This window comes from Mycobacterium sp. HUMS_12744610 (assembly GCF_041206865.1).
GTDB classification, from domain to species: Bacteria; Actinomycetota; Actinomycetes; order Mycobacteriales; family Mycobacteriaceae; genus Mycobacterium; species Mycobacterium servetii.
Window position 1 is genome coordinate 5841977 of sequence record NZ_JBGEDP010000001.1, and the last position, 113099, is coordinate 5955075.

Sequence of the window (113099 nt, forward strand, 5' to 3'; positions counted from 1 at the left end):
AGCAGGTCATGGACGCCTCGGCCGCGGCCAGGCGCGCCCTGGTCGCCGAGTTGCTCGACAAGCTCGATGACGCCGAGATCGCTTCGCTGGCAGAGGGTTTGGCGGTCCTGGAGAGGATGACCACGATGCTGCAGGAGAAATCGATATGAGCGCGCCCGACATCATGGCGATCGACTGCCGCAACCTCACCTGCCGCTACGGGGACTTCACCGCCGTCGACGGCCTGAGCCTGCAGGTGCGGCCCGGCGAGACCATGGGACTGCTCGGCCCCAACGGTGCCGGCAAGACGACGGTGGTGCGGGTGCTGACCAGCCTCACGCCCGTCCGGCACGGCGAGCTGCACATCTTCGGGCTCGACGCGCGCACCCAGACCGTCGACATCCGCAGCAACATCGGTTATGTGCCGCAACAGCTTTCGATTGAGCCGGCGCTGACGGGCCGGCAGAACGTGGCTTGGTTCGCGCGGCTGTACGGGGTGGCCCGCGCCGAGCGGACGGAGCGTGTCGACCAGGCGCTGCAGGCCATGCAGTTGCTCGACGTCGCGAACCGGCCCGCGGCAACCTACTCCGGGGGCATGGTGCGCCGACTGGAGGTGGCCCAGGCGCTGGTCAACCGCCCGTCGCTGCTGGTGCTCGACGAACCGACCGTCGGCCTGGATCCGATCGCCCGCGACGGCGTCTGGACGCAGGTGCGGCACATGCAGGCCGAGTTCGGCATGACCGTGCTGCTGACCACCCACTACATGGAGGAGGCCGACGCATTGTGCGACCGCGTTGCGCTGATGCACCGCGGGGCGTTGCAGGCGGTGGGCACGCCCGGCGGGCTGAAGTCGGCCTTGTCCCCGCAGGCCACGCTCGAGGACGTTTTCCGCCACCACGCGGCCACCGAATTGGCCGGGGAAACAACCGAATCGGGCAAGCCGCTGCGCGAAATCCGCTCCCGCAGAAAGGCTGCCGGCCGTGTCGCTTGAGCAGCAGGCCCCCGCGCGGCTGCTGCGCGCGCCGCGCGGATGGCAACGGGTCGCCGCGACATGGGGCAATGTGGGCGCCTTCGCGATCGTGGAACTGCAGAAATTGCGGCACGACCGCACCGAACTGCTGACGCGGACGGTGCAACCGGCGCTGTGGCTGCTGATCTTCGGCACCACGTTCAGCCACCTGCGCGTCATCGACACCGGGTCGGTGTCCTACCTGGCCTTCCTGGCGCCGGGGATCATCGCCCAATCGGCGCTGTTCATCTCGATCTTCTATGGGATACAGATCATCTGGGACCGCGACGCCGGTGTCCTGGCCAAGCTCATGGTGACTCCGGCGCCCGCGTCGGCGCTGATCGCCGGTAAGGCGTTCGCGGCCGGGGTGCGCTCAGTCGCCCAGGTCGTCGGGGTGCTGGCGGTGGCCTACGCCATGCGCGTCGGGCTGACCGTCAATCCGCTGCGGATCCTGGCGGCCATGGGGGTCGTCATGCTCGGCGCCGCGTTCTTCGCGTGCCTGTCGATGACGCTGGCCGGGCTGGTCCGGAGCCGCGATCGCCTGATGGGCATCGGCCAGGCCATCACCATGCCCTTGTTCTTCGCGTCCAACGCGCTGTACCCGGCGAGCGTGATGCCCGGGTGGCTGCACGCGCTGAGCGTCGTCAACCCGTTGAGCTACGAGGTGAACGCTTTGCGGGCGCTGCTGATCGGCGCGCCGTTCGACCTCCTGGATCTCGTCGTGCTGGTCGTGGCGCCGATGCTCGGGATCGCCATGGCGGCAACGCTGTTGCGCCGCCTGGTCGCCTAGGCTCGCCGAAAGCGCCGGGCCGCCAACGCCGTAACAATCCCGATAGCCGATCGCGACGCTGCCGAGACCTATTCCGGCGCGATGCGTAATCGTTAGCCAACCGCGATGTCGCGCTGCGGCCACGACGGGCCGATCGCGTCCCTCCCCTGTGTTTGACTCCCCGAGAACAGATCCGACCGCGTCACGCGGAAGACAAAAAAGTTGGGTGGATGGGAGCCATGAAGTTCGTGGAAACGGTGCGCGGCGCGGCGGCAGGTATGCCACGCCGGCTGGCTATCGCGGCTATCGGGGCTGCCCTGTTGTCCGGTCTCGTCGGTGCGATCGGCGGCTCGGCGACCGCGGGGGCGTTCTCCAAGCCGGGTCTTCCGGTCGAATACCTTGAGGTGCCGTCGCCGTCGATGGGCCGCAACATCAAAGTCCAGTTCGAATACGGCGGGCCGCACGCGGTGTACCTGCTCGACGGTCTGCGCGCCCAGGACGACTACAACGGCTGGGACATCAACACCCCGGCCTTCGAGGAGTACTACCAGTCCGGGCTGTCGGTGATCATGCCCGTCGGCGGCCAGTCCAGCTTCTACAGCGACTGGTACCAGCCGTCGCAGGGCAACGGCCAGACCTACACCTACAAGTGGGAGACCTTCCTGACCCGGGAGATGCCCGCGTGGATGCAGGCCAACCGCAACGTCTCACCGACCGGGAACGCCGCGGTGGGTCTGTCGATGTCGGGCGGTTCCGCTCTGGTCCTGGCCGCGTACTACCCCCAGCAGTTCCCCTACGCCGCCTCGCTGTCGGGCTTCCTGAACCCGTCGGAGGGCTGGTGGCCGACGTTGATCGGGCTGGCCATGAACGACTCGGGCGGCTACAACGCCAACAGCATGTGGGGTCCGTCCACCGACCCGGCGTGGAAGCGCAACGACCCGATGCTGCAGATCCCGCGCCTGGTGCAGAACAACACCCGGATCTGGGTCTACTGCGGCAACGGCACCCCGAGCGACCTCGGCGGCGACAACATGCCCGCGAAGTTCCTGGAGGGCCTGACCCTGCGCACCAACCAGCAGTTCCAGAACAGCTACCTGGCCGCGGGCGGGAGCAACGGGACGTTCAACTTCCCGGCCAACGGGACGCACTCGTGGCCGTACTGGAACCAGCAGCTGGTCGCGATGAAGCCCGACATCCAGCACGTGCTGCTCACCAGCGCGGCCCCCGCCCCCGAGGCGCCCGCGCCCGCGTCCTAGGAGAACCAGCAGCGGCAGCGGCGCACCGGTCAGCGTCGCTGCCGCTGCCTTCTGGGTGCCTGGTCCAGCAGGGCGCGGCGGTCCCGGTGGAAGTAGGTGTACGCGGTTGTCAACGCGCACACCGCCGTTGCCAGCACCAGCATCCAGGTCCCGTTCACGACCACGCTGATGAGGCCACCCACCGTGGCGCCGATGACGAAGCTGGCCAGCAACAGAAGATAGCCCAGCCAGTCCGAGGCGTTTCCACCACCAGCGATGTGGCGTTCGATACCCTGGCCCATCTTGACGGTCGTGCCGGTCACATAGCTCAACGGCACCGACACCTCGCCGTCCTTGACGAACGACGTGTTCAAGGCCCCGGTGCCGAAGGCCATCAGCACGATCGGCGCGAAGTCGAGAAGGTTTTGTGCCCACCCTTCGTCGATGACGTCGACCACGGTGGCGGCCAGCAAACTCAGGGTTGTCAGCACCGTCGGACCATGCGGGTGGTCCACCCAGAAAAATCGCCGGCACAGTGACGCGACCACCACGCCTGCGACGAATGCCACAATGAGCAGCCCGGCGCTTACGGCGAGCCACACTTCGCCGGTGAAGTATCCGAGCACGGCGCGCTGGGCGTTGCCGGTGATGAAAACCACGAAATAACCCGCGGAGTGGGTGAATGAGATCGCGCCCACCACACCGGCGAGCACGGCCAGCACCCACGACAGACGAGCCTCACTGTTGAACACTTCCCCGGCCACGCCTAAATATTTGCAGACAAGCGTGGCGGGCGCAGAGCGCGAGTTGTCCTAGTCCGCGGTGAGCCGTGCGATGGAGCGCAGCGGGATCGGCAGCCATCCCGGGCGGTGCCGCGACTCGTAGCCGGCCTCGTAGACGGCCTTGTCGAGTTCGTAGGCGGACAGCAGCTCCGCCGAATCGCGCGGATCGACTCCGGACGCGGCCGCATAGCCCTCGCAGAACGCGGTGCGGTTGCGCTCGACCCATTCCCGGGCCCGGGCCGCGAGCTGCTTGTCGCTGGCCTGATCCGCCAGCGGCCCGTAGGCGGCGTACTCGAAGGACCGCAACACCCCGGCCACATCGCGCAGCGGCGAGTCCGGCGCCCGGCGTTCCTGCAGCGGCTGGCCCGGCTCCCCTTCGAAGTCGATCAGCAGCCAGCTCTCCGGTGTCCGAAGCACCTGCCCCAGGTGCAGGTCGCCGTGGACGCGCTGGACGGTGATCGTCTCGCCCGCCAGCTTGCCGAACCGCTCCTCGATGGCCGTCGCGTACTCCTCGAGTTCGGGCACCTTCGCCACGGTCGACGACATCCGCGCCAGCACGGTGTCGAGCGGGAACGTCGCCCGGCTGGTTCCGAGGTTCTCGGCCAGCGTGGCGTGCACCGAGGCGACCGCTTCGCCGAGCCGGAACGACTCGCCGGCGAAGTCGCCACCGACTTCGTGGGCGTAAAGGTCGGCCTCGGCGAACAGGTCACGGACGCTGGCCGTGGCCATCGCCCAGCCTTCGGCCGCATTGGACGCGAACTCGGTGACCATCCCCAGCGGCCACGCCGTGTCTTCGGTGCCGTCCGCCCCGGCGATCTCATAGGTGCCGAACAACCGCGCGACGTGCGGGTTGCCGGCGTGGGCGAGCACCCGGTTGAGTTCGATATCGGGATTCACGCCGCTGCTGACCCGCCGGAACACCTTGAAGATGGCCCGGCGGTCGAAGATCACGCTGGTGTTGCTCTGCTCGGCGTCCGCGACGTGCGGCAGCGCCTCCAGCGGCAGCTCGGCATCCGGTTCCTTGACGAACCTCAGCCGCGTCCCCGACGCCTCTCGCTCGGCCGACGCGTCGATCAGCGACAGCAGGAACTGCGGCGCATCGGTGTCGTACAGGGCGTCGAAACCGGTCCGATCGCCCGCCGCGCCGATCGTGGCGACCGTGCTGTACTCGGAGACCGGCGCCGTATCCCAGCGCACGATCACCTGGTAGCGTTCCGACGAGCCATCGGCATAGCTGGCGTCGACCAGCACTAGGTCGAGGTCTTCGCGCAGCGGCACCACCAGACTCGCATCGGTGGCGGCCAACTCGCGGTTACGCCCGGCGTACCACCGTTGCTGCGGCAGCCACTCGGCCCAGGGCAGCTTGGCCGGCTCACTCATGCTCACAACCGCCGCTCCTCCTCATCGCTCCGCTCTGCATCGTCGCGACACACTCACAACCGCCGCTCCTCCTCATCGCTCCGCTCTGCATCGTCGCGGCACACTCACAACCGCCGCTCCTCATCGCTCCGCTCTGCATCGTCGCGGCACACTCACAACCGCCGCTCCTCCTCATCGCTCCGCTCTGCATCGTCGCGGCACACTCACAACCGCCGCTCCTCCTCATCGCTCCGCTCTGCATCGTCGCGGCGGTGTGGGTCATGCCTTTCCTCCGATGCGCACAGTTGAAACCAATAAAAGCCGTGTCCCGGCAGCGTCAGCAGGTAGGGCAGGTGACCGATCCGCGGAAACTCCACGTGCCCGGTCAGCTCCGTCGGTGTGTAGCCGCTCCAGTGCTGCAGGTTCAGCTCGATGGGCTGCGGGAACCGCGACAGGTTGTTGACGCACAACACGATGTCGCCATCATCGGCCGCCTGACGCACGAAAGCCAGCACCGACGGGTTGGATCCACCCAGTTCTTCGAAGCTCCCGATGGCAAAAGCGTCGTGCCGCCGGCGCACCGCCAGCATCGTGCGGGTGAAGTTGAGCAGCGATGTCGACGTGTCACGCTGGGCCTCGACGTTGACGGCCTGGTACCCGTACACCGGGTCCTGGCTGGGCGGCAGGTAGAGCCGGCCCGGGTTGGCGGCGGAAAACCCGGCGTTGCGGTCCGGTGTCCACTGCATCGGGGTGCGCACCCCGTCGCGGTCGCCCAGCCAGATCACGTCACCCATGCCGATCTCGTCGCCGTAGTACAGCACCGGCGATCCCGGCAGCGACAGCAGCAGCGCGGTGAACAGTTCGATCTGGTTGCGGTCGTTGTCCAGCAGGGGCGCCAGCCGGCGACGAATCCCGACGTTGGCCTTCATCCGCGGGTCCTTGGCGTACTCGGAGTACATGTAGTCGCGCTCCTCGTCGGTGACCATCTCCAGCGTCAACTCGTCGTGGTTGCGCAGGAAGATGCCCCACTGGGCCATCTCGGGAATCTCGGGGGTCTGGGCGAGGATCTCCGAGATCGGGAACCGCGATTCCCGCCGGACGGCCATGAAGATGCGCGGCATGAGCGGGAAGTGGAACGCCATGTGGCATTCGTCGCCGCCGGTGCTGGGATCGCCGAAGTACTCCACGACGTCGGCCGGCCACTGGTTGGCCTCGGCGAGCAGCACCCGGCCGGGGAACTCGTCGTCGATGACCTTGCGGACTCGCTTGAGAAACGCGTGCGTCTCGGGCAGGTTCTCGCAGTTGGTGCCCTCGCGCTCGAACAGGTATGGCACCGCGTCCAGCCGGAACCCGTCGATCCCGAGACCCAGCCAGAAGCGCATGACGTCGATCATCGCCTCCTGCACCGCCGGGCAGTCGTAGTTGAGGTCCGGCTGGTGGGAGAAGAACCGGTGCCAGTAGAACTGGCGGCGGACCGGGTCGAACGTCCAGTTCGACTCCTCGGTGTCGACGAAGATGATCCGCGCGTCGGTGTATTTCTCGCTGGTGTCGCTCCACACGTAGTAGTCGCCGTAGGGCCCGTCGGGATCGTGGCGCGACTCCTGGAACCACGGATGCGAATCCGAGGTGTGGTTCATCACCAGGTCGGTGATGACCCGGATGCCGCGCCGGTGGGCCGCGTCGAGCAGCGCGACGAAATCGTCGACGGTGCCGAACTCGGGCAGCACCTTGTAGAAGTCGCGGATGTCGTAGCCGCCGTCACGCAGCGGCGAGTCGTAGAACGGGGGCAGCCAGATGCAGTCGATGCCCAGCCATTGCAGATAGTCGAGCCGTTGGTGCAGCCCACGCAGGTCGCCCGCCCCGTCGGCGCTGGCGTCGTAGAACGCGCGCACCAGCACCTCGTAGAAGACGGAGTGCTTGAACCAGGTCGGGTCGGCCGGCAGTGCCGCCGCGTTGCGGAAATCCTCTGCGTTCGGGTGCTCGACCACGCCGCCCTGGACGTGGCTGCCCTCTGCGGGATGGTGTTCGACAGCGTCTCGTGTGTCGTTCATCAATTCCACGATGCCACGGGTACCCGAGGCGGCGCGCCGGGAATCACGCCCGCGACGCCGCGGCGAACCACGCCGGGCGGCAAGCGGATTGGACGGCGGGCACCACCCCGGACGGGTGTCAGGCCGGCGGGCCGTCCGCCAGGGTCACGACAGCCTCGCGGTCGCCGCCCGACACGGAGCGATAGCTCACCGTGATGTTGTCGCCCGGGTGATGCGGGACGAGAGCGTCCGTCATCGAGGTGGCCCCGCGGATCGGGGCACCGTCGATCGAGGTGATCACGTCGCCCGGCGCGAAGCCCGCCCCCGCGGCGGGGCCGTCGCCGACCACGCGTTCGACCCGTGCGCCGTTGCCGCCGTTGTCGACGACGCCGAGGCCGAGGAAGGCCGTGGGGCCGATGTGCACGGTGTTCGAGCCGGCACCGGAGCGGATCTGGCCGGCCACTCCCATCGCCTGGCCGATCGGGATGGCGAAGCCCTGCCCGCCGGACATCTTGTAGTTGTCGGTGGCGGCGGTGTTCATGCCGATCACCTGGCCGTTGCCATTGACCATCGGCCCGCCGGAGTCGCCCGGCTTGATCGGCGTGTCCGCCTGGATCAGACCGCCCAGCGTCTCCTGGGCGCCGGTCAGGGTGTCGGTGGCGTCGACGGTCTGGTTGAGGCCGATGACGTGGCCGGCCACCGCGCTGGGCGTTCCGCCCTGTCCGCCGGCGTTGCCCATCGCGACCACCGGCTCGCCGATGTTGGCGCCGCCGCCGATCGCGGCGGTCGGCAAGCCGGCCGCCCCGCGCAGCTGCAGCACCGCGACGTCCTGGGTGCGGTCGTAGCCGATCACGTCGACGCCGTAGGTCTGGCCGTTGCCGACGTCGAACGCGCTGATGTCGGTGGCGCCGGCGATCACGTGGTTGTTGGTCAGCACCACACCGTTGGGGTCGATGACGATCCCCGTGCCGGCCCCCACCGCGTTGTTGTAGCCGAACTTGGTGTTGATGTTGACCACCTGCGGCCCGACCTGCGCGACCAGCGCCGCCGGGTCGAGCGCGAGCATGGGGCGGTCGGCGATCCGATCCAGCGCGGGGGTGGACGACCCGGGAGGTGCGGCCGACGCGGGCACCGCGCCCAGGCCCAGGCCCAGGCCGACCACGGCCAGCACGCTGGCTAACCATGACCACCAGACCGAGCGGTGATGCCCTTTGCTCATCCGTACCTCCTGTAGCCGAGAATCAGAAATCGCCCCGGCCTCCGGCTCTGAGGCGGGACGACTTTGTATTTATAACCGTAATGCAGATCGTCATTCAGGCGCTCGTCAGGGTTTCGCGGTCGGCGTAACCGCGGTGGGGACGCCGGCCCGAGCCGGCCGCGGCGAGAACCCGCCGGTTTGCTGCGCGGCCGCCCCGGCCGCGGGGTCGGCGATCGGTCCCGGTGCCTCTAAGCTGAGACGGTGGGCGATTTCGACGCCAGGGCCAGGTTCACCCGCTCCCCGGTGGCCCGGCTTGCCACGATCACACCCGAGGGCCTCCCCCACCTGGTGCCGGTGGTTTTCGCGCTCGACGACGGCGCCGGCGGCTACGTGGTGTACACCGCCGTCGACGGCAAACCCAAAACCACCCGGCGGCTGCGGCGGCTGGCCAACATCGAGAAGCACCCGCGGGTGAGCCTGCTCGTCGACCACTACACCGACGACTGGACGCGGCTGTGGTGGGTCCGGGCCGACGGGGTCGCCGCCGTCCACGACGACGGCCCGGCGATGGACGCCGGACGGCGGCTACTGCGCGCCAAATACCACCAGTACCAAACGGTTTCGTTGGACGGCCCCGTCATCGCGGTCACGGTTCAGCGGTGGTCGGGCTGGCAGGCCTGAGCACGCCCGGCGCGGGCCGGTCAACGATTCGTCCCGGGCTCTTGTGGTCCCTGGTGGTTGGGTGAAGGGTAGCTAGATACCGAGATAGGTGTACGGCAGTAAGCGACCCGGGAAATTCGGAGGGAAGCCATGGCGGACAGGACGAACGGTTCCCAGGGCGCGACGGCCGCCCCCACCGCCACCGGCCCGGGCGACATTCGCAACGTCGTGCTCGTCGGACCGTCCGGGGCCGGCAAGACCACCCTCGTCGAAGCCCTGCTCGTCGCGGCCGGGGTGCTGTCCCGGGCCGGCTCGGTCACAGACGGCACCACGGTGTGCGACTACGACGACGCCGAGATCCGCCAGCAGCGGTCTGTGGGCGTCGCCGTCGCGTCCCTGTCGCACGACGGCATCAAGGTCAACCTCGTCGACACCCCCGGATACGCCGACTTCGTGGGCGAACTGCGGGCCGGACTGCGGGCGGCAGACTGCGCGCTGTTCGTCATCGCCGCCAACGAGGGGGTCGACGCGCCGACGAAGCTGCTGTGGCAGGAGTGCAGCCGGGTCGGCATGCCCCGCGCGGTGGTGATCACCAAGCTCGACCACGCGCGGGCCGATTACTCCGAGGCGCTGGCCGCCGCACAGGACGCGTTCGGCGACAAGGTGTTACCGCTGTACCTGCCCGGCTCCCTGCCGGCCTGCGCCGGCCTGATCGGCCTGCTGTCGCAAACCTGCTACGACTACGCGGACGGGCGGCGCACGGCCCACCCGCCGGACCCGTCGGACACCGACCGCATCGAGAGCGCCCGCGGCGCCCTGATCGAGGGGATCATCGAGGAGTCCGAGGACGAGTCCCTGATGGAGCGCTATCTGGGCGGCGGGACGATCGACGAGGCCGTGCTCATCGCGGACCTCGAGCGGGCCGTGGCCCGGGCGTCGTTCTTCCCGGTGATCCCGGTGTGCAGCGGGACCGGCGTCGGAACCCAGGAACTGCTGGAGATCATCACCCGCGGCTTCCCCTCCCCGATGGAGCACCCGCTGCCGGAGGTGTTCACCCCGCAGGGCGCCCCGCACACCACGCTGGCCTGCGACCCCGACGCGCCGCTGCTCGCGGAGGTGGTGAAGACGACGTCGGACCCCTACGTCGGCAGGGTCAGCCTGGTCCGGGTGTTCTCCGGCACGGTCAGGCCCGACGCGACGGTTCACGTGTCGGGCCATTTTGCGTCGTTCTTCGGCGCCGGCAACGGGAACGGCAGCACCCACCCCGACCACGACGAGGACGAGCGCGTCGGGGCGCTGTCGTTTCCGCTGGGCAAGCAGCAACGCCCGGCGCAGGCGGCGGTCGCGGGCGACATCTGCGCGATCGGCAAGCTGAGCCGCGCCGAGACCGGCGACACGCTGTCGGACAAGTCCGAGCCCCTGGTGCTCAAGCCCTGGACGATGCCCGAACCGCTGCTGCCGGTCGCCATCGCGGCGCACGCCAAGACCGACGAGGACAAGCTGTCGGTCGGGTTGGGGCGGTTGGCCGCCGAGGATCCGACACTGCGCATCGAGCAGAACCCGGAGACGCACCAGATCGTGTTGTGGTGCATGGGCGAGGCCCACGCCGGTGTGGTCCTGGACGCGCTGGCCAACCGCTACGGCGTGACCGTGGGCACCGTCGACGTCCGGATCCCGCTGCGGGAGACGTTCGGCGGCAAGGCCAAAGGCCAGGGCCGCCATGTCAAGCAGTCGGGTGGGCACGGCCAGTACGCGGTGTGCGACATCGAGGTGGAGCCGCTGCCGGAGGGCTCCGGGTTCGAGTTCCTCGACAAGGTGGTCGGCGGGGCGGTGCCGCGCCAGTTCATCCCCAGCGTGGAGAAGGGTGTGCGCACCCAGATGGAAAAGGGTGTGCACGCCGGCTATCCGGTGGTCGACATCCGCGTCACCCTGCTCGACGGCAAGGCGCACAGCGTGGACTCCTCGGACTTCGCGTTCCAGACGGCCGGCGCGCTGGCGTTGCGGGAGGCGGCGGCGGCGACCCGGGTGGCGCTGCTCGAACCCATCGACGAGATCTCGGTGCTGGTGCCCGACGACTTCGTCGGCGCGGTGATGGGCGACCTGTCGAGCCGGCGCGGGCGGGTCCTGGGCACCGAGGCCGGTTGCGACCGCACGATCGTGCACGCCGAGGTGCCGCAGGTGGAGCTGGTCCGCTACGCCATCGATCTGCGCTCCCTGGCGCACGGGGCCGCGTCGTTCACCCGGTCGTTCGCCCGTTACGAACCGATGCCGGAATCGGCGGCCGCAAAGGTGGCGGCTACTGTCTGACAAGGCATGTCGACATTCAACGGACTTCCCGCCCATATCCTGCTGAACCATTTCGTCGTCGTTCTCGCACCGCTGACGGCGGTCCTGGCGATCCTGTGCGCGCTGTGGCCGGCGGCGCGCCGGCGGCTGATCTGGCTCGTCGTCCTGCTGGCGGTGGCCACGGTGGCCCTGACCCCGGTGACCGCCGGCGCAGGCGCGTGGCTGGCGGCGCGGGTGCGCGCCGCGCCCGCCGCGGTGCCCGTGCTGGCCGCGCACGAGCAGTTGGGTTCGACGTTCATCTACATCGTCGCGGCGCTGCTGGCCACCGTCGCGCTGCTGGCCGCCGTCCATGTCCGCCAGACGCGCGGAACGGCGGTCAGCCTCGTGGCGCAGTCGGTGGTCGGGGTGCTGGTGGTCGTCGCCGCGGCCGCGACGCTGATCCAGACCTACCGCATCGGCGATTCCGGCGCCCGGGCGGCCTGGGGCACGGTGTCCTCAGCCACCCCCTAGACCGCGAGCGTGCGTGTCGCGACGGCGACACGCCGCCACCGCTGACATTCTGCGCACGCTCGCGCTCGGCGGGCTACCCCTGTTGAGGGCCGAACTGCCGGGCCACGGCGCGGCGGTCCAGCGAGCCCTTCGCGGTGTGGGGCAACTCCCCGGCTTCCTGGAAGGTGGTGGGCACCTCGTAGGGTGCCAGCTTCTCCCGGCAGAACGCCACCAGTTCGTCGGGGGCCGGCGCGGCGAGTTGCCGGGGAACGAACACCGCGGCCACGGTCTCCCCGTACACCTTGTCGGGCATGCCGAACACCGCGACCTCCAGCACACCGGGGTGGCTGGCCAGGACGGCCTCGACCCGCTCCGGTGAGATCTTCTCCCCGCCGCGATTGATCAGCTCCTTGATCCTGCCGCGGATGCTCAGGTCGCCGGCCGCCGACAGCGACCCCAGGTCGCCGGTGCGCAGCCAACCGTCGGTGAAGTTTGCCGCGGTGATCGCCGGATCGCCGAGGTAGCCCCGCACGACGGTGGGGCCGCGCAGCCAGACCTCGCCGACGGCCCCGGCCTCCAGCGACTGACCGTCGGGCCCGGCGATCCTGATCTCGGGTCCGGTCGAACGGCCGACGAGACCCGGTGTCTCGGACGGGTTTTCGCGTTCGTCGATTCCCGTGCTGGACACCTGGTGGGTCGCCTCGGTCATGCCGAACGCGCACACCACCGGCGCGGAGAAGGTGTCGCGCAGCGCCTGCGCCGTCTCCGGCGTGAGCGGGGCGCTGCAGCTGCGGATGAACCGCAGCGCGGCCTTTTCGGTCTGCTGCCGATCGGTCTTGGCGCGCTCCAGCAGGATCTGGTGAATCGTCGGGACCGCGGTGTACCAGGTGGCCCGAACGGCGTCGATGTCGTCCCAGAACGTGTGCGCCGAGAACCGCCCGCGTGCCGGCAGCAACACCGCACCCCCGGACGCCAGGGTCGACAACAGCGCAGCGAGCAGCCCATGCCCGTGGTAGAGCGGCATCACCGCGACGGTCGCATCGTCGGGCCCGAAACCGTAGCCGGCGACGATCGCGCGCACCGAGGCCGCGAGATTGGCGTTGGTCCACGGGACCATCTTCGGGAGGCCGGTCGTTCCCCCGGTGAACATGATCATGGCGTCGTCGCCCCGCAGCCCTTCGGGCGCCCGCGTAGGCGCGCCGCAAGCCTGCGCGGCGTCCAGGTCGACCTCCGGGCCGCGGTCGGGCCCCACGGTCACCGCGATCGGCCACCACCCCGGCGCCGACTCCCGCTCGTCGGGCACGTCCCCGTCGACGAGGACCACCCGCGCGCCCACCGCCTCGCTGCGCCGCCGCTGCTCGCCGACGGGCAGGGCCGGGTCCAGCGGGACGGCGATCAGCTCCGCGCGCGACGCCGCCAGCAGGCCGACGACGAATTCGGCGTTGCTCCCCGCGCGCAGCGCGACCCGGTCACCGGGCGTCAGCCCGGCCGCCCCGAGCCGGCCGGCCAGGTCGTCGACCAGTCCGACCAGGTCGCGGTAGCTGACCCGGATGCGGTCCTCGGTGACGACGAGCGCCGGCGCCTCCGGGTGCGCGGCCGCCGCTGCCGCGACCAGGTCGGCGATGCGCGGGCTCGCGGATGCCTCGGTCGACTCAGTCCCCATCGCCATGTCCCTTCCTCGAGGGCCCTCGCCGGGCCGCGAAATTCCTGCTCGCACCCTGCCGCGCCGCCGCGGCGGCCGTCTAATACCGATGCCCTCACAATTGATAACCGATGGCTATCGAGCGGGGGTGACCAGCCCTCGAACGCCGTCGATAAATTGCGTGAATCGCTGGATAGCGGCTTAGTGTTGGACGACTCCGGCCCCGCGGAACACAGTGATCACGGACCCCAACGACCACCAGGACACGAGGAGTTGCCACCATGACCACCGATTCGGCATCTCCGGAGTCGACGCGTTCGACCGACGGCTTCCACCTCGTCGTCGATGCGCTCAGGGCCAACGGCGTCGACACCGTCTACGGGATCGTCGGCATCCCGATCACCGACCTGGCCCGCGTCGCGCAGGCGTCCGGGATCCGCTACATCGGCTTCCGCCAGGAGACGTCGGCCGGCAACGCCGCCGCGGCGGCCGGGTTCCTCACCCGGCGTCCGGGTGTCTGCCTGACGACGTCGGGGCCCGGTTTCCTCAACGGCCTGCCCGCGCTCGCCAACGCCACGACGAACTGCTTCCCGATGATCCAGATCTCGGGTTCCAGCAATCGCGCGCTGGTCGATCTGCAGCGCGGCGACTACCAGGATCTCGACCAGCTCAGCGCCGCAAAGCCTTTCGCGAAGGCGGCTTACCGGATCGCCCGCGTCGAGGAGATCGGCCGCGGGATCGCGCGCGCCGTACGCACCGCGGTTTCCGGCCGGCCGGGCGGGGTGTACCTCGACATCCCCGGTGAGGTGCTTGGCCAGACGATGGACGCGGCCGCCGCGGCGCACACCGTGTGGCGGGTGGTGGACCCGGCGCCGCGCCAGCTCCCGGCACCGGACGCGGTCGAGCGCGCGCTGGACCTGCTCGCCCGGGTCCGGCGCCCGCTGATCGTGCTCGGCAAGGGTGCTGCGTACGCCCAGGCCGACGAAGCGATCCGGAACTTCGTGGAGGACACGGGCATTCCGTTCCTGCCGATGTCGATGGCCAAGGGACTGCTGCCGGACTCGCACCCGCAGTCCGCCGCGGCGGCCCGCTCGCTGGCCATCTCGCGCGCGGACACGGTGCTGCTCGTTGGCGCCCGGCTGAACTGGCTGCTGGGCCACGGCGCGGCGCCGCAGTGGTCGGCCGATGCCGCGTTCATCCAGGTCGACATCGCAGCTTCGGAGTTCGACAGCAACCAGCCGATCGCGGCGCCACTGGCCGGCGACATCGGTTCGGTGGTGTCGGCGCTGCGCGACGGTGCGCTCGCACGCCCGATCACCGCGCCGGCGCAATGGGTCGAGGAGCTGGCCGAGCGTAAATCGCGCAACGAAGCCAAGATGCGGGAGCTCCTGTCCGAAAACCCGCACCCCATGCGATTTTACAACGCGCTGGGTGCGATTCGCTCCGTGCTGCAGGACAACCCGGACGTGTACGTGGTGAACGAGGGTGCCAACGCGCTGGACCTGGCCCGCAACGTCATCGACATGCAGACACCGCGCCGCCGGCTCGACACCGGAACCTGGGGGGTGATGGGCATCGGCATGGGCTACGCGATCGCCGCCGCGGTCGAGACGGGCAAGCCCGTGGTCGCGATCGAGGGCGACAGCGCATTCGGCTTCTCCGGCATGGAGGTCGAGACCATCTGCCGCTATCAGCTTCCGGTGACCGTGGTGATCCTCAACAACGGCGGCGTCTACCGCGGTGACGAGGCGCCGGCCGGCAGCGATCCGGCGCCCACGGTGCTCAACGCGCGGGCGCGCCATGAGCTGATCGCAGAGGCGTTCGGCGGCAAGGGGTATCACGTCACCACGCCCGACGAACTGCGCTCGGCGCTGACCGCGGCGATCGCCGCCGGTAGCCCGTCGATCATCGACTGCGAACTCGACCCGTCGGCCGGCGTCGAAAGTGGCCACCTGGCAAGGCTGAACCCGACCAGCGCTGCCGCGCCGGCCGCCAAGCTCAGCGCCGGTGCGTGAGGCCCAGCAGCTGGGCGTCGAAGAACTCGTCGAGTGCGAGCTCCTGGGCCGAGGCGGCCAACGCGCGCGCGATCGGCGAGCCGGGCCCGGCGGAGTTCGTGGCGAGCACGATCTCGGCCTTCACCACCGGGTCCACCATGGCGACCGCGCGGATCTCGGCGTTCAGCGGCGAGGTCCACAGCCAGGTGTGCGGCACGATGCACGCCCAGTTGCCCGTGGTCACCTGCGCGAACAGCGAAGCCACCGAATCGGTTTCGACCTGCGGGGTGACGGCCATCGCGTGGCCGGCGAAGGCGTCGTCGATGATCTGCCGGTCCCGCATGTCCGGGGTGAGCAGCGCCAGCGGCAACTGCGCGGCCTCCGGCCACGTCAGCGTCGTCGCACCGGAGGGCAACATGTCCGCGGGTGCTAACAGCACGTAGCGCTCCTCGTAGAGCGGGACCAGGTCGACGTCGCGCGCTTCGTCGGGCGCGGCGTGCACGATGGCGGCGTGCAGCTCGAACTCGCGCACGCGCCGGTACAGTTCGGTGGCCGCCAGCCGGGACAGCACCTGGACCTTGGCCAGCGGGTGCGCCGAGCAGAAAGCCGAGAGCAACAACGACGCGGTCGTCGAGGCGGTCGGAACGGTGCCCAGCCGAAGCGTCCCGGTGATGCCCGACCGCACGGCGTGCACCTCGGCCTTGAAGGCGTCGTGTTCGGCGAGAATCCTTTTGGCCCACACGACCAACCGCTCGCCCTCGGGGGTCAGGCCCTCGAAGCTGTGTCCACGGTTGATCAGCGTGACGTTGAGTTCACGCTCCAGTTTGGCGATCGCCGAGGACAACGCGGGCTGCGAGACGTAGCACCTCTCGGCCGCCCTGGCGAAGTGGCGTTCCTGCGCCACCGCGACGAAGTACTCCAACTGACGGAAGAGCACCCGCACCTCCTGGCCTCCGGGCAACGCTTCGCCGAGGCTAACGCGTCGCCCGCGCGTCGGCTAATCCCGCGGCGCCCCGGCAAACCCGTGCACCGCTCGGTGACGAAATCGCGCCCGAGGGGGGACCGGATCGTGATCCGCACACCGCAGTAATGCGTCATCGTTTGCTGAAACCGGCATCGGGTAGTCAACAACTAGAATGTCGTTGTGTTGGTCGCACCATCTCGGAGGGCGGACGCTATGCGTCGAGGGGTTCGTTATCTATTTGTTATGGTGGCGATCACAACGACGATCACAACGACCGGTCTGGTGGGCTCCGCGCCGCGCAGCGTGGCCGCGGTTCCGGCGCCCGAACCGGCTCCCGGGGTCGCCTCGATTTTGCCCGCCGACGGGGCGGTGGTGGGGGTGGCGCATCCCGTGGTGGTGACGTTCGCCGCGCCGGTTTCCGACCGTGCCGCCGCCCAGCGGTCCATCCACGTGTCGTCGGCGAGTACCGTGCCCGGCCACTTCGAGTGGCCCCGCGACAACGTCGTGCAGTGGGCGCCGGACCGGTACTGGCCCGCCCACAGCCACGTCTCGGTGGGGGTGCAGGCGCTGACGACGGGCTTCGACGTCGGTGACGCGGTGGTCGGCGTCGCGAGCATCTCCGCGCACACCTTCACCGTCAGCAGGAACGGCGAGGTGCTGCGCACCATGCCGGCGTCCATGGGCAAGCCCACCCGGCCCACGCCGATCGGGCATTTCACCGCCCTGGAAAAGCAGCGCAGCGTGGTGATGGACTCGCGCACCATCGGCATCCCGCTCAGCTCCCCCGAGGGCTACAAGATCACTGCCTACTACGCGGTCCGGGTCACCTGGAGCGGCGTCTACGTGCACTCGGCGCCGTGGTCGGTCGACTCGCAGGGCTACGCCAACGTCAGCCATGGCTGCATCAACCTCAGCCCCGACAACGCCGCCTGGTATTTCAACACCGTCAACGTCGGCGATCCGATCACCGTCGTGGCCTGACGCCGGCGTGGTCCCGGGTCGGGGCGGGGCCGGCCGAGGTAGGCGGTGGGTCCCGGCAAACTCAGCCCGCCAATGCCGTTGGGGCCGAAGTCCGTCCGCGCCCGTCGCCGAGCCGCCCGGTCAACCGGGCAGCTGGTCCTTGATCCCGGCGTCCTGCTTGCGGCCGATGTCGATCACGGCGTCCCGATCCATCGGCGCATCCGGAGGGCTGTCGAATTCCATGTTGACCAGCGCGTTGCCCTCGGTGAACAGCAGCACGGTGACCGCTTTGGCGTTGTCGGGCGCGGTGCCCGAGGCGCCGGAGATCATGGCCCCGTTGGAGCCGACGTCGACCGGCTGCCACGTGCCGCTGACCTTGCCCGCGTAGTTTTTCTTGGTGTTCTCGACACCGGCCGCCGCCGCCGCGGGGTCCGCGAGGATCAAGATGAAGTCCCCGACCCGCCTGCTGTTGTCGGCGTTGACGAACAACTGCGCAACGCCGAGGCCGTTGTCCGGGTTCAGCACGGGAGGTTGGGGAGCGCTGAAATCGGGCCCGATGTCGGCCGGCTTGATGAGCAGCACGCTGTAATCCGTTTGCTGTCCCGGCGGCGGGCTCGTCACCGTGCCCGGCGCGGCCGACGAGGTCGGCGCGGCCGATGACGTCGTCGTGCTCGACGAGGTCGGCGCCGAAGGGGTCTGGTGGTTTCCGCACCCGGCGGCCGCCGCGCCCACCACGAGCGCGAGCGCGCAGCCGGTGGCGGCTTTGCGGGCGGTCTGCATGGCGTTCCTTCCCCGTCGAGAAACCCCTGTCGATGCGGCGCCTGACGCTGCAGCGAAACGCCGGCGCGAACAGGCCAGCTTATGAACATACGCGGCATGCCCGGCGGTGGGTACCGGATCACGACCTATGCTGGCGCCAAAGGCCGGTTTCGCCGGGAAGGGGGCGCGATGGCGCGCGCGGTGCGGTTCGACCGTTACGGGGGCCGCGACGTCCTGTACGTGGCGGACATCGACATGCCGTCGCCGGGGCCGGGCGAGGTGGTGGTCGAAGTCCGCGCCGCCGGGATCAATCCCGGCGAGGCCGGAATCCGCACCGGGGCGATGCACGAGATGTTCCCCGCGACGTTCCCGTCGGGCCAGGGCAGCGACCTCGCCGGCGTGGTGACTGCGCTGGGACCCGGAGTGACCGAATTCGCCGTCGGCGACGAGGTGCTGGGCTTCAGCCTGCGCCGGTCCAGTCACGCCACCCACACCGCGGTGCCGGTGCATCAACTGATCCACAAGCCGGCCGAACTAGCTTGGGAGGTGGCGGGTTCGCTGTATGTCGCCGGTGTCACCGCGTACGCGGCCGTCCGCGCGGTCGCGCCGCGGCCGGGGGAGACGGTCGCCGTGTCGGCGGCCGCCGGCGGGGTCGGCAGCCTGGTCGTGCAACTGCTGGGCCTGCGGAAGGCCGTCGTGCTCGGCATCGCGGGGCCCGGGAACGCGGGATGGCTGCGCGACCACGGCGTCATCCCGGTCGCCTACGGCGACGGCCTGGCGGAGCGGCTGCGGGCGGCGGCACCGGACGGAATCGACGCGTTCATCGACCTGTTCGGCCCGGACTACCTCGACCTGGCGGTGGACCTCGGTGTGGCACCGGAGCGCATCGAGACCATCATCTCGTTCCAGAAGGCCGCCGAGATCGGCGCCCGGACCGAGGGCAGCATGGACGCCTCCACACCGGAGGTGCTCGCCGAGATGGCCGGCCTGATCACCGCCGGCGCCATCGACTTCGAGATCGCCGCCACCTATCCGCTGGACCGGGTCGCGGACGCCTACGCAGAACTCGAGAGGCGGCACACCCGCGGCAAAATCGTTCTGCTGCCCGGTGGCTCACAGTGACGCGGCGGGCGCGACGATGCCGGCCTGCACGACCTTGACGATCACCAGCACGACGGCCACCACCAGGTAGGCACGCAGGGTGAACAGCCCCATCCGCCGGACCGGCGACATGGTGGGCCGGTCCAGCGCGGCCAATTCGGGTGTCTGCCAGTTCATCCGGTCCTGCCGGAGCACCGCGCGGCGTTCGGCACGCGAGAGCAGCGGGGTGCCGTCGAGCTGGTCGACCTGCTCGGGGTCCAGGCCACCGCCGAGGGCCCGCACGACGGCTTCGGCCTGGCGCCGGGCGGTGTACCGCCGGCCGGCGACGATCCCGGCGGCTCCGACGGCGACGCCCAGCACCGCGCCGCCCGCGAGGCCGGCCTCGATCGTGGTGGTGGACAAGCCCGGGAAGAAGGTCGTCGCCGTCAGGGCCAGCGACAGCAGCACGAGCGACCACACGATGGCCCACGCGATGATGTTCTGCCGCACCGTGTTCACCCACGGACCCAGCACCGCGCGGTCGTTGCACAGCAGGACCAAGAACACCGTGGCCGAGGGCAGCAGGACGCCGGCGAGCGCCTGCACGCCCTGGGTCACCAGGCCGAGCACGTGATCGGGGCTGAACGCCACCGCCGCCGACACGGCGAGCAGCAGCGCGTAGCCGCCATAGAACAGGGGCGCCTCACTGACCCTCCAGTGCAGTGAGTGCCGCCGTCCCATCGCGTCGCCCACGGCGTAGGTGGTGGCCAACCCGATGGCGTTCGCGCCGATCAGCGACGCGTCGAGCAGGATGATCGCGAACAGCACCCCCACCGTGCCGCCGAGGTGGCGGGACAGGCCCGCGGCGACGGCTCCCGCGTCGGTGAACTCGCCCGTGCCGGCCAACCCGAACGCGGTCACCGCCATCAACGCGGTGGCGCCGAGCATGACCACGACGATCCCGATGACCAGATCGGCGCGCGCGTAAGGAATCCAGCGTGCCGTGATGCGCTTGTCCACCACATTGGACTGCTGGAAGAAGAGCTGCCACGGCGCCACCGTCGTGCCCACGATCGCGATGGTCAGCAACAGCACGGTGGAGTTCAGGCCACCCGGGAACCGCGGCACCAGCCCCCCGGCGGTCCCCGCCAGGGTGGGATGCACCAGCAGCACCATCGGAACGATCAGCACGTTCACCGCGATCAGCCCGAACATCAGCGCCTCCCACCGCCGGAACGAGCCACCGGCCACCACGGCGAACAACAGCACGGCGGCGGCGGGGATCGCGACGATTTTGGGGCAGCCCAGGTAGCCCAGGGCCAGGGCCACCCCGATGAACTCGGTGACGATCGTCAAAGCGTTGAGAATCAACAGGTCCCCAACGCTGAACGCACCCCAGAACTTGCCGAACCGCTCGAATATCAGCCGCGCGTGCCCCACCCGGGTGACCGCGCCGAGCCGCAGCACCATCTCCTGGTTGACGTAGAGCACCGGGATCAGGAACACCAGCGTCCACAACAGGGCCATACCGTAGTTCTGACCGGCCTGTGCGTAGGTCGCGACGCCGCCGGCGTCGTTGTCGCCCACCATGACGATCAGCCCCGGTCCGGTGATGACCATCAGGGTGCGCAGGCGCCGCCAGCGGCTGCCGGTGCCGTCGTGGCGGATCCGGCCGAACGCGCCGACGATGTCGCCGGCGTGCGCGGAGTCCAGCACGGCCTGCCCGGCCGCGTCGGGCAGGCCGTGCTGCTGCGTGGAAAGTGAAGTCATCGAATTCTCACTGTCTGTGCGAGAGTCGAGCCCAAAGGCGTAGGGCGACTCAGACCGTCGATATGACAGGACGGGGCGCGGACCGATCAGCGCCGGTGGTGCACACCGCCCGGCGACCGCGTGCCGGGAGCGGCCAGCACGCCGATCGGCATCCGCGACACGTAGCGGTCCGCCCACTCCTGGGGGGTCGGGCGGTGCCGTGCGCACCAATTAGTCAGTACCGCAACAAAAGCCATGGTGTTCTCCTGGTGGAGGCCCGATCGGCTCACGACGTGCAGCGCGTCAGACGCGCCCGGCGATCAGCCGGCGCAGTGATGGCCGGAACCGGATTGGGACGAGACGGAATACGGATAGGGACTATCGCCTGGACTGGTTCTGCTCATCTCGCCCTCACCTCCTCACGGCCGGGACACACGGGGGTGTCATCATATCCACCTGAACGGGAGAGGCACTTAGGACGGCGGCACACCGCCGACGGCACCCCTCTCGTCGGAGCTTCGGCACTGCACGGCGTATCCGGAGTTCAGCCGATGTCGCGATCCGCTTCGTCCGGAAGCCACTTGGGCTCAACCCTTGGGTCCGGGAAGAGCTGTCCTGACCCGGGGCGTCTCTCGACGTTCGGGGTCAGTGGCCTGTATCCGTGCAGACGCCTCACCTACCGAGGTGCTTGCCGGTCCATGCTCGCACCGCCACCCGCCGCCCGTCAAACGCCGCGCCGCGGAGGCCTACCCTCGAGTCCATGCCCACCACGTTGCAGGACCCCAGAGTGGCGTCGACGCTCGAGACGATGTATGCCGAATCGCGGAACCAGATGTCGCTGCTGCGGGAGCGGCGCGGTGAGTTCGACCGGCCGATGACCACCCGGGAGCGCACCGAGGCGATGAGCGAGTTCTACATCCCGGTGACGCCCGAGGCGGGGCGGTTGCTGTACGCGCTGGTGCGCGCGACGCGTCCCACGACGGTGGTGGAGTTCGGCATGTCGTTCGGCATCTCCGCGGTGCATCTGGCCGCGGCGGTGCGCGACAACGGTTCCGGCCGCGTGGTGACCACCGAGCTGTGCGCCGCCAAGATCGCCGCCGCGCGGCAGACGTTCGCCGACACCGGCCTGGACGACGTGATCACCATCCTCGAGGGTGATGCGCTGGCCACGCTGGCCGAATTGGACGGGCCCGTCGACTTCGTCCTGCTGGACGGCTGGAAGGACCTGTACCTGCCGGTGATCGAGCTGCTCGAACCGCGCCTGTCGACGGGTGCGCTGGTCGTCGCCGACAACACCGGCGCCGCCGACACCCAGCCCTATCTCGACCGCGTGCGCGACCCTGCCAACGGCTACGTCAGCTTCAATTTCGGTGTGCGGGAAAGCGACAGCATGGAGCTGAGCTGCCGCATCTGAGCGTCGCGGCTACTTCAACGACTTCTCCAGCCACGGCGTCAGCCACCGCACCCCCTCGGAGGTGAGGTGGACGCCGTCGCTGCGCACCTTGATGCCGTCGACCTTGGCGGTGTAGACGCCGTCCGGGCAGAGCTTCTTGTTGAGGTCGAGGATCTGGACGCCGGGGTGCCGGCTCACGGCCGCGCGCAGCATGGCGTTCCACTGGTTGACCCGGTTGGGCTGGTCTTCCGGGTACAGGCGGCCGTCCGGCTTCTCCCCGCCGCGGCTGTAGGGCACGGTGGCGACCACCACGCGGGCACCGGTGGAGCCGGCGATGTCAAGCGCCCGTTGCAGTTCCGCGTTGAGGTAGGAGTCGAACGTCGGGTCGCCGATGTGGGTCCACTGCCCCTCGTTGACGCGGTCCACCGTCTCCCAGCGGCCGATGATCAGCAGCGCCACGTCGGGCTGGTCCTGGCTGACCTGGCGGGCCCAGCGGATCGGCCAGCCGTCGCATTCGGCGCGCTGTTCCAGCGTTTCGCCGACGTAGCGGTACGGCGTACCGCGCACGAGGCTGCAGCCGATGACGGTGTGGTCGAGGAAGGCGAACCCCGGCGTCGGCGGCAGGTAGTGCATCCAGGTCCACCCGATCGAGTCGCCGAACACCGAAACGGTGAACGGGCGATTGGGGTCTCGCGGCCGGGGGGGCGCCGGGCGGCCCGCGTCGGGCGGCGACGGCGAGACGGCCGCCACCGCCGAGACCCCCGGCGGTAGGCCGGCCTCGCGCAGCGCGGGTCCGGTGCCCACGGGGACGACCAGCAACGTCACCGCCGCCGCGCTGGCCACGGTCGCCGCGGCCAGCGGCAGCAGCGGCACCCGCGCCGGACGCCACCGCCGGATCGGTTGCTCGATGAGCCACCAGGACGCGGCCGCCGCCGCGATGGTGGCCGCGCACCGGACCGCGAACAGCCGCAGCCCGTCCCATCCGGTGCGTTCGCCGTTGAGCGCCAGGAAGATCGGCCAGTGCCACAGATAGACGCCGTAGGAGATGGTGCCCAGCCACACCAGCGGGGGCAGCGCCAGCACGCGGGCCACCGCCCCGCGCTGCTCCAGCGCCACCGGGGCGACCACCAGGACGGCCGCGAGGGCGACCCCGATCAGCAGGCCGTGGCGGAACTCCCGGGCGGCGCCGGTGGCGAAGTGGACCGCCGCGGCCAGCCCGGCCAGGCCCAGCAGCGGCAGCACCCGGGCGACCCGCCGCCCCCACCGGCTGCGGATCAGGCACCATCCGCGGTTCAGCGACTGCCAGTCGCGCACCAGCAGGGCCGCGGCGGCGGCGCCGACCAGCAGTGCCTGCGCGCGGGTGTCGGTGCCGAAGTAGATGCGGTCGCGCGTGCCATAGGAGACGAAGACGATCGCGGCCGCCGCCGAGGCGAGCGCCCCGGCCGTGGCGAGCAGGAAGGCGCTGAACCGCACCCCGCCCACGGTGGCCCGGGTGGAGCGCCGCCGGGCCCGCGCGGCCAGCAGCAGCGTCACCGCGATGAGCAGCAGCGGCCAGACGAAGTAGTACTGCTCCTCCACGCCCAGCGACCAGGTGTGTTGCAGCGGCGACGGCGGTGCGCCCCGGGTGAAGTAGTCGGTCTTCTGCGCGACGAACCGCCAGTTCGCCATCCAGCAGAACGCCGCGATCGCGTCGCTGCGCAACCCGGTCAGCGCCTGGTACGGGAGCAGTTCGCGGGCCGCGGCCACCGTGAGCACCATCAGCACCAGGGCGGGCAGCAGCCGTCGCGCGCGCCGGATCCAGAAGCCGGTCAGGTCGATCCGGCCGGTGCGCCCGAGCTCGTCGAGCAGCAGCGACGTGATCAAAAACCCGCTCAGCACGAAGAAAACGTCGACGCCGATGAAGCCGCCGGCCACGCCGGGGACGCCGCCGTGACCGACGAGCACCAGCGCGACGGCGATCGCGCGCAACCCGTCGAGGGCGGGAATCCCGCCGCGCCGCTCCGGGCGGTCCCAGATTGCGAGCCGGCCCACCCGGCGCACCGGGGCGACCCACCGGGGCCGCCCGGCGTCACGAGCCGGCGCGGAAGTCCCGCCCGGCTCGGTGCTTTCTGTTAACGCGCCCCGACCATGCTGCTGCCCGGCGCCATCGTTGATGCCGATACGTCGCTGCCCCTCCTCTAGATCGCAGCCAGCATAAATTCGCCCCGCGGGGATTCCGGAGATGACACGCGCGGAGCCCGGGTCGCTTTTCCGGCAGCCGGCCGCGCACCGCGCCGGGCGGGCGGCGCGCCCCGCGACTAGGGTCGAGACCAATACCGAGCGACCACTCAACGGGAGGCAATCGATGCGTGGTGTGGTGATGCATGCCCCGGGCGACGTGCGGGTCGAAGACCGCGACGATCCCCGGATCGTCCACCCGACGGACGCCATCATCCGGCTGTCGGCGACCTGCATCTGCGGTTCCGACCTGTGGCCCTATCGCGGCGAGGACGAGGTTCATGACGCGCCCATGGGCCACGAGTACGTCGGTGTCGTCGAGGAGGTCGGCAGCGAGGTCCGCACCGTCAAGCCGGGCCAGTTCGTGGTCGGCTCGTTCGTCTCGTCCGACAACACCTGCGAGATCTGCGCGGCCGGCTACCAGAGTCGCTGCGTGCAGGGCGAGCTGATGGGCAACATCGGCACGCAGGCCCAGTACGCCCGCATCCCCCTGGCCGACGGCACGCTGGTAGCCACCCCCGGGATGCCGCCGGAGGCGCTGATCCCCAGCCTGCTGGCCGCCTCCGACGTGCTCGGGACCGGCTGGTTTGCCGCCGTCGCGGCCGACGCCGGCCCCGGCAAGATCGTCACCGTCGTCGGCGACGGGGCGGTCGGGCTGCTCGGGGTGCTGGCCGCGAGGGAACTCGGCGCCGAGCGGATCATCGTGATGAGCCGCCACCGGGATCGCCAGGCGCTGGCCCGCGAATTCGGCGCGACCGACGTCGTGGAGGAACGCGGCGACGAGGGCGTCGCCCGGATCAAGGACCTCACCAACGGCCTCGGCGCCCACAGCGTCATCGAGGCGGTGGGCACCCAGCAGTCGATGACGCAGGCGATCTCGGCGACCCGGCCCGGCGGCCACGTCGGCTTCGTGGGCCTGTCCCACGACGTCAAGCTCCCCGGCGACGAGCTGTTCTTCTCCGCCGTGCACCTGCACGGCGGGCTCGCGCCGGTGCGCCGGTTCCTGCCCGAGCTGATCAGGTTGATCTGGAACGGCCAGATCGACCCGGGCAAGGTGTTCGACCTGAGCCTTCCGCTTGCCGAGGCCGCCGCGGGGTACCAGGCGATGGACGAGCGGCGCGCGATCAAGGTCCTGCTCACCGTGTGACGGCCGCGGCGCCGGTCACCGCAGCGTCGCGCGCAGTTCGCGCTTGAGCACCTTGCCGTAGCTGTTCTTCGGCAACTCGTCGACGAATTCGTAGCGCTTGGGCCGTTTGAAGCGCGCGATGCGCCGCAGCAGATGCGCGTCCAACTCGGCGGGGTCGGCCGCGCCGACGATGAAGGCGACCACCACCTCGCCCCACTCGGCGTCGGGTGCGCCCACCACGCACGCCTCCGACACCGCGGGATGCTCGAGCAGCATCTCCTCCACCTCCCGCGGGTAGATGTTCGTTCCGCCGCTGATCACGACGTCCTTGGACCGGTCGCGCAGGGTGAGGAACCCGCGGGCATCGAAGGAGCCCAGGTCGCCGGTGTAGAGCCAGCCGTCGCGCAGCGTGGCGCGGGTCGCGGCGGGGTCTTCCCAGTAGCCGCACATGACGGCGTCGCCGCGGCACACGATCTCCCCGACCTCACCGGCCGGCGCCGGTCGGCCGTCGGCGCGCAGCACCGCGACCTGCATGCCCGAGCGGGCATAGCCGACCGAGCCCAGCACGGCGTCATCGCCGGATTCGTGGTCGGCGCGGCGCAGGCCGGTGATGGTCATCGGCGACTCGCCCTGCCCGTAGATCTGCGCGAAGACCGGCCCGAACGCCGCCATCGCCCCCTTGAGGGTCTCGACGTACATCGGCCCGCCGCCGTAGACGATCGTCGCCAGGTTGGCCGGGCGGGGGCGGCCGGTCCGGATCAGGCGCTGCACCATCGTCGGCGCCAGGAACGCGCTGCAGGCGGGGTGGTGCCCGCACAGGTCCAGGAACTCGCCGGGATCGAAGCCTTCGGACTCGGGCACCACCTGGCGGGCCGCGCGCAGCACGTACGGCACGACGTAGAGGCCCGAGCCGTGCGACATCGGTGCCGCGTGCACGAGGCTGCCGTTCTCGGTGGGGGCGTCGATGTCGGCCAGGTGCGCGACGGCCATCGCCGTCAGGTTGCGGTGCGACAGGATCGCGCCCTTGGGCCGGCCGGTGGTTCCGCTGGTGTAGAACAGCCACGCCGGCGTCGACGGTTCGGTGTGCGGCGGTGCCACCGGGGCGGACCCGAGTCGACGCGAATAAGCCTCGGAGCCAATGGTTTCGACGGGCCTGCTGGTGCCGGAGCCGAGTGCGGCGCCGATCGTGGGTGAGGCGAACACCTGCGACGCACCGGCGTCGTCGAGGATCAGCGCCATCTCGCGCTCGTGCAGCTTGTAGTTGACCGGGACGACGACGCACCCGGCCGCCCAGATGCCGAACATCAGCTCGACGATCTCCGGCCGGTTGTGGGTCGCGATCGCGATCCGGGCGCCCGCACCGTGCTGTTGCCGGATCGAGCCGGCGATGCGTAATGCCCGGTCGCGCAGGTCGTTCCACGTGCAGACCCGGCGTTGCCCGTGATACACCGCCCCGCGGTCGGGGAACCGGTTCGCGGTCTGGTCGAGCACCCCGAAGAGGTTCACCGCCCGATCCACCGGGACGACAGCGCGAACTCCGACAGGTACTTGGTGGAACTCCAGCCGCCGTCGACGACGATCGTCTGCCCGTTGATGAAGCTTCCCGCCGGCGAGCACAGGAACGCGACGGTGCCGGCGATGTCGTCGATGCTGCCCAGGCGTTGGTGCGGCGTCATCTCGACGTTGATCTTGCGAAACCGCTCGTCCTGCAGGCGTTTCTCGACCATAGGCGTCTGCGTCACACCGGGCGCGACGGCGTTGCAGCGGATGCCGGAGGCCCCGTACTGACAGGCGATGTGGGTGGTCAGCGCGGTCAGCCCGCCCTTGGCCGCCGAGTAGGCGCCGCCGCGCAGCCCGCCGATTACGGCGAACGTCGACGTGACGTTGACGATCGCCGATCCGGGGCCCATGTGGGGCAGCACGTCGCGCGCGAGCCGGAACGGGGCGCGCAGCATCAGTCCCAGGAAGTGGTCCAGGGTTTCGTCGTCGGTCTCGTGCAGCGGTTTCGGGCTGCCGACTCCGGCGTTGTTGACCAGGAAATCGACATGGCCCCAACGGGACACGGCGAGGTCGACGATGCGGCGCGGCGCGTCGTCGCGGGTCAGGTCGACGGCGAGGGTCGCGACCCGCTCGGGATCGCCGACCGCGTCGGCCAGCGCGGCCAGCCGGGTCTCGTCGCGGCCGGTGCCGACGACCGCCATTCCCATCTCGGCCAGTTTCGTGGCACATCCGAAGCCGATCCCGCTGCTGGCTCCCGTGACGATCGCGACCTGCATCTCACCCATTCTGTGTGACCTCCGTCAAAGCCGCCCGGATCCGGTGTTTGAGGACCTTTCCGGCGTCGTTCTTCGGCAGGGCATCCCAGACGACCACCTGTTCGGGCGCCTTGAATTTCGCCACGCCCTTGCTCACCAACAGCGACAGCAGGCTCGCGACGTCCGGGAGCCCGGCGCCCGCCGCGACGATCACCGCGCAGGCCCGCTCGCCGGTGCGCTCGTCGGGCAGCCCGACGACCGCGATCTCGGCGATGCCGGGGTGGTCGGCGAGCAGGTCCTCGACCTCCTTGGCCGAGATGTTCTCGCCGTTGCGGATGATGACGTCCTTGGCGCGCCCGGTCACGACGAGGTACCGCCGGTCGTCGGCCCAGCGCCCGAGGTCACCGGTGCGGAAGAACCCCGCGTCGTCGAAGCAGCCTTCCTCGTCCTCGGCGCAGCGGTACCCGAGCAGCATCTGCGGGCCGCGCACGCAGATCTCCCCCTCCCCGGCCGGGGCGCTCGCGTGGGCGGCGAGCTCGACCTCGGCGATGCCGGGCCTGCCGTCGGTGGCCGCGGCGCGATCGGCTTCGTCCGGCCGGGGCGCGCCGACCGTCGCGACGGGGACTTCCGTGCAGCCGTACACCCGGGTGACCACCGCCCGGTCGAAATAGCTTGCGGCGCTCCGGATCAACGACGGAGCCACGGAGGCGCCGCCGCAGACGAACACCTTCAGGTCGGGCAGCCGCGTGCCGGCGCGCTCGGCGGCGGACAGCAGCTGCTGCAGAAACGGTGTGGCCCCGGCCATGTGGGTGCACCGCTCGGCGTCCATCAGCGCCACCGCCGCCGCGGAATCCCACCGCTCCATCAGCACCGCCGTCGTGCCCAGCAGCAGCGGGCATTCGAACGCGTAGATCGAGCCGCCGATGTGGGCGATCGGCGACGGCACCAGGAACGTGTCGCCCGGGTCGATGCTCCAGTGGTCGCGCAGCTGGCAGATCAGCGCGTGGATCGAATTATGGCTGTGCAGGACGCCTTTGGGCCGCCCGGTGGTGCCGGAGGTGTAGAGCACCATGCGCACGGCGTCGGGATCCAGGTCCGGCAGCTCGGCAGCGCCGGTTGCCGACAGCGCCGCGAACGGCGTGTGGGCGCCGGCGTCGCCGCGCAGCACCACCACTTCGGGCGGTGCGCTCATCGCCGCGGTCACGCGGTCGAGCATCGCCGCGTAGTCGTGGCCGCCGAAGCGGTGCGGCACGAAGATCAGCGCGGCGCCCGCGTCCTCGAGGATGAAGCGCAGCTCGTGGTCGCGCAGCGACGGCAGGATCGGGTTCACCACCATCCCGGCCAGCGTCGCGCCCAGGTAGATGACGGCGGCCTCGTGCCAGTTCGGCAGCATGAACGACACCACGCTGCCCACCGGCGCGCGCTCCAGCAGGGCGGCCGCCAACCCGCGGGCCCGCGCGTGCAGCGTGCCGCAGTCCACTCGTACGCCGTTGTCCACCAGGACCGTCCGCTCCGGCGAGGTGTCCGCGGCGGCGCGCAGCGCGTCGGCGAGGGTGGTGCGCACCCACAGGCCACGCCGGTAGGCCTCGGCCGCGCGGGCCGGGTCGCGGCGGGCGGGGGTGATCACCGTCGCATCACCTCAGCCGGCCTGGCCGTTCACCCGGCGCATCGTGATGGCGTAGCGGAACTTCGAGGACAGGTGGGTGTTGATCGTCACCTGGGCGACGTCGCCCTCGGAGGTCCGGTAGGTGCGCCGCATCTGCAGCGCCGCGGTGCCCGCCTCGACCCCGAGGCCGTCGGCCTGCTCGGGCGAGAGCAGGACCGCGGCGATCTCCTGGTGCAGCTCGGCGACGCTCACCCCGAACAGGTCCTCGATCAGCGGGAAGATCGGCCCGGTGTGGCGCTGCAGCAGTCGGCCGACCGCGGCGAAGTCGCGGCTGATGTAGTACTCCGTGCGGCACAGGGGCGCCGACGCGCCCTCGGCCCGCCGGTAACCGCGCACCGACAGCCACTGCGTGCCGGCCCCGAGCCCGGTCCGCGCGGCAAGGTCGTCGTCGATCGTCACCATGGCGTTGGACTCGATGCTCAGGTGCGCACCGGACGCGAACGCGAGCAGGTCGTCGATCGACATCGCATCCTGCGCATAGGAACTCGACGCCGGCCGGGGAACGACGCGGGTGCCCGCCCGCGGTCGCGACGCCACCAGGTTGTCCTCGCGCAACCGGCGTATCGCCTCGCGAACGGTGTAGCGGCTCACCGCGAACCGCTCGCAGAGCTGGTGTTCGGTCGGCAGCTGGGAGCCCACCGGGTACACCCCGTCGACGATCTCCTTGCGCAGCGTGCGCGCGATCTGCAGGTAGCGGTGGTCGTTCGAGACGGCTTGCGGCATCAGCGGAGGTCCCGGGACGGGCGCAGGGCCAGGACGCTGCCGTCGCCGTCGGCCGAGACGAACAGCGTGCCGTCGGCCGCGGCGGCGATGCCCGCGAACGGGCCCTGCGGTCCGGAGAACGGCGGCATGCCCTTGAGCGGCTTGGGTTCCACCCCGGCGGGCGGGCCGATCGGCAGCCCGGCGGCGAGGGTGCGGCGAACCCGGGTGTCCAGGTCGAACGCGATCACCTCCTTGGCCCCGGCGTCGACGATGTAGAGCACGCCGTCGCGCACCGAAAGGCCCTGGGGGCGTCGCAGATCGGCGACCAACGTGCCTAACCCGCCGGCGTGGACCACGCGTCCGGCGCCGGATTCCGCGACCAGGCACGTGCCGTCCGGGGCGATCGCGACGCCGACCGGGTCGTGCAGGCCGGTCGCCAGCACCTCGACGCGGCCCGCGGCCCACGACAGCACCCGCCCGGTGCCCAGCTCGGCGAACACCACTGCGCCGGAGCCGAGCGCGACGCCGTACAGCTGGTCGAAACCGTCGGCCAGCACTTCGGTTTCGCTCGCGGCGGGCCGGTAGCGGCTGAGGTGACCGCCCGAGGTCGTCACCACGAACTCGCCCGGACCGCTCGCCGCGACGCCACGCACGAAGCCGGGGTAGCCGGGGCTGAACAGCATCCCCACCGTCTGCAGGGCTCCGTCGGGTGCGACCGCATAGAAATACGTGCCGTCGGCGACGTAGAGCCGCCCGTCGTGCCCGACGGTCAGGTCCAGCGGCCAGTTGAGCCCGCCGGGCAGTACCGTCCGCGTCGCGCCGTCCGGCGCGATCTCGGTGATCTCGCCGGTGAAGTTGGACGCCAGCACCTTCTGACCGACCAGCGTGCAGTTGTCCAGGCCCGGGCTCAGCTGGGCCAGCAGCTTCCGCTCGCCGGTGCGGGGATCGATGCGCAGCACCTGGCCGCTGGCCACCTGGGTCGAGACGATGTGGCCCCGCGCGTCGAACTTGACGGCGTCGGGGACGCCGAGATCGGCCGCGACACACTGCGGCTGGCCGCCCTCGGGGTCGACGCGCCAGATCGCGTTGGCGCCCATCACCGGGAAGTACAGCAGCCCGTCGGGACCCACCTCCATCGCGTTGGGCGACGGCACGTTCTCCAGCAGCACCCGCGGTGGCCCGCCGCCCGGGTCGAGTTCCAGCAGGCGCCCACCCTCGCGGCATTCCCCGACGAACAACCGGCCCCGATGAACGGTGATGCCGTTGGCCGACGGGATGTCGTCGCGCAGCACCCGGGTGCGCCCGGCGGTGTCGAGCATGCTGACCCGGCCGTCCATCACCTCGGTGGCGTAGAGGTTGCCGTCGGCGTCGAAGGCGACGTCGTCGGGCGCGACGATGTCGCCGCCCCTGGCGCTCACGGTCGACAGGTGGCCGCTGCCGGGATCCAGCGCGCTGATCTGGCTGCCGGTCACCTGCGCGATGTAGACCCGGCCGTCCGGGCCGGTGCGCAGGCCGTTGGCGCCGAACAGGCGGCTGGCGGCGGTCACCCGCTCGAGTCGCCAGCCATCCGCGACCTCGACCGGGTGCGCCCCGGCATCGAAGGGGGCGTATCGCGATGGCGCCGCCGCGCTGGTCATGGTCTCGCCGGGATCCTTCCCTTCGACCCGCAAGTGCCTGTTCGGGCTGGACGCTATCAAGCCGGGCTAGTCCAGACAATAGCTTCTCTGGGCGCGGCGAACGGCCTTGACAGCACTGTCCAGCGATGGGAATAGTGTTCTCCTAAGGGCAGAATCCAATTTATTGTCCGGACAAGGTCGTGGGGCAGCGCGTTGCGGACAGTGCCGGTGTCCGCGGCTGGGAAAGCAGGTCATGGCGGATCTTCTCGGGCTCGACGGTCGCATCGTGGTGGTGTCCGGCGCCGGCGGCGGTGGCATCGGCACGGCTGTCACGCAGCTGGCCGCCGAGGCGGGGGCCACCGTGATCGCGGTGAGCCGCTCGCAGGACAACCTCGACGAGCACGTCGCTCCGCTGGCGCGCCACGGCCTGCCCGTCGTGGCCGTGGCGGCCGACGCGTCCACCGACGAGGGCATCGCCACCGTGATGGACCGGGCGCGGCGCACCGACGGCGACCTCTACGGGCTGGTCAACGTCGCCGGCGGCGCCGCACCGTCTACGTGGATGCCGGCGACCCGGGTGAACCGCGGCGACTGGCGCGAGATCTTCACCGCCAACCTCGAGACGGCATTCTTCATGAGCCGCGCGGTGGCCGCCGAGCTCCTCGCGCAGCAGCTGCCCGGGTCGATCGTGTCGCTCTCCTCGATCAGCGGCTTGAACACCGCGCCGTTCCACATCGCCTACGGGACCGCCAAGGCCGCCGTCGTCGCGATGACCCGCACCATGGCGCTCGAGCTGGCCCAGGCCGGGATTCGGGTGAACGCGGTGGCGCCGGGCGTCACCGAGACTGCCGCCTCGCGCACCTACGTCGACGAGGACCCGGGGCGGGACCGGCAGGCGATCGCGATGGGACGGCGCGGGCGGCCCGAGGAACAGGCCCGCGCGATCCTGTTCCTGCTCTCGGAAATGTCGAGCTACGTCACCGGGCAGGTCCTGCTCGTCGACGGCGGGCTCGACCTCAAATGGAGCCACCTGGGCGCCGACAACACCTCGCTGTTCCTCAAGGACGAATCCTTCCGCGCCGCCATCAGGAGGATGTGATGACCGATCTTGCCAGCAATGCCGCTGCGGCCGAGGAGCTTTCACAGCCGATGACGATCGGCGTCGAAGCCTACGTCAGCGTGGACTACGCGCGCGCCGAGCGCGACAAGCTGTGGCGCAAGGTCTGGCAACAGGTCGGCCGCGTCGAGGAGATCCCCGAGGTCGGCAGCTACCTGACCTACGACATCCTCGACGACTCGATCATCGTGGTGCGCACCGGGCCCAACGAATTTCGCGCCCACCACAACGTCTGCATGCACCGTGGCCGCCGGCTGATCGACACCCCCGCCGGCGCCAAGAACGCCTGCGGGCGCGCCCGCAAGTCGTTCGTCTGCGGCTTCCACGGCTGGACCTACGGCCTGGACGGGACCTGCACGCACATCCGCGAACAGGACGACTGGAAGGGGGCGCTGACCCCCGACAACACCCGGTTGCGGCCGGTCCACGTCGACACCTGGGGCGGGTGGCTGTGGATCAACATGGACCCCGACTGCGAGCCGCTGGCCGACTACCTGTTCCCCGCCGCAAAGATTCTCGACCCATTCGGGCTGGAGAACATGCGCTACAAGTGGCGCAAGTGGCTGCACTTCGACTGCAACTGGAAGGTCGCGCTGGAGGCCTTCAACGAGACCTACCACGTCTTCACCACCCACCCCGAGTTCAACAAGTTCGGGGAGTTCAAGGGCTGGGCCAAGGCGCAGGGCAAACACAGCAACATCGGCTACGACGCCCCCGACGACCTCGCGGCCACCAAGTCCAAGATCCGCCTCGGCACGGGCGCCGATCCCCGCGTCTCGACCGCCCAGATGCAGATCTACACGATGGAGGAGACCAACACCTCGACCACCGAGACGCTGGTGAACGCCGCCAAACGACTGGTCGACGAGCTGCCCGAGGGCACACCGGCAGACAAGGTCCTCGAGCACTGGCTGGCATCCGCGCGCCGCGACGACGCGGCCCGCGGCGTGATCTGGCCGACGATTCCCGCCGACATCCTCGGGCAGGCGGGCACCGCTTGGCAGATCTTCCCGAACTTCCAGATCGGCCAGGGTCTGACGGTTGCGCTGTGCTACAGCGCCCGCCCAGACCCCGGCTACGACCCGAACAAATGCATCTTCGAGGTCTCGGTGTTCGAGTTGTACCCCAAAGGCGAAGAGCCGCACACACAGTGGCAGTACACCCCGGCCGACGACCCGCGGTGGCTGTCGGTTCTGCCGCAAGACTTCTCGAACATGGCCGCCGTGCAGCAGGGCATGAAATCCCTCGGCTTCGGCGGCACCAAGCCCAACCCCTACCGCGAACGCAGCACCGTGAACCTGCACTATCAGTTGTCGAGGTACATGGGCACCGGTGCGCCCCAGCCCCTTTCCGACTAGGAGCACCCACCGGCATGATCACTCCCGACAACCGCTGCGGCCCCACCCAGACTCCCGACGACATCGACATCGACGCGCTGCGCGCGAAATACCGGCACGAGCGCGACAAGCGGCTGCGCCCGGAGGGCTCCAAGCAGTATCTGGAACTCAAGGACGACTACGCCGAATTCGCCGAGATCGATCCCCACACGCCGGTGACGCCACGGATGCCGATCGACGAGAACATCGAGGTGGCCGTCCTCGGTGGCGGCTTCAGCGGGTTGCTGGCCGGCGCATATCTCAAGAAGGCCGGCGTCGACGACGTGCACATCATCGAGATGGGCGGGGACTTCGGCGGGGTTTGGTACTGGAATCGCTTCCCCGGAATCCAGTGCGACAACGACGCCTACTGCTACATCCCGATGTGCGAAGAACTCGACTACGTGCCGTCGAAGAAGTTCGCCGACGGGTCCGAGATCTACGAGCACTGCCGCCGCATCGCCAAGCATTTCGGGCTCTACGACGGCGCGATCTTGTCCACCCAGGTTCGCACGGCGCGATGGGACGAGCGGATAAAGCGCTGGCGTCTGAGCACCAACCGCGGTGACGACATTCGGGCCCGGTTCGTGGTGATGGCGCAGGGCTCGTTCAACCGGCCGAAACTGCCCGGCATTCCCGGCATCAAGGACTTCAAGGGCCACATGTTCCATTCCGCCCGCTGGGATTATGACTACACGGGCGGGGATGCCAACGGCGGACTGCACAAGCTGCACGACAAGCGGGTCGCGCTCGTCGGCACCGGGGCGACCGGCGTGCAGCTGGTCCCGCACCTGGGCCGGGACTCCCGGCACCTCTACGTGTTTCAGCGCACACCGTCATCGGTGGACCTGCGCGGCAACGAGCCGACCGACCCGCGGTGGGCGGCTGCACTGCGGCCCGGCTGGCAGGAGGAACGCAAGCGCAACTTTCACCGCTGGTCACCGCTGGGTGACGGGGTGGTGTTCGACGAGCCGGACATGGTCTGCGACTTCTGGACCGAACTGGGGCGCAACCTGACCGCGCGCGTCGCGGCCGCCGAGGATCCGGCGGCCCTGACCGTCGAGCAGATCATGGCGATGCGCGAAGAGGAGGATTACAAGCTGATGGAGCGGCTGCGGCGACGCGTCGCCGCAGTCGTGCAGGACCCGGAGACCGCCGAGGCGCTCAAACCGTACTACCGGTTCATGTGCAAGCGGCCCTGCAGCAACGACGAATACCTGCCGACGTTCAATCGCCCGAACGTCACCCTGGTCGACGTGTCGGAATCCAGAGGCGTGGAACGGCTCACCGAGAACGGGATCGTCGCGGGCGGCATCGAGTACCACGTCGATTGCATCGTATTCGCGAGCGGTTTCGAGATCACCACCGACATCGGTCGCCGGTACGCGGTCGAGGCGATCGAGGGCCGCGGGGGCCTGTCGCTCTTCGATCACTGGCGCGACGGCTACAAGTCACTGCACGGGATGACCAGCCGGGGCTTCCCCAACCAGTTCTTCACCGGCTTCATCCAGGGCGGCGTCGCGGGCAACACCACCGCCATGCTCGAGCAGCAGGCCGAGCACATCGCCTACATCATCTCCCAGGCGGTGGCGCGCGGCGCGAATACGGTCGAGCCGAGCCAGGAAGCCCAGGACAACTGGATCAAGACGATCCGCGAAACCTCGATAGACGGAACGGAATTCGCGATCTCCTGCACGCCCGGCTATTACAACAACGAGGGCGGCGGTGGCGGCGAGGGCATCCGCTCGGCCATCGGCGATCCCTACATGCCGGGCTTCTACGCGTTCGACGACCTGCTCAGGGAATGGCGCGCCAAGGGTGACCTGGACGGCCTAGAGCTCGAGAACGCAGATGAGTGAAGTGAGTTCCCTGGACTTCGAGGGCAGGGTGGCGGTCGTCACCGGGGGCGGCCGCGGGCTCGGCCGCGCCTATGCCACGTTGCTCGCGTCGCGGGGCGCCAAGGTCGTGGTCAACGACCCCGGGGGCAACCTCAGCGGTGACGGCGCCGATGCCGCTCCGGCCGCCGATGTGGTGCGTGAGATCCACGCCGCCGGCGGTCAGGCGGTCGCCAGCACGGACTCGGTGGCCACCGCCGCCGGCGGCAAGGCGATCGTCGACGCAGCGCTCGACACCTACGGCCGCCTCGACATCCTGGTGCACAACGCCGGCAACGTCCGTCGCGGCTCGCTGAAGGAGCTGAGCTACGAGGACTTCGAGGCCGTGCTCGACGTGCATCTTCGCGGCGCGTTCCACGTCGTGCGGCCGGCGTTTCCCCGCATGTGCGACGCCGGGTACGGACGGATCGTGCTCACCTCATCGATCGGCGGCCTGTACGGCAACCACGGGGTGGCCAACTACGCGGCCGCCAAGGCCGGGGTGATCGGGCTGTCCAGCGTCGCGGCGCTCGAGGGCGCCGCCCAGGGCGTCACGTCCAACGTGATCGTCCCGGCCGCGGTGACCCGGATGGCCGCCGGCATCGACGTCTCGGCCTATCCCCCGATGGATCCCGAACTCGTTGCGCCCGTGGTGGGTTGGCTCGTGCACGAATCGTGCTCGGTCAGCGGCGAGATCTTCGTCGCCCTGGCGGGCCGGGTGGCGCGCGCGGTGATCGCCGAGACCCCGGGCGTGTACCGCCCGTCGTGGACGGTCGAGGACGTCGGCGAACACCTGGAAGCGATCCGGCGCGCGGAGGTGCCGCTGATCTTCCCGGTTCTGCCCGACGGCCACGCCGACCACATCCGCTACAGCTTCGACCTGGCGCACCGCGGTCAGGGGGCGTTGCATGGCTAGCCCGCCGGCGGGCCCGCTGGCCACGGTGCGTGTGATCGACCTGACCGCCATGGTGATGGGCCCGTACTGCACCCAGATCATGGCCGACATGGGTGCCGACGTGATCAAAATCGAACCGCCCCGAGGCGACGACACCCGCTACGTCTCGGTCGGCCCGGCGCCGGGCATGAGCGGGGTGTTCGTCAACGTCAACCGGGGCAAGCGCAGCGTCGTGCTGGACCTGCGCACCGACGCCGGCGCGGCCGCGCTGCGGGCGCTGGTCGAAACAGCCGACGTGTTCATCCACTCCATGCGCGCCAAGGCGATCGCCCGGCTCGGCTTCGGCTACGACGACGTCGCCGCGATCAACCCGGCGATCGTCTACACCAACTGCTACGGGTACGGCCGTCGCGGACCCGACCGGGACCGGCCCGCCTACGACGACACGATCCAGGCCGAATGCGGCCTGCCTGCGGTGCAACAGCAGCTGACCGGCGAGGCCGACTACGTGGGAACGATCATGGCCGACAAGGTCGCCGGGCTGACCGCGCTGTACGCGACGACCATGGCGCTGTTCCACCGCGAGCGCACCGGGGAGGGCCAGGAGGTCGAGGTCGCCATGTTCGAGACGATGGCCTCGTTCATGCTCGTCGAACACGCAAACGGTGCGCTGTTCGACCCGCCGCTGGGGCCCGCGGTGTATCCGCGCACCGTGGCGCCCAACCGCCGTCCGTACCGCACCAGCGACGGCCACATCGCCGCCCTGATCTATAACGACAAGCACTGGAACGCGTTCGTCGACGCAGTGCGGCCGCCGTGGGCCGGTGAGCGCTACGCCACGCTGCAGCAGCGCGCGCGCGAGATCGACGCCGTCTACGGCCTGCTGGCCGAGACGTTGAAGGAGCGCACGACCGGGGAATGGCTGACGCTGTTCCGCGAGCTCGAGATCCCCGCGGCGCCGCTGAACACCCCCGGTGCGCTGTACGACAACCCGCACCTCAACGCCGTCGGCATGTTCGAGACCGTGCAGACCCCGCACGGGCCGGTGCGCTTCCCGGGCGTGCCGGCCTGGTTCTCCCGGACACCGGGCCGCGTGGCGGGGCCCGCGCCCGAACTGGGCGCCCACACCGAAGAAGTGTTCGCCGAAATCGGCGCGAGCAGACGCGGAATCGCACGAGATGCCCTGCCACAGTGCGATTCTGTGGCTGTTCGCGACGGAAAGGAGCTCTAGATGGCTGTCCCGGTGTACAAACGCATCCTCGACCTGTTCGAGGCCGAGGGCGTCAACACATTGTTCGGAATCCCCGACCCCAACTTCGTGCACATGTTCCTCGAGGCGGACGCTCGCGGGTGGTCGGTGGTCGCACCCCACCACGAGTTGAGCGCGGGCTTCATGGCCGAGGCGGCGTCGCGGATGACGGGCAGGCCCGGCCTGTGCGTCGGCACGCTCGGCCCCGGAATGGCCAACATCGCGGGGGCGATCCAGTGCGCGAAGGTGGAGAACTCGCCGGTGATCTTCCTCGGCGGTCAGCGGGCCCGCATCACCGAGCGCCGGGTCCGGCGCGGCCGCATCCAGTTCGTCCGGCAGGAACCGCTCTTCGCGCCGTCGGTCAAGTACAGCGCCTCCATCGAGTACGCCGACCAGACCGACGAGATCGTCCACGAGGCGATCCGCCGGGCCATGTCCGGCACACCCGGCCCGGCCTACATCGAGTACCCCTCGCACGTCATCCTCGAAGAGCTCGACGTCGCGGATCCGCTACCGCCCCGGCGGTACCGGCTCGTCGAGCAGACCGCCGGCGAGCGCGAGGTGGCCGAGGCGGCGAAGCTGATCCGGGACGCGGCGAGCCCGATCCTGTTGGTGGGGCACGGGGTCCACACCTCGCGCACCGGTGCCTCGGTCCGGGAGCTGGCCGACCTCATGGCCTGCCCGGTGATCCAGACCTCCGGTGGCACGTCGTTCATCGAGGGTCTGCAGGACCGCACCTTTTCGTACGGATTCTCGCCGGCGGCCGTCGAGGCGGTGGTCACCTCGGACTTGTGCGTCGCGCTCGGCACGGAGCTCGGCGAACCGAGCCACTACGGCCGCACCCGCCACTGGGCGCAGAACGACGCAACACGCAAATGGGTTCTGGTCGAACAGGATCCGGTGGCCATCGGTGTCAACCGTCCCATCGACGTTCCCCTGGTCGGCGATCTTCGCGGTGTGGTGCCCCAGCTGGTCGACGCGCTGCGGGACAGCCCGCGCACACCGTCGGCCGACCTGGACCGCTGGATCAACCAGGACGCGGCGGAGCTGGCTCAGCTCGCCGAGAGCGCGCCGACGGGCCGCACCCCGATCCACCCGGCGCGGTTCGTCGTCGAGGCCACGCGAGCGTTCCCGCCCGACGGCATCATGGTCCGCGACGGCGGGGCGACCGTCATCTTTCAGTGGACCTACTCGCAGGCCAAACCGCGCGACGTCATCTGGAACCAGAACTTCGGCCATCTGGGCACCGGCCTGCCGTACGCGATCGGGGCGTCGGTCGCCGAGGGGGGCAAGCGCCCGGTGATGCTGCTGACCAGCGATTCGGCCTTCCTCTTCCACATCGCCGAGCTGGAAACGGCGGCGCGGCAGAATCTTCCGCTGGTGTGCGTGGTGGGCGTCGACCACCAGTGGGGCCTCGAGGTCGGGGTCTACAAGCGCACGTTCGCCCAGCCCTCCGCGCAGCCGGGTGTGCACTGGAGCAAGGACGTCCGCCTCGACAAGGTCGCCGAGGGTTTCGGCTGCCACGGCGAGTACGTGGAGAAGGAGGAGGAGATCGGCCCGGCGATCGAGCGGGCGTACGCGAGCGGCAAGACCGCCGTCGTCCACGTCTGCATCGACCCCAAGGCCAATTCCGAGGAGATGCCCAAGTACGACGAATTCCGCACCTGGTACGCCGAAGGCACCCAGTAGGAGAAGGAGGATCTGATGCGCGAATACCTGGATTTCTACATCGACGGCCGGTGGGTCGGTCCGGTGCGGCCCAACCCGTTCGACGTCGAGAACCCGGCGACCGAGCGGGTCGCCGGGAAGATCTCGCTCGGCTCGGCCGCCGACGTGGACGTGGCGGTCGCGGCCGCCCGGCGCGCCTTCGCCGGCTGGTCGCAGACCAGCCGCGAGCAGCGCCTCGAGCTGCTGAAGGCCATCCTCGCCGAATACGGCAAGCGCGCAGGCGATCTCGCCGACGCCGTCACCGAGGAGATCGGCGCACCGCCGTCGCTGGCGGCGGGTCCGCAGGTCGGGCTCGGGCTCGCGCACCTGGCCACCGCCATCGACGTGCTGAAGAACTTCGCGTTCTCCGAGCAACACGGCGCGACGCTGCTGGCCCGGGAGCCCATCGGCGTCTGCGGGCTGATCACGCCGTGGAACTGGCCGATCAACCAGATCGCGGTCAAGGTGTACCCCGCGCTGGCGACGGGCTGCACGATGATCCTCAAACCGTCGGAGGTCGCGCCGTTCTCGGCCTGCGTCTTCGCCGAGATCCTGGACGCCGCCGGCGTGCCGGCCGGGGTGTTCAACCTGGTCAACGGCGACGGCCCGGGCGTGGGCATGGCGCTGGCCGGCCATCCCGACATCGACATGGTTTCCTTCACCGGCTCGACGCGCGCCGGCGTCGAGGTCGCGAAGAACGCCGCCCCGACGGTCAAGCGGGTGACCCAGGAGCTCGGCGGCAAGAGCCCCAACATCGTGCTCGACGACGCGGGCTTCGCTGACGGCGTGCGCGCCGGGGTGGCCAACATGATGCCCAATTCCGGGCAGAGCTGTAACGCGCCGTCGCGCATGTTGGTGCCGAACTCGCGCATGGACGAGGCCGTCGCCATCGCGCGGGAGGTCGCCGGCCAGGTGCGGGTGGGCGACCCCGACGACAAGACCGCGATCGGGCCCGTGGCGTCGCGGGCGCAGTTCGACAAGGTGCAGCGGCTGATCCAGACCGGCGTCGACGAGGGCGCGACGGTCGTCGCCGGCGGCCCCGGCCGGCCCGACGGCCTGGACACGGGCTACTACGTGCGGCCCACCGTATTCGCCGGCGTCACCAACGACATGACGATCGCGCGCGAGGAGATCTTCGGTCCGGTGCTGTGCATGCTCGGCTACGACGACCTAGACCATGCCGTCGCGCTGGCCAACGACACCGACTACGGCCTGGCCGGCTACGTCTCGGGGGCCGACCTCGACACGGCGCGCGCCGTGGCGCGCAGGATCCGGGCGGGGTGGGTGACCATCAACCACGCCTTCGACCTGAATGCGCCGTTCGGCGGCTACAAGCGCAGCGGCAACGGCCGGGAGTGGAGCTCGTTCGGGTTCCACGAGTACCTGGAGGTCAAGAGCATCCTGGGCTACGCGCCCGACAAATCCGCCCAGTAGTCCCGGCGAGAGCGGCTGTCGCTCACGCGGATTCGAAGTGGCGCCGGATACCGGCCAGCATCGCGGTGTGCGCTTTGACCGCTTCGCGCGTCGTCACCGGGGCCAGCGGCCGCGGCGCCCTGATGCGGATGCGCTCGGTGAGCCGGGTGCCGCCGCCGGCCGGCTCGAAGCTCACCGTTCCCCGCAGCCGCACCCCGGGGGACTGGTCGGCCTCGGTCCGCACGTCGCCGTCGGCCGGCACGTGCAGCGTCGCCCGGTAGGTGATCCGCAACGTCAACGGCCCCAGCGGGATCCGGTCGACCACGCGATAGCCCTGGCGGTAGCCGTCGGGGGTGTCGACGCGCGGCCCGGCCACCACGGACACGATCAGCGGATGCACGACCTTGATGTTGTCCAGGTCGACGTAGAAGTCGCGGACCCGATCCGGTGCGGCGGGCACCTGTTCGGACAGCGTCCGCTCGGCGTGGGCGAACCACCAACTCATGGGTGACAACCTATCCCGGCGCGGGCGGCCGGCACGCGCGAAGGCCGCCGCGCCGCCAAGGTTCCCGCCGGCGGCGTATTCCCTCACCCGCGGAATTGACCTAACGTGTCATGAATGGAGCCAGATGGAACTCCGGAGTCGGTGCCGGTCGAGAAATTGCACTCGGGCGACCCGATCATCGATTGTGGTCAGCGCTACATCGTTCTCGAATCCAAAACCCTCGGCGAGGGTTGCGTGGTCCTCGAGCTGGAGTCCAGGGTGGACCACCACCTGCAGGTCATCGAGAAGACCTTCCCGGCGGGGTACCAGGTCGGACGCTCGAACCACCGGTATCTGTAGGCCCGATTTCCCGGGCCGGGCAGCGCGTGCCGTATTCCTGCCGCCACTCCATTTCCTCTGACGCCCAGGCCATTTCAGGAGGCGATCACGCCATCGGGGCCTCCTGAACCCCGGCCACGCGCCCGTGCTCCACGTTTCGCCCTCCGGCGAACCCGGTAAGCTTTCCGGAAGTGAAGCGATTCGACACGCCGGTGACCGCGCGATTCCCGGGCCGCCGCAGTCATCGGTGTCATCGCCCGGCCTCGGTCCCGCGCAGTCCCGCGCACCTGTGGACAGGCTCCCGGCACGCCAGGATCATTAGGCGCGGTAGACGTGATCGAAGGGTGACGGAATGAGGATTCCCGGTGTGGCCGGCATCATCGCCGGTGTGACCGGCGGAGCCGCGGAGGTCCTCCGAGCCGGCGTCTCCACCGCGGCCGGCGCCGTGGGCGCGGTGCAGATGCTGACCAGTCCGGTCACCGAACTGGCCGGTCCCGTGATGCAGTCGATGGCGCAGACGACGGGCCGGGCGATCGGCATGGGCAGTGCCTCCTCCAACGGTTCGGCGAACCACGCCATGCCGCAGGTGCGCTGGCAGAGCGGGCGCCGGGTGCACCTCGACCTCGACCCGCTGCTGCCGTTCCCCAGCTGGCACGAGCACGCGCCGGTCGTCGAGGAGCCGGTGCGCAGGATCCCCGGCGTGGCCACGGCCCACGTGGAGGGGGCCCTGGGCCGGCTGGTGGTCGAACTGGACAGCGACGCCGACTGCGACGCGGTCCTCGACGAGGTGCGCCGCACGGTCTCCCGCGTGGCCGAGGACCTGACCCTGGCCGGGGCGCGACCGGCCACCCGCACCGCACCGTTCGCCGACCCGGGCAACCCGCTGGCGATCCTGGTGCCCCTGACGGCCGCGGCGATGGACGTCGCCGCGATCGGTGCCGCGGTCACCGGCTGGGTGGGCCGGCTGCCCGTCGCGCCGCGCAGCGCGCGCGCCGCGTCGGCCCTGCTGAACCATCAGCCCCGGATCGTCTCGGTCCTGGAGTCGCGGCTGGGCCGCGTCGGCACCGACGTTTTGCTCAGCGCCTCGGCGGCGGTGTCCAACGGGCTGACCCAGGCGATCGGCACGCCGATGCTGGACCTGGCGCAACGCAGCCTGCAGATCTCCGAGGCGGCGGCACACCGGCAGCGCTGGCGTGAGCGCGAGCCCGAGCTCGCCTCGCCGCGGCGGCCGCAGGCCCCGGTGGTGCCCGTCATCTCGTCGGCCGGACCCAAATCGCAGGCCCTGCGCCACAACTCGGCGGCCGCGGCCGCCGGTGAGGCGTCCCACGTCATGGTCGGCGGCGCCGTCGACGCCGCCATCGACACCGCGAAGGGTTCGATGGCCGGGCCCGTCGAGGAGTACGCGGACCAGGCCGCCAACGCGTCGCTGATCGCCGCGGCGACCGCCTTGCTGGCCGGCGGTGGCACCGAGGACGCCGCCGGCGCGCTGCTGGCCGGGGTGCCCAGAGCCGCCCACATGGGCCGCCAGACGTTCGCCGCGGTGCTGGGCCGCGGGCTGGCCAACGCCGGGCAGCTGATCCTCGACCCCGGGGCCCTGCGCCGGCTGGACCGGGTCAAGGTCGTCGTCATCGACGGGGCGGCGCTGCGCGGCGACCACCGCGCCGTGCTGCGGGCGCACGGGGACATGCCAGGCTGGGACGACGACCGGGTCTACGAGGTCGCCGACGCGCTGCTGCACGCCGAACAGCCGCCCGAACCCGACCCCGACGAGCTGCCGGCCACCGGGGCGCGGCTGCGCCGGGTGCCCACCCAGGGCCCGTCGGCGGCGCCGGCCCAGGGCCTCGAGCACGCCGACCTCGTCGTCGACGGCGAGATCGTCGGCAGCATCGACGTGGGCTGGGAGGTCGATCCCTTCGCGATCCCGCTGCTGCAGACCGCGCACCGCACCGGCGCCCGGGTGGTGCTGCGCCACGTCGCGGGCACCGAGGACCTCACCGCCAGCGTCGCCGTGACCCACCCGCCGGGCACGCCGTTGCTGAAGCTGGTGCGCGAACTGCGCAGCGACCGCGGGCCGGTGTTGCTGATCACCGCGCTGCACCCGGATTTCGCCTCGACCGACACGCTGGCGGCGCTGGCCGTCGCCGACGTCGGCGTCGCCCTCGACGATCCCCACGCCGCGACACCGTGGACCGCGGACATCATCACCGGCACCGATCTGGCCGCGGCGGTGCGGATCCTGTCCGCGTTGCCGATCGCCCGCGAGGCCACCGAATCGTCGGTGCGCCTCGCCAAGGGCGGCAGCACCCTGGCCGGGCTGCTGCTGGTGACCGGCGACCCGCGGGCCACCACCAACCCCCTGGCGTTGCAGCGCTGGCTCAACCCGGTCAACGCCGCGGCCGCGGCCGCGCTGGTGCAGGGCGCGTTCTCGGCCACCCGGGTGCTGCGCCAGCCCGTGCCCACCCCCCAACCGCTGACCGCCTGGCACGCACTGGATCCCGAGATCGTCTACTCCCGGCTGTCCAGCCGCACCCGGCCGCTGGCCATCGAGCCCGGCATCGCGCCGTGGCAACGCGTGCTCGACGACCTGTCCTACAACCCGGCGCTGGCGCCGCTGCGGGGGCCGGCGGCCCAGCTGGGGCGGCTGTTGTCCGCCACCCGGGCCGAGCTCGCCGACCCGTTGACGCCGATCCTGGCGGTGGGCGCGGCGGCGTCGGCGATCGTCGGCAGCAACATCGACGCGCTGCTGGTCGCGGGCGTGATGACCGCCAACGCGATCGTCGGCGGGATGCAGCGGTTGCGGGCCGAGGCGGCCGTGGCCGAGCTGTTCGCCGAACAGGACCAGCTCGCGCGCCGCGTCGTCCTTCCCACGATGGCGACGTCGCAGCGGCGGCTGGCGGCGCGCTCCGCACCGCGCACGGCGACGGTGAGCGCCAAGTCGCTGCGCCCGGGCGACGTGATCGACCTGGTCGCCCCCGAGGTGGTGCCCGCGGATGCGCGCCTGCTGGTGGCCGAGGACCTCGAAGTCGACGAGTCCTTCCTCACCGGCGAGTCGCTGCCGGTCGACAAGCAGGTCGACCCCGTCGCCGTCACCGATCCCGACCGGGCCAGCATGCTGTTCGAGGGCAGCACCATCGTCGCCGGGCGCGCCCGGGCGATCGTGGTGGCCACCGGCGCCGGCACCGCGGCGCAGCGCGCGATCTCGGCCATCGCCGATGTCGAGTCGGCGGCCGGGGTGCAGGCGCGGTTGCGGGAGTTGACCAGCAAGGTGCTGCCGCTGACGCTGGCCGGCGGCGCCGCGGTGACCGGTTTGGCGTTGGTGCACAAGGGATCGCTGCGTCAGGCCGTGGCCGACGGCGTCGCGATCGCGGTGGCCGCGGTCCCCGAGGGCCTGCCGCTGGTGGCCACCCTCGCCCAACTGGCCGCCGCCCAGCGGTTGTCCCGGCGCGGGGCGCTGGTGCGCACCCCGCGCGCGGTCGAGGCGCTGGGCCGGGTCCAGACGGTGTGCTTCGACAAGACCGGCACGCTCACCGAGAACCAGCTGCGGGTGGTGCGCAGCGTCCCGCACGAAGTCGCCGTCGACGGCGAGTTGCCCGCGGCGACCGACCCGCGGGCCGCGGCGGTGCTGCGGGCGGCCGCCCGCAGCAGCACCCAGCCGCAGAACGGGCAGGGGCACGCGCACGCCACCGACGAGGCCATCCTCACCGCCGCGAAGTCCCTGAACGGGCAAGGCGATTCGGAGTGGACGCTGCTCGCCGAGGTGCCGTTCGAGTCCAGCCGCGGCTATGCCGCCGCGATCGGGACCGTGGGCGCCGACGCGGAGCCGACGCTGGTGGTCAAGGGCGCCCCCGAGGAGATCCTGCCGCGCTGCCGCTTCGCCGACGCCGACGCCGGCCTCGACCACGCCGAGGCCCTGGTCCTGCGCCTGGCCGAGCAGGGCCTGCGCGTGCTGGCGGTGGCGCAACGCCGTTGGGAGCACGGGACGAGCGAGGACGACACCGACGCCGACGCGGTCGACGCGGCCGCGCACGACCTCGAGGTGATCGGCTACGTCGGTCTGGCCGACACCGCGCGCGAATCCGCGCGGCCGCTGATCGAGGCCCTGATCGCCGCCCGCCGCCGGGTGGTGCTGATCACCGGCGACCATCCGGTCACCGCGCGGGCCATCGCGCGTCAGCTGGGGCTGCCATCGGACGCGCGGGAGATCACCGGCGCCGAACTCGCCGCCCTCGACGAGGAGGCCCGGGCCAAGGTCGCCGCCGACGTCCAGGTCTTCGCCCGCGTCAGCCCCGAACAGAAGGTGCAGATCGTCGCGGCGCTGCAGGCCTGCGGGCAGGTCACCGCGATGGTCGGGGACGGGGCCAACGACGCCGCCGCCATCCGGATGGCCGACGTGGGCATCGGGGTGAGCGGCCGGGGCTCGTCGGCCGCCCGCGGGGCCGCAGACATCGTGTTGACCGAGAGCGACCTCGGCGTGTTGCTCGACGCCCTGGTCGAGGGCCGCGGCATGTGGGGCGGTGTCCGGGATGCGGTGGGCATCCTGGTCGGCGGCAACGTCGGCGAGGTGCTCTTCACCATCATCGGCACGGCGCTGGGCACGGGCCGGGCGCCGGTGGGCACCCGCCAGCTGTTGCTGGTCAACCTGCTCACCGACATGTTCCCCGCGCTCGCGGTGGCGGTCACGCCGCAATACCCCCAGCCCGACGAGGCCGACGAAGCGGCCGGCGCCGTGGCCGACACCGACGCCGAGGAACTGCATCGCGCCTTCCAGCGGGCCGCCCTGGCGGGACCGGCGCCGTCGCTCGACGCGCCGCTGCTGCGCCAGATCGTCACCCGCGGCGCCGTCACCGCCGCCGGCGCGACGGCGGCGTGGGGCATCGGGCGCTACACCTTCGGCACCGAACGGCGCACGGCCACAATGGGTTTGACCGCGCTGGTGACGACGCAGCTGGCGCAGACCCTGTTGACGCGTCGCCACAGTCCGCTGGTGCTGGGCACGGCGCTGGGCAGCGCGGGCGTGCTGGTGGCCATCGTGCAGACCCCCGGCGTCAGCCACTTCTTCGGTTGCACCCCGCTGGGACCGGTGGCGTGGAGCGGCGTCATCGGCGCCACGGCCGGCGCGACCGCCGTCTCGGTGCTGGCACCCAACTGGCTGGCCAGGCGGGTCGCGGCCCTGGAGCCCAAGGCCGCCGAGATCGCTACGCAGATCCCCGGCGTCTGGAATGGCGGCCCGAAGCCGGAATAGACGGAATCGTCACGCCGGATCGGCGTCGAAGAACCGCAAGGTGTTCCCGGGTGCGACCGAGCGGCCGATCGCGTTTGGCGCCGAGCTGGACGACCTCGAAACCCCCGCGCTCGGCTGGCTTTTCCCGGCCTGCGGTCTCGTCCTGTCCCTCGACGACGCCGGCCTCGCCTCCGGCGGGGTCAAGGTGGACACCGTGGTGGTCGACGGGCGGCGCCTGCTGCGCAGCCTGATGAGCTACCGGATCGCCGACGCGCTCGCGCGACTGCTCCGCGCCCAGACCGCCGACGTCGTCGTGTGCGCCGGCGACCTGCTGACCGAAAACGCGGTGCTGCGCAGCCGCATCCGAAGCGGGGTGGTGCGATCGCGCCTGCCGGTGCTGTTCGCGGAGGCCTCGGCCTCGGTCAGGTGAAGACGATCTGCCCGCCCGCGGCCAACTGGTAGAAGTCGCCGACCGTGATGATCTTGTCCTGAACCGGCTCGATGAAGTCGTCCGGGCCGAGACCGAACAGGTCCACCGACGCCTTGCAGGCGTACAAGCCGGCTCCGGTGTCGCCGATCATCTCGACGAACTCGGGCACCGACGGGATGTCGAGCTTTTCCATCCGGTCTTCCATGTAGCGCGTCATCAGCCCGGACACGCCGGGCAGGCCGCCGATCCAGGTGGGGATGTGCAGGCCCGGGTTGCCGACGGAGGCGAGCTTGATGCGCTTCTGCCTGCTCTTGTGAACGGCGTCCAGGCCGAAGAACGTGAAGAACAGGTTCGCCTCCATGCCCTCGGCGCGGGCGCCGTTCGCCATGATCAGGCCGGGGTAGATACCCTCCAGCGAGCCCTGGGAGATGACGATGGAGACCTTTTCGATCGCGCCGTCCATGTGATGCTCCGTCCGTGTTAAATGCAGCCGATGGGCTTGGGAATTCCGGCGATTCGCGCAGCCACCTTCGCGGGTCCCTTCGGGAACAGCTGGTAGAGGTCCTTGATGCTGACGCCGGAGCTCTTGCTCAGCGCGCGCACCGACGGTCCGCTGCCGCTCTGCTCGTATTCGTGGCGCATCTGTTTGACGACCTGCCAATGCTGGTCGGTGAGCGTGGCAACGCCCCATTCCTGAGCGATTTCGGGGGCCATGTCGGCGTTCCACTGCGTGGGATCGGTGAAGAATCCCTCGTCGTTCACGGTCACCTCGGTGCCCGCGTAGACCTTTGTCGTCATGTCACCTGCTCCTCTTGTTGTGCCACGGTGTCGAATCGTTTGCCGGAGCGGGGCATCGCGCTGGCGATGCCGGGAATGTCACGGCCGCGCAGCAACACGTTCCAGTACAGCCAGCGGAAGGCGAGCTTTCCCAGGTGGTTGAGCCGGGATTCGCGCAGCAGCGGCATCCCCACCGCCAGCGGGAAGTGCCCGGGCAACGGCTGGGTGTCGTAGTCGAAGTCGATGAGCAGGGCCTTCTGGTCCCCGCTCTCGATGAAGCAATTCGTGTGCCCGTCGAAGTGCGCATCCAGTGGCCGGCCGGCGAGGAACTGCACGATGTTGTGGGCCAGCACGTCGCCCTCGAAGTGGGCGACCGAACCCGCCTTGGAGGTGGGCACGTTAGTCGTGTCGCCGATCGCGAAGATGTTGGGCCGTGCCTTCGACTGCAGGGTGCGCTGGTCGGTCAGCACGAAGTTCAGCTCGTCGCCCAGGCCGGCGGAGCGGCCGATGAACTCTGCCCCGCCGTGCACCGGGATCATGACCGCGAGGTCGAAGTCGACCGTTCGCTCGTCGTAGGCGATCAGCCGGCCCGCCTGGCCGTCGACCTGTCCGGTGTTGAACTCGGTGACCAGCTCGATGCCCTTGCGCTGCAGTAGGTTACCCAGTTCGTGGGCGGCCACCGGCTTGGTGAACGCGCCGTCCAGGGGTGTCACGTAGACCAGTTCGACCCGGTCCCGGATGCCCCGGCGCCGGAAATACGCGTCGGCGAGGAAGCAGAATTCCAGCGGCGCGACCGGGCACTTGACCGGCATGTCGACGACGTTCACCGCGATGCGGCCGTGGTCGAACGCGGCCAGCGCATCGTGCAGCCCCTTTGCGCCCTCGAGGTTGAAGAACGTGAAGACGTTGCGCATCCACCCGGGCCCGGTCATGCCCTCGGTCTCCTCGGGCAGCAGCACGGCACCGGTGGCGATGACGAGCACGTCGTACTCCAGCACGGTTCCGTCGCTGAGATGGACCCGGTCGCCCTCGACGTCGACGCGGTCGATGTCGCGCTGGACGTAGCGAATCCCGGAGTGCAGTTGGCGGGCCCGGGACTTGACGAGTTTGTCGGGGTCGATCAACCCGAACGGCACGAACAGCAACCCGGGCTGATACACGTGCGCGTCGTCGCGGTCCACGACCGTGATGACGGCGTCGGAGAGCATGCGGCGCAACCGGTTCGCCATCAGCGTGCCACCCGTTCCGCCGCCGAGGATCACGATCCGCTTGTTCACGCCTTCGAGAATCCCCGGCCACCGGCCGGCGTCGCAGGGTCTTTGGTCCCCGATACCGCCGCTCAAGGTCCTCGATCCGCGGCGCCGGTGCGCCGCGCGCAGCTCCTCAGATCGGCAGTTCCCTGCGCACGACCTTGCCGGCGGCGTTGCGCGGGATGTTCGCGACGATCTGGATGTCGCGGGGCTGTTCGAAGCGAGAAACCCTGTCTTTCAGGTACTCTCGCAACGCCGCGATGTCGGTGGCACGGCCCGGCTGGAGCACGACGAAGGCGGCCAGCCGATGGCCGAACCGTTCGTCGGGAACGCCGACGACTGCGTTGTCGGCGACGTCGGGGTGTTGGGCGAGCGCGTTCTGCACCGCGCGCGGGTAGACGTTCTCTCCCCCGGAGATGATCATGTCGTCCTCGCGGCCGACGATGTAGAGCCGGCCCGCGTTGTCGAGATAACCCATGTCCCCGGTGCTGGTCATGCCGTCGACCACCGCTTTCGCTCCCCCGCCGGTGTAGCCCTCGCTGGCCAGGTCGCCGCCGACGAAGATACGGCCGGTGACGCGCGGCCCGACCGGCCGGTCCTGCTTGTCGAGGATGCGCACCAGGGCGCCCGCGACCGGTTTCCCGACGGTCTCGGGGGCGTCGCGCAGGTCGGCCGGCGTCGCCAGCGCGCCGATGCCGACCTCGGTGGAGCCGTAGCCGTTGTAGAGGATGTCGCCGTAGGTGTCCATGAACCGCTGCCCGAGCGTGGGATCGAGCCGGTCCCCGCTGGACATCACGACCCGCAGGTGCGGCACCGGGTTGCGCGCCCGGACGCGCTCGGGCAGGTCGAGGATGCGCGCGAGCACCACCGGCACCGACGTGAACGCGTCGGCGCGATGCAGCGACGCCTGCGCGAGGGCGGCCTCGGCGTCGAAGTGGCGCTGGGTGAGCACGGTGCCGCCCAGGGCCACCGTGATCATCAGCATGCCCAGGCCCAGCCCGTGGAACATGGGCATCGCCACCGAGATTCGCGATCCCGTGTGCAGCCGGGTGCGGTCCAGGATCGTCACCCACACACCCACCGCCGAACGCAGCTGCGGGGTGCGCGGCACGCCTTTGGGCGTTCCGGTGGTGCCCGAGGTGAGCAGGACGATGCGGCCCGGCGCGGCCACCCGTGGCCGCGGGTCGCCGTCGTGCACCGTGGCCGTCGCCGGGTCGACGACGGCCACCGACCGGTCGGCGGCGCGCACCCGCTCGGTGAACTCGTCGTCGGCGACCATCGCGGTGATCCGGTGACCTTTGAGCGCGGCCGCCAGCGCGTCGGTGCGGAACTCTGTGTTGACCAGCACCACGTCTGCGCCGAGGAGGGCGGCGGCGAAGAACCCCTCGACGAAGCCCCGGCCGTTGCGGCACATGACCCCGACCGCCCCGCCGGGGCCGGCGCCCTCGCCGGCCAGCCGGCGCGCCAGCGCCTCGGCCCCCCGCTGCAGGTCGCGGTAGCTCAGGGCGCCGTCGTCGTCGACGATGGCGGACCGGCGTGGCCAGCGGGCCGCCGTGATCGCCAGCAGGGTGTAGGGGTTGGTGCGGCTGCGCCCCGCCTCGTGCAGGAGCCGGTACGCGGCGGCCGGGGACAGCGGGCTGAGCAGCCCGGAGCGCAGCAGCGCCCGGGTGGCGGTGGTGAGCACGCCGTCGGTCATCGCGCGGCCTCGTCGGTGTCGGTCTCGGTGAAGAACCGGCGGTACCACAGCCGGGCCGCCTGGTCGGCCGGTCCGGCCAGCAGCACCGAGGCGAGCTCGGCCGGCCACACCCAGGGCGGTTCGACGGAGCGCGGGCGTTCGATGACCGCCTTGGCGATCGCGTCGGCGGCGCCGTCCGGCGACAGGCCGGGAAGCCTGCCCAGCACCGGCGTGGGCTCGATCATCCGGGTGCGGACCAGCGCGAAGTAGACCGACGTGACGGTCACGCCGTCGGCGTGCAGTTCCGGTGCGACGCTGCGCAGCCAGCGATCGAAGGCCCCCTTGGAGGCCTGGTAGGCGCCCCACTGCGGGCCGGGCACCACCCGCACGCCGACGCTGGAGACGTTCACGATGTGCCCGCCGCCGTTCTCGCGCATCGCCGGCAGCAGCCCCAGCAGCAGCCAGATCGGCCCCAGGTAGTTGATGTCGATGGTGCGCCGGAAGTCGTGCGGCCGGTCGTACTGCTGGTGCAGCGAGCGGCGCAACGACTTGCCGGCATTGCTGACCACCACGTCGAGCGGGCCGTGGTCGTCGATGATCTGCTTGGTCAGCGCGCGGACGGCGGCCTCGTCGGTGAGATCGGTGGGGTAGGCGACGGCCTGCCCGCCGCCCGCGTTGATCGACGCCGCGAGGTCGTCGAGCCGGTCGGCCGACCGGGCGACCACCAGCACCGTCGCCCCGGCCGCGGCCAGCCTGCGCGCGGTCGCCTCCCCGATCCCGTACGACGCGCCCGTCACCAGGGCGGTCTTGCCGGAAACGGCGCCGCGAAGCCGGTCCGGATCGGAGATCCGCGCCGGGTTGGCCAATCGGTCGGTGGCCGCTTGAAGGGCCTGCGCTATCACGTTCACCTTTGACTGCCGCATCCGCTGGAGTGCACGCCGAGGGGTGGCTCTGGCTCAACCGTGCGCCTCGACCGTTCTACAGCTAGCAGACCACACGGCGTCGCGAACGCCTTTCGGCGGCCCCGGTCAGTCGTCGATGAAGCCCTTGTTGCGCATCAGGACGTCGGCCAGGAAACCGTCGTGCGGGATCTCGGGCGCCCCCTGGAAGGTCGGGTGGCGGCCACGGTAGACGTTACTCACGGTCGGTTCGGCGAGCAGCGCGTCGATCAGCGCGTCGTCGCCGGTGATCGCGGTGATGACCAGGGAATGCCGCAGCGGCGCCACGCCCGCAGCGGGCGACCAGGGCGACACCCACACGCACGGAAACGGCAGTTCGGTGTTGAGCGTGTCGGTGAGCCGGCCCGCGCCGGGCCCGGCCAACAGGTGCACGGCCGGGCGCAGGGCGGCGCACCCGTCGCCCACCTCGGCCACCACCTGGTCGGCGCCGAGCAGTGGGGTGGTCCCGGCGGCCCGGGCCGCCAGGTGGCTCGCCAGCGCGTGCGCCTTCTCGAGCGGCTGGGTGGGCAGGACGGCCCGCTCGTCCCCGCTCGGCAGGGGTTCGATGGTGGCCAGGCGTTCGGCGATCGCCGCGGCCAGCGGCGCGGGGTCGCCCTCGCAGAGCACCGCGGTGGTGTTGACGCAGGCCATGCCGCCCAGGTTGGCGATCGAGTCGACGATGACGTCGAGGTGCTCGCGCCAGTCGCGGTCGGCGGTGATCAGGATCTTCGCCCGTCCCGGCCCGTTGACCACCACCGTGGGGTCGGCGGCGTACTTGTCGACGACGTCCTGCCCGCCGTAGACCATCGCGAGGTCGGCCGCGCGGATCAACTCGTCCGCCCCGCCGTGATCGGTCGGCAGGTAGGCGGCGTCCTCGTTGCGGAACCCCGCCCGGCGCAGCGCGGTGACCAGGCGGTGCGCGGTCAGCGGCTCGCGCCGCGACGGACGCACCGCCACCCGGTAGCCCAGCGCGAGCGCCTGCGGCCACAGGCCGTGCACACCGGGGCCGTTGCCGGCGGCGTGCACGGCGAACACCTCGCCGCGGCGCACCCACACCGCGCCCCCGCCGCGGATCCGCTCGTCGCGCCAGTCCGGCGCCGCGCCGACGGGACGGGCCGGGCGCACCGCGGCGAACGCGCCGCCGACCGCGCCGGCCACTCCGCGCGCCCCGGCGCGGGTGACCGCGATCGGCAGCCCCGAGATCCGGCTCGCCGCAGCGACATAGCCCTCGAAGTCCAGTCCCGCGATGGTCGCGGCGGCGAAGACCTGCGCCGCTTCGGCCAGCGCGGCCTCGCGTTGCGCGAACGGCAGCGGCCGGGCCTTGCGCTGCGCGGTGAGGGTTCGCGAAACATACAGCGGCGGAACGATGCTCAGCTCGGTCACCGCGTCGCCGGCCGCGCCGGGGAGGGTTTCGCGGTTTCGGGTGCGGTACTCGCCTTGCGGGCCGAGCGCATCGATGTGCACCAGATCGCCTTTCAGTACACGCCTTCGATGACGGCCTCGCCCTCGAAGGTGCTCACCGGCCGCACCGCGCTGACCGAGTCGCCGACCTGACCCGCCGGTCCCGGCATGCGGACGGCCAGGTCGCGTTCCAGGTTGTTCGGGATGAACATCCCCTTGCTGACGTGGTTCATCACGACCCGGCCGAGTTCGCCGTAGGGCACTTCCGCGCCGGTGTCGGGGTCGACGACCCGGAACACGACGTAGGGGCTGCGCGGGTCGAAGACGAACGTGCCGTCGTCGGCGGTCCGGGTGACCGCCTGGGACAGCACCATGGTGCTGCCGAAGGCCATCGTGATGGTCGTGGCCGGGAAGATGTCGCGCAGCAGGTCGAGCGTGTCGGCGTCCACGTGCGCGCCGCTGAGCAACAGGTAGCGGATCTTGGCGTTCACCAGGTCCACCACGCGGTCGTCGCGGGCCATCGCCTGCACCAGCGGCGGCGTGGCGTGCAGGTTCGCGACGTCCTGCGTCTGCAGGACGAAGACGGCCTGTTCGATGACGTGCTCGACGTAGGCCGCCACCTCGGCGGCGGCGTTGCGGGCGGTGAGCTTCTTGACCCAGCGCGGGTCGATGTCGATCGGGTGGAACACCGACCCCAGCCGCTCGGAGACCAGGCGCGAGAAGTAGCCCACCCCGTGCGGCCCGCTGGGCATCAGGCACAGGAAGCCGCGCCCGGGCAGGAAGCCGCCCGTCGCGAAGTCCTCGGTCTGCCATTCGACGACCTGGGCACACCAATCCGGCAGTTGCGCGGTGCGTTTTGGGGCGCCGGTGGTACCGCCGGACTCGAAGATGCGGGGCAGCGGCGCCGGGTATCCCTGAGCGGCGTAGCCGCGGGGAACCAGGTCCTCGACCGGCACGGCGCGCAGTTCGTTGACCAGGTTGGGAAACCGGCGCAGGTCGGCGAAGGTCGTGACGTCGCTACGCGGGTCGAAGTCCAGCGCCTCGGCCGTGCGCAGCCAGAACGCCGAACCGGTGTCCGGACCGAAATGCCAGGCGATCGCGGCCCGCAGGTAGGCCTCGGGGTCGTCGATCGGCGCCGTCCTGGGGACGTCCAGCAGCGCGAAGTCGATGTCGGCCATGCCACCGATCCTGTCACAGGACCCGCGCGGCAAATGGCTTCGGCTGCCGATTGGCTTACGGCACAGAGAATTTCGCTTCCGGTCACGCGCCGTTCAACTGTTCAGGCGCCGTTGTGCAGCCCACGCGGATCGACCCCCACGCGGCGCCACGCTCTGGCCGCCCAGGGCAGATAGACCATCGACAGGGGCAGGCGGTTGATGAGCGGGTTCAGCGCCCGCATGGTGGCGGCGAACCGCTGAAAGCGCCTCTCCTTCTTGTCGTTCCAGTCCAACTGGCACACCGCACGCATCTGCGGGGGCAGGGTGCCCACCAGGACCAGCCGGGTGTAGGCGTTGAGCGGCGCGGACAGGACCTTCCAGATCGGCGCAGGGATCCGGCGCGGACCCGGTATCCCCTTGCGGATGTAGCCGGTGCCGTACAGAACGGTCTTGTGGGGGACGAACCGGTCGAGCATCGCATCCCAGTAGGCCAGGAACTCGTCGTAGGTCTGCGGCTGCCCGCGGTCGCTGACCCCGTAGAGGCCGTACCAGGTTTTGCCCTCGTCGAAGATCTGTTCCTTCTCCGCGCGGGACAACCGGCGGATGAAGGTGTCGGCCGTGTAGATGACCTGGTCGACGAAAGTGGCGTGCGCCCAATAGAACAGCTCGGGATTCAGCGCGTGGTACCGCGAGCCGTCGCTGACGGTCCCCTTGATGGGCCTGTGGAAGTCGCGGACCTTGCGGCCCCACGTGTGCGGGTCGCCGGAGTAGACGGTCTCCATCAGGGGCGGCGCGGTGCGCCGCGCCCGGCCCAGCGTGTCGCTGAACACCACCGAGTGGTCGAGCACGCCCTGGGCGAGTTGCTCGATGCAGTTCTCGACCCCGGCCGTGCGCTGGAAGCCGAAGAACTGCGTGCGGTGATCGCCGTAGAACTTCCAGATCAGCGAGTCGGGCCCCAGCCGCGGTGTCGCGTCGGGGCCGTCGTCGACCAGCACGGGCACCGCTTCGCGAACATCACGGTCGAACCGGGATCCGGCGGTCATGCTCACCCCTCGTCGGCGCGTGCCCTGCGTGATTCATTGACACAAAATAGTGTCTTTGTGTCAGGCTAACATTTCTACGTCGAGATTGCAGTGGGGGTCGTGATCCATGCGGTTTGACAACCCTGGCGGCGACCTCGGCGAGAAGGCCCACAAGGCCGAGAAAGCCGCGAAAGCCGACGTCGACCGGGTCATCCTGGACACCGCGCGGGCGGTGTTCGAAACCTACGGCGTGCGCCGGGCGAACATCGAGGACGTCGCCGCCCGCGCCGGGGTCAGCCGCAGCACCATCTACCGGCGCTTTCCCAGCAAAGACGCCCTGTTCGAGAAGGTGGTCCGCCGCGAAGCCGGCCACTTCTTCGCCACGCTGGACCGGGCCACCGCCGGATGCACCCCGCAGCAGGCCGTGGTAGAGGCGTTCGCCCTGGGGGTGCGCCTGGTGCAGGACTCACCGCTGTACTCCCGGATCGCCGAGAGCGAACCGGAGTTGTTCGGGCTGTTCTCGCGTTCCGAGGTCTTCCCGATCCGGCAGTTCGCCGACGGGATCGCCCACACGCTGCGGCGCTGCGGCGCCGATCTGCCCGACCCCGAGCTGGCCGACGTCGCCGACATCCTGCTGCGGGTCGCCCTCGGCATCATCGTGTTCCCCACCGACCGACTCGACACCGCCGACCCGGCCGCCGTGCGCGCCTACGCCGCCCGCTACCTGGTCCCGATCATCGGCGGTCGGCAAAGGGCAGACCCCGTCGGCGACCTGGATTAGCCTGGACGCGTGGTGCCGGTAACGCGGACCAGGTACGTCAGCTGCGGCGAGATCGACATCGCCTATCAGGTCTTCGGCGGCGGCCCGGTCGACCTGCTCGTGCTGCCGGGGCCGTTCATCCCGATCGACTGCGTCGACGACGAGCCGTCGATGTACCGCTTCCATCGGCGGCTGGCCTCGTTCGCCCGGGTGATCCGCTTCGACCACCGCGGGATCGGACTGTCCTCGCGGGTCCCGTCGCCGGACATGATCGGACCGGAGTCCTGGGCGAACGACGCGATCGCGGTCATGAACGCGGCCGGGTGCGAGCGCGCGACGGTGCTGGCACCCAGCTTCACGTCGCTGGCCGGCATCGTCCTGGCCGCCGATCACCCCGACCGGGTGAGCGGCCTGGTAACCGTCAACGGCGCGGCGCGCACGCTGCGCGCCCCGGACTACCCGATGGGCTCCGACCTGAGCGCGGCCGACCCGTACACGACGACCGCCATGGAGCCGGACGCCGTCGAGCAGGGCTTCGACCTCCTCGGCATCATCGCGCCCAGCGTCGCCGACGACGACGCCTTCCGCGCCTGGTGGGACATGGCCGGCAACCGGGCGGCGTCACCGAGCATGGCGCGCGCCTTCGTCCGCAAGATCAGGGAGGGCGACGTGCGCGACCGCCTCGGCCGCATCGCCGTGCCGACGCTGATCCTGCACCGCGACAATCCGGCGTTCAGCCCCGTGGCGCACGCCCACTACCTCGCCGAGCGCATCCCCGGATCGCGCCTGGTCGAACTCGCCGGCGGGGACGCCCTGTACTGGGTCGGCGACACCGGCCCGATGCTCGACGAGATCGAGGAGTTCGCCACCGGGGTGCGCGGCGGCTCCGACGCCGAGCGGCTGCTCACCACCATCGTGTTCACCGACATCGTCGGCTCCACCGAGCGGGCCGCCGCGCTCGGCGACCGCCGGTGGCGCGACCTGCTGGACAACCACGACGCCATCGTGCGCCACGAGTTGCAGCGGTTCGGTGGCCGCGAGGTCAACACGGCCGGCGACGGATTCGTCGTGACGTTCAGCAGTCCCAGTGCCGCGCTGGCCTGCGCCGACGCCCTCGTGGACGCCGTCCGGGTGCTGGGCGTCGAGGTGCGGGTCGGGATTCACGCGGGCGAGGTCGAGGTGCGTGGCGCCGCGAAGGACGACGTCGCCGGCATGGCCGTGCACATCGGCGCGCGGGTGGGCGCACTGGCCGGCCCGGGCGAGGTGCTGGTGTCCTCCACGGTGCGCGACATCGTCACCGGGTCGCGGCACCGGTTCGACGACCGCGGCGAGAGCGCGCTCAAAGGGGTGCCGGGTCGGTGGCGCCTGTACGCCCTGTCCCGCGGGCAAGCCATCGTCAGGCGTTAACTCATCCCACATTCGCCGGACAGTCCGGCGCCCACCGCCCGGCGTAGGCTACACATGAGGGACATCCGAGCCGAGAGCGCCAATTGCGGCGTACAGCTTGGCATTTGATCGAAGGAGCACCCATGACCGATGTGCACGTCTCGCTGCCGCCCGCGCTGCGCCGCGCGATGGACCTGCTTACCGATCCCCCGGCCGACCCGGACGTCAGCAGGGGATATCTGGATCTGCTCGGCACCGCACCGGCCGGGGACGCCGGCGTCGCCAAGAACACCGGCCCGATCCAGGCCGCGTGGGCATCGCCGATCGGGTCGATGCTCTACGACAACGCCCAGGCCCTGTCGCGGCGGCTGATCAGCGCCTGGCGCCACCCCGTCGAGTGGCTGAACATCCCGGCCGGGGGCACGGCGCTCGACGTCGGCTCGGGCCCGGGCAACGTCACCTCGTCGCTGGCGCGCGCGGCCGGCCCGGACGGGCTGGCGCTGGGTGTCGACATCTCCGAGGCGATGCTGGCGCGGGCCGTGCGCAACGAGGCGGGCTCGCAGGTCGGCTTCATCCGCGCCGACGCTCAGCGACTTCCGTTGCGCGACAACACCGTCGATGCGGTCGCCTCGATCGCGGTGCTGCAGCTGATCCCGGATCCGGCGGCCGCCCTGGCCGAGATGGCCCGGGTGCTGCGCCCCGGCGGCAGGCTGGCCGTCATGGTCCCGACAGCCGGACGCGCCGCGCGGCTGTGGCAGATGCTGCCCAACATCGGGGTGCGCGCGTTCGGCGACGACGAGATCGGCGACATCCTGGAGGACAACGGGTTCGCCAGCGTGCGCGTCACGAACCTCGGGACGCTGCAATGGGTGCGCGGCAAGAAGGGCTGAGCCGGCGCTGAGGACACCGGCTCGCCGGGCTCAGGCTTCCCGCGCCAGCTCGGCGAGCCGGTCCAGCGACGCCCGCAACCGCTCGGGCGTGGTCGACCGGGCCCGCTCGAGGCGGCTCTGGTCGGTCAGCGCGGTCCAGTCGTAGGTGTGGGTCACGCTGGTGAGGTCACCGGCGAGCGCCTCGAGCTGCCAGCGCCACAGGTGGCCGGGCGGCTGCTTGCCCTTTTCTGCCGGGAGCCAGGCGATCTGACTGCCCTCGATGAACTCCACGACGTGGTTCTCCCGCACGGCGCCGTTGGTCAGCGTCGTCCTGAAGATGTCGCCGACCTGGCGCACGCGCTGTCCGGGGGCAGCCGAGGCGAGGTTGTCGTTGCCGTCCCAGCTCGGCTGCCGCGACGGGTCGGCGATCAGTTCGAAGATTCGCTCGGCGCGGGCCGAGATGACGCGGGTGGCGCTGACGATGCGTTCCTCGAAGTCGGACATACCGCTATCCAAACACGTCGCGACTCACCCCGCCCGAAGCGCCTCGACCGGTCCGCGCCCTCAGCAGCGTTCGGCGCCCCTGCGCATCAGGCGCGCGTCGGCGGGGCCCGGGGCCGGGCGCCGCCTTCTCTTCAGCACGGCCTGCAACGCGTCGCAGGCCCGCGCCCTGAGGGGCGCGACGACATCGAGGCTGGTGGGGTCCTGAGGGATCCAGTCCTGCAGCGTAGGCATGGGTGCCTCCCCTTAAATCTGTTCGGCCGCTTGACCTCACTGAATTGCACCGCGGTCGTTTTACGGTCGCACGGCGACCGGGTAAACGGCGCGAGAAGCCGGTTGTGGTGTCGGACACAATCGCGGGCACCGCGCCGGCCCCGTCACACCGGGCCGGCGGTTCGCGCGCGGAACCGGCGCAGGTAGCCGACCAGGCGGTGCGCCGGGATCGCCGTAGGCCAGTCGTCGGCACGGAAGTACGCGTCCGATCCGCCGTCGACGAACACGACGCTGCCACAGAGGAAATCCGCAGAGTCCGACAGCATGAAACACATCCAGTCGGCCATGTGCCCGGCCTCGCCGAACCCGCCCAGCGGAACCGGGAACGACCGCACCGCCTTGGCCTGCCGCGGCGTCGAAAGCTGTTCTTGCAGTAGCGGAGTCATGATGGCACCGGGAGCCAGCGCGTTCAGGCGCACCCCGGCCCCCGCCCACTCCGGCAGCACGGCGTGCCGGCGCACCCAGCGGCTGACCGCGATCTTGGACGCCGCGTACATCATCGTCGGTGCGCCCGGCCCGTAGAACCGCACCGCCCGTACCGCCTTGTCGGCGTCGTGGGCCAGCAGGGCCCGCACGGCCCGGCCGGGGACCGCGGGCACGGTCGTCGTGGAGTTGCTGGCGACGACGACGACCTTGGCGCGCCCGGCCGCGGCCAGCGCCGGCCGCCAGGCGACCAGGGGCTCGACGACCCCCAGGTAATTGACCTGGGCGATCTGGCGCACCCGGTCCCGGCCTGGGCTCGGACCCAGACCCGCCGCCAGCACCGCGCCGTCGAGCCTGCCGCCCGCGGCCGCCAGGACGGCGTCGGCGGCCTCCCGGCGCCCGTGCGGCGTCGACAGGTCGGCGATTATGTCGGCGTCTTTGACGTCGACGCCGATCACGGTGTGGCCGTCGCCGTGCAGCCGCTGCACGGTCTCGCGGCCCATCCCGGACGCCGATCCGGTGATCGCGTAAGTGCCCATGAAATCTCCGTTCCTGCCAGGGGAAGTATGCCGCCGGGGCCCCACTGTTAGGTTGCGGGGATGCACAACCAGATGCCCTGCGTCGACCCCGGCCGGCTCGAGTCGGACCATGTGCCGCTGGCCGAGTCGATCCGCCGGCTCATCGACGTCAGCATCCGCACCGAGGCGGGCGCGGCGGAGGTGGCGGCCGCCAAGGCCCGGATCGACAGTGCCGCAGACGAATTGAGCCGGGCGCTGCGGCCGGGGCCGTTCGGTGTGCACCGGATGCCCGACGGCCAGACCATCGCATGCGGCAACGCCGTGGTCGGTGTGCGCAACCCCGTCGCGCCGCCCCTGGTGATCCATCACGACCCGGACGGGCTGGTGTGGTCGGAGTTCGTACTGGGCGTGGCCTACGAGGGACCGCCGGGCAAGGTCCACGGCGGCGTGTGTGCCCTGGTGCTCGACCATGTGCTCGGCGCGGTGGCCCACCAACCGGACAGGCCCGCCTTCACCGGCACGCTGACCCTGCGTTACCGACGGCCGACGCCGCTGGAGCGGCCGCTGCGCGCGGAGGCGCGTATCGAGCGCACCGAAGGGGTGAAGATCTTCGCCGTCGGCCACCTCGCGGCCGAGGACGGCCTCACCGTCGAGGCCGAGGGCGTTTTCATCCTGCCCAGGCAGTACCGGGGCTGACCCTCACTTCAGCGTGTCGTCGACCCAGGCGCGCAGCGCGGGCAGCGGCGCGGCACCGGACTGCCGGGACAGCACCCGGCCGTCCCGCATCAGCAGCAGCGTCGGCACCGCGCGGACCGCGAAGCGCTGAGACACCGCGGGTGCGGCGTCGACGTCGACCTTGACCAGCTTCAGCCCGCCCGCCCGTTCCCGCGCCAGCTGCTCGAGGGCCGGGCTGACCGTCCGGCACGGACCGCACCACGTCGCCCACAGGTCGACCAGCACCGGCACCGACGCCTTCTCGGCGACGTCGGCGAAGGTGTCGTCACGCGCATCGACGATCCACGGCAGCCACTGCCGGCACTGCGCGCAGCGGGGTTTGCCGGCAGTGGCTGCCGGCACGCGATTCTTCCTCCCGCAGTGGGGGCAGGCCACGACGCGCGAGTTCTCGCTCATGCCGCGGCCCTCGTCGCCGCCCGCTCCACGTCGAGGAGCTGCTCGCCACGCCGCTCCTCCGCGTAGGCCGTGCGGCCGCCCCGGACCCCGAACAGCCGTTTCGACGCGACGAGGTAGACGACGGCGGCCACGTTGATTGTGAAGGTGACCGCCCGGGTCGTCGTGACCCCCTTGGCCAGCTCGGAGATCTCCAGCGGCAGGAACACCGAGGTGGCGACCACCGCGAAGTACTCGCCCCAGCGTTGCAACAACCACAGCCCGACCCCTTCGACGACCTCCACCAGGGCGTAGACGGTCAGCGCCACGGTGAGCAGGGTCAGCGTGGATGCCTTGGCCGCCAGCGCCTTCTCCAGTTCGTGCACCGCCGTCATCTGGTCGACCTGGAATCCGCTGGCGCGCAACAGGGGCAGGTCGCGGTCCAGCGTGGCCTGGATGGATCCGCGCGCACCGCGGAACTTCCACACGGCGTAGGCCGCCAGCGCGATCAGCAGCGCCCGCAGCAGGCGTTCGGCCCCGAGGGCCCGGACGATGATCGCCTGGCGCAAAGCCTTGCCGCGCAAGACCGTCGGGGCGTCCGTGGTGGCGCCGCGGCGGCGCGGCTCGCCGAGAACGAACTCCCCGCAGCGCAGGCAGCGCCACACCGGTCCCACGGCCGTGTCGCCGCGCAGCCGGTCGGCCAGCGCCTCGTCGTCCGGCACGAAGGTGGCGTGCCCCGCGAGGCCGCAGGTCACCAACTCCCAACGGTCGCCACCGCGATCTACGTGCATGACCACCGATCATCCAGGGCGGTCGGCAAAAGACGCAAGAGGGCGCGCGGGGCGGTCAGAAGCGCCGCTTGCCGCGTGGGCGCACCGGTACCGGGCTCGCCTCGCCCAGCAGGGCCGTCAGCCCGGCGACGGGTATGTCGTCCAGGTGGTCGACCGCGTCGACGATCTCGGCGCGCGGCGCCTCGCCGCAGCAGGGTTCGGCGAGCCAGTGGGACTTGCCCACCACGCGTGCCCAGGACATCGGCCGGTTGGGAGACCCCTCGTATTCTCCTCGCTCGCAACCGAATTCGCGGTCTTCGCGCGTCACCACGCGCACGCGTGCGGCGGTGCGCTGCGGGTAGCCGGCGGTCAGGTCGGCGGCGGGTGTGACGTCGACACGCGCGAGCGGGAACCGCACCGGTCCGGCTGCTGTGCGCCGACCACGAAGTCGGCGAGGTCCGCCACGACCGAATCGGGTCGTCTCAACCGGCCCGCTCGACGGCGCCCGGCGGCGGGGACTCGCTGATGGCCGTCGTCTCGTCGGTGAGCTGCTTGCCGATCGTCCGGACCTGGCGGGCGCTGAGCGGGCACAGCGGATGCACGGCGACCATCAGGGCGACGTGGTGGCGATGGTCGAAGACCGGTGCGGAGATGGTCACCACCGGCTGCTTCCGGCGTCCGGGGTTGTCGTCGGAGAGAAAACCTATGGCGGTGAACTCGACGAGCAACTGGTCGACGATGGGGCGCACCGACGACGGCATTTCGTCGATGTCCAGGGTGGCTACGGCCTGCACGGCCTGAGCCAGCGTGGGCGTGGTCCAGTCGACGTCGAAGCCACGCTCGCGCGTGTGTGCCAGCACCTGTTCGAGCCGGTGGGTGCGTTCCGGGTTGTCGCCGGCACCGCGGCGGATCCACGCGCGTTGTTCCTCGTCGGTGTCCCAGGCGGCGAAAGCCACACCGAACGGCGGCGCATAGGGGATCCGGTCGCCCGGGATTCCCGCCGGCGCGGTGGCGGCTTCGTTCTCGAAAGCGGTCACCACCAGTGAATCACCGAACCGCTCGACCACGGAACTGGCGTAGCCGACCCTCTTGGACAACCGCAGCGACGCGGAACGGGCCGCGTTCGCCAACGGCCGGGCGGTGTCCGTGCGGGCGGCAACCACGGCCAGCGCGGGCCCGAGCGCGAACGTCTTCGTCACGGGGTCGCGGGTGGCCCAGCCCCGGTCGCACAACGTCTTGAGGATGGCGTGCGCCGTCGCCTGCGTGAGGTCGAGCTCGCGCACGACGTCGGAGAAGCGCAGGCGCGTATTCGCCGACCGCGTCAGGAGCTCCACCACATCGAGCACCCGGGCGGTCGGCGCGGACGTCGACCCACGAATCGCTTGACTCCCTTGTTCCGGCCTTCGTAAGGTTATCCCGAACATTCGAGATTTAATATCGATTATTCGAGAAACTGCGTTTCGCCCGGCCCGCCCCGATCGTGGTCCATCCGAACGGAGACGCCCCATGACCGACCAGCAAGATCGCCAGGACATCTCCGATCTGTTGGTGCGCTATGCCACCGGGATCGACCGCCGCGACTGGCCGCTGTTCCGCACCGTGTTCACCGACGACTGCGAACTCGACTACGGCGAGATCGGCGCATGGAGCGGGGTGGAGGCCGTCACCGATTTCATGGAGCGGGTGCACGCCCCGGCGGGCCACACGCTGCACCGCCTCACCAACCAGGCCATCACCCTCGACGGCGACAAGGCCATGGCGCGAACCTACGTCGATGCGCTGATCATGTTCGGCGACAACCAATCCGGAGCCAACGGGATCGGCTTCTACGACGACGAGATCGTGCGGACCCCCGACGGGTGGCGCATCGCCCGGCGCCGGTTCACCGCGGTGCGCGTCGCGACGGTCGGGAACGCTTAGATGACGTTCGCGGACACCTACGGGCCGTGGGCGCTCGTCGCGGGCGCGTCGGACGGGGTGGGCGCCGCCTTCGCCACGGGACTCGCCGAGCGCGGCGTCAACGTGGTGCTGCTGGCCCGGCGCCAGGACGTGCTGGATGAGGTCGCCGCCGGGATAGCGTCCCGCACGTCGGCCCAGACGCGCACCCTGGCAATCGATCTCGCGCAGCCGGGCGCCGCGGCGGCGATCGCCGAGGGCACCGGCGATCTGGAGATCGGGTTCCTCGTGTACTGCGCGGGCGCCGACCCCGACTTCAAGCCGTTCCTGGCCGGCCCGCTCGCGGCCGCCGAGGCGATGGTGCAGCGCAACTGCATGGTGCCGATGCAGCTGTGCCACCACTTCGCGCCGGCGATGGTCGCGCGCGCCCGCGGCGGGATCGTCATCTTCGGGTCGGGTGCCGGGCTGGCCGGCGGGCCCAACATGGTCGCCTACGGCGCTTCCAAGGCGTTCGACATGGTCTTCGCCGAGGCGCTGTGGGCCGAACTGCACGACAAGGGCGTCGACGTCCTGGGCCTGATCCTGGGCAAGACCGACACGCCCGCGCTGCGGCGGCTCGAACACAGCCGCGGCCAGATCGACTCGCCGGACGACGTGCCCCCCGGCGCCGCCGCCGTGGACGACGTGATCGGGGAGGCATTCGAGAACCTGTCCAACGGCCCCACCTGGATCGTGGGTGAGGACCTTCGCGCGGCGACGCAGATGATGGGATCGCTGACGCGCAACCAACTGGTGCGGCTCATGGCGCAGGCCAGCGCCGCGGCGATGGGCGCCGATCGGCCCGAGTAGGGCGCGCACGAACGCGCGGGCCGGCCGGAACCATCCGGGGCGCCGGCCCGTCGGAGTTAAGCGTGGGACCAACGCCCGTACGGGGTTTGCCTAAGTTGTGATTTAGCCGAGCCAAACTTCTGGATTCCCTTGCAGGAAAAGGCGACCCGCCGCCGCTTCGATCACCCGTCGCGTTGCTGAGCACCGACTCGGCGGGTAGGTTAGGTAAGGGTTCGCTACGGTAGCCGCGCTCGATGAGTTCGAAGGATGACGATGCTGGCCACAGACAGGCCCGCGGCCGCCGGGACCTCACGTTGCGGGCGTCGCACCCTGATCCGCTCGGCGCTGATCACGGCGACGTTCATCGCCCCCGCGGTCGTCGTGACCGTGGCCGGCCTGCATCCGGACCCGGTGGCCGCCCTCCTGCTCTTCGGGGCCGCGGTGGTCTCGGCCAGCTTCCTGCTGGCCTGGGCGGCCGAGGCCGCCCAGGTCGACGTCTCCGGCGGCCTGGCGACGGCGGTGCTCGCTCTGATCGCGGTGCTGCCCGAATACGCCGTCGACCTCTACTACGCCTACGTATCGGGCCACAACCCCGAGTACACCCATTACGCCTCGGCCAACATGACGGGGTCCAACCGGCTCTTGATGGGGTTGGGCTGGCCCGTCGTCGTGCTGATCGGCATCCTCGTGGCGCGCCGGGCCGGCACCGGCAGACCCGGCGGGCTGGCGCTGCAGCCGGCCAACCGCGTCGAACTCGGCTTCCTGCTGATCGCCGGGGTGTTCGCGTTCGTCATCCCGGCGACTTCGCAGATCCACCTGGCCTCCGGGGTGGCGCTGCTGGCCTGGTTCGGCTTCTACCTCTACAAAGTCAGCCGCGGCGACGTGGAGGAACCCTCCCTGATCGGGACCGCCGCCGCCCTGGGCGAGCTGCCCGATCGCCGCCGGCGCCTGGGCGTCGTCTGCCTGTTCGCGACCGCGGGCGCAGTGATCCTGTTGTGCGCTAAACCGTTCGCCGACAACCTGGTCGCCGCCGGCGGCGAACTGGGGATCGACCGGTTCCTGCTGGTGCAGTGGCTGGCCCCCTTAGCCTCGGAAGCCCCGGAGTTCATCATCGCGACGATCCTCGCCGCGCGCGGCAAGGGCACGGCCGCCATCGCCATGCTGATATCGGCCAAGGTCAACCAGTGGTCCCTGCTGATCGGGTCGTTGCCGGTCGCCCACCTGCTCGGCGGCGGCGGGCTCTCGCTGGCCCTCGACCCGCGACAGGTCGAGGAAATCCTGCTCACCGCAACCCAGACCATGATGGGGGTGGCGCTGCTCATGGGGCTGCGCTTCCACCGGGCCACGGCATGGGCGCTGCTGGTGTTGTTCGTCGTCCAGTTCCCGATCGCCTCAACGCACGGGCGGCTGCTGCTGTGCGGCGTCTACACCGCGGTGGCCCTCGCCGGGCTGGCCGTCAACCGCGGCCAGCTGGCCGCCACCGTCCGGGCGCCGTTCTTCACCAACGCCCTTCGGCACGGCGGTCACCCGCACGACGCGGTGCGCGAACCCCGGCTCCCGACGTAGCGCCCCGGCGTATACGGTCCACGTATGACTCGAGTGTCGGTGATCACAGGCGGCGCGGGTGGCATGGGCCTGCCCACGGCCGCAGTCGTCGGCCGCGACCACACCGTGGTGCTCTGCGACGTCAGGCAGGACCGCTTGACCGCCGCGGCCGCGACGCTGCAAGAACACGGCGTGACACCCACGCTCGTGAACTGCGACGTGACCGACCGGCGCGCGGTCGCGGACCTGTTCGACACCGCGAACGGCCTCGGCACCGTCGTCTCGGTCATCCACGCCGCCGGGGTGAGCCCGAGCATGGGCCCGGCCGACTACGTCATGCGGACCAATGCGCTGGGCACCCTGCACGTCAACGAGGTGTTCCACGCGGTGGCCGGCGAGGGCGCCGTGATCGTCAACGTGGCGTCGATGGCGGCCCACCTGCTGCCCGCGGAAATGGTTCCGGCGGCGCAGTTTCCGCTGGCGCTGCACGACGCCGAGGCCTTCCTGGACGCCATGATGGCGGCGTGCGACATCGTGCCCGAGGAGGGGCGATCCGGCATCGCCTACGCGGTGAGCAAGAGCTTCGTGCGGTGGTACAGCCAGTCGCAGGCGGAACGGTTCAACGCGCGCGGCCTGCGCATCGTCTCGGTGTCCCCGGGGTCCATCGATACCGAGATGGGCAGGCTCGAGGAACAGGCCGGGGCGGGGGCGATGGTTACCGAGGCCGCGGTCCCGCGGTGGGGCAAACCTGAGGAGATGGCCGAGCTGCTGGCGTTCTGCGCCAGCGACAAAGCGGGTTACCTCACCGGCACCGACATCCTCAACGACGGCGGCGTGATCGCCTCGATGACGGAGCGGGCCCGGGTCGCCGCCGCGAACGGCTGACCAGCGATGCGAAGCCGCGCGGCCATCCTCTACGAGTACGGGCGCCCGTGGTCGGTCGAGGAGTTCGAGCTCGACCCGCCGCGCGCCGGCGAGGTGCTGTTGAAGCTTGCCGCCACCGGCCTGTGCCACTCCGACGAGCACATCCGGCAGGGCAAGCTCGCGCCGCCCGCCGACCTGGGACCGCCCGCCATGTCGCCGACCATCGGCGGGCACGAGGGTTCCGGCGTGGTACTCGAAGTGGGTTCGGGCGTCACGGGTTTCGCGCCCGGGGACCACGTGGTGACGTCCTTCCTCGCGGTGTGCGGGCAGTGCCGGTGGTGCGCCTCGGGCATGGAATACCTGTGCGACAAGGGATCCGGGACGCTGATCCCCGGCATGCCGACCGATGGCACCTTCCGCCACCACACCGCCGACGGCCGGGACCTCGGCCACGTCTCCAAGATCGGTGCGTTCGCCGAACACACCGTGGTGGCGGCGGATTCGCTCGTCAAGATCGATCGGGACGTCCCGCTGGTGCCCGCCGCGCTGCTGGCCTGCGCGGTGCCGACGGGATACGGCTCGGCGGCCCGGCGCGCGGGCGTGCGCGGCGGCGACACCGCGGTCGTGATCGGTGCCGGCGGCATCGGCACCGCGGCCATCCAGGGCGCCCGCATCAACGGTGCCGCCCGCATCGTCGCGGTCGACGTCAACGAATTCAAACGCGCGTCCGCGCCGCGCTTCGGGGCCACCCACACCGCGGCGACGGCGGCCGAGGCGCTCGAGTTGGTGCGCGACCTGACCCGCGGCGTGATGGCCGACGCGGTCGTCGTGTCCCCCGCGATGATCGGCGAGGCCGACGTGAGCGCGGCGCTGGCGCTCACCCGCAAGGGCGGCACCTGCGTGCTCACCGGCCTGCCGGCGCCGGCGCTGCGCTCGGTGCCGATGGCGTTGCAGGACTTCATCCTGATGAACAAGACGCTGTGCGGCACCGTGTTCGGGTCCTGCAACCCCAAGAGCGACATCGGACTGCTGGCCACGCTCTACGAATCCGGGCGCCTACTCCTCGACGAGATGATCACCAGGCGCTACGCCCTCGACGACATCAACGACGCCTACGCCGACCTGACCTCAGGCCAATTGATTCGCGGTGTCATCGACTTCGGCGCGGACTGATCCGCGTCCACGCGCCTTGCGGTGTACCCAGTCGCGCGGCCGCAGCCGCCAGGTCCGGCGGGCGTACTCCAGCTCGGTGTAGGGCCATTGGGTGACGATGCGGCCCGTCGGCGAGCGAAAGTAGCTGTCGCACTGCGTCCAGATGGTGCGCTCGAGGGCCGTGGAAAGCTCGTCGTTGTACCGGTTTTCGGCCTCGGGGCGTACGTCGAGCCAGCCGCCGCGGCGCGCCACCCGGCTCACCGCGCCGGCCACCAGCCGCGCCCCCGCCTCCAGGATGTAGACGATCGAGTTGCCGCCCTGGTTGGTGTTGGGGCCGTACAGCATGAAGAAGTTCGGGAACCCGCTGACCGCCACGCCGAGGTAGGCGCTGGGGTCCTCGCCCCACCGCTCGTGCAGGCTTTCGCCGCCGCGGCCGATCACTTCGATGCCGCTGAGATAGTGGCTGGTCTGGAATCCGGTGGCGCACACGATCGCGTCGACGTCGACCACGTCGCCGCCGGCCGTCACGATCGACGTCTCGGTGACCCGCGCGATCGGGTCGGTCACCAGATCGACGTGCTCGCGCTGCAGCGCCAGGTAGTAGTCGGCGCCCAGCAGCACCCGCTTGCAGCGGAACGGGTAGTCCGGCGTGAGCGCGCGGCGCAACCGTTCGTCGGGCACGGTGCGTTCCAGAAAGGATGCCGCGATCTGTGCGCGGCCGGCGGCCGTCGGATCGTCGAGTGCGTTGCCGGTGAAGTCGTGGAACTGCTTCCAGACCCGCCACCGTTCCCGCCGGGTGGCCCAGGGGTGGCGGCGGAACCGGGCCAGTTCGCCGGCGGTGAACGGACGGTCGTCCTTGGGCACCATCCACGGGGGCGTGCGCTGGAACACGGTGACACGCCCGGCGATTCGCGCCAGTTCCGGGACGGCCTGCACCGCGCTGGCGCCGGTGCCGATCACCGCGACCCGGCTGCCGGTCAGGTCGACGTCGCGGTCCCAGGCGGAGGTGTGCATCAGGTGGCCGCGGTAGCCGGCCAGGCCCTCGATGTCGGGCAACCTGGAGGCGCCGAACAGGCCGGCGGCGCTGACCACGACGTCGGCCACCAGCGTGGTGGTCTCGCCGTCGGCGTGCTGCAGTTGTAATTCCCACTGCCCGGTATCCTCGCGCCAGCGTGCACGCCGCACCCGGGTCCGCAGCATCAGGTGCCGGCGCAGGTCGAAGTCGTCGGCCACCGATTCCAGATACGCCAGGATCTCGGGTTGCCGGGCATACGTGCGGCTCCAGTTCGGGTTCGGCGCGAAGGAGAACGAGTAGAGGTGGCTCTGCACGTCGCACGCTGCGCCGGGGTAGGTGTTGCGCCGCCAGGTGCCGCCCACCCCGTCGTCCCCGTCGATGATCACCAGGTCGTCGATGCCCTTGCGGCGCAGCGCCACCGCCGCGCCGAGGCCTCCGAAGCCCGCGCCGATGATCGCGACCCGCGGCGCGCGCCTGCGCCGGGTCGCGGCCCGCACCCGCCCGACGGCGTAGCGCCGGCGGGCGCGCTGGCTCGTCATGGGCCGGCCGCGGCGCCGCGGAGCAGAAGCCCCTCCATCTCTTCCCGGTCCCGCCACGCCGCAAGGATGTCGGCGTACTCGGTGGGCCCGCCGAAGAAGAAGCTGCCCTGCCGGGTCTTGGCGTCGGCCTTGCCTTCCCGGTTGTAGTAGCCGGGGGTGCAGGTCGCGGCGCGTTCGGCGGTGGTGGCCGAGCGGACCACGACGGTGTCGACCCAGGCGGCTTCCGCGTCCGGTGACGCCTCGACCTCGGTGACGCCGTGGCGCAGCGCCCACGCGATGATCCACGCGGCGTGGGTGGCCTGCACGTCGAGAAGATACGGGAAGTTCACGGTCAGCCCGGCCTGGGCGATGCTTTCGATGAAGCAGTTCGGAAAACCGTTGGCGCACAGGCCTTGGAAGGTGCGCACGCCGTCGCGCCACCGCTGCGTGAGCGTCACCCCGTCGCGGCCGACCAACTCGAACCCGGTGCGGCGGCAGTAGTCCGTGCCGACCTCGAAACCCGTGGCGAAGATGAGGCAGTCGAGTTCGTAGGTCACGTCATCGACGACGACCCCGGCCTCGGTGATGCGCTGCACCCCGCGACCGTGGGTGTCGACCAGGGTGACGTTGTCGCGGTTGAAGGTCTGCAGGTACTCGTCGTGGAAGCAGGGGCGCTTGCAGAAGTAGCCGTACCACGGCTTGAGCGCCTCGGCGGTCGCGCGGTCGGCGACGATCTTGTCGACCCGCGCCCGGATCTCCTCCATCTTGGCGAAGTCCGCCAGCTCGATGTCGCGGCCGCGCTGCTCGGGATCGGCCGATGCGACGCCGTCGCCGTCGTGGCGCATCACCGGGAGCTTGCGGGTGATGCTCGTCCACGCGTCGGCGACGAGGTCCTCGGCGGCCTGCCCACCGGCGGTGAGGATCTGGAAGTTCTCGATGCGCTCGCGCTGCCAGCCCGGCCGCAGCGTGTCGGCCCACCCGGGCTCGGTGGCGCGGTTGGCCCGCACGTCCACCGACGAGGGCGTGCGCTGGAAGACGTAGAGCCGCTGCGCCGCCGCGGCCAGGTGCGGCACGCACTGGACCGCCGTCGCGCCGGTGCCGATGATGCCGACGCGCTTGCCGGCCAGGTTCTCCAGCCGCTCCCCGGTGTAGCCGTAGTCCCACCGGCTGGTGTGGAAGGCGTGGCCACGGAAGCTGCCGAGGCCCTCGATGCCGGGCAGTTTGGGCTTGGCCTGGTAACCGTTGGCCATCGAGACGAACCTGGCCCGCATCTCGTCGCCGTGGTTGGTGCGGATAATCCAGCGGGAAGTCGTTTCTTCCCAGCAGATTTCGTGCACGTCGGTCTGTAGGCATGCGTCGCGGTAGAGGTCGTAGTGCCGCGCGATGCGCTGGCAGTGCGCGAAGATCTCGGCACCCGTGGCGTATTTCTGCGTGGGAATGTAGCCGAGTTCCTCGAGTAACGGTATGTAGACGTAGGATTCGACGTCGCAGGCGATCCCCGGATACCGGTTCCAGTACCAGGTGCCGCCGACGTCGGCCGCCCGGTCGATCAGCCGCACGCTGTCCACGCCCGACTGCCGCAGTCGCGCTCCGGTGAGCAACCCCCCGAAGCCGGCGCCGATGATCGCCACGTCGACCTCGTCGGTGAGCGGGTCGCGGGTGAACGTCCCGTCCGCCCAGGGGTCCTCGGCGAACCCGGCGAAGGCGCCCGCCGTCTCCACGTACTGGGCGATCCCTTCGGGCCGCAGCCGGCGGGCCCGCTCCTCGGCGTATTTGGCGCGCAGCGCCTCGACGTCGAATGCCAGGCCGGTGGTCTCGGTCAAGGTCTCGGGCTCCTGTTCCGCCACCCCGACTATATAATCAATCGTTTGATCATATCAAGGGTGCGTCGCCGAGCAGCGTGCCCCCGACCATCCGCTTGGCCGCCGCCAGCGCCGCGTGGTAGTCCTCCGGCGACAGGGTGGCCGCCAGTTCGGTCAAGCCGTAGACCAGCGAGTAGACGGCTTCGACCGCGCCGTGCGGATTCACCCATCCGGCCAGCTCACCCCGCTGGTGGCCATCGGCGACGACGGTCTCGATGATCTCGCGCAAGGCGTGGAAGCCGGTGTCGTGCGGGGCCCGGTAGCCCGGCGCGGCGGCGCCCTCGGCCCGGATCGCCCACTCGAAGGCGGCCAGGTCGGGATACTCGCGCATCAGCCGGCCCGACTCCTCGAGCAGCGCCTCGATTCGGTCGACGACGTCGCCGGGCCCGGCGGAGGCCGCCCGCAACCGCGGCAGCGCCACCTCGGTCCGCTCCGCGACGGCGGCCTCGATGAGCTCGGACTTGGTCGGGAAGTAGTTATAGAGGCTGGCGCTGGTCACCCGCGCGGTGCGGGCGATCTGGCGGATCGTCGCCCGCGAGTAGCCGACCTCGGCCACGCAGCGCATGGTCGCGGCGATGATCCGCCGCCGGGTCTCCTCGCCGCTGGAGCCGACCGGGCGACCCAGTCGCGTCTTGGTCATCGTGGTGTTCCTCCTGCCGACGCACGGTCCGTCGGGCGCGGCGTCGGCACGGCCGAATACGATCGGATGATCGATTAGTGTGGCACGGGCGCGGAGGTGCGCGGTGGGAGTTCGGCCGCCCAACGGACGGGCGTCACGCGGCATGGCCGGCACCGCGGCCCGGCCGGGCCGCCCGGTGGGCGCCGACGGTGCCCAGACCCGCGCGCGAATCCTGGGCGCAGCCATGCGCTGCGTGGCCGAGGTCGGCTACTCGCGGGCGACGATCCGCCAGATCGCGCGGACCGCCGAGATGACCAGCGGCAGCCTGTATCACTACTTTTCCAACAAGTCCGAGTTGCTCGACGCGGCCGCGCGCGAGATCCAGGAGATCGCCGTGCCCCGGCTGCGGGCCGCCGCCGCGCAAGCCGACGACGTCGTCGGGCGCCTCGAGGCCGTGCTGGAGGAGTCGGATCGGCTGATGCGCGAGTATCCGGACCTCGCCGCGTTCGAGCGGGCGATCCGCGCCGAGACCGCCGTCGCCGGGGCCGCGCGGCCGCCGCACGCGGGACTGCAGGCCCTGCGCGCCGTCATCGGCGAAATCATCGAGGACGCCCGGGCCCGGGGATCGCTGCCCGCCGACACCGATCCGGGCGCCGCGGTGGACGCCCTCTACGCCCTGACGCGGGGTCTGACGGAGCGGGCGGCCAGCCTGGCCCCCGCGCCCTACGCCGCCACGCTGGCCGCGGCCAAAGGGCTGATCCGGGGGACGTTGTTCGCGCGCGGGCCCGGCGGTTCCCGGCGTTGAGCCAGCTCACCGTGCTGCGGCTCAACATGACCAACGTCGCCGATCCGTCGACGCGCCACCGGGCCGCGCTCGAGATGGCGGAGTACGCCGACGGGCACGGATTCACCGCGGTGAGCGGCGAAGAACACCACCCGGCGGCCACCGGTTGGCTCCCGTCGCCGCTCATCCTGGCCGCGGCGCTGGCCGGGCGGACGCGCAACGTGCGCATCAGCATCAACGCCCTGATCGTGCCGCTCTACGACCCGGTTCGCCTCGCCGAGGACGTCGCCGTGCTCGACAACCTCGCCCAAGGCCGATTCGGCTTCGTGGCGGGCATGGGCTACCGGCCCGAGGAGTACCACGCCGCGGGCAGGGGCTGGTCGCGGCGGGCGGCGCTGATGGACGAGTGCCTGGGGGTGCTGATCCAGGCGTGGGGCGACGAGCCCTTCGACTATCGGGGCACGCTCGTCAACGTCACGCCGAAGCCGTGCACGCGTCCGCATCCGGTGTCCTTCGTCGGGGGCATGACCGTCGCGGCGGCCCCCCGCGCGGCGCGCTTCGGACTGCCGTTCTCGCCGCCGATGGCCATGCCCGATCGTCGAAGCCGTGTATCGGCGGGAGCTGAGCGAGCGCGGCAAAACCGGGTTCGTCCACCGCCCCGAGAACGGCAGCACCGTGACGCCGCTGCACGACGATCCCGACGAAGCCTGGACGCGGTACGGCGCGTTCGGGATGAACGAGACCGCCGAATACAGCGCGTGGAAGCGGGCGGGGGTGCCGCGGCCCAACGAAACCGCCGCCGCCTCGATCGAGGCGGGCTGGGCCCGCCTTCGGCTATGGCCGAGAAGGTGCTGACCCGCGTGTCAATCAGCGCGTGGCGTAGCGATCGCGCAGCTTGGTCAGTGTCGCCTCGATGCCCGCGGCGTTGGTCTTGCGGGCGCCGCTGAGTTCGAAGTACTTGTTCTTGACCGGGCCGGCGTCGCGGTAGTCGAACGTCTCGGTGACCCGCGTCAGCGTCGGCGACAGCGCCTCGAACTCCCACCGCCAGCGGTGGCCCATCGGATGACGCCACTCGACCACTTCGTCCGGCGTCAGGGCGGTGATCGTGCTGGTGATGCGGTACGGCACACCATAGAGCTTCATGTTGGTCGAGAACTTCGACCCGACGACGACTTGCGCGGGAGCTTTGACGGTGTCGCGAACGGTGCCCGACCCGTCGAGCTCACAGTGGCGGCGCGGGTCGGCGGCCAGCGCGTAGAGCTCCGACACCGGCGCGGCCACTTCCACGGACCGGCTTACCTGCCGGGGCCCGGCATCGACGACGGTGACGGTCACGATGTCTCCCTCCGGTCAGGCGGCTGCGCCGGGACGAACATTACGCTTCGCCGAGTGGGTCTTGGCGAGAAAGGAAGTCCATAATCATGAGCCAGTCGATCCCGGGCAGGGTGGCGCTGATCACCGGCGCCGCGCGCGGACAGGGCCGGGCACACGCGGTGCGGCTCAGCGCCGAAGGCGCCGACATCATCGCGGTCGACATCGCCGGACCCCTGCCGCCCAGCGTTCCCTACGACTCGGCGACGCCGGACGACCTGGCGGAGACGGCGCGCCTGGTCGGCGCCAACGGCAGGCGGGCCGTCGCCGCAGTGGTGGACATCCGCGACCTCGACGCGCTCAAAGCCGCGGTCGACGGCGCGGTCGGCGAGCTCGGCCGGCTCGACATCATCGTCGCCAACGCCGGCATCTGCAGCCCGGCGCCCTGGGATCGGATCACCCCCGAGGCGTTCCGCGACACCATCGACACGAACGTGACCGGCACCTGGAACACCGTGATGGCCGGTGCGCCGCACATCGTCGACGGCGGTCGCGGCGGCTCGATCGTGCTGATCGGATCGGCCGCCGGCATCAACATGCAGGCGTTCATGATCCACTACACCGCCAGCAAACACGCCGTGGTCGGGATGGCGCGCGCCTTCGCCGCCGAACTCGGCCGGCACAACATCCGCGTCAACAGCCTTAACCCGGGCGCTGTCGCCACCCCGATGGGCACCGGGCGGATGCGCGACGCGTTGCGTTCGGCCGCCGACAGCTACCCGCATCTGCGCGGCCTGCACAAGCCGCTGCTGCCGGAAGGCGTCGCGCAGCCCGAGGACGTCGCCGACGCGGTCGCCTGGCTGGTTTCCGACGCGTCCCGGCTGGTGACGGCCAGTCAGGTGTCGGTGGACATCGGGGTCGGCTACGTCTGAGGCCGGCTAGGCATACCTTGGGGGTGGCGGTGTTCGCCGGGTTGATACCCCTGCCGGGGATGAGGGAAGGAGCGTCGTGGCGACGAGCGAATACCAGGTCACCGGGATGACCTGTGGGCACTGCGAGGCCGCCGTACGCGGCGAGGTGAGCCAGCTCCCGGGCGTCGAGCGGGTGGACGTGAGCGCGGACACCGGCAGACTCGTCGTCACTAGTTCCACGCCACTGGACCCCGCCGCGGTGCTCGCGGCCGTGGACGAGGCCGGCTTCGAAGCGGTCCCCGTGGCGTGAGCGCGGACCCACCGATGCCCGAGAGCGCCGCGATGGCGTTCTGCAGCGTCTTCGTCGTCGGTAACGGTTTGCGCCCGCGCTCGTTTGCCGCCGGGACGCGCCCGGGCGGTATGGGATAGTTGATTCCGGCCTTTCGCGTCATCGCTGGGGGAACATGATGCCGGCCGCGACGGAATTAGCGAAGGTCAGGACTGTTGAGCAACTTCTTCGACCGGCTGTCTTTGCTGCACGGCTGGTTGCCGGCGACGGCCCAGGGGTTGGCGCTGTTCGTGACCTTCGCCGCGGTCGGGTGGCACCGTCGGCGTTGGCGTAGCTGGGCGCTGCCCGCGGTGCTGGGCGTCGCGGCGGCGGTGACCGCGCTGTCGTACTGGTACATCACGACGCTGGGCGTGGCCGGCGACCCTGCCCCGGTCACGCTGTGGCTTTGGATAGGGATGAGCGGACTCGCCGCCGCGGTGCTCGTGCTCGGCTGGCCGGGTGCCCGGTGGTGGCGGCGCGGGCTGGCGCTGCTGTCGGTGCCCCTGTGCGCGCTGTGCGCGACCCTGGCGCTGAACGGCTGGGTCGGCTACTTCCCCACGGTGCGCGCCGCGTGGAATCAGCTCACGGGGGTGCCGCTGCCCGACCAGATCGACCGGCTACGGGTGACCGAGATGCAGATCGCGCGGACCCGGCCGACCAAGGGCGTCGTGGTGCCGGTGATGACCGGCACCGACGGGTCGCACTTCCCGCACCGCCAGGAGCTGGTGTACCTGCCGCCGGCCTGGTTCGGCAGCAATCCGCCGCCGCGGCTGCCGGCGGTGCTGATGATCAGTTCGGCCTTCAACACCCCGGCCGACTGGCTGCGCGCGGGTAACGCGTTCAACACCGTCGACGACTTCGCCGCCCGCCATCACGGATTCGCGCCGGCCCTGGTGTTCGCCGACGCCACCGGCTCGTTCGACAACGACACCGAGTGCGTCAACGGCCGCCGCGGCAATGCGGCCGACCACCTGACCAAAGACGTCGTCCCGTTCGTCGTCTCGAATTTCGGCGTGAGTGCCGACCGCGCCAACTGGGGCGTCGTGGGCTGGTCGATGGGCGGTACGTGCGCCGTGGACCTGACCGTCATGCACCCGGAGACGTTCAGCGCGTTCGTCGACATCGCCGGTGACCGCGGGCCCGACATCGGCGGGCGGGAGCAGACGATCACCCGGCTGTTCGCCGGCGACGCCGCCGCCTGGGCGTCGTTCGACCCGGCGACCGTCATGGCCCGGCACGGTCACTACTCCGGGGTGTCGGGATGGTTCGACGTTCCCTCGTCGAGGACCCAGAACCTCGCCGAGGCCGGCACCACCCTCGCCACCGCGAGCGTCGACCCCGCCGCCAACCCCGAGGGTCAGGACACCGCAGCCCGGGCGCTGTGCGAGATCGCCGGCGCACACGGCATCGACTGCGCGGTGGTCACCCAGCCGGGCCGGCACGACTGGCCGTTCGCCGCCCAGGCGTTCGCCGCCTCGCTGCCGTGGCTGGCCGCGAAACTGAACACTCCCGAGACCGAACCCGTCCCGTTCCGGCACTGACCGCGGCCCGGTGCGGCCGCGCACGCGGACCCGGCCGAGCGGGGCGGGAAAACGTTGCCGATTCGATACGAATTTCACAGCTGACCCTCCCGTCACGAACCCGGCGCATTTGCTGCGGCGGTGCTACCGTTCGCTGCTGTGACGGCAAGGTCGGGCCATGCGGACGGTCGGCGCGCGGGACGGCCCGGTGCGCGCGGCCCACGGGCCCTCCGCCCGACCGGCTCAGGGCCGGCCCGGTGATGAACCGCCGCCGCTTCCTCGGGTCGCTCGCCGCGTCGGTGGTCGCCGGCGTCGGTGCCGCCCGCCTCGTCGTCGATCCGCCACCCCGGACGTTCGCGCAGGCCGCGGCAGGTTCCGTGCCCACCTCCGGTCCCCCCGCCCCGCAGGCCCTGTTGCCGCCCCCGCCGCCGAGCGCGCGCATCCCGCTACCCGGCGGCGGCGCACTGCGCACGATCCCCGGCCAAGGCGATCTGCTCGCGCTGACCCTCGACGACGGCGTCAACAGCGATGTGGTCCGCGCCTACACGCAACTCGCCCGGGACACCGGTGTGCGGATGACGTTCTTCGTCAACGGTATCTACGACTCCTGGACCGAGAACCGCGACATGTTGCTGCCGCTGGTGGAATCCGGGCAGATTCAGCTCGGCAACCACACCTGGTCGCATCCGGACCTAACGGCGGTGTCCCACAGCAGGATTGCCGACGAACTCACCCGCAACGACGAATTCCTGAAGAAGACCTACGGCGTCGGCGCGAAACCCTACTACCGGCCCCCCTATGCCAAGCGCAACGCCACCGTCGACGGGGTGGCAGCCTACCTCGGCTATACCGCCCCGACGTTATGGTCGGGCTCGTTGTCGGATTCGACGTTGATCACCGAGGACTGCATCGTGCAGATGGCCGACCAGTACTTCACCCCGCAGGCCATCGTGATCGGTCACCTCAACCACCTGCCCGTCACGCACGTCTACCCGCAACTGATCGACATCATCCGGTCGCGGAGCCTGCGTACCGTCACGCTCAACGACGTGTTCCTCAGAACCCCGTAGCGGGCAAGCGCCGTCAGACGTCGGGCGTCGGAGAATTGGCGGCGAGCAACAGTTGCAGGCTCTCCCGCAGTTCGGTCAACCGGCGGCGCCCCAGGGTGGTCTCCCAGCGCGCCTCCAATTCCATTGCGCTGGAGTGCATTACACGCAGGGCATGGCGGCCTCGCGCAGTCAGATCGACGATCCGCGCGCGGGCGTCGTGGGGATCGGGCACCCGGGCGACATAGCCCTGCCGCTCCAGGGCGGCGATCCCCTGGGCCACCGCCTGCCGACTCACCTTGAGGCGGTCGGCGAGGTCGGACGCGTGCATCCCCCCGTTCATCAGCGGGACCAGCGCAACCGCCTGCGCGGGGCGGATCCCGTCGAGCCCCGCCGCGGCAAACGCGGCACGCAGGTGGGGAGCCCGCGACGCCGCCAGGAGGTTCACCAAAGTCGGCAGGGTGGGCTCCCAGTCGACGTCGCGCATGACGAACAGTGTGCCACGATCCCCGCGATTGACAATTTACTTGTCAAAAACGGGCGCCGCCGCCACGTTGAGATCATGCGATCTCGATGTGCCCGGGCGCTGGGCGGGTTCCTGCTGCCGATCCTGGTCGTCGTGCTCGGCGGGCGCCTGGGCGGCGGACATGCGACGGGAATGCCAGGGCCCCAACCGATCCCGGTGGGACAGTCCACCCAGACCATCCGATCGGGCGGCGTCGCCAGGACCTTCCACCTGTACCGCCCGCCGGGATTGACCGACGCGGTGCCGTTGGTGGTGATGCTGCACGGGGGCTTCGGCAGCGGCGCCCAGGCCGAGCGCTCCTATCGCTGAAACGCCGGGACCTGTTGCGGCGAACCCCGGCGCGGCAACGTCGACGATGTCGCATTCATCACGTCGATGGTGGGCGCCATCGAGGAGCAGATGCCGATCGACCGCACCCGCGTCTATGTGACCGGGGTGTCGAACGGGGCCATGATGGCGTTGCGCCTGGGCTGTCAGAGCGACATTTTCGCCGCGATCGCCCCGGTGGCGGGCACCCTGCTGGCCGACTGCCCGCGGGCCCGGCCGGCGTCGGTCCTGCAGATCCACGGCACCGAGACGACCGGGTGCGGTATGCCGGCGGGCCCGGAAAAGCGTTCGGGGTCAACGGCGCCCCGCGTGTCGACGGGCCCTCGGCGGAGTCGGTCAACGCCACCTGGCGTGCCACCGACGCCTGCGGGCCGCCCACCTCGGCCACCGCCGGCGACGTCACCACGCAAACCGCCGGCTGCGCCGACGGGCGGACCGTGGAGTTGATCTCGGTGGCCGGCGCGGGGCACCAGTGGCCCGGCGGCGCGCGCACGCCGCTGGCCGAGCTCGCCGGCGTACCCGAGCCGTCGACGGCGCTGGATGCGACCGACACCATCTGGCGATTCTTCGACGCGCACCGCGGCTAGACCGGCCAACCCAATCTCTAAAACCTTAGAGATTGCCTTCCGCTGACGGGCGGTGATTGTTACCGTTCCGTAATGCGCCGGTTTGGGGGAATCTTCGCGGTCCTACTGCTGATCGTTGCCGCATCGGCCGGCGTAGCAGACGCCCGGGCCGACGGCGGCGACGAGCCGCGATACGCCGAGTTCTACCTTCCGCCGGACCCGCTGCCGCCCGGCCGGCCCGGTGACCTGATCCGCACCGAGCCGTCGCGGCTGGTGCTTGAGCCCTCCGGCCAGTTGGGCGCGATCATGGCCACCGGCACCCGGATCATGTACCGCAGCACCGACACCCGTGGCAATCCGATCGCGGTCACCGGCACCTACTTCGAGCCCTACAACGACTGGCCGGGCAACGGACCGCGGCCCCTGATCAGCTATGCGCCCGGCACGCAAGGCCAGGGCAATCAATGCGCCCCATCGCGAATGTTCAACCAGGGCATCCACTATTCGGGTGGCTGGGACATCATGTTCAACTACGAAGAGATGTTCGTCGCCACCATGGTCGCCCGTGGCTTCGCCGTCGTGATGACCGACTACGAAGGCCTCGGCACCGTCTCCATGCACACCTACGTGGGCCGGGTGGCCGAGGGACAAGCGGTGCTCGACGCTGCCCGGGCGGCCATGCACTTGCCCGAAACTTCCCTGGATCCGCATGGGCCCGTTGCCTTCTGGGGATATTCCCAAGGCGGCGGCGCGACCGCGTCGGCAGCCGAACTTGCCTCGTCCTACGCCCCGGAGCTACACATCGTGGGTACCTACGCCGGGGCGCCGCCAGCCAACCTCAAGGAGCTGTTCCCCTACGCCGACGGCAGCGCCCTGGTCGGCGTCGTCGGATATGCGCTCAACAGCGTGATGGCCGCCTATCCCGAAGCCGCCGACCTGATCCGCTCGAAGATGACTCCGCGCGGGCTGGCGATGCTGGAGTCGGTGTCGCGGCAATGCGTCGGCCAGACCATCCTCGACTTCATGTTCCGTCACCTGCAGCCTTACTTCACCGAAGACATCGGCCAGTTGGTCAACGAGGAACCGTTCAGCACCCTGCTGGACGAGCAGAGGATCGGCCGCCACAAACCCAACGCGCCGGTGCTGATCGACAGCAACCGTTACGACCCGCTGGTGCCATGGACGGCGGCGAACCAACTCGGCCGCGACTGGTGCGACCAGGGCGCCGACGTCGAATTCCGCACCAACGAAGAGCCGCCCTTCCTCAACAAGCTCGTCATCAATCACGCCCTGCCAATGCTCGTCGACGGTGAACCGGCCATGCAGTGGGTCGCCGCCCGCTTCAACGGCGAACCCACAGCGCCGAACTGTGGTGATTTCTGAACCCTCTGGGGTCCCTCGTCCGGCGGATAGACTGGGCGCATCGCTGCACGTAGAAAGCACAACGCGCCCGCGCGGCGGCGCCAGCTCGCCGACGCCGCGATCGAACTGCTCGGCGAGAACGGGGTCCACGGCGTCAGTCACCCGAAGGTCGATGAGCACGCCGGCGTGCCGGCCGGCACCGCGTCGTTCTACTTCCGGACCCGCAAGGCGCTGCTGCACGCCGTCGCCACCCGGCTCGCCGAACTCGACGTGGCCGACTTCTCGCTGGTGGCCGAACTTGCCGAGGACCAGTCGACGCAATTCACGGGCACCGCGGGGCTGGCCCGCATCGTCATGTACGTCAACAGCGAACCCTGGTTGACCCGCGCCAAGGCGCGTTACGAGCTCGTGTTGCTCGCCGGCCGAGATCCCGAGCTGACGGCGATCCTGAGTGAGTCCGCGGCGCGGCTGTACGCGCTGGCACGCGAGGCCGTGACGCAGTGGTATCCCGCCGGCAGCGCGCCGGACCCGGCGCTGATCGAAGACCAGGCAGTCGCCACGCTGGCGTTCATCAACGGGGTCATGTTGACCTTCGTGGCGGGCCAGCCCGTCGTCGATGACGCCGAACGCCTCGACCGCCTGATCCGGGGCGTCATCGCGGGCGTGGCGCAAGTCCGCGGCGGCTGACGCATGGGCCGACATCACCGGCGGTAGCGTCTTGGGCATGTCAGATGCGTCACCACTGCACGACCGACGGATCCTGGTCACCGGCGCAGCGACGGGGATCGGCGCGGCCGCCGTCGGAGTCCTCACCCAGGCGGGCGCCGAGGTCGTCGCCACCTACCACCGGACACCGCCGCCCAACGACCTCGCGGCCACCTGGCTGCAGTGCGATGCCCGCGATCCCGACGCGGTCTCGGCGACGGTGCACGGTGCTGCCGAACACCTGGGCGGGCTCGACGTGCTGGTCAACGCCGCCGGGCTGTGGCAGGCCGGGATACCGGGATACATCGGCCCCGAAGAGATCTCGTTCCTGCTGGACACCAACGTCAAGGCGACGATCCTGACCAACCAGGCCGTCTACGCGGTGATGAAGGACCAGGATCCCAAGGGCGGCAATATCATCAACTTCGGTTCGTCGGAAGCCGCTATGGGTAGCCCGATCTCGGCCGTCTACGCCGCCACCAAGGGAGCCGTGCAGGCGTGGACGCGGTCGGCCGCCAAGGCCTGGGCCGCCGACAAGGTCACCGTCAACGCGCTGGCGCCGGCGGTACAGACGCCCGGCGCCGAGCGGTTGCGGGAGTTCTTGGGCCCCGAGGCCGGCGCGCTCATCGACCAGCAGATGCAGATGATGATCCCGCTCGGCGGCACGCTGGGGGATCCCGCGCGCGACGTCGGCCCCATGCTGGTATTCCTGGCCGGTTCCGGCTCGGACTTCATCACCGGGCAACTGCTCGCCGTCGATGGCGGGCTGATGATGGTGGGCGGATAGGGCGCCGCGGCGCCCCGCTAGTATAAGACGGACCGTCTTGTCTCGTTAACGTTGAGTAGGTGGCCCCGATGACCGAGGACACGATTCAGGCGCTGCTGCGCAAGCGCATGTCGGATACGGCGGTGGCCGTCAAACACGCCGATTTGCAATGGGATTGGGACCGATACCTCGCCGAGGCGGCGGCCCGCGCGGCGGCCCTGATCGCCGCCGCCGACCCGGAGCGGCCGTTGCACGTCGGCGCGCTGCTGGGCAACAACCCCGAGATGCTGAGCCAGATGGCGGCGGCCGGGCTCGGCGGCTACGTGCTGTGCGGCCTGAACACCACCCGGCGCGGCGAGGCGCTGGCCGCCGACATCTCGCGCGCACACTGCCAGTTCGTCGTGACCGACGCCGAACACCGGCCGCTGCTGGACGGCCTGGACCTCGAGGGGACGCGGGTCCTGGACACCTCGACACCGCAGTGGGCCGAATTCGTCGCGGCCGCCGGTGAACTCGTCCCCCATCGGCAGGTCACCGCGATGGACCCGTTCATGATGATCTTCACCTCCGGCACGAGCGGAAACCCCAAGGCCGTGCAGGTCTCCCACCTGATGGCCACGTTCGCCGGCCTCAACCTGGCCCAGCGCTTCGCCCTGACCGAGCGGGACACCTGCTATGTGTCCATGCCGCTGTTCCACTCCAACGCGGTGGTCGCGGGCTGGGCTCCCGCGGTGGTCTCCGGCGCGGCGATCGTGCCGGCGAAGTTCTCGGCGAGCAGCTTCCTCGACGACGTCCGCCGCTACGGCGCGACCTACATGAACTACGTGGGCAAGCCGCTCGCCTACATCCTGGCCACCCCGGAACGCGACGACGACGCCGACAACCCGCTGCGCGTCGCCTTCGGTAACGAGGCCAACGACAAGGACATCGAGGAGTTCGCGCGCCGCTTCGGTGTCCAGGTCGAGGACGGCTTCGGCTCCACCGAGAACGCCGTCATGGTGATCCGCGAACCCGGCACGCCCAAGGGCTCGATCGGCCGGGGGGCCGAGGGGGTCGCGGTGTACAACAGCGACACCGTCACCGAGTGCGCGATCGCGCGGTTCGACGCCGACGGCGCGCTCGCCAACGCCGACGAGGCGATCGGCGAGCTGGTCAACACGACGGGTTCGGGCTTCTTCACCGGCTACTACAACGACCCAGACGCCAACGCCGAGCGCATGCGCCACGGCATGTACTGGTCGGGCGACCTCGCCTACAAGGACGCCGACGGCTGGATCTACCTGGCCGGGCGCACCGCCGACTGGATGCGGGTGGACGGCGAGAACCTGACCGCGGCGCCGATCGAACGGATCCTGTTGCGCCACGGCGCAATCAACCGCGTCGCGGTGTACGCCGTCCCGGACGAGCGCGTCGGCGACCAGGTGATGGCCGCGGTCGTGCTCAACGAAGGCCACACCCTCGACCCCGACTCGTTCGCGGCGTTCCTCGACGCCCAGCCCGACCTGTCACCCAAGGCCCGCCCGCGGTATGTCCGCATCGCCGCCGACCTGCCCAGCACCGCCACCCACAAGGTGCTCAAACGCCGGCTGATCGCCGATGGCACGACGATAGGCGAGGGCGAAACGCTCTGGGAGCGCGAACCGCGCGGCACCGCCTACCGCAGCGCCGCACCTACTCCCGCGGCGCGCGGCGGCGGATCTGCCCCTTCGACCGCCGCACCCGTTTGACCGGATCCCTGGCCGTGCCGCAGGCGATCTCGTCGCACAGTTGCGTGATGTTGGCGATGTCCGCGTACAGGCCGCGGATCGCGTAGTCCAGGACGGCGAAGGAGAAGCGCTCCCGTCGCGCCGAACGGCGTCACGGCCACCACCACCGCGGCCGGGCCGGTGTGGGCGGTGATGTCCTCGAGCGTCCACCCGTCGGTCAGGTCGGTGACCACGATGTCGGCGCCGGCCAGCAGCGCAGCGATCTGCCCCTCCTCGCGGCGCACGACCGAGCGCTTGCCGGCCGCGAGGTAGTCGAACAGCGCTCCGGGCGCCCCGCCAGCCGACCAGCGGCGCATCGAATCTCCCTGTGGGGATTCGAGTTTGACGACGTCGGCCCCGGCGTCGGCGAACATCTTGCCGCAGTACGATGCGGCGATGCCGTTGGACGACTCCAGCACGCGCCAGTCGGCGAAGGGGGCCGTCACGTTCAGTGGCCCAAAGTGGTCGCGCGTCCCGCGATCCCGGTCACCTCGGCCGTCACCGGCTGCGCTCCCTGTGCCCGCGAGGCGAATTGGGTCATGCGCGTCCAGGCGTCGCGGTCCCGCCGGCCGGCCCGGTGCCCGACGTGGGTGACCACGTCGACGTCGGTGGCCTGGGCGCGCAGGTACCCGGCCAGTCGGCGGGCTCGTAGCGCAGCATCGTGACGTCGTGCTCGGGATAGTCGAAGAAGACCGGACGCACCCGCATCCCGACCCGCAGGCCGTCGGGATCGACGTTGACCATCTCGGTGGAAAGCCTCGGTCCCTCATCCCATTCGACGATGGCGAGCAGTTGCGGCACGGCGTCGGCGAAGTGCGGGCCGACGGGCCTGCGGGCCACCGTGTAGGTGTACAGCGTTCCCAGGCCCGAGATCTCGCACCACTCCAGGTCGCCGGCCAGGGTGCGCGGGGCGCGCACCCGGGGATAGAACACGTAGCTGCCCGACGACGGCGAATACTGGATGACGATGCGGTGCTGGGCCAGCGCGTCCCAAAACGGCGCAGTGGTAGGCGTTTTGACCGGCATCGGCCGTTCGAAGGTGGTCACGTTCGATCAGTCTCCCTGCAGGACGAGCGTGGTCTGCTCCGAAAGGATTCCGCCGTTGCCCGACACGAAGGCGCGGTTGCAGTCGGCGACCTGCGCCGCCCCCGCGCGGCCCATGATCTGGCGGGTGGCGTCGCAGACGTGGTGCATCCCCCCGGCCAGGCCCGCCTGGCCGAAACCCAGTTGCCCGCCGGCGGTGTTGAGCGGGAAGTCGCCGCGAAACGTCAGGTCGTGCTCGGCGACGAACCGCATGCCGGTGCCCTTCGGGCAGAACCCCGCGTCCTCCAGCGACAGCAGCACGGTGATCGTGTAGCAGTCGTAGATCGAGACCATGTCCATCTCCTCGCGCGCGAGACCGGCCATGGCGAAGGCGGTGTCGGCCGCCGCGGCGATCGGGGTGTGCAGCAGGTCCTCGGCATAGGTGGGGGTCTTGAACGGCACGTGCTCCCCGAACCCCTTGATCCACACCGGGCGGTTTCGGGCCCGTCCGGCCAGGTCGGCGTTGGCGACCACCACGGCGGCGCCCCCCACGCACGGCATGACGATCTCCAGCATGTGCAGCGGGTCGGCGATCACCGGACTGGCCAGCACGTCGGCGACGGTGAGCGGCTTGTCCTTCCAGATCGCGCCGTCGGTGTGGTTGGCGTTCACCCGCTGGTCGACGACGATCTTGGCCATCGCCCGCTCGTCGTAGCCGTAGACCGCCGCGTACCGCGTCGCCACCTGGCCGTAGGGTCCGTTCTGCCCCAGGTTTCCGTACGGGATCTCGAATTCGGCCTGCGGCGAGCCGTATTGGTTGCTCGACGAACCGAAGAACATCGCGTCCACCACCGGCCTGGGCTTCTTCTCCGACGACGGCGTGATGTAGCGGGCCGGCAGCGCACACAGCACCGCGTCGCAGATGCCGAGCTCGATCGCGGCGGCGGCCCGCCAGACCATGGCTGCGGCGCTGGCCCCGCCCAGGTCGACCAGTTCGGCGAATCGCGCACCGACGCCGAGGTATTCGGCGACGGTTGACGGCACGAAGATCTGCGACTCGGCCAGGTGTGACGTCGCGATGCCGTTCACGGTCGTGGCCGGCAGGCCCGCGTCGTCGAGCGCCGCCGCGGCCAGTTCGGCCCACTGCTCGAGCACGAACGGCGCGGGTGATGCCTTGTTGAGCCGCTCGGGGGGAAGCTCGACGTATCCGACGATCGCCGCTTCGCCGCGTAATCCCATGGCGTCGCCTACTTTCGGGGTAGTCCGAGGATCATCTGCGCGATGATGTTCAGTTGGATCTCCCGGGTGCCGCCGCCGATCAACTCGGCGGGCAGATGCAGGTAGCGCTCCACGATGTCGGGGTCGGAGTCGGCGACCATCGCCGCGCGGCCGGTCAGCTGCAGCGTGGCCCCGAACGTCCTGCGCAGCAACACGTTCATCGCCACCTTGGCGATGCTCGACGCCGGGCCGGAGGCCTCGCCGCCGAGCAGGCGGATGGTCTCGCGGACACCGAGGGCCTTGATCGCGTTGGTGTAGGCGTCGAGCTCGCCGAGGGCGCGCAGCGCGTCGTCGCGGTCGGGTCCCGGCTCGGCGGCGAGCCGGCGCAGCGCGGCCGCCCGGTCGAACTTGACGTAACCGCTGATGGCCGTGCGCTCTTCGGCCATGGTGGAGATCGCGAGGTTCCAGCCGTCGGTGGGCCCGCCGAGCAACATTTCGTCCGGGACGAAGACGTCGTCGAGGAACACTTCGTTGAAGTGCGCCTGCCCGGTGGCCGTTTTGATCGGCTGGATTTCGATACCGGGCGACCGCATGTCCAGGATGAAGTAACCGATACCACGGTGCTTGCCGGCTTCGGGGTCGGTACGCGCCAGCAGGGCGCCAAGGTCGGCGTACTGCGCCAACGACGTCCAGATTTTATGGCCGTTGATCCGCCATCCGCCGTCGACCTTGGCTGCCCGGGTGGCCAGCGACGCGAGATCGGAGCCGGCACCCGGCTCACTGAACAGCTGGCACCAATGAATCTCACCGCGTAGGGTCGGCGGAATCAGCTTTTCTTGCAGATTTTTCGGTCCGGCGGCCAGCACCGAGGGCAGGATCCACTCGGCGATGTTGAGCGACGTCCGGACCAGCCCGGGTCGCCTGGCGAACTCTTCGTCGATGATGAGCTGCTTGAGGGGGCCCGCATCGACGCCCCACGGCGCCGGCCAGTGCGGCGCAATCAGGCCGGCATCGGCCAGCAAGGTGCGCTGGGGCCCGGAGGCCTGGTCCGGGTAGTCGCCGTGCGGTGCCGGCGTGTCGTTGCGCAACTGCATTGCGGCATCGAGGGTCTCGGCCACCCACGACCGGAACTCCGCTTCCGCGGCACCCAGGTCGACGGACATGTCGCGTTGCCGCGTGCAGGTCAGCTCCCCCAGCCGCCTGGCCCAGCGGTTGGCCGGGCCGATCGACGCGGCCAGGCTGATCGCCCGCCGCCAGTACAGGTGCAGGTCGTGTTCCCAGGTGAAACCGATCGCGCCGAACATCGTGAGCGTGTCGAGCACCAGATCGGGCGCCGGCGAGATCGCCATCACCGCGGCCCCGGCGGCGGCGATCCGGTGCTGCTCGAGGGGTTCGTCGACCGCCCGCATCGCATCCCAGGCCGCCGCAGTCGCCAGTTCGCTGTTGACCAAAAGCATCGCCGCGTTGTGCTGCAGCGCCTGGAAAGTCCCGATCACCTTGCCGAACTGCTCCCGGGTCCGCAGGTGCGCGGTGACCGCCTCGACGCACCACTGGGTGATACCGGCCGTCATGCTCGCCACCAGGCTCACCGCGACACAGCGCGCCCGGCCCGCGTCGATGCCGGTCAGCACCGCGGAAGCGGCGTAATCGGTCAGCCGCAGCACCCCGACGTCGCCGACCAGGTCGGTCCCCGAGACGGGTTCAATAGCGGCCGTAGGTGTTTCGGGCTCGATGAGCGCCCAGACGACGTCGTCGTCCGGGGTGCGGGCGCCCGCCAGGATCGTCCGGGCCGCGCAGACGCCGGCGGTGACCGCCGACGTTCCCGTGACGAGCCAGCCGCTGCCGTCGGCGCGGGCGCGCAGATCGCCGTCGCCGGGAAGGACGACCGCCGCGGGCCGGCCGGCCACGAGATCGCGCAGCAGGGAGTCGGCGGCCGGCGCCGGATCGGCCAGCAGCGCAACGGCGCCCGTCGTCACCGTCGCCAGCAACGGCCCGGGCAGCAGCGTCTTGCCCGCCGATTCCAGCACGCACGCCGCGTCGATCAGCCGACCGCCCTGCCCGCCGAGCCGCTCCGGCAGATGCACCGCGTGAAAGCCGTTCGTCACCAGGGCGTCCCACCATGCCGGCAGCTCACCGGCCGCCAGTGCGCCGAAGCCGGCGCGTGTCTCGGCGATGGGGGCGTGCCGCCCGGCGAACCGCCCGACGGCGTCGGAGAGCTCCTGCTGTTCCGGGGTCAGTCCGAGCGTCATGACAACGTGTTCTGCGTGAGCCGCACGGACTGCCATCCCTCCTTACAAGACGAACCGTCTCGTCTTGTGGCAGACTACGGGGTGGGCCATGATCTGTAAAGCGGGAGGATCACCGGATGCGAGCCGATCTCAGCCGGGCCGACCCGCCGCGCCGCCGCAGCGAGAAGTCGCGCACCGCCATCGTCACCGCCACGCGGGAGCTGTTGATGGAGCGCGGGTTCGACGGCCTGACCATCGAGGCGGTCGCGGCCCGGGCCGGAGTGGGAAAGCAGACGATCTATCGCTGGTGGCCCAGCCGTCCTGCACTTGTCGCCGACGTCGTCCTCGAAGACGCCGACAGGATTCTCGCGTCGGTCGACCACACCGCCGACCTGGCCGCCGACCTCGTCGGGTGGGTGCACAAGCTCGCCGCGGCCCTGACCACGTCCCGCGGGTCGGCGATGCTGCGCATCCTGACCGTCGCGGGCATCGAACACGAGGACACCGCCGTCAAGTTGCGGGCCGGCTTCAGCTCACCACTGCACGAAAGTGTCCGGGCACGGCTGCTGGCGCACGGCGCCGACGAGGCGACCGCCGAGTCCGCCGCCGACGCCATCGTCGGGGGCGTGGTGTACCCGATACTTTCTGACGCCCAGGCGTATTCGCTGTCCCGGGCCGAACTGACGGCCCGCCTCATCGTCGGGGCACTCGGGCTCGAACCGGCACCGGGTTCGCCGGGCGGGTAAGCTCGCGGCACAGTGGTCGAGCACAGTGACGGAGCTTCCCCGGCGCGGACGGTGCCGCCGCCCCGGCGGGCGTTGGCGGTGAAACCTCCAGCGCGGCAACGGTTCAGGACTCGCCGTGGATGAAGAGTGCCTGAAGCTGAGCACGTATCTGGCCGAACGCCGCCGCACCGACGACGGATTCGTCTCGGATGTGCTGCTGGGCCTCTACCAACGGCGCGGCGTCGCCAGCAGCGTGCTGTTGCGCGGGGTCGGCGGCTTCGGGACGGGCCGCCACTACCGCTCCGACCAGTCCCTGACGCTCTCGGAGGACCCGCCCGTGCTGATCACGGCGGTGGACAGCAGGCCCACGATCGAAGGGCTCCTCGACGACGTGCTCGCGGTCAAGCAACGCGGGCTGGTCACCCTCGAACGGGCGCGGTTGCTGCGCGGGGAGATCGAGCCGCTGGAACTCGGCGACGCGTTTCCCGAGGCGGTCAAGCTGACGATCCACCTGGGCCGCAAGGAACGCGTCTACGGGGTTCCGGCCTACATCGCGATCTGCGATCTGATGCACCGGCGCCACATCGCCGGAGCCTCGGTGTTCCTGGGTGTCGACGGCGTCGCGCACGGGCAGCGGCAGCGGGCGCGGTTCTTCGCCCTCAACGCCGACGTGCCCCTGATGGTCGTGGCCGTGGGGTCCGGCGAGCTGATCGGCCGCGTGCTGCCCGAGCTCGGCGGCCTGCTCGAGCACCCGATGATCACGCTCGAGCGGGTGCGCGTGTGCAAGCGGGACGGGGCGTTGCTGGAACCGCCGCACGCCCTGCCGAAGGCCGACGGGCACGGCCTGCCGCTGTGGCAGAAGCTGTCGGTGTACACCTCCGAGTCGGCGCGCCGCGGCGGCGTGCCGATTCACCGGGCGCTGGTCCAGCGGCTCTGGCGGCGCAAGACGCCCGACGGCGCGACGGTGCTGCGCGGCATCTGGGGCTTTCACGGCAACCATCCGCCGCACGGCGACAAGGTGCTAGCCCTGGGCCGCCGCGTCCCCGTCGTCACCACCATCATCGACACCCCGGCCAACATCGCCGAATCCTTCGAGGTGGTCGACGAGCTGACCCGCGAAGACGGGCTGGTGACCAGCGAGATGGTGCCCGCATTGGTCTCCGACGAGCGCGATGCCCGCCAGGGCCGGCCGCCGATTGCCGACCACCGCTACTGAGCCCGCGGGCTCAGCCGGCGACCGAGGCGTCGTAGATCGACTGGATCGCCTTGTCCAGCGTGGCGTTGAACTGCTCGTCGGTCTGGTCGGCAGACAGCCCCTCGGTCAGCGCGCGGCTGAAGCTGGCGATCAGCCCCGCGTTCTTGGCGAGCAGCTCGTTGGCCTCCTCGCGGGAGTAGCCGCCGGACAGGGCCACCACCCGCATCACCTTCGGATGTTCGATCAGGGGCCGGTAGTAGTTGACCTCGCTGGGCAGGCTGAGCTTGATCATCACCCGCTGCCCGTCGGGCACGGTGTCGAGCTGCTTGGTGATCTCGTCGCGCAGGATCGCCTCGGCCTCCGCCTTGTCCGGGATGGAGATCGTGACCTCGGGTTCCAGGATCGGCACCAGCCCGTGGCCGAGCACCTGGTGGCCCACCTCGAACTGCTGGGCGACCACCGCGGCGATGCCGTGGCGGTTGGCGGCGCCGATCACCGAGCGCTCCTTGGTGCCGAAGACGCCCTTGCTGACGGCGCGCTCCAGCAAGTCGTCCAGACCCGGCATCGGCTTCATCAGCTGGACGCCGTCGGACGCCTCGGCCAGGCCCTTGTCGATCTTGAGGATGGGCACCACGCCCTTGGTCTCCCACAGGTAGGTGGTCGACGGCCTGCCCTCGATGTCGCGGTCCATGGTCTGTTCGAACAGGATCGCCGCCAGGACCCGGTCCCCGGTGAAGGCGGGGGAGGTGATGATCCGCGACCGCATCTCGTGGATGAGGTCGAACATCTCCTTCTCGGAGGAGTACGCGTCGTCGGAGATGCCGTACTGGCGCAGTGCCTTCGGGGTCGATCCACCGCTTTGGTCGAGCGCCGCGATGAACCCCTTGCCCGAGGTCATCCGGTCCGCTTGCTTCTCGTTCGGCATGGAACTCTCCACTCCCTCGTGGTCCCCTGTGATCGCGGCGCAGCTTGAGCCTCACCCGATCATATTCGGGTCGGTGGACGCCGGGAACAGCCCGGTCATGGTACGGGCGTCGGCACCTGCCGGATGCGTTCGGCGCGGTCCGCCCTCGACGGGCTCGGCGGTTTCGGCGGGCCCGGCGCGGCGCGCGCCGCTGCAGGTGATGCCGCCGTCGATCCCGGAGAAGCCGGGCGCCCCGTCGAGACGCCGGTTCTGCAGTGGCCCAACGCAAGTCCCGCCCGCCGGGCCGGGGGCATGCCGGTGCGAGCACGACTCACCTGCCGCGGCCGTTCCCACCATTGGCCTTTCACGTAGCGGCATTTGGGATCTTGCGTGGCGCAACGCATCCCGTAACATCGGCGCCATGGAACCGAGCCGGTGGTGGGGCGACGACCGCGCGATCCTCGACGACGAGGAGGCCCGCCGGCGCATCCTGGACGCCGCGGGGCGCTGCATCGTCCGCCGGGGCAACACCCAGTTCCGGATGGGCGAGGTGGCCGACGAGGCGGGGGTCTCGCGCTCGACGGTTTACCGCTACTTTCCCGGCCGCGACGACGTCCTGCTGGGCATGCTGCTGATGCGCGTCGACGGTGCGCTCGGCGAGCTGGTCCGCTCGCTGCCCGAGATGGAGGATCCGGTCCGGTCGCTGCCCGAGATGGTCCTGTCCCGCGTCGAGTCGGTGGCGGGCAATCCGCTGAACGAGGCTCTGTTCGCCGCCGAGAGCACCGCGGTGTCCACTGCCCTGGAGAAGGGCTCCGAACCCCTCGTGGAGTTGCTGCTGCGCCATTACGGACCGTTGCTGGAGCGGTGGAAGGCGGCGGGTCGTCTCTATGACGACCTCGATCCCCGCGCGGTCGTCCAGTGGTTGCACACGACGACGCTGTTCTTGCTGGCGCCGGCGTGGCGGCATCGCCCCGTGGCCGACAAGCGCCGGTTCGTCGAGCAGTTCGTGGTGCGCGCCCTGGTCCCACCAATCAGACAATAACTTCATATTGTCTGATGTCCAGACGCTGAGCTATTTTTGTCCCAGGAGCCGGGCGGCGGTGGCCGCGCCACGCTGTTCGACGACCAGAATGGACTCGCATGACAACTGCTGTGGCACAAGCGGTCGCCGTCGTCGAGCTAGGCGCCCACCTGGCTCGCGGGCTAAGCCGGGTGGGCACCGACGCGATCGTGAGCGGCTGGGCGAGCCTTCCCCGCACGGTCGACGACATCGACGCCACGGTGCTCTCCAGGGTCATGGGGGCCACCGTGAGGTCGGTGCGCATCCTGAGCAGCAACGCGGGGACGTCGTCGCGGGCCCGGCTGGTGCTGACCGGCACGGACGTTCCCGAATCGGTGTTCGTCAAGATCGGCGCAAAGTCGGCCGCCACCCGGCTGATGGGGGAACTGGGCCGCCTGGGGCACACCGAGGTGCGCTTCTACCGCGAACTCGCACCGCAGGTCAACGGCGCGCCCTACTGCTACGGCGCCGCCTTCGACGGCTGGACGGGCCGGTATCTGCTGGTTTTGGAGGACCTGCCCGCCGAGTCGTACGAGTTTCCCGACACGCTGCACCCGATCTCCACCGACCAGGCCGCCCTGATCGTCGACCTGCTGGCCGACCTGCACGCCACCTTCTACAACCGCCTGCCCCGCGACGGGCGCGGCCCGCTGGGGTGGCTCTACACCCCGTCGGGCGACGTGACCTCGCTGTTGACCGGGTCACTGATGCACGCCTCGATGCAGCGCCTCGCCGGGCGTACCGACATCCCCGTCGAGCGGGGCCGGTTCATCGCCGACAACTACCGCGCCGTGGCGGCGCTGATCGACACCCCGCCGCACACGGTCATGCACGGCGACGCACACCCGGGCAACATGTACTTTCACGGCGGCAAGGCGGGGCTGCTGGACTGGCAGGCGGTGCGGCGCGGACACCCCGGCCGCGAACTCGCCTACACGCTGATCACCAGCCTGACACCGGAAGACCGGCGCGCGGCTCAGCGCGAGCTGCTCGACGACTACCGGCGCGGCCTGGCCGCAGCGGGCGGCCCCGGCCTCGACCGCGACGAGCTGTGGCTGCGGTACCGCCAGGGTGCCCTGTACGCCTACGTCGCCCCGCTGATCACCGCCGGAATGGGCGGGATGCAGGCCGACGACATCGCGATGGAAGGCCTGCGCCGCGGTGTGGCGGCGCTGGAGGACCTGGAGACCGTCGCCGCGCTGCGGGCGTCGCTGTAACCTCCGCCGTGCCCGGCGATCTCGTTGTGCCCCTTGGCTTGTCGGCACGAGGCGGCCGGTCCGGGCCCCGCGGCGGCCCGCAATCCATTGACTCGGCCCAGCTCCGGGAATATCGTCTGCAGTTACGCTACGTCGCGTCGCGTAATGCCGCACGACGACAAGGAGAAGCCCACATGTTCGACCTGAAAATCATCGGTGGCACCGTCGTCGACGGCACGGGCGCGCAGCGCTACCGCGCGGACATCGGGATCAAGGACGGCAAGATCGTCGACGTCGTGCGCCGCGGGGCCGACGACGCTGCGCCGGGCGGGTTGCAAACCGCCGAGGCGGCCGAGACCATCGACGCGACGGGCCGCGTGGTGGCCCCGGGCTTCGTCGACATCCACACCCACTACGACGGCCAGGTGAGCTGGGACAGCTCGCTGGAGCCCTCCAGCGGTCACGGCGTCACCACCGTGGTCACCGGCAACTGCGGCGTGGGTTTCGCCCCGGTCCGACCGGGCCGTGAGCAATGGCTGATCGAGTTGATGGAGGGCGTCGAGGACATCCCCGGCACCGCGCTGACCGAGGGCATCACCTGGGGCTGGGAGAGCTATCCGGAGTACCTCGACGCCATCGGTGAGCAGCGCTTCGCGATCGACGTGGGTTCCCAGGTCGCCCACGGCGCCGTCCGCGCCTACGCGATGGGCGAGCGGGGCGCCCGCAACGAGCCGGCCACCCCGGATGACATCGCAGCGATGGGGCGGCTGGTCACCGAGGCGATCGAGGCCGGCGCCCTTGGGTTTTCGACGTCGCGCACCCTGGGCCACCGGGCGATGGACGGCGAACCCGTGCCCGGCACGTTCGCCGCCGAGGAGGAGCTGTTCGGCCTGGGCCGCGCCATGGCCGCCGGCGGGCAGGCGGTGTTCGAACTGGCGCCGCAGGGGGCGGCGGGCGAGGACATCATCGGCCCGAAGAAGGAGCTGGACTGGATGCGCCGGCTGAGCGGCGAGATCGACCGGCCGGTGTCGTTCGCCCTGATCCAGGTGGACGCGGACCCGAAGCTATGGCGCGAGATGCTGGACCTCTCCGCGGACGCCCACGCGGCCGGCGCCCGGCTCTACCCGCAGATCGCGGCGCGCCCGTTCGGCATGATGATCGGCTTCCAGGGCCATCACGGCTTCAGCCACCGGCCCACCTACCGCCGGCTGAAGGCCGAGTGCAGCCGCGCGGAACTCGCGCAGCGCCTCGCCGACCCCGTCGTGAAGGCGGCCATCCTGTCCGAGGACGACCTGCCCGTCGACCCCACCCAGTTGTTCGACGGGATGTTCGCGCTGGTGCAGCACTCGCTGCACCGGCTCTACGCGCTGGGCAACCCGCCCGACTACGAGCCCACCCCAGACCGCACCGTCGCCGCCATCGCCGCGGCGCGCGGCGAGGACCCCCTGTCGACGCTGTATGACCTCATGCTCGAGGCGGAGGCGACCTCGATGCTGATGCTGCCGCTGTTCAACTACGCCGACGGCAACTGCGACGCCATCCGGGAGATGCTGCTGCACCCCGCCGGGGTGCTGGGGCTGTCCGACGGCGGCGCCCACTGCGGGATGATCTGCGACGCCTCCTACCCCACGTTCCTGCTCACGCACTGGGCGCGGGACCGCCGCCGCGGCGAGAAGTTGTCGCTGGAGTACGTGATCCGCAAGCAGTCCCGCGACACGGCGCACCTGTTCGGCCTCACCGACCGCGGCACGATCGAGCCGGGCAAGAAGGCCGACATCAACGTGATCGACATGGCTGCGCTGACCCTGCACCCCGCGGCGATGGCGTTCGACCTGCCCGCCGGCGGGCACCGGATCCTGCAGGGCGCCAGCGGCTACGCCGCGACCATCGTCAGCGGCACGGTGACCCGCCGCAACGACGTCGACACCGGGGCCCGTCCCGGCCGCCTGGTACGCGGGGCGCGCTGAGGGGTGGCGGTGAGCCGCGACGATGATGCGATCGGCACCCCGCCACCGTGCCCGACGCTGGTGCCGGCCTCGCGCTATTACTCACCGCGGTCGTCGCGCTCGTGGTCGAACGCATGTGGCCCAAGGTGTGGCAGCTCGCCTGCACGCTCGACCACCTCGCCGAGCCGGGCGACTACTTCGAGTACCGCTGCGGGCCGTACTCAGTGCTGATCGTCCGCGGGGACCCGGAATCTGGAGGCGGGTTGCGCGCTTTCCAGAACGCCTGCCGCCATCGCGGCAACTCGCTGTGCGTGGGCCGCTGGCCGACTACCTGGAGGCGGTCCCCGACGATATCGCCTGGTGCGGGCTGGGCGACTTCCGCTGCTACGCCACGCTGACCGTCGAGGTGGACGCCAACTGGAAGACCGTCGCCGACGGCTCGAGACCTACCGCATCGCCACGCTGCACCCGGAGTCACTGCGCTGCGTGGACGACATCCATGCGCCGCAACGCATCTGGGGACACACCGGCACGTCCGACCAGCCCTACGGCGTGCAGAGCCCGCATTTCGACGGCGCCTTGAGCGACGAGGAGGTCTGGGACGCCTACGTCCACACCCAGGGTGCGCTGATGGGCGTGGCCGAGGGCACGCCGTTGCCGGACCGCGAGGCCGGGCAGACGGTGGCGGAGGTGATCGCGGCGCGAACCTGGGCATTCGCCGCCGGGCGCGGGGTGGACCTGGGCTGGGCCGATACCGACCGGATCACCCGGCTGCACCAGTACAACGTGGTCCCGAACACGACGTTGCCGACCAACGCGGACCACTTGACCGTCATGTGCTCGCGGCCGCGCGACGCCGACCCCGCTCCCGCTCCCGCTCCCGCTCCCGACAAGGGCGAGCTGGTGATGTTCCCGATGACGCGGATGGCACCGGGCGCGCCGCGCACCAAACCGGCGGATGTTCGCGTGACGGCTGAGACGGCTGAGCCGGGTGTGGTTCTGACGCAGGACATTCGGGTTCTCCCCGGCGTACAGCGGAGGCATGCATCAGCCGGGCTTGACCCATCTGGTTCTCTCCGGTGAGGAGCGGCGCGCGATCAACATGCACCGCAACCGCGAGCGCTACCTCGACCTGCCCGAGCCCGAACGCATGCGTGGCGACACGGCGGACGAAACTTCATCGACGTAATCGCCGCAGGCACTCGGAAAAGTGGTCTGTGACACATTAGACTTCCGCCTGTGACGACCCCGTCCGACCACTGGGGCGATGAACGCCAGCATCTCTCGCATCAACTGCAGATGCGGTATCAGGCACTGAGCCGGGTCCGGGCGCGGCGGCTGTGTCAGCAATTCGCGAGCGTCGGCGTGCGCACCGCGCCGGGACGTCTTCGGGCGATCGCGGCCGGGTTGCCCGTGGCGGCCGACGAGGTGACGGACGTCCATTTCGCGCTCATCGCGCTGGAGATGAACCGGGCGACGCGCGCCGCCAGGATCAAGCGGCTGAAGCGGCGCGGCTCCCGCTCGTTGCTGCTCGCCGGACTGATTCTCGTGGTCCTACACTTCCTGCTCTGCGTCGCCTACCTGCTGCTGAACCTGGCCCAGCAGGGCGCACCGCTCTAGCTGCACCCCGCGAGCAGACGCAAAAGCTCCCCATTCACCGGCGTGTCGGGGCTTTTACGTCTGCTCGCGGAGTTGGCGGGCGACCAACGTCAGCCGGGCCCTGCGCCGGTTGGCCTCCGACCGCGCGGCCGCCGGCGTGCCCGCCTCGGTGTCGCCATCGATGTGCACCGTTCCGCCGGTGCTGCGATGCTGATGCTGCCAGTCGCTGATCGCCTGCTGCGCAGCATGATCGAGGTAGTCGGTGAGCACGCTTACGGTGACCGTGGTCCGTTGCGGCACGGAGGCGAGCACGCGGGTCAGCCGCGGCAGCGCCAGGAACGTGCACGCGCCCTCGAGGACGATGTGCCATTCGTCGCCCACCGGGACGGCCTCGATCCGGGCCCGAATCACCCGCCATCCGGTCAGGACGATGGCCAGCGCGAGTCCGATCATGACGCCGTGCAGCAGATTGAGGAAGACCACGCCGACGGTGGTCACCATGTACACCGCCAGGTCCCCGTTGCGCAGTGCCGTCTCGATGTGGGCGGGCTTGAGCAACTGGGCGCCGACGACGATGAGCAGCCCGGCCAGCGCGGCCGTGGGAATCTCTTCGACCAGCCCCGCGAACGGAACGGTGAACAGCAGGATCCAGAAACCGTGCATGATCGCCGAGGCGCGGGTCTTCGCGCCGGCGTTGACGTTGGCCGCGCTGCGGACGATGACACCGCTGACCGGCAGCGCGCCGATCGCACCGGCCGCGACGTTGGCCACGCCCAGGCCGATCAGCTCGCGGTCGAAATCGGTGCGGGGCCCGTTGTGCATCCGGTCGATCGACACCGCGGTCAGCAGGCTCTGGACGCTGGTGATGAGCGTGACGGTGAGCACGCCCATCGCGACGGCTCCCCAGTTGCCGTCGGGCAGCTCGGGCAGCCGGATCGCGTCCAGCACCGATCCCTCCAGGCGGATCCGGGGCACCTGGAACGGGAAGACGACCGACAGGACCGTCACCGCGACGATGGCGACCAGCGGGCCCGGGACGCGGCGCAGGCCCGCTGGCATCCAGTGCCAGCCGATCAAGAGGGCAATCACCAGGACCCCGAGGATCACGCCGGGCCGGTGCGCGTCGATTATCTGCCCGGGCAGACCGACGACGTTCTGCCAGGCCGTGCTCTTGGACTTGCCGCCGAGCAGCACATGCATCTGCTGCAGTGCGATGGTGATGCCGATGCCCGCCAGCATGGCGTGGACCACGACGGGCGAGATCGCCAGCGCGGCCCGCGCGACGCGGCTCAGCCCCAGCAGCACCTGCAGAGCGCCGGCGGCCGCGGTGATCAAACAGGTTATCCCCCAGCCGAATTGAGAGACGAGGTCGGCCACGACGACGGTCAGGCCCGCGGCGGGGCCGCTGACCTGTAACGGCGAGCCACCGAGAAATCCTGCCAGGATCCCCCCGACGATCGCGGCGGTCAGGCCGGCGAGCACCGGCGCATCCGAGGCGATCGCGATCCCCAGCGACAATGGCAGCGCCACCAGGAAGACGACCAGCGAGGCCGGAAGGTCGTGGCGCACCACCGCACGTAGCCGTTCGGTACGCGCCGACGGCCCCGGCTCGACGCCCGCGTCGTCGAGCGTTTCGGTGCGCTGCATCGATCCCCCCTCGTGGTGTCCTGGCAAGTGCTGCGGTGCCCGCCGGACGTCGCAGCCGGTCATGTCCGCGTAATCGGTTGAAGCCCAAAGCTATTACACATCAAAGCGCCGCCGCCCAGCCTGGCTTCTAGGCTCGAAGGTAGGTGGGCGGGCGGGCCCGGTCAACCCGGCGAGCCGAGTGCATATCGAATGCAAATCTTCGGCGCGGACGCGCGTCGGGGCTTCTCAGGCTCGGTCGTGGTGGCAGACCGGTTCGAGCTTGAGCCCGAACGGGTCCTACCAGAATATCGCGTAGTAACGCCCGGGTGGTTCGATGCCGGTGCCGCCGTTCGCGATGACATGGTCGTGGACGGCGCGCACCGCTGCTGGCGCCGCACCATAAAGGCCAAATGCTGCAATCCCTTTCGCTGCGACGCGTACTCCCCCGGGCTGGTCGCCGACCGGCCGGTAGACGAATTCGTTGTCAGCGACGAGAAACGGGTCCAACCCGACGAGGGGCAGGAGCGCGTCGTAGTAGCCCCTGGCGGCCGGCAGGTCCGGCACGTTGACGCCCAGGCAATCCGACCGCTACGTGCGTCACGCCGGGCCGCGGCCGTCGCCGGCCAGTTTCAACAGCAGTCGCGTCCCACCCAGCGGGCTGGCGTGCAAGGAGGCCTCCCCGCCGTGCAATTCGGCCTGCTGCGCCACCAGCGCGAGCCCCAGCCCGGAACCCGAACGCGAGGCCGTGGAGCCGCGGGAGAAGCGCTCGAAGACGGTGGCGCGTTCGTGTTCGGGAACCCCGGTGCCGTTGTCGTCGATCGTGATCTGCACGCCCTCAACGGAACTGGTGACGTTGAGCTGGATCTCGGTGGCGCCGCCGTGCTTGACGGCGTTGGCGATGGCGTTGTCGATCACCAGGCGCAGGCCGGTGGGCAGGCCTACCATCAGCACGGTCGGCGAGGGCAACAGCGACACGTCGACATCGGGGTAGACGCGCAGCGCGTCGTGGGCGGCGCGATCCAGCAGTTCGGTGATGTCGAACGGCACGAAATCGTCGGAGGTGGTGAGCTGCCCCTGCGCGAGCCGTTCGAGTGCCGTCAGCGTCGACTCGATGCGGCTCTGGGTGCGGATGACGTCGCTGATCACCTCGTGGCGCTGCTCGGGCGCCAACTCCAGCGTGGACAGCACCTCCAGGTTGGTGCGCATGGCGGTCAACGGGGTCCGCAGCTCGTGCGAAGCGACGGCGGCGAAGTCGCGCGCCGATTCCAGCGCCGCCTTGGTGCGCTGCTGCTCGTTACCGATGCGCGCCAGCATTCCCTCGACGGCCTCGGCGATCTCCACGGCCTCGCGCACGCCGCGGACCTGGACCTCGTCCGGACTGGACTGGGCGTTGATGGCCCGCGCCTGCTGGGCGAGCAACAGGAACGGGTTGACCATGATCAGCGAGATAACCCAGCCGACGAGTACAGTGCCGCCGATCACGCTGGCGCAGATCAGCATCACGCGCAGGTGTAGTTCGTTGATGCGGTGCTGCGCCTCGGCCAGTGGGGCCGCGAGCGCGATCGAGGCCGGGCCCGCGGTGAAGGTGCGGACCCGGTACTGCACGCCGTTGATGGTGGTGTTCGCATAACCGTTGGGCAGCTTGGGCAGCACGATGTCGCTGGGCACCGAGACGGTCACACCGCCGATGCGCGCGGTGCGGACCAGGTTGCCGTCCGGTATCGGCCGGTCCGGGCTGGTGAGCTGGCCGCTGTTGAGCAGCGTGTTGATGTCGCCGAGGCTGCTGACCGAATCCAGCCGCCGGTCGAGCTGGCTGTACTGGTCGTTGGTGACGCCGATCCACACCCATGCGGCCAGGGCGACGGCGAAGCCGATCACCCCGAGCTGGGCGATGATGACGATGGTGCGCAACGACAGCACCCGCATCGGCAGCCGCACCAGCCGGAGCATGCGAGACCCGTGCTCCATCAGACGACAGGCCGGGGGTCGGGCTGCGGCTGGGCGGAAATCATGGGTCGATTATGGTGCACGGCCGCGCCGGCCGGCCCCCGACAAGCGGGCCCCCGGTGACGGGCGTCTCACGGCGCACGTTTGCGGCGCCGCCTGGTGAGTGAGTACTCTCTCACCATGGCCATCTCCGGACGCGACCGACTGCTGGCCGAGGCGCTGAAACTCTTCGCCGCCAAGGGATACGCGGCGACGTCGGTGGCCGACATCCAGCGGGCATCCGGCCTGGCGCCGGGGTCGGGGGCCCTCTACAAGCACTTCGGCTCCAAGCGCGAGCTGCTCGAGGCCGCGGTCGCGCACCGCATCGAGCGGATCGTCGCCGCGCGCGAGCAGTACGACGCCGGGGAGCCGGGCAGCGTGGAGGCCGCGGTGCGCACCGCCGGCCAGCTGATCTGGGACAACCTGCGCCAGAGCGAGGACCTGCTCAAGGTCATGCTGCGCGAACCGGACGAACTCGGCGACCTCGACGAGAAGACCTGGCAGGTCATCACCGACAACGCCTATCAGCGGTTCGCCGACGAACTGGCCGCCTCCAACCGGTCCGGCCGCACCCGCATCCCCGATCCCGAGGCGGCCGCGGCCGTGGCGATCGGGTCGTTGTCCTACGCCGCGACGCTGCAAGCGCTGACCGGTCGCCTGCCCGGCAACGTCGGCGAACAGCGTTACTTCGAGGCGTGGGTCGGCCAGACGGTCAGCGTCCTCACCCAATACCGAAACCGTGAGATTCAGGAGTAGAACCGTGACGTTTTCACTGCAACTGAGCGACGACGTGATCATGGTGCGCGACTGGGTGCACCAGTTCGCGGCCGACGTGATCCGCCCCGCCGCGGCCGAATGGGACGAACGCGAGGAGACGCCGTGGCCGGTGATCCAGGAGGCCGCCAAGGTCGGTCTCTACTCCTCGGACCTGTTCGCCCAGCAGGCCGCCGAGCCCAGCGGGCTGGGCATGCTGACCGTGTTCGAGGAGATGTTCTGGGGCGACGCCGGCATCGCGCTGTCCATTCTGGGCACCGGGCTGGCCGCGGCGGCGCTGGCGGGCAACGGCACCCCCGAACAGCTCGGCCGCTGGCTGCCCGAGATGTTCGGCACGCCCGACGAGCCCAAGCTCGGCGCGTTCTGCTCCTCGGAGCCCGACGCGGGTTCCGACGTCGGCGGCATCCGCACCCGCGCCCGCTACGACGAGGCCTCGCGCGAGTGGATCCTCAACGGCACCAAGACCTGGGCGACCAACGGCGGCATCGCCAACGTCCACATCGTCGTGGCGTCGGTCTACCCCGAACTCGGCACCCGCGGCCAGGCGACCTTCGTCATCGGGCCGGACACCAAAGGCCTTGCGCAGGGCCAGAAATTCAAGAAGCACGGGATCCGCGCCTCGCACACCGCCGAGGTGGTGCTCGATGACGTCCGCCTGCCCGAGGACGCGATCCTGGGCGGCCGGGAGAAATTCGAGGCTCGGATCGCGCGGGTCAAATCCGGCTCCTCCGCGCGCGGGCAGGCGGCGATGAAGACATTCGAGCGCACCCGTCCCACCGTCGGCGCGATGGCCGTCGGCGTGGCCCGGGCCGCCTACGAATACGCCCTCGACTATGCCTGCCAGCGCGAGCAATTCGGCCGCAAGATCGGTGAGTTCCAAGCGGTGGCGTTCAAGCTGGCCGACATGAAGAGCCGGATCGACGCGGCCCGGCTGCTGGTGTGGCGGGCCGGCTGGATGGCCCGCAACAACCTGGACTTCGACGCCGCGGAGGGCTCGATGGCCAAGCTGGTGGCCAGCGAGACGGCGGTCTACGTGACCGACGAGGCGATCCAGATCCTGGGCGGCAACGGCTACACCCGCGACTACCCCGTGGAGCGGATGCATCGCGACGCGAAGATCTTCACCATCTTCGAGGGCACCAGCGAGATCCAGCGCCTGGTCATCTCGCGGGCGCTGACGGGGCTGTCCATCCGCTAGCCATGGTGGCGGCGCCGGGCACCAGACATGATGGCCGGGTGACCACCGACATCCGTGTACTCGACGACGAAGCCGACCTGATCGCCGCGGCCAACGTGTTCCGGGCCTCGATGGTGGGCCTGCCGCCGCTGCCCGACCTGCCGCCCGGCCGGATCACCGAACTGCTGGAGCCCGGCCGCACCATCGGGGCGTTCGTCAACGGGGAACTGGTCGGCACCGCCGACGCCGCGACGAGCCGCCTGACGCTGCCCGGCGGTGCGGTCGTGGGCCATGCCGCCGTGACGCACATCGGGGTGCTGCCGTCGTTCACCCGCAAGGGCATCGCCACCGACCTGGTCGGTCATCAGCTGCGCGACGTCGCCGCACGGGGCGAGGTCGTGGCCACGTTGCGCGCGTCCGAGGCCACGATCTACGAACGGTTCGGCTACGGCGTGGCGAGCTCGTCGCAGAGCGTGGAGGTGGCGACCGCGCGGGCCGCGTTGCGCCCCGACGTCGGGCGCGGCGGTCCGGTGCGGCTGCTCGACGGCGCCGGGGCCTGGGACGCCCTGCCGCGGATCTGCGCCGCGAACCGGCCGTCCCGCCCCGGGACCGTCGACCGCCCGGCCGTGTGGTGGCGAAGCGTGCGGTTGCGCACCGAATCCTCCTCGGCCCCTTGGTATGTGGCGGTCCACGGCGAGCCGGGGCAGGAAATGGGGTTCGTCCGCTACCGCCCCGTCGACACCGAACGGTGGTTCGTCAGCGACCAGCGCACGATCGTGGTCGAGGACTTCTTCGCCCCCACCGAGGACGCCTACCTGGGACTGTTGCGCTTCCTGCTGGGACTCGACCTGATCGACCGCGTGGTGTTCTGGTCGCTGCCGATCGACGATCCGCTGCCGTGGTTGCTTGTTGACCGGCGCGCGATGCGGGTAACCGCGGTGCATGACGAAACGTGGTTGCGCGTGGTCGACTCCGGCAAGGCGCTCTCGGCGCGCCGATACTCCTGCGACGGTGAGATCACCGTCGCCGTCAACGACCTTTTCCTACCGCACAATTCGGCCCACTTCGCTGTCAGCGCCGCGGGCGCCGAGCGCACTGACCGGCGGGCCCGGTTGCACGTGGGGATCGAGGGGTTGGCCGCCGTCCTGCTCGGCGGTGCGACGTGGCGCAGCCTGGCCGTGGCGGGGCTGGCCCGCGCTGACGACCCCGAGGCGGTCGCCGCGGCCGACCGGCTGTTCGAGGTGCCCGACGCCCCCTACGCCGGGTTCTTCTTCTAGCTGGACCGGCGTGAGATCACGGCTCGCATCCCGTTCCTCCGGACCCCTTGGGAGACATGCCTGTTCGACCCGATCGGCGGATGCCTGCGCAGCCACGGCGCGCTGTCGGCCCTGGCGGAGCGAGTCACCATCGTCCGCAACGAGGTGCGGTCGGTCGACGACGACGGCGCGACGACGCTTGCCGACGGCGCCGCCTGCCTGTCGGCGCCCGAGGGCTGCGGCGCTGGGCGACGGGCCGCCGGGCGAGCTCACCTCAGTGAGTAGCGGATCGGCAGGCGCTTGACACCGCCGACGAAGGTCGCGGCGACGAGCTCGGGCGCGCCGGCCAGCTCGATGCTCTTGAGCCGCGGAAGCAGTTCGGAGAAGAAGCTGTTCATCTCCATACGGGCCAGCGCCGCCCCCAGGCAGAAGTGCACGCCGTAGCCGAACGACAGGTGCTTGTTGGGATCCCGGCCGACGTCGAACCGGAACGGGTCGGCAAACACGTCCTCGTCGCGGTTGGCCGAAACATAGGACAGCAGCACGGATTCGCCCTTGGCGATCGGTATGCCGCGCACCTCGGCGTCGGCCTGGGCGGTGCGCATGAACTCCTTGACCGGCACTACCCAGCGGATCATCTCCTCGACCGCGGTGCCCATCAGGCTCATGTCGTTCTGCACCCGCGCCAGCTCTCCGGGATGCTCCAGCAGAGCCAGCAGTCCGCCGGCGATGCCGGCGCTGGTGGTGTCGTGACCGGCGCTGGCCACGATCACGTAGTACGACGCGGTGTCCATGTCGGACAACGGTTCCCCGTGGATCTTGGCGTTGGCGATCGCCGAGGCCAGATCCTCGGTAGGCTGCTCGCGACGCGACGCGGTCAGCGCCGCGAAGTAGTTGAAGAAGTCGAGCAGCACCGCCAGCATGTCCTCGGGATTGGCACCGCGCTGGAACTCGGTATCCTCGCCACCGAACATCTCCTGGGTGAGTTTGAGCATGCGGGGGAAGTCCGATTCCGGCAGGCCCAGCAGCGACAGGATCACGTACAGCGGGTAGTTGACCGCGATCTCCTGCGCGAACTCGAGCTCCGGACCCTTCTCCAGCATCCGGTCGACATAGATCTTGGCCAGCTCGTCGCAGCGGGCCTTCAATGCCCGCATGGCCTTCGGGCGGAACCAGTCCGCCCCGACCTTGCGGATGTCCCGGTGATGCGGGTCGTCCATGTGGATCAGCGTGCGCAGGCCGATGCCGGCCTCCCGGTCCGCGCGCAGCTTCTCGTCGAGTTCGGTGTTCATCAGCAGCGGGCGCGGGTCGTTGGTGAACAGGTCGTTCTGCCGCTCGATGTCCATGATGTCGGCGTGCTTGGTGACCGCCCAGAACGGTTTGTAACCCTCGACGTCGACCCAGGACACCGGGGCGTGGGCGCGCAGGTGGGCCAGCGCCTCGTGCAGCCGCTTCTCGTCGGTGTAGGCCTCGGGGTCGGTCAGCAGCCGCGCCGCGTCGTCCATGATGCGGGTGCTCATAGGTGCTCCTCGGGTAGGGTCCGCCGTCTGACGGGATCTAGAACGGATTCGTTCCTGAATTATGGCCTCTCGCGCGCGTGCGTCAAGATGTCATCATGACTGGCGCGGGCCGTAACTACGGCGGACTCACCCCCGAACAGCGGGCGCAGGAACGCCGCGAACGCCTGGTCGAGGCCGCCCGGATGCTCGTCGCCGAGTGCGGCGTGGCCCCCCTGACCGTCGATCTGGTCTGCCAGCACGCGAATTTGAGCAAGCGGTACTTCTATACCGAATTCGCCTCCAAGGACGACCTGCTCGACGCCTGCGCCGAGGATCTGTTCCGCCGGTTGGTGGCCCGGATGGACGAGGTCCTGACCACCGCCCCGCTCGCGGATCGCGTCGAGGGCACACTGCGCGCCGTGGTGCGCGCGCTGGCGTCCGACCGCGCCGACGCGCGGCTGTACATGGAGTGCCCGGGCTTTCCGCGGCTGCGGGAACATCAACGGCGTGCGGTGCGTGACTTCACCGACCGCATGGTAGCCGACGCCATCGCGTTCACCGGACGCCCGAAGCCGTCCGTCGACCGGAGGTTGGCGACGCGCGCGCTGGTCGCCGGCACCACCGACCTCATCGTCGCCTGGCTGCACGGCGACATCGACACCGACGAAGACACCCTGGTCGCCACCCTCACCGCCGCGGCCGGCGGGGCGGCAACCGCGCTCTAGCGGATTACCTTGTCGCGCGGCGGTTCTCGCTAGGGGCACGGACGGCGCGCCGCGCCCGCAGACGTGTGCCCGGCTCCGTCCCGGCCCAACGAAACCACGACGAACCGCGGGCGGTAGATGCCCACCCGGCGGTACAGGTCGCCCCCGGGCGAGGTGTCGACACTGTTGACGTTGTAGGACACCACGACAGCGGTGGGCGTCGAGTACTCGGGGTGAGCGTGGGCGTTGTAGGTGTAGACGTCGGCGTCGTGGTAGGTACCCGAGCGGCCGCTCTCGGGTGTCACATACAGCGTGGTCGAGGGCCCGAACGGCCCCGTCGGGGCGGGGCCGAACCGGCCGACGATCCGGTCGCTGAATCCCTTGCCGCCCTGCATCGTGGTGAGCAGGTACGCGCCGGGGCGCAGCCTGTGCACCGAGAACTCACCGCCGACGCCGTCGGTGACCCGCGAGGAATCCGACTCCGCCGTCGACCAGCCCCGGCCGGTCCAATAGGAGAAAGGCCGGCGCAGATCGCCTCCCGCGACGCGGGCCACGTGCAGATACCTGTGCTCGCCGTCGGTCTCGGCACCGTACACGTAGGTCCAGGCGCCGGCCGGCTGCACCCACTGACCCCACTGGATTCCCCGCGATCGCGGCAACGGCGTCACCACCGGAACCCGCAGATCGCGAATGCCGAACCGGGCCAACGCCGATCCCACGAAGGCGAAGCCGAACGGACCGGGCCCGCTCGGCCGCCACTCGGTGACCGGAACCTGCAGCGCCCCATCGAGATACGTCGCGGCTCCCAGCCAGAACCAGTGGGTGGGATCGGTCGGCGCGATCAGCGCCGCGGGTCGGGCGGCGGTCCCGCCGACGATGGTGGAGAAGCGTCCCGCGGCGTCACGCACGACGAACGAGTTGTGCACGAAGGCCGCGTCGGGCGGGCGGCCCCGCGCGGTGACGGGGCCGAGGAACGTGTCCGAGAAAGCGAACAGCTCCCGCCCGTCGGGAAGCGGCGCCGACCATGTTGAATCCCCGCCCGTCCACCCGGCACCGGAGTTAGCGTAGCCCGCCAGCGCGGTGTCCAGGCAGGTCAGCGGCACCGCGCGGCGCCGGCGATGAAGTGGCCGGACCCGAGGCGAGCGCGGTGATTAGCAGCACGACGAGCAACCCGCCGGCCCGTCGCCCCGGTCCACGCCGCACCGTCACACGATAGCCCTACCCGGCGCGCAGCCCGGCTTGCGAGCATGGTGAGCCTTTCCTTCCCGCGCGCGCGGAGCACCCAAAACGGGCTGACTTAGGGACGTTTGGCCCTAGGGACGAGCGTTCACGGCTCGGAATACTTAGGCGCCTTATCGAATGCTGCGACCGTTGCTGAATCCTGTGGAGGTAACTCGATGACCGCGGAAGCACCGCCCGTCGCCGGACTCGAAGCCCGTCGGCCCTTCCCACCTCGGCTCGGCCCCAAGGGCAGCCTCATCTACAAGATCATCAGCACCACCGACCACAAGATGATCGGCATCATGTACATGGTCGCCTGCTTCGTGTTCTTCTTCATCGGCGGCCTGATGGCGTTGCTGATGCGCCTCGAGCTGGCGGCGCCCGGGCTGCAGTTCCTGTCCAACGAGCAGTACAACCAGCTGTTCACCATGCACGGCACCGCGATGCTGCTGTTCTATGCGACCCCGATCGTGTTCGGGTTCGCCAACCTGGTGTTGCCCCTGCAGATCGGTGCGCCCGACGTCGCGTTCCCGCGGCTGAACGCATTGTCGTTCTGGCTGTTCTTGTTCGGCGCGCTGATCGCGCTGGGCGGGTTCATCGTTCCCGGCGGTGCGGCCGATTTCGGCTGGACGGCCTACACCCCGCTGTCCCAGGCGGCGCACAGTGCCGGCGCGGGAGCGGACCTGTGGATCCTGGGCATCGGCGTCGGCGGCCTGGGCACCATCCTGGGCGCGGTCAACATGATCACCACCGTGGTGTGCATGCGCGCGCCGGGGATGACCATGTTCCGGTTGCCGATCTTCACCTGGAACATCCTGATCACCAGCATCCTTGTGCTGGTGGTCTTTCCGCTGCTGACGGCCGCGCTGTTCGGGCTGGCCGCCGACCGCCACCTCGGCGCGCACGTCTACGACCCCGCCAACGGCGGGGTGATCCTCTACCAGCATCTGTTCTGGTTCTTCGGGCATCCGGAGGTGTACGTCATCGCGCTGCCGTTCTTCGGCATCGCGTCCGAGATCATCCCGGTGTTCTCCCGGAAGCCGATATTCGGCTACACGACACTGGTTTACGCGACGCTGTCGATCGCCGCGCTGTCGGTGGCGGTGTGGGCCCACCACATGTTCGCCACCGGGGCGGTGCTGCTGCCGTTCTTCTCGTTCATGACCTTCCTGATCGCGGTGCCGACCGGGATCAAGTTCTTCAACTGGATCGGTACGATGTGGCGGGGGCAGTTGACGTTCGAGACGCCGATGCTGTTCTCGGTCGGCTTCCTGGCCACGTTCCTGCTCGGCGGCCTGACCGGCGTGATGCTGGCCAGCCCGCCGCTGGACTTCCATGTCAGTGACACCTATTTCGTGGTCGCGCACTTCCACTACACGCTGTTCGGCACCATCGTGTTCGCCACCTACGCCGGCATCTATTTCTGGTTCCCCAAGATGACGGGGCGACTGCTCGACGAACGGCTGGGCAAGCTGCACTTCTGGCTGACCCTGATCGGCTTCCACACCACCTTCCTTGTGCAGCACTGGCTCGGCAATTCGGGGATGCCCCGCCGCTACGCCGACTACCTGCCCACCGACGGCTGGCAGACGCTCAACTTCGTGTCGACGACCGGAGCCTTCATACTGGGGGTGTCGATGCTGCCGTTCGTGTGGAACGTGTTCAGGAGCTCGCGCTACGGCGAACCGGTGACGGTCGACGACCCGTGGGGCTACGGCAACTCGCTGGAGTGGGCCACGAGTTGCCCGCCGCCGCGGCACAACTTCACCGAGCTGCCCCGGATCCGTTCCGAGCGGCCCGCGTTCGAACTGCATCATCCGCACATGGTGCAGCGGATGCGCGCCGAGTCCTACGTCGGCCGCGGCAAGGCCCACGCCAAAACCCCGGAGCCGGCGCAGGTGTGAGCTCGAGGCCCGGTCACACTCAGCCGGCGCACGCCACGGGCGGCTGGCTCATGCCGCGGTCACCTTTCCCGGGACGACGGCCGGCGCCGGCCCGCTGTCGACGACGTTCAACCCGGCCAGCCGGCGCGCAGTGCATTGCCGGCGACGGCGTCCAGGGTGTCCGTGTCCTCGGTGTCGACGAGCGACGTCGACTGGTAAGCGGCCCGGACGGCGTACCTTTCGGCGCTTGCCGACATCGGCGCACTCACGTCGCGGGCCGCGCGGGAGGCTGCATCCCAGGCCGCGATCGGCGACGTCTCGCCGGGGACCGGGCGGCGATGCAGTTCGGCGATGTCGGTGATGCCTTGTGCCGCAGCACCGTTGGCGTACCGGATCACCAGCCCGGGGCGGGCTGGTCAGCAGTTTGATCGCCCACGTGCGAATGACGTGGTCGGCGACGTCGGCGGTGCCCACCGTCAGCCAGCCCAGGTCGAGGACGAGGACCGCGTCCGCCGGGGACAGATAGCCGTCCGGTCCGGCCAGTCGTCTTTCGCTTCGCGTGCCGCATTGCGCCTGCGGGACCGGGAGGCGATTGGTTCGCGCCGGTACCGGCCGGGTTGACGGCCCGCGCCGGCATGGGACACGATGGCGGAAAGCCTGAGTGAACCGCAATACCGGGGGTGGGAATGGCCGACATCACCATGTTGATCCTCGCCGACCATCAACGGTTTCGCGAGCAGTTCGCCGAGCTGGACCTGCTGCAGGCGCAGCCGGAGGTCGACGGTGCCGCGCTCGAGCGGGTCTGGCGGCCGCTCGCCGACCAACTCGACGTGCACGCCTACATCGAGGAGAAGATCTTCTACCCGCAGCTCCTGCGGCGCGGCGCCGACGACCCCGAGGGCGAGACGCTCGACGCCATCGGCGATCACAACGACATCCGCGACGCGGTGCGCGCCGCCGACTCGGCGGAGGCCGGCTCCGCGGAGTGGTGGGACGCGGTCGGCCGCGCGCGCCAGGCCAACGACGAGCACATGGGCGAAGAGGAGCGAGAAGGGCTCTCCGATTTCCGGCGCCATGCCCCGATCGGCCTTCGCGAGGCACTCGGCCGGCAGTACAGCGAGTTCGTGGCCGAGCATCCCACCACCGAGGGGGTGCCGGTCGTCGACCGCGACCCCGAAGGCTACGTCGAAGACGTCGCGAACGCGCGGCCACGGCGCAGTGACTATTCGCTCGGCATCGGCAGCCTGAAGGGCGAGTGAGCGCCGGGCGGGGACGGGCCCTCAGGTGGCGAAGATGTCGTCGCGCACCGCGGTCGTGTCCCGCACCGCGGGATCGACGAACCATTCGCGCCCCGCGACCAACCCGTACGCCGCCGACGGCAGCAGCGCCAACAGCGGTCGCGCCGGCCCGGGCAGCTGGGACCGGTGCTGCGCGATCGCCCGCTTCTTCTGCGCCACGAACGGTCGCACGTCGATCCGGTGGGTGATCGAGGACCGCGGGCTGTACGCGGAGGGAACGATTGCTGCGTCGTAGAAGTAGGGCAGGCGCAGGCGCTGGGCGATCCGGAGCCCGCGCATGAGCAGTTCACGCGGCATCGTCGCGTACACGATCCGCGGCGTGGCCGCCAACCGGGCGGCACGCTCACCGACCTCGTGCACCTTGACGTGGTCGCGGTGGCCGTACCCGCCGTTGGCCTCGTAGCTGATGAGCAGGTCCGCGTGCTCTTCCCGCAGGACGTCGGCCAGCCGCCGCGCGGCCTCGTCGGCGTCGGCCCGCGCGAACCGGATGCGGCCGGGCGGATCGGGGAACAGGACCGGCCCGTAACCGCTGTCGGCATAGCCGAGGTGCGCCACCCGATGCACACCGAGCACCCCCGCGCTCGCACGCAACTCCACCATGCGATCCACGGCCGGCCGGTCGCCGGGCCCGCCCACGGATCCGTCCGTGGCGACGACGACGACAACCCGGTGGCCCTCGGCCGCCGCGCGGGCGAGCGTTCCGCCGGTCAGCAGCACCTCATCGTCGGGATGCGCGTGGAACGCGACGACGGTGGCCATAGCGCACCCTATCGAGCGAACGCGGCCGGTGGTTGCTCAACGGATGCGGGTGGCGGTGAAGAACTTGCTGCCGAGGAGGCGCTCGAAGACCGGTGGCAGACCCTGGAACGGCCGTCCGTACTCGTTGGCGGCCTTGTCCACCAGGTCGACGCCGGTGACCTCCCAATCCCGTTCGGCGAGCCAGCTTTTGGTGTCCCGGCGCGGATCGTCGTACCAGAGGTCGGCGACCGGCGGCTGGGTGCCGTCGTCGCTGGGCGGCATGCTCGCGGCGAACTCGGCCAGCTCCCCGGGCCGTGGGCCCAGTTCGGCCGCGACGTGACTGCCCGCGGCCGACAGTTCGTGCAACTTTTCGAACAGCGCGTCCTGGGCGGGCCCGGGCAGGTAGGGCAGCAGGCCCTCCAACGCCCACGCCGTCGGTTGGCCGGGGTCGAAGCCGGCCGCGGTGAGCGCACCCGCCCAGTCCTCCCGCAGGTCGACGGCGACGGGGACGCGCGGTGCCGCCGGGACGGCGCCGCGCCCGTCCAGCACCTGCTGCTTGAACTCGAGCACCCGGGGCTGGTCGACCTCGAAGACCGTGCACCCCGCCGGCCACGACAACCGGTAGGCGCGACTGTCCAGACCCGCCGCCAGGATCACCGCCTGGCGCGTTCCGCCCCGCCCGGCGCCGGCGAAGAAGTCGTCGAAGAATCGGGTGCGCACACCCACCCACTGGGCGTTGACTCCCGCCGTGCTCGACAGGTCCGTGTCGGCCACTGCCGCAGCGAGATTGGGCTCG

The 113099-nt window shown here is 70.4% G+C and carries 99 protein-coding genes, 6 pseudogenes and 1 riboswitch (2 of these 106 running past the window's edge); of the genes and pseudogenes, 55 read left to right on the top strand and 50 right to left on the bottom strand.

What is annotated here, in order from left to right:
- The 4 genes from AB8998_RS28405 to ag85C all read left to right on the top strand — a co-directional run.
- Positions 1 to 149, top strand: the final stretch of a protein-coding gene (locus AB8998_RS28405) for a MarR family winged helix-turn-helix transcriptional regulator (protein WP_369741808.1). It extends 313 nt beyond the left edge of the window; 149 of the gene's 462 nt are visible here — the last part of the coding sequence; its start codon lies off the left edge, out of view; the stop codon is at positions 147 to 149.
- The gene (locus AB8998_RS28410; protein WP_369741215.1) at positions 146 to 970 is read left to right on the top strand and encodes an ATP-binding cassette domain-containing protein; all 825 of its coding nucleotides are present in this window, start codon (positions 146 to 148) and stop codon (positions 968 to 970) included. The genes AB8998_RS28405 and AB8998_RS28410 overlap by 4 nt, the downstream gene beginning before the upstream one ends.
- Positions 960 to 1778, top strand: a complete 819-nt coding sequence (locus tag AB8998_RS28415; protein WP_369741216.1) for an ABC transporter permease — start codon at positions 960 to 962, stop codon at positions 1776 to 1778. The genes AB8998_RS28410 and AB8998_RS28415 overlap by 11 nt, the downstream gene beginning before the upstream one ends.
- 218 nt (positions 1779 to 1996) lie before the next feature.
- Complete coding sequence (ag85C, locus tag AB8998_RS28420) at positions 1997 to 3013, top strand: diacylglycerol acyltransferase/mycolyltransferase Ag85C (RefSeq protein WP_369741217.1); 1017 nt, start codon at positions 1997 to 1999, stop codon at positions 3011 to 3013.
- Positions 3014 to 3042: 29 nt separating this feature from the next.
- Here the strand turns inward: ag85C and AB8998_RS28425 are convergent, their stop codons facing one another.
- From AB8998_RS28425 to AB8998_RS28440, 4 genes are all read right to left on the bottom strand, one after another.
- On the bottom strand, positions 3043 to 3756 hold the full coding sequence (locus AB8998_RS28425; protein WP_369741218.1) for a YoaK family protein: 714 nt from the start codon (positions 3754 to 3756) through the stop codon (positions 3043 to 3045).
- A 48-nt stretch (positions 3757 to 3804) separates the two neighbouring features.
- Positions 3805 to 5154 (bottom strand): maltokinase N-terminal cap-like domain-containing protein, encoded by a 1350-nt coding sequence (locus AB8998_RS28430; RefSeq protein ID WP_369741219.1) that lies wholly within the window; start codon positions 5152 to 5154, stop codon positions 3805 to 3807.
- Positions 5155 to 5357: 203 nt separating this feature from the next.
- Entirely contained in the window at positions 5358 to 7184 is a 1827-nt protein-coding gene (treS, locus tag AB8998_RS28435; protein ID WP_369741220.1) for a maltose alpha-D-glucosyltransferase, read from the bottom strand.
- 118 nt (positions 7185 to 7302) lie between these two features.
- Positions 7303 to 8382, bottom strand: a complete 1080-nt coding sequence (locus tag AB8998_RS28440; protein ID WP_369741221.1) for a S1C family serine protease — start codon at positions 8380 to 8382, stop codon at positions 7303 to 7305.
- Positions 8383 to 8622: 240 nt separating this feature from the next.
- Here AB8998_RS28440 and AB8998_RS28445 point away from each other — a divergent pair, with 240 nt between their 5' ends.
- From AB8998_RS28445 to AB8998_RS28455, 3 genes are all read left to right on the top strand, one after another.
- A complete protein-coding gene (locus AB8998_RS28445) occupies positions 8623 to 9042 on the top strand; it encodes a TIGR03668 family PPOX class F420-dependent oxidoreductase (RefSeq protein ID WP_369741222.1) in 420 nt (139 codons plus the stop codon).
- Positions 9043 to 9171: 129 nt separating this feature from the next.
- On the top strand, positions 9172 to 11328 hold the full coding sequence (locus tag AB8998_RS28450; RefSeq protein ID WP_369741223.1) for an elongation factor G-like protein EF-G2: 2157 nt from the start codon (positions 9172 to 9174) through the stop codon (positions 11326 to 11328).
- Positions 11329 to 11334: 6 nt separating this feature from the next.
- Entirely contained in the window at positions 11335 to 11817 is a 483-nt protein-coding gene (locus AB8998_RS28455) for a hypothetical protein (protein WP_369741224.1), read from the top strand.
- A 73-nt stretch (positions 11818 to 11890) separates the two neighbouring features.
- Here the strand turns inward: AB8998_RS28455 and AB8998_RS28460 are convergent, their stop codons facing one another.
- Entirely contained in the window at positions 11891 to 13465 is a 1575-nt protein-coding gene (locus AB8998_RS28460) for a FadD7 family fatty acid--CoA ligase (RefSeq protein ID WP_369741225.1), read from the bottom strand.
- Positions 13466 to 13719: 254 nt separating this feature from the next.
- Between AB8998_RS28460 and oxc the strand changes: the two genes are divergently transcribed.
- Complete coding sequence (oxc, locus tag AB8998_RS28465; RefSeq protein ID WP_369741226.1) at positions 13720 to 15453, top strand: oxalyl-CoA decarboxylase; 1734 nt, start codon at positions 13720 to 13722, stop codon at positions 15451 to 15453.
- Here oxc and AB8998_RS28470 read toward each other — a convergent pair.
- Positions 15437 to 16369, bottom strand: a complete 933-nt coding sequence (locus AB8998_RS28470; RefSeq protein WP_369741809.1) for a LysR family transcriptional regulator — start codon at positions 16367 to 16369, stop codon at positions 15437 to 15439. The two genes, oxc and AB8998_RS28470, sit on opposite strands and share 17 nt — an antisense overlap.
- A 240-nt stretch (positions 16370 to 16609) precedes the next feature.
- On the opposite strand from AB8998_RS28470, the gene AB8998_RS28475 reads away from it, so the two are divergent.
- The gene (locus AB8998_RS28475; RefSeq protein ID WP_369741227.1) at positions 16610 to 17377 is read left to right on the top strand and encodes a L,D-transpeptidase; all 768 of its coding nucleotides are present in this window, start codon (positions 16610 to 16612) and stop codon (positions 17375 to 17377) included.
- A gap of 120 nt (positions 17378 to 17497) precedes the next feature.
- On the opposite strand, the gene AB8998_RS28480 is transcribed toward AB8998_RS28475, so the two are convergent.
- Entirely contained in the window at positions 17498 to 18136 is a 639-nt protein-coding gene (locus tag AB8998_RS28480) for a hypothetical protein (protein ID WP_369741228.1), read from the bottom strand.
- 168 nt (positions 18137 to 18304) lie between these two features.
- Between AB8998_RS28480 and AB8998_RS28485 the strand changes: the two genes are divergently transcribed.
- Positions 18305 to 19237, top strand: coding sequence for an NADP-dependent oxidoreductase (locus AB8998_RS28485; protein WP_369741810.1), 933 nt, complete (start codon positions 18305 to 18307; stop codon positions 19235 to 19237).
- Here the strand turns inward: AB8998_RS28485 and AB8998_RS28490 are convergent.
- Positions 19229 to 20965 (bottom strand): NRAMP family divalent metal transporter, encoded by a 1737-nt coding sequence (locus tag AB8998_RS28490; protein ID WP_369741229.1) that lies wholly within the window; start codon positions 20963 to 20965, stop codon positions 19229 to 19231. The genes AB8998_RS28485 and AB8998_RS28490 overlap by 9 nt on opposite strands.
- Before the next feature lie 86 nt (positions 20966 to 21051).
- Positions 21052 to 21201, bottom strand: coding sequence for a hypothetical protein (locus tag AB8998_RS28495; protein WP_369741230.1), 150 nt, complete (start codon positions 21199 to 21201; stop codon positions 21052 to 21054).
- Positions 21202 to 21439: 238 nt separating this feature from the next.
- Positions 21440 to 21635: riboswitch (M-box (ykoK) riboswitch) on the bottom strand.
- 69 nt (positions 21636 to 21704) lie between these two features.
- Between AB8998_RS28495 and AB8998_RS28500 the strand changes: the two genes are divergently transcribed.
- On the top strand, positions 21705 to 22358 hold the full coding sequence (locus AB8998_RS28500; RefSeq protein ID WP_369741231.1) for a class I SAM-dependent methyltransferase: 654 nt from the start codon (positions 21705 to 21707) through the stop codon (positions 22356 to 22358).
- Between the two features lie 9 nt (positions 22359 to 22367).
- Here AB8998_RS28500 and AB8998_RS28505 read toward each other — a convergent pair whose 3' ends face one another.
- Positions 22368 to 24377, bottom strand: coding sequence for an SGNH/GDSL hydrolase family protein (locus tag AB8998_RS28505; protein ID WP_369741232.1), 2010 nt, complete (start codon positions 24375 to 24377; stop codon positions 22368 to 22370).
- Between the two features lie 304 nt (positions 24378 to 24681).
- On the opposite strand from AB8998_RS28505, the gene AB8998_RS28510 reads away from it, so the two are divergent.
- Positions 24682 to 25701, top strand: coding sequence for a zinc-dependent alcohol dehydrogenase family protein (locus AB8998_RS28510; RefSeq protein ID WP_369741233.1), 1020 nt, complete (start codon positions 24682 to 24684; stop codon positions 25699 to 25701).
- A gap of 15 nt (positions 25702 to 25716) precedes the next feature.
- Here the strand turns inward: AB8998_RS28510 and AB8998_RS28515 are convergent, their stop codons facing one another.
- From AB8998_RS28515 to AB8998_RS28535, 5 genes are read right to left on the bottom strand one after another with little or no spacing between them, the layout of a single operon-like run.
- On the bottom strand, positions 25717 to 27198 hold the full coding sequence (locus AB8998_RS28515) for an AMP-binding protein (RefSeq protein WP_369741234.1): 1482 nt from the start codon (positions 27196 to 27198) through the stop codon (positions 25717 to 25719).
- Complete coding sequence (locus AB8998_RS28520) at positions 27183 to 27965, bottom strand: SDR family NAD(P)-dependent oxidoreductase (protein ID WP_369741235.1); 783 nt, start codon at positions 27963 to 27965, stop codon at positions 27183 to 27185. Before AB8998_RS28520 ends, AB8998_RS28515 begins: the two co-directional genes overlap by 16 nt.
- The gene (locus AB8998_RS28525) at positions 27958 to 29559 is read right to left on the bottom strand and encodes an AMP-binding protein (RefSeq protein WP_369741811.1); all 1602 of its coding nucleotides are present in this window, start codon (positions 29557 to 29559) and stop codon (positions 27958 to 27960) included. Before AB8998_RS28525 ends, AB8998_RS28520 begins: the two co-directional genes overlap by 8 nt.
- A gap of 15 nt (positions 29560 to 29574) precedes the next feature.
- Entirely contained in the window at positions 29575 to 30324 is a 750-nt protein-coding gene (locus AB8998_RS28530) for a GntR family transcriptional regulator (RefSeq protein ID WP_369741236.1), read from the bottom strand.
- Positions 30324 to 31940 (bottom strand): Vgb family protein, encoded by a 1617-nt coding sequence (locus tag AB8998_RS28535; protein WP_369741237.1) that lies wholly within the window; start codon positions 31938 to 31940, stop codon positions 30324 to 30326. The genes AB8998_RS28530 and AB8998_RS28535 overlap by 1 nt, the downstream gene beginning before the upstream one ends.
- Before the next feature lie 232 nt (positions 31941 to 32172).
- Between AB8998_RS28535 and AB8998_RS28540 the strand changes: the two genes are divergently transcribed.
- From AB8998_RS28540 to AB8998_RS28570, 7 genes are read left to right on the top strand one after another with little or no spacing between them, the layout of a single operon-like run.
- Complete coding sequence (locus AB8998_RS28540; RefSeq protein ID WP_369741238.1) at positions 32173 to 33018, top strand: SDR family NAD(P)-dependent oxidoreductase; 846 nt, start codon at positions 32173 to 32175, stop codon at positions 33016 to 33018.
- Positions 33018 to 34394: an aromatic ring-hydroxylating oxygenase subunit alpha gene (locus tag AB8998_RS28545; RefSeq protein WP_369741239.1), complete on the top strand. Its 1377-nt coding sequence runs from the start codon at positions 33018 to 33020 to the stop codon at positions 34392 to 34394. The genes AB8998_RS28540 and AB8998_RS28545 overlap by 1 nt, the downstream gene beginning before the upstream one ends.
- A gap of 14 nt (positions 34395 to 34408) precedes the next feature.
- Positions 34409 to 36271 carry a flavin-containing monooxygenase gene (locus AB8998_RS28550; protein WP_369741240.1) on the top strand — a complete coding sequence of 621 codons (1863 nt, stop codon included), beginning with the start codon at positions 34409 to 34411 and terminating at the stop codon, positions 36269 to 36271.
- Positions 36264 to 37202, top strand: coding sequence for an SDR family NAD(P)-dependent oxidoreductase (locus AB8998_RS28555; protein WP_369741241.1), 939 nt, complete (start codon positions 36264 to 36266; stop codon positions 37200 to 37202). The genes AB8998_RS28550 and AB8998_RS28555 overlap by 8 nt, the downstream gene beginning before the upstream one ends.
- Positions 37203 to 37218: 16 nt before the next feature.
- Positions 37219 to 38412: a CaiB/BaiF CoA transferase family protein gene (locus AB8998_RS28560; RefSeq protein ID WP_369741812.1), complete on the top strand. Its 1194-nt coding sequence runs from the start codon at positions 37219 to 37221 to the stop codon at positions 38410 to 38412.
- Positions 38413 to 40119 (top strand): thiamine pyrophosphate-binding protein, encoded by a 1707-nt coding sequence (locus AB8998_RS28565; RefSeq protein ID WP_369741242.1) that lies wholly within the window; start codon positions 38413 to 38415, stop codon positions 40117 to 40119.
- A gap of 15 nt (positions 40120 to 40134) precedes the next feature.
- Positions 40135 to 41571: an aldehyde dehydrogenase family protein gene (locus AB8998_RS28570; RefSeq protein WP_369741243.1), complete on the top strand. Its 1437-nt coding sequence runs from the start codon at positions 40135 to 40137 to the stop codon at positions 41569 to 41571.
- Between the two features lie 22 nt (positions 41572 to 41593).
- Here the strand turns inward: AB8998_RS28570 and AB8998_RS28575 are convergent, their stop codons facing one another.
- Positions 41594 to 42055, bottom strand: a complete 462-nt coding sequence (locus AB8998_RS28575) for an SRPBCC family protein (protein ID WP_369741244.1) — start codon at positions 42053 to 42055, stop codon at positions 41594 to 41596.
- Positions 42056 to 42169: 114 nt separating this feature from the next.
- On the opposite strand from AB8998_RS28575, the gene AB8998_RS28580 reads away from it, so the two are divergent.
- From AB8998_RS28580 to AB8998_RS28590, 3 genes are all read left to right on the top strand, one after another.
- A complete protein-coding gene (locus AB8998_RS28580; protein WP_369741245.1) occupies positions 42170 to 42394 on the top strand; it encodes a hypothetical protein in 225 nt (74 codons plus the stop codon).
- A gap of 331 nt (positions 42395 to 42725) precedes the next feature.
- On the top strand, positions 42726 to 47615 hold the full coding sequence (locus AB8998_RS28585; protein WP_369741246.1) for a cation-translocating P-type ATPase: 4890 nt from the start codon (positions 42726 to 42728) through the stop codon (positions 47613 to 47615).
- A 40-nt stretch (positions 47616 to 47655) separates the two neighbouring features.
- Positions 47656 to 48024 carry a hypothetical protein gene (locus AB8998_RS28590; RefSeq protein ID WP_369741247.1) on the top strand — a complete coding sequence of 123 codons (369 nt, stop codon included), beginning with the start codon at positions 47656 to 47658 and terminating at the stop codon, positions 48022 to 48024.
- On the opposite strand, the gene AB8998_RS28595 is transcribed toward AB8998_RS28590, so the two are convergent.
- The 8 genes from AB8998_RS28595 to AB8998_RS28630 form a co-directional block, all read right to left on the bottom strand.
- The gene (locus AB8998_RS28595) at positions 48017 to 48487 is read right to left on the bottom strand and encodes a DsrE/DsrF/DrsH-like family protein (protein ID WP_369741248.1); all 471 of its coding nucleotides are present in this window, start codon (positions 48485 to 48487) and stop codon (positions 48017 to 48019) included. The genes AB8998_RS28590 and AB8998_RS28595 overlap by 8 nt on opposite strands.
- Before the next feature lie 17 nt (positions 48488 to 48504).
- On the bottom strand, positions 48505 to 48822 hold the full coding sequence (locus AB8998_RS28600; protein WP_369741249.1) for a TusE/DsrC/DsvC family sulfur relay protein: 318 nt from the start codon (positions 48820 to 48822) through the stop codon (positions 48505 to 48507).
- Positions 48819 to 50078, bottom strand: coding sequence for a type III sulfide quinone reductase, selenoprotein subtype (gene sqr, locus AB8998_RS28605; protein WP_369741250.1), 1260 nt, complete (start codon positions 50076 to 50078; stop codon positions 48819 to 48821). Before sqr ends, AB8998_RS28600 begins: the two co-directional genes overlap by 4 nt.
- Positions 50079 to 50184: 106 nt before the next feature.
- Positions 50185 to 51747 carry an AMP-binding protein gene (locus tag AB8998_RS28610; protein WP_369741251.1) on the bottom strand — a complete coding sequence of 521 codons (1563 nt, stop codon included), beginning with the start codon at positions 51745 to 51747 and terminating at the stop codon, positions 50185 to 50187.
- Complete coding sequence (locus tag AB8998_RS28615; RefSeq protein ID WP_369741252.1) at positions 51744 to 52649, bottom strand: SDR family NAD(P)-dependent oxidoreductase; 906 nt, start codon at positions 52647 to 52649, stop codon at positions 51744 to 51746. Before AB8998_RS28615 ends, AB8998_RS28610 begins: the two co-directional genes overlap by 4 nt.
- A gap of 105 nt (positions 52650 to 52754) precedes the next feature.
- Positions 52755 to 54131 carry an aldehyde dehydrogenase family protein gene (locus tag AB8998_RS28620; protein WP_369741813.1) on the bottom strand — a complete coding sequence of 459 codons (1377 nt, stop codon included), beginning with the start codon at positions 54129 to 54131 and terminating at the stop codon, positions 52755 to 52757.
- 8 nt (positions 54132 to 54139) lie between these two features.
- Entirely contained in the window at positions 54140 to 55243 is a 1104-nt protein-coding gene (locus tag AB8998_RS28625; RefSeq protein ID WP_369741253.1) for an acyl-CoA synthetase family protein, read from the bottom strand.
- A 101-nt stretch (positions 55244 to 55344) separates the two neighbouring features.
- Positions 55345 to 56265 carry an oxygenase MpaB family protein gene (locus AB8998_RS28630; RefSeq protein ID WP_369741254.1) on the bottom strand — a complete coding sequence of 307 codons (921 nt, stop codon included), beginning with the start codon at positions 56263 to 56265 and terminating at the stop codon, positions 55345 to 55347.
- A 106-nt stretch (positions 56266 to 56371) separates the two neighbouring features.
- On the opposite strand from AB8998_RS28630, the gene AB8998_RS28635 reads away from it, so the two are divergent.
- The 3 genes from AB8998_RS28635 (at position 56372) to AB8998_RS28645 (ending at position 59280) form a co-directional block, all read left to right on the top strand.
- Positions 56372 to 57025, top strand: coding sequence for a TetR/AcrR family transcriptional regulator (locus tag AB8998_RS28635; RefSeq protein WP_369741255.1), 654 nt, complete (start codon positions 56372 to 56374; stop codon positions 57023 to 57025).
- Between the two features lie 9 nt (positions 57026 to 57034).
- Positions 57035 to 58411, top strand: a complete 1377-nt coding sequence (locus AB8998_RS28640; protein ID WP_369741256.1) for an adenylate/guanylate cyclase domain-containing protein — start codon at positions 57035 to 57037, stop codon at positions 58409 to 58411.
- Positions 58412 to 58533: 122 nt separating this feature from the next.
- Positions 58534 to 59280, top strand: coding sequence for a class I SAM-dependent methyltransferase (locus AB8998_RS28645; protein ID WP_369741257.1), 747 nt, complete (start codon positions 58534 to 58536; stop codon positions 59278 to 59280).
- Between the two features lie 30 nt (positions 59281 to 59310).
- Here AB8998_RS28645 and AB8998_RS28650 read toward each other — a convergent pair whose 3' ends face one another.
- The 3 genes from AB8998_RS28650 to AB8998_RS28660 form a co-directional block, all read right to left on the bottom strand.
- Entirely contained in the window at positions 59311 to 59763 is a 453-nt protein-coding gene (locus AB8998_RS28650; RefSeq protein ID WP_369741258.1) for an SRPBCC family protein, read from the bottom strand.
- 60 nt (positions 59764 to 59823) lie between these two features.
- On the bottom strand, positions 59824 to 59994 hold the full coding sequence (locus AB8998_RS28655; protein WP_369741259.1) for a hypothetical protein: 171 nt from the start codon (positions 59992 to 59994) through the stop codon (positions 59824 to 59826).
- Between the two features lie 143 nt (positions 59995 to 60137).
- The gene (locus tag AB8998_RS28660) at positions 60138 to 60995 is read right to left on the bottom strand and encodes an SDR family oxidoreductase (RefSeq protein ID WP_369741260.1); all 858 of its coding nucleotides are present in this window, start codon (positions 60993 to 60995) and stop codon (positions 60138 to 60140) included.
- Positions 60996 to 61055: 60 nt separating this feature from the next.
- On the opposite strand from AB8998_RS28660, the gene AB8998_RS28665 reads away from it, so the two are divergent.
- On the top strand, positions 61056 to 61670 hold the full coding sequence (locus tag AB8998_RS28665; protein ID WP_369741261.1) for a PaaI family thioesterase: 615 nt from the start codon (positions 61056 to 61058) through the stop codon (positions 61668 to 61670).
- 3 nt (positions 61671 to 61673) lie between these two features.
- Here the strand turns inward: AB8998_RS28665 and trxA are convergent, their stop codons facing one another.
- The 4 genes from trxA to AB8998_RS28685 all read right to left on the bottom strand — a co-directional run bounded on the left by trxA (position 61674) and on the right by AB8998_RS28685 (position 64197).
- Entirely contained in the window at positions 61674 to 62105 is a 432-nt protein-coding gene (gene trxA / locus AB8998_RS28670; RefSeq protein ID WP_369741263.1) for a thioredoxin, read from the bottom strand.
- The gene (locus tag AB8998_RS28675; protein ID WP_369741264.1) at positions 62102 to 62872 is read right to left on the bottom strand and encodes a DUF2127 domain-containing protein; all 771 of its coding nucleotides are present in this window, start codon (positions 62870 to 62872) and stop codon (positions 62102 to 62104) included. Before AB8998_RS28675 ends, trxA begins: the two co-directional genes overlap by 4 nt.
- A gap of 55 nt (positions 62873 to 62927) precedes the next feature.
- A complete protein-coding gene (locus AB8998_RS28680; protein ID WP_369741265.1) occupies positions 62928 to 63269 on the bottom strand; it encodes an MmgE/PrpD family protein in 342 nt (113 codons plus the stop codon).
- A gap of 64 nt (positions 63270 to 63333) precedes the next feature.
- Positions 63334 to 64197, bottom strand: coding sequence for a helix-turn-helix domain-containing protein (locus AB8998_RS28685; RefSeq protein ID WP_369741266.1), 864 nt, complete (start codon positions 64195 to 64197; stop codon positions 63334 to 63336).
- 160 nt (positions 64198 to 64357) lie between these two features.
- Here AB8998_RS28685 and AB8998_RS28690 point away from each other — a divergent pair, with 160 nt between their 5' ends.
- The 5 genes from AB8998_RS28690 to AB8998_RS28710 all read left to right on the top strand — a co-directional run bounded on the left by AB8998_RS28690 (position 64358) and on the right by AB8998_RS28710 (position 69157).
- Entirely contained in the window at positions 64358 to 64771 is a 414-nt protein-coding gene (locus tag AB8998_RS28690; protein WP_369741267.1) for a nuclear transport factor 2 family protein, read from the top strand.
- On the top strand, positions 64772 to 65596 hold the full coding sequence (locus tag AB8998_RS28695; protein ID WP_369741268.1) for an SDR family NAD(P)-dependent oxidoreductase: 825 nt from the start codon (positions 64772 to 64774) through the stop codon (positions 65594 to 65596).
- A gap of 246 nt (positions 65597 to 65842) precedes the next feature.
- Complete coding sequence (locus AB8998_RS28700; RefSeq protein WP_369741269.1) at positions 65843 to 67141, top strand: sodium:proton exchanger; 1299 nt, start codon at positions 65843 to 65845, stop codon at positions 67139 to 67141.
- Positions 67142 to 67165: 24 nt separating this feature from the next.
- The gene (locus tag AB8998_RS28705; RefSeq protein ID WP_369741270.1) at positions 67166 to 68005 is read left to right on the top strand and encodes an SDR family oxidoreductase; all 840 of its coding nucleotides are present in this window, start codon (positions 67166 to 67168) and stop codon (positions 68003 to 68005) included.
- Between the two features lie 6 nt (positions 68006 to 68011).
- Positions 68012 to 69157, top strand: coding sequence for a Zn-dependent alcohol dehydrogenase (locus AB8998_RS28710; RefSeq protein ID WP_369741271.1), 1146 nt, complete (start codon positions 68012 to 68014; stop codon positions 69155 to 69157).
- On the opposite strand, the gene AB8998_RS28715 is transcribed toward AB8998_RS28710, so the two are convergent.
- Genes AB8998_RS28715 through AB8998_RS28725 form a run of 3 tightly spaced genes read right to left on the bottom strand, consistent with a single transcriptional unit; the run spans position 69113 to position 73171 of the window.
- Positions 69113 to 70690 (bottom strand): flavin-containing monooxygenase, encoded by a 1578-nt coding sequence (locus AB8998_RS28715; protein WP_369741272.1) that lies wholly within the window; start codon positions 70688 to 70690, stop codon positions 69113 to 69115. The two genes, AB8998_RS28710 and AB8998_RS28715, sit on opposite strands and share 45 nt — an antisense overlap.
- Positions 70687 to 72492: a flavin-containing monooxygenase gene (locus AB8998_RS28720; protein ID WP_369741814.1), complete on the bottom strand. Its 1806-nt coding sequence runs from the start codon at positions 72490 to 72492 to the stop codon at positions 70687 to 70689. Before AB8998_RS28720 ends, AB8998_RS28715 begins: the two co-directional genes overlap by 4 nt.
- Before the next feature lie 49 nt (positions 72493 to 72541).
- Positions 72542 to 73171: a TetR/AcrR family transcriptional regulator gene (locus AB8998_RS28725; protein ID WP_369741273.1), complete on the bottom strand. Its 630-nt coding sequence runs from the start codon at positions 73169 to 73171 to the stop codon at positions 72542 to 72544.
- A 142-nt stretch (positions 73172 to 73313) separates the two neighbouring features.
- On the opposite strand from AB8998_RS28725, the gene AB8998_RS28730 reads away from it, so the two are divergent.
- Positions 73314 to 73955 carry a TetR/AcrR family transcriptional regulator gene (locus tag AB8998_RS28730; protein WP_369741815.1) on the top strand — a complete coding sequence of 214 codons (642 nt, stop codon included), beginning with the start codon at positions 73314 to 73316 and terminating at the stop codon, positions 73953 to 73955.
- Positions 73952 to 74744, top strand: a pseudogene (locus AB8998_RS28735) (LLM class flavin-dependent oxidoreductase); the annotation flags it as partial. The gene AB8998_RS28730 and the pseudogene AB8998_RS28735, both read left to right, overlap by 4 nt.
- Positions 74745 to 74801: 57 nt before the next feature.
- Here the strand turns inward: AB8998_RS28735 and AB8998_RS28740 are convergent.
- Positions 74802 to 75269, bottom strand: a complete 468-nt coding sequence (locus tag AB8998_RS28740) for an SRPBCC family protein (protein WP_369741275.1) — start codon at positions 75267 to 75269, stop codon at positions 74802 to 74804.
- Positions 75270 to 75355: 86 nt separating this feature from the next.
- Between AB8998_RS28740 and AB8998_RS28745 the strand changes: the two genes are divergently transcribed.
- The 4 genes from AB8998_RS28745 (at position 75356) to AB8998_RS28760 (ending at position 79074) form a co-directional block, all read left to right on the top strand.
- Positions 75356 to 76177: a mycofactocin-coupled SDR family oxidoreductase gene (locus tag AB8998_RS28745; protein WP_369741276.1), complete on the top strand. Its 822-nt coding sequence runs from the start codon at positions 75356 to 75358 to the stop codon at positions 76175 to 76177.
- A 76-nt stretch (positions 76178 to 76253) separates the two neighbouring features.
- The gene (locus tag AB8998_RS28750) at positions 76254 to 76466 is read left to right on the top strand and encodes a heavy-metal-associated domain-containing protein (RefSeq protein ID WP_369741277.1); all 213 of its coding nucleotides are present in this window, start codon (positions 76254 to 76256) and stop codon (positions 76464 to 76466) included.
- 194 nt (positions 76467 to 76660) lie between these two features.
- Positions 76661 to 78025: an alpha/beta hydrolase gene (locus tag AB8998_RS28755; protein ID WP_369741278.1), complete on the top strand. Its 1365-nt coding sequence runs from the start codon at positions 76661 to 76663 to the stop codon at positions 78023 to 78025.
- Positions 78026 to 78264: 239 nt separating this feature from the next.
- Positions 78265 to 79074, top strand: a complete 810-nt coding sequence (locus tag AB8998_RS28760; protein WP_369741279.1) for a polysaccharide deacetylase family protein — start codon at positions 78265 to 78267, stop codon at positions 79072 to 79074.
- Positions 79075 to 79087: 13 nt separating this feature from the next.
- Here AB8998_RS28760 and AB8998_RS28765 read toward each other — a convergent pair whose 3' ends face one another.
- A complete protein-coding gene (locus AB8998_RS28765; RefSeq protein WP_369741280.1) occupies positions 79088 to 79537 on the bottom strand; it encodes a MarR family winged helix-turn-helix transcriptional regulator in 450 nt (149 codons plus the stop codon).
- 75 nt (positions 79538 to 79612) lie between these two features.
- On the opposite strand from AB8998_RS28765, the pseudogene AB8998_RS28770 reads away from it, so the two are divergent.
- The 5 genes and pseudogenes from AB8998_RS28770 (at position 79613) to fadD1 (ending at position 85029) form a co-directional block, all read left to right on the top strand.
- Positions 79613 to 80490, top strand: a pseudogene (locus AB8998_RS28770) (CE1 family esterase).
- Positions 80491 to 80562: 72 nt separating this feature from the next.
- A complete protein-coding gene (locus AB8998_RS28775; protein ID WP_369741281.1) occupies positions 80563 to 81852 on the top strand; it encodes a lipase family protein in 1290 nt (429 codons plus the stop codon).
- 99 nt (positions 81853 to 81951) lie between these two features.
- Complete coding sequence (locus AB8998_RS28780; protein ID WP_369741816.1) at positions 81952 to 82518, top strand: TetR/AcrR family transcriptional regulator; 567 nt, start codon at positions 81952 to 81954, stop codon at positions 82516 to 82518.
- 37 nt (positions 82519 to 82555) lie between these two features.
- Positions 82556 to 83323 (top strand): SDR family NAD(P)-dependent oxidoreductase, encoded by a 768-nt coding sequence (locus AB8998_RS28785; protein WP_369741282.1) that lies wholly within the window; start codon positions 82556 to 82558, stop codon positions 83321 to 83323.
- Positions 83324 to 83391: 68 nt separating this feature from the next.
- Positions 83392 to 85029 carry a fatty-acid--CoA ligase FadD1 gene (fadD1, locus tag AB8998_RS28790; RefSeq protein ID WP_369741283.1) on the top strand — a complete coding sequence of 546 codons (1638 nt, stop codon included), beginning with the start codon at positions 83392 to 83394 and terminating at the stop codon, positions 85027 to 85029.
- Here fadD1 and AB8998_RS28795 read toward each other — a convergent pair.
- The 5 genes and pseudogenes from AB8998_RS28795 to AB8998_RS28815 all read right to left on the bottom strand — a co-directional run.
- Positions 84974 to 85141 (bottom strand): annotated as a pseudogene (locus AB8998_RS28795) (MarR family transcriptional regulator); the annotation flags it as partial. The gene fadD1 and the pseudogene AB8998_RS28795 sit on opposite strands and share 56 nt — an antisense overlap.
- A pseudogene (locus AB8998_RS28800) lies at positions 85140 to 85499 on the bottom strand (CoA transferase); the annotation flags it as partial. The pseudogenes AB8998_RS28795 and AB8998_RS28800, both read right to left, overlap by 2 nt.
- Positions 85500 to 85683: 184 nt before the next feature.
- Positions 85684 to 86094 (bottom strand): annotated as a pseudogene (locus AB8998_RS28805) (Zn-ribbon domain-containing OB-fold protein); the annotation flags it as partial.
- Positions 86095 to 86100: 6 nt separating this feature from the next.
- Positions 86101 to 87309, bottom strand: coding sequence for a thiolase family protein (locus AB8998_RS28810; RefSeq protein WP_369741284.1), 1209 nt, complete (start codon positions 87307 to 87309; stop codon positions 86101 to 86103).
- Between the two features lie 8 nt (positions 87310 to 87317).
- Positions 87318 to 89537 (bottom strand): acyl-CoA dehydrogenase family protein, encoded by a 2220-nt coding sequence (locus AB8998_RS28815; RefSeq protein WP_369741285.1) that lies wholly within the window; start codon positions 89535 to 89537, stop codon positions 87318 to 87320.
- Between the two features lie 116 nt (positions 89538 to 89653).
- Here AB8998_RS28815 and AB8998_RS28820 point away from each other — a divergent pair, with 116 nt between their 5' ends.
- Together AB8998_RS28820 and AB8998_RS28825 are read left to right on the top strand one after the other, a co-directional pair.
- Entirely contained in the window at positions 89654 to 90262 is a 609-nt protein-coding gene (locus AB8998_RS28820) for a TetR/AcrR family transcriptional regulator (RefSeq protein WP_369741286.1), read from the top strand.
- 115 nt (positions 90263 to 90377) lie between these two features.
- Complete coding sequence (locus AB8998_RS28825) at positions 90378 to 91457, top strand: DUF190 domain-containing protein (RefSeq protein ID WP_369741287.1); 1080 nt, start codon at positions 90378 to 90380, stop codon at positions 91455 to 91457.
- 10 nt (positions 91458 to 91467) lie between these two features.
- Here the strand turns inward: AB8998_RS28825 and AB8998_RS28830 are convergent, their stop codons facing one another.
- Positions 91468 to 92361 (bottom strand): fructose bisphosphate aldolase, encoded by an 894-nt coding sequence (locus AB8998_RS28830; protein ID WP_369741288.1) that lies wholly within the window; start codon positions 92359 to 92361, stop codon positions 91468 to 91470.
- A 400-nt stretch (positions 92362 to 92761) separates the two neighbouring features.
- Here AB8998_RS28830 and AB8998_RS28835 point away from each other — a divergent pair, with 400 nt between their 5' ends.
- The 5 genes and pseudogenes from AB8998_RS28835 to AB8998_RS28855 all read left to right on the top strand — a co-directional run bounded on the left by AB8998_RS28835 (position 92762) and on the right by AB8998_RS28855 (position 98162).
- Positions 92762 to 93382 carry a TetR/AcrR family transcriptional regulator gene (locus tag AB8998_RS28835; RefSeq protein ID WP_369741289.1) on the top strand — a complete coding sequence of 207 codons (621 nt, stop codon included), beginning with the start codon at positions 92762 to 92764 and terminating at the stop codon, positions 93380 to 93382.
- 98 nt (positions 93383 to 93480) lie between these two features.
- The gene (locus AB8998_RS28840) at positions 93481 to 94617 is read left to right on the top strand and encodes a phosphotransferase (RefSeq protein WP_369741290.1); all 1137 of its coding nucleotides are present in this window, start codon (positions 93481 to 93483) and stop codon (positions 94615 to 94617) included.
- Between the two features lie 173 nt (positions 94618 to 94790).
- On the top strand, positions 94791 to 96563 hold the full coding sequence (locus AB8998_RS28845) for an N-acyl-D-amino-acid deacylase family protein (protein ID WP_369741291.1): 1773 nt from the start codon (positions 94791 to 94793) through the stop codon (positions 96561 to 96563).
- A 3-nt stretch (positions 96564 to 96566) separates the two neighbouring features.
- Positions 96567 to 97731 (top strand): annotated as a pseudogene (locus AB8998_RS28850) (SRPBCC family protein).
- A gap of 50 nt (positions 97732 to 97781) precedes the next feature.
- Entirely contained in the window at positions 97782 to 98162 is a 381-nt protein-coding gene (locus tag AB8998_RS28855) for a hypothetical protein (RefSeq protein ID WP_369741292.1), read from the top strand.
- A gap of 54 nt (positions 98163 to 98216) precedes the next feature.
- Here AB8998_RS28855 and AB8998_RS28860 read toward each other — a convergent pair whose 3' ends face one another.
- The 3 genes from AB8998_RS28860 to AB8998_RS28870 all read right to left on the bottom strand — a co-directional run bounded on the left by AB8998_RS28860 (position 98217) and on the right by AB8998_RS28870 (position 101693).
- The gene (locus tag AB8998_RS28860; protein ID WP_369741293.1) at positions 98217 to 99788 is read right to left on the bottom strand and encodes a SulP family inorganic anion transporter; all 1572 of its coding nucleotides are present in this window, start codon (positions 99786 to 99788) and stop codon (positions 98217 to 98219) included.
- Between the two features lie 276 nt (positions 99789 to 100064).
- Positions 100065 to 100331: a VOC family protein gene (locus AB8998_RS28865; protein WP_369741294.1), complete on the bottom strand. Its 267-nt coding sequence runs from the start codon at positions 100329 to 100331 to the stop codon at positions 100065 to 100067.
- Positions 100332 to 100364: 33 nt separating this feature from the next.
- Positions 100365 to 101693 carry a sensor histidine kinase gene (locus AB8998_RS28870; protein WP_369741817.1) on the bottom strand — a complete coding sequence of 443 codons (1329 nt, stop codon included), beginning with the start codon at positions 101691 to 101693 and terminating at the stop codon, positions 100365 to 100367.
- A 201-nt stretch (positions 101694 to 101894) separates the two neighbouring features.
- On the opposite strand from AB8998_RS28870, the gene AB8998_RS28875 reads away from it, so the two are divergent.
- The 3 genes from AB8998_RS28875 to AB8998_RS28885 are packed head-to-tail and all read left to right on the top strand — an operon-like array spanning position 101895 to position 104981.
- Positions 101895 to 102509: a TetR/AcrR family transcriptional regulator gene (locus AB8998_RS28875; RefSeq protein ID WP_369741295.1), complete on the top strand. Its 615-nt coding sequence runs from the start codon at positions 101895 to 101897 to the stop codon at positions 102507 to 102509.
- A gap of 4 nt (positions 102510 to 102513) precedes the next feature.
- On the top strand, positions 102514 to 103725 hold the full coding sequence (locus AB8998_RS28880) for an acyl-CoA dehydrogenase family protein (RefSeq protein ID WP_369741296.1): 1212 nt from the start codon (positions 102514 to 102516) through the stop codon (positions 103723 to 103725).
- A gap of 38 nt (positions 103726 to 103763) precedes the next feature.
- Positions 103764 to 104981: a GNAT family N-acetyltransferase gene (locus AB8998_RS28885; protein ID WP_369741297.1), complete on the top strand. Its 1218-nt coding sequence runs from the start codon at positions 103764 to 103766 to the stop codon at positions 104979 to 104981.
- A gap of 248 nt (positions 104982 to 105229) precedes the next feature.
- Here AB8998_RS28885 and AB8998_RS28890 read toward each other — a convergent pair whose 3' ends face one another.
- The gene (locus AB8998_RS28890; protein WP_369741298.1) at positions 105230 to 106480 is read right to left on the bottom strand and encodes a cytochrome P450; all 1251 of its coding nucleotides are present in this window, start codon (positions 106478 to 106480) and stop codon (positions 105230 to 105232) included.
- Between the two features lie 95 nt (positions 106481 to 106575).
- On the opposite strand from AB8998_RS28890, the gene AB8998_RS28895 reads away from it, so the two are divergent.
- Positions 106576 to 107184, top strand: a complete 609-nt coding sequence (locus tag AB8998_RS28895; RefSeq protein WP_369741299.1) for a TetR/AcrR family transcriptional regulator — start codon at positions 106576 to 106578, stop codon at positions 107182 to 107184.
- 29 nt (positions 107185 to 107213) lie between these two features.
- Here AB8998_RS28895 and AB8998_RS28900 read toward each other — a convergent pair whose 3' ends face one another.
- Positions 107214 to 108266, bottom strand: a complete 1053-nt coding sequence (locus AB8998_RS28900) for a hypothetical protein (protein ID WP_369741300.1) — start codon at positions 108264 to 108266, stop codon at positions 107214 to 107216.
- A 294-nt stretch (positions 108267 to 108560) separates the two neighbouring features.
- On the opposite strand from AB8998_RS28900, the gene ctaD reads away from it, so the two are divergent.
- Positions 108561 to 110288 (top strand): aa3-type cytochrome oxidase subunit I, encoded by a 1728-nt coding sequence (gene ctaD / locus AB8998_RS28905; RefSeq protein ID WP_369741301.1) that lies wholly within the window; start codon positions 108561 to 108563, stop codon positions 110286 to 110288.
- 107 nt (positions 110289 to 110395) lie between these two features.
- Here the strand turns inward: ctaD and AB8998_RS28910 are convergent, their stop codons facing one another.
- On the bottom strand, positions 110396 to 110665 hold the full coding sequence (locus tag AB8998_RS28910; protein WP_369741302.1) for a hypothetical protein: 270 nt from the start codon (positions 110663 to 110665) through the stop codon (positions 110396 to 110398).
- Between the two features lie 288 nt (positions 110666 to 110953).
- On the opposite strand from AB8998_RS28910, the gene AB8998_RS28915 reads away from it, so the two are divergent.
- A complete protein-coding gene (locus tag AB8998_RS28915) occupies positions 110954 to 111526 on the top strand; it encodes a hemerythrin domain-containing protein (protein ID WP_369741303.1) in 573 nt (190 codons plus the stop codon).
- Positions 111527 to 111547: 21 nt separating this feature from the next.
- Here AB8998_RS28915 and AB8998_RS28920 read toward each other — a convergent pair whose 3' ends face one another.
- Complete coding sequence (locus tag AB8998_RS28920; protein WP_369741304.1) at positions 111548 to 112324, bottom strand: PIG-L deacetylase family protein; 777 nt, start codon at positions 112322 to 112324, stop codon at positions 111548 to 111550.
- 36 nt (positions 112325 to 112360) lie between these two features.
- On the bottom strand, positions 112361 to 113099 hold the 3' portion of the coding sequence (locus AB8998_RS28925) for an SAM-dependent methyltransferase (RefSeq protein WP_369741305.1). 149 nt of this gene lie beyond the right edge of the window; the window shows 739 of its 888 coding nt (coding positions 150–888); the start codon falls outside the window, past its right edge — the gene reads right to left on this strand; its stop codon occupies positions 112361 to 112363.

What these genes read in the sequence shown, in the direction of transcription:
- AB8998_RS28730 (WP_369741815.1), top strand. Translation starts at nt 73,314, where the DNA reads ATGGCCGGCACCGCGGCCCGGCCGGGCCGCCCGGTGGGCGCCGACGGT.
- AB8998_RS28895 (WP_369741299.1), top strand. Translation starts at nt 106,576, where the DNA reads ATGACTGGCGCGGGCCGTAACTACGGCGGACTCACCCCCGAACAGCGG.
- AB8998_RS28575 (WP_369741244.1), bottom strand. Translation starts at nt 42,055, where the DNA reads ATGAGTTGGTGGTTCGCCCACGCCGAGCGGACGCTGTCCGAACAGGTG.
- AB8998_RS28775 (WP_369741281.1), top strand. Translation starts at nt 80,563, where the DNA reads ATGCGCCGGTTTGGGGGAATCTTCGCGGTCCTACTGCTGATCGTTGCC.
- oxc (WP_369741226.1), top strand. Translation starts at nt 13,720, where the DNA reads ATGACCACCGATTCGGCATCTCCGGAGTCGACGCGTTCGACCGACGGC.
- AB8998_RS28675 (WP_369741264.1), bottom strand. Translation starts at nt 62,872, where the DNA reads ATGCACGTAGATCGCGGTGGCGACCGTTGGGAGTTGGTGACCTGCGGC.
- AB8998_RS28760 (WP_369741279.1), top strand. Translation starts at nt 78,265, where the DNA reads ATGAACCGCCGCCGCTTCCTCGGGTCGCTCGCCGCGTCGGTGGTCGCC.
- AB8998_RS28585 (WP_369741246.1), top strand. Translation starts at nt 42,726, where the DNA reads ATGAGGATTCCCGGTGTGGCCGGCATCATCGCCGGTGTGACCGGCGGA.
- AB8998_RS28815 (WP_369741285.1), bottom strand. Translation starts at nt 89,537, where the DNA reads ATGACGCTCGGACTGACCCCGGAACAGCAGGAGCTCTCCGACGCCGTC.
- AB8998_RS28610 (WP_369741251.1), bottom strand. Translation starts at nt 51,747, where the DNA reads ATGACCGACGGCGTGCTCACCACCGCCACCCGGGCGCTGCTGCGCTCC.
- AB8998_RS28650 (WP_369741258.1), bottom strand. Translation starts at nt 59,763, where the DNA reads ATGTCCGACTTCGAGGAACGCATCGTCAGCGCCACCCGCGTCATCTCG.
- AB8998_RS28690 (WP_369741267.1), top strand. Translation starts at nt 64,358, where the DNA reads ATGACCGACCAGCAAGATCGCCAGGACATCTCCGATCTGTTGGTGCGC.
- AB8998_RS28600 (WP_369741249.1), bottom strand. Translation starts at nt 48,822, where the DNA reads ATGACGACAAAGGTCTACGCGGGCACCGAGGTGACCGTGAACGACGAG.
- AB8998_RS28725 (WP_369741273.1), bottom strand. Translation starts at nt 73,171, where the DNA reads ATGACCAAGACGCGACTGGGTCGCCCGGTCGGCTCCAGCGGCGAGGAG.
- AB8998_RS28510 (WP_369741233.1), top strand. Translation starts at nt 24,682, where the DNA reads ATGCGTGGTGTGGTGATGCATGCCCCGGGCGACGTGCGGGTCGAAGAC.
- AB8998_RS28630 (WP_369741254.1), bottom strand. Translation starts at nt 56,265, where the DNA reads ATGACCGCCGGATCCCGGTTCGACCGTGATGTTCGCGAAGCGGTGCCC.
- AB8998_RS28830 (WP_369741288.1), bottom strand. Translation starts at nt 92,361, where the DNA reads ATGCCGAACGAGAAGCAAGCGGACCGGATGACCTCGGGCAAGGGGTTC.
- AB8998_RS28695 (WP_369741268.1), top strand. Translation starts at nt 64,772, where the DNA reads ATGACGTTCGCGGACACCTACGGGCCGTGGGCGCTCGTCGCGGGCGCG.
- AB8998_RS28430 (WP_369741219.1), bottom strand. Translation starts at nt 5,154, where the DNA reads ATGAGTGAGCCGGCCAAGCTGCCCTGGGCCGAGTGGCTGCCGCAGCAA.
- AB8998_RS28860 (WP_369741293.1), bottom strand. Translation starts at nt 99,788, where the DNA reads ATGCAGCGCACCGAAACGCTCGACGACGCGGGCGTCGAGCCGGGGCCG.
- AB8998_RS28890 (WP_369741298.1), bottom strand. Translation starts at nt 106,480, where the DNA reads ATGAGCACCCGCATCATGGACGACGCGGCGCGGCTGCTGACCGACCCC.
- AB8998_RS28555 (WP_369741241.1), top strand. Translation starts at nt 36,264, where the DNA reads ATGAGTGAAGTGAGTTCCCTGGACTTCGAGGGCAGGGTGGCGGTCGTC.
- ag85C (WP_369741217.1), top strand. Translation starts at nt 1,997, where the DNA reads ATGAAGTTCGTGGAAACGGTGCGCGGCGCGGCGGCAGGTATGCCACGC.
- AB8998_RS28635 (WP_369741255.1), top strand. Translation starts at nt 56,372, where the DNA reads ATGCGGTTTGACAACCCTGGCGGCGACCTCGGCGAGAAGGCCCACAAG.
- AB8998_RS28700 (WP_369741269.1), top strand. Translation starts at nt 65,843, where the DNA reads ATGACGATGCTGGCCACAGACAGGCCCGCGGCCGCCGGGACCTCACGT.
- AB8998_RS28625 (WP_369741253.1), bottom strand. Translation starts at nt 55,243, where the DNA reads ATGGCCGACATCGACTTCGCGCTGCTGGACGTCCCCAGGACGGCGCCG.
- AB8998_RS28655 (WP_369741259.1), bottom strand. Translation starts at nt 59,994, where the DNA reads ATGCCTACGCTGCAGGACTGGATCCCTCAGGACCCCACCAGCCTCGAT.
- AB8998_RS28820 (WP_369741286.1), top strand. Translation starts at nt 89,654, where the DNA reads ATGCGAGCCGATCTCAGCCGGGCCGACCCGCCGCGCCGCCGCAGCGAG.
- AB8998_RS28845 (WP_369741291.1), top strand. Translation starts at nt 94,791, where the DNA reads ATGTTCGACCTGAAAATCATCGGTGGCACCGTCGTCGACGGCACGGGC.
- AB8998_RS28645 (WP_369741257.1), top strand. Translation starts at nt 58,534, where the DNA reads ATGACCGATGTGCACGTCTCGCTGCCGCCCGCGCTGCGCCGCGCGATG.
- AB8998_RS28460 (WP_369741225.1), bottom strand. Translation starts at nt 13,465, where the DNA reads ATGGCGATGGGGACTGAGTCGACCGAGGCATCCGCGAGCCCGCGCATC.
- ctaD (WP_369741301.1), top strand. Translation starts at nt 108,561, where the DNA reads ATGACCGCGGAAGCACCGCCCGTCGCCGGACTCGAAGCCCGTCGGCCC.
- AB8998_RS28745 (WP_369741276.1), top strand. Translation starts at nt 75,356, where the DNA reads ATGAGCCAGTCGATCCCGGGCAGGGTGGCGCTGATCACCGGCGCCGCG.
- fadD1 (WP_369741283.1), top strand. Translation starts at nt 83,392, where the DNA reads ATGACCGAGGACACGATTCAGGCGCTGCTGCGCAAGCGCATGTCGGAT.
- AB8998_RS28450 (WP_369741223.1), top strand. Translation starts at nt 9,172, where the DNA reads ATGGCGGACAGGACGAACGGTTCCCAGGGCGCGACGGCCGCCCCCACC.
- AB8998_RS28705 (WP_369741270.1), top strand. Translation starts at nt 67,166, where the DNA reads ATGACTCGAGTGTCGGTGATCACAGGCGGCGCGGGTGGCATGGGCCTG.
- AB8998_RS28835 (WP_369741289.1), top strand. Translation starts at nt 92,762, where the DNA reads ATGGAACCGAGCCGGTGGTGGGGCGACGACCGCGCGATCCTCGACGAC.
- trxA (WP_369741263.1), bottom strand. Translation starts at nt 62,105, where the DNA reads ATGAGCGAGAACTCGCGCGTCGTGGCCTGCCCCCACTGCGGGAGGAAG.
- AB8998_RS28565 (WP_369741242.1), top strand. Translation starts at nt 38,413, where the DNA reads ATGGCTGTCCCGGTGTACAAACGCATCCTCGACCTGTTCGAGGCCGAG.
- AB8998_RS28810 (WP_369741284.1), bottom strand. Translation starts at nt 87,309, where the DNA reads ATGGGATTACGCGGCGAAGCGGCGATCGTCGGATACGTCGAGCTTCCC.
- AB8998_RS28455 (WP_369741224.1), top strand. Translation starts at nt 11,335, where the DNA reads ATGTCGACATTCAACGGACTTCCCGCCCATATCCTGCTGAACCATTTC.
- AB8998_RS28595 (WP_369741248.1), bottom strand. Translation starts at nt 48,487, where the DNA reads ATGGACGGCGCGATCGAAAAGGTCTCCATCGTCATCTCCCAGGGCTCG.
- AB8998_RS28570 (WP_369741243.1), top strand. Translation starts at nt 40,135, where the DNA reads ATGCGCGAATACCTGGATTTCTACATCGACGGCCGGTGGGTCGGTCCG.
- AB8998_RS28530 (WP_369741236.1), bottom strand. Translation starts at nt 30,324, where the DNA reads ATGCCGCAAGCCGTCTCGAACGACCACCGCTACCTGCAGATCGCGCGC.
- AB8998_RS28920 (WP_369741304.1), bottom strand. Translation starts at nt 112,324, where the DNA reads ATGGCCACCGTCGTCGCGTTCCACGCGCATCCCGACGATGAGGTGCTG.
- AB8998_RS28715 (WP_369741272.1), bottom strand. Translation starts at nt 70,690, where the DNA reads ATGACGAGCCAGCGCGCCCGCCGGCGCTACGCCGTCGGGCGGGTGCGG.
- AB8998_RS28490 (WP_369741229.1), bottom strand. Translation starts at nt 20,965, where the DNA reads ATGACTTCACTTTCCACGCAGCAGCACGGCCTGCCCGACGCGGCCGGG.
- AB8998_RS28665 (WP_369741261.1), top strand. Translation starts at nt 61,056, where the DNA reads ATGCACAACCAGATGCCCTGCGTCGACCCCGGCCGGCTCGAGTCGGAC.
- AB8998_RS28550 (WP_369741240.1), top strand. Translation starts at nt 34,409, where the DNA reads ATGATCACTCCCGACAACCGCTGCGGCCCCACCCAGACTCCCGACGAC.
- AB8998_RS28870 (WP_369741817.1), bottom strand. Translation starts at nt 101,693, where the DNA reads ATGCGGGTGCTGTCGTTGCGCACCATCGTCATCATCGCCCAGCTCGGG.
- AB8998_RS28480 (WP_369741228.1), bottom strand. Translation starts at nt 18,136, where the DNA reads ATGCAGACCGCCCGCAAAGCCGCCACCGGCTGCGCGCTCGCGCTCGTG.
- treS (WP_369741220.1), bottom strand. Translation starts at nt 7,184, where the DNA reads ATGAACGACACACGAGACGCTGTCGAACACCATCCCGCAGAGGGCAGC.
- AB8998_RS28540 (WP_369741238.1), top strand. Translation starts at nt 32,173, where the DNA reads ATGGCGGATCTTCTCGGGCTCGACGGTCGCATCGTGGTGGTGTCCGGC.
- AB8998_RS28875 (WP_369741295.1), top strand. Translation starts at nt 101,895, where the DNA reads ATGGCCATCTCCGGACGCGACCGACTGCTGGCCGAGGCGCTGAAACTC.
- AB8998_RS28580 (WP_369741245.1), top strand. Translation starts at nt 42,170, where the DNA reads ATGGAGCCAGATGGAACTCCGGAGTCGGTGCCGGTCGAGAAATTGCAC.
- AB8998_RS28475 (WP_369741227.1), top strand. Translation starts at nt 16,610, where the DNA reads ATGCGTCGAGGGGTTCGTTATCTATTTGTTATGGTGGCGATCACAACG.
- AB8998_RS28410 (WP_369741215.1), top strand. Translation starts at nt 146, where the DNA reads ATGAGCGCGCCCGACATCATGGCGATCGACTGCCGCAACCTCACCTGC.
- AB8998_RS28840 (WP_369741290.1), top strand. Translation starts at nt 93,481, where the DNA reads ATGACAACTGCTGTGGCACAAGCGGTCGCCGTCGTCGAGCTAGGCGCC.
- AB8998_RS28520 (WP_369741235.1), bottom strand. Translation starts at nt 27,965, where the DNA reads ATGGGTGAGATGCAGGTCGCGATCGTCACGGGAGCCAGCAGCGGGATC.
- AB8998_RS28785 (WP_369741282.1), top strand. Translation starts at nt 82,556, where the DNA reads ATGTCAGATGCGTCACCACTGCACGACCGACGGATCCTGGTCACCGGC.
- AB8998_RS28500 (WP_369741231.1), top strand. Translation starts at nt 21,705, where the DNA reads ATGCCCACCACGTTGCAGGACCCCAGAGTGGCGTCGACGCTCGAGACG.
- AB8998_RS28545 (WP_369741239.1), top strand. Translation starts at nt 33,018, where the DNA reads ATGACCGATCTTGCCAGCAATGCCGCTGCGGCCGAGGAGCTTTCACAG.
- AB8998_RS28535 (WP_369741237.1), bottom strand. Translation starts at nt 31,940, where the DNA reads ATGACCAGCGCGGCGGCGCCATCGCGATACGCCCCCTTCGATGCCGGG.
- AB8998_RS28440 (WP_369741221.1), bottom strand. Translation starts at nt 8,382, where the DNA reads ATGAGCAAAGGGCATCACCGCTCGGTCTGGTGGTCATGGTTAGCCAGC.
- AB8998_RS28765 (WP_369741280.1), bottom strand. Translation starts at nt 79,537, where the DNA reads ATGCGCGACGTCGACTGGGAGCCCACCCTGCCGACTTTGGTGAACCTC.
- AB8998_RS28615 (WP_369741252.1), bottom strand. Translation starts at nt 52,649, where the DNA reads ATGCGGCAGTCAAAGGTGAACGTGATAGCGCAGGCCCTTCAAGCGGCC.
- AB8998_RS28485 (WP_369741810.1), top strand. Translation starts at nt 18,305, where the DNA reads ATGGCGCGCGCGGTGCGGTTCGACCGTTACGGGGGCCGCGACGTCCTG.
- AB8998_RS28915 (WP_369741303.1), top strand. Translation starts at nt 110,954, where the DNA reads ATGGCCGACATCACCATGTTGATCCTCGCCGACCATCAACGGTTTCGC.
- AB8998_RS28710 (WP_369741271.1), top strand. Translation starts at nt 68,012, where the DNA reads ATGCGAAGCCGCGCGGCCATCCTCTACGAGTACGGGCGCCCGTGGTCG.
- AB8998_RS28660 (WP_369741260.1), bottom strand. Translation starts at nt 60,995, where the DNA reads ATGGGCACTTACGCGATCACCGGATCGGCGTCCGGGATGGGCCGCGAG.
- AB8998_RS28495 (WP_369741230.1), bottom strand. Translation starts at nt 21,201, where the DNA reads ATGGCTTTTGTTGCGGTACTGACTAATTGGTGCGCACGGCACCGCCCG.